The sequence below is a fragment of the Rheinheimera sp. genome, from assembly GCF_037442525.1.
Lineage (GTDB): Bacteria > Pseudomonadota > Gammaproteobacteria > Enterobacterales > Alteromonadaceae > Pararheinheimera.
Genome location: NZ_JBBIQD010000001.1, coordinates 402463 through 516351 on the forward strand (window position 1 = coordinate 402463; position 113889 = coordinate 516351).

General features: G+C 52.9%; 114 protein-coding genes, 7 tRNA genes, 1 other RNA gene and 1 pseudogene (2 of these 123 cut by a window edge). 73 read left to right on the forward strand and 50 right to left on the reverse strand.

Translation table 11 applies throughout. The annotated features are described in order from the left end of the window. Positions 1-79, forward strand: the 3' portion of a protein-coding gene (locus WKJ03_RS01815) for a hypothetical protein (protein WP_337840447.1). 107 nt of this gene lie to the left of the window's left edge; only the last 79 of its 186 coding nucleotides appear in the window; its start codon lies beyond the left edge, outside the window; it ends in the stop codon at positions 77-79. On the opposite strand, the gene WKJ03_RS01820 is transcribed toward WKJ03_RS01815, so the two are convergent. From WKJ03_RS01820 to WKJ03_RS01855, 8 genes are all read right to left on the reverse strand, one after another. Next, the gene (locus WKJ03_RS01820) at positions 76-309 is read right to left on the reverse strand and encodes a hypothetical protein (RefSeq protein WP_337840448.1); all 234 of its coding nucleotides are present in this window, start codon (positions 307-309) and stop codon (positions 76-78) included. The genes WKJ03_RS01815 and WKJ03_RS01820 overlap by 4 nt on opposite strands. Further along, entirely contained in the window at positions 294-929 is a 636-nt protein-coding gene (locus WKJ03_RS01825) for a hypothetical protein (RefSeq protein ID WP_337840449.1), read from the reverse strand. Before WKJ03_RS01825 ends, WKJ03_RS01820 begins: the two co-directional genes overlap by 16 nt. A gap of 75 nt (positions 930-1004) precedes the next feature. After that, the gene (locus WKJ03_RS01830) at positions 1005-1514 is read right to left on the reverse strand and encodes a GNAT family N-acetyltransferase (RefSeq protein ID WP_337840450.1); all 510 of its coding nucleotides are present in this window, start codon (positions 1512-1514) and stop codon (positions 1005-1007) included. A 53-nt stretch (positions 1515-1567) separates the two neighbouring features. After that, entirely contained in the window at positions 1568-3772 is a 2205-nt protein-coding gene (locus WKJ03_RS01835) for a YgiQ family radical SAM protein (protein ID WP_337840895.1), read from the reverse strand. 137 nt (positions 3773-3909) lie between these two features. Next, complete coding sequence (locus tag WKJ03_RS01840) at positions 3910-4347, reverse strand: DUF6265 family protein (protein WP_337840451.1); 438 nt, start codon at positions 4345-4347, stop codon at positions 3910-3912. 71 nt (positions 4348-4418) lie between these two features. Next, the gene (locus WKJ03_RS01845) at positions 4419-4982 is read right to left on the reverse strand and encodes a TMEM165/GDT1 family protein (protein WP_337840452.1); all 564 of its coding nucleotides are present in this window, start codon (positions 4980-4982) and stop codon (positions 4419-4421) included. Positions 4983-5229: 247 nt separating this feature from the next. Then, positions 5230-6063 carry an S-formylglutathione hydrolase gene (gene fghA / locus WKJ03_RS01850; protein ID WP_337840453.1) on the reverse strand — a complete coding sequence of 278 codons (834 nt, stop codon included), beginning with the start codon at positions 6061-6063 and terminating at the stop codon, positions 5230-5232. A gap of 94 nt (positions 6064-6157) precedes the next feature. Further along, on the reverse strand, positions 6158-7276 hold the full coding sequence (locus tag WKJ03_RS01855; protein WP_337840454.1) for an S-(hydroxymethyl)glutathione dehydrogenase/class III alcohol dehydrogenase: 1119 nt from the start codon (positions 7274-7276) through the stop codon (positions 6158-6160). Positions 7277-7375: 99 nt separating this feature from the next. On the opposite strand from WKJ03_RS01855, the gene WKJ03_RS01860 reads away from it, so the two are divergent. Beyond that, positions 7376-8254, forward strand: coding sequence for a LysR family transcriptional regulator (locus tag WKJ03_RS01860; RefSeq protein WP_337840455.1), 879 nt, complete (start codon positions 7376-7378; stop codon positions 8252-8254). A gap of 182 nt (positions 8255-8436) precedes the next feature. Beyond that, positions 8437-9672: a multidrug effflux MFS transporter gene (locus WKJ03_RS01865; protein WP_337840456.1), complete on the forward strand. Its 1236-nt coding sequence runs from the start codon at positions 8437-8439 to the stop codon at positions 9670-9672. Positions 9673-9947: 275 nt separating this feature from the next. Here the strand turns inward: WKJ03_RS01865 and WKJ03_RS01870 are convergent, their stop codons facing one another. Further along, positions 9948-10823 carry a DUF2726 domain-containing protein gene (locus tag WKJ03_RS01870; protein WP_337840457.1) on the reverse strand — a complete coding sequence of 292 codons (876 nt, stop codon included), beginning with the start codon at positions 10821-10823 and terminating at the stop codon, positions 9948-9950. A gap of 317 nt (positions 10824-11140) precedes the next feature. On the opposite strand from WKJ03_RS01870, the pseudogene WKJ03_RS01875 reads away from it, so the two are divergent. Then, positions 11141-11323, forward strand: a pseudogene (locus WKJ03_RS01875) (type II toxin-antitoxin system RelE/ParE family toxin); the annotation flags it as partial. Positions 11324-11386: 63 nt separating this feature from the next. On the opposite strand, the gene WKJ03_RS01880 reads toward WKJ03_RS01875, so the two are convergent. The 6 genes from WKJ03_RS01880 to WKJ03_RS01905 form a co-directional block, all read right to left on the reverse strand. Continuing rightward, on the reverse strand, positions 11387-12793 hold the full coding sequence (locus tag WKJ03_RS01880; RefSeq protein ID WP_337840458.1) for a pitrilysin family protein: 1407 nt from the start codon (positions 12791-12793) through the stop codon (positions 11387-11389). After that, positions 12790-14277, reverse strand: a complete 1488-nt coding sequence (locus tag WKJ03_RS01885) for a pitrilysin family protein (protein WP_337840459.1) — start codon at positions 14275-14277, stop codon at positions 12790-12792. The genes WKJ03_RS01880 and WKJ03_RS01885 overlap by 4 nt, the downstream gene beginning before the upstream one ends. Positions 14278-14371: 94 nt before the next feature. Further along, positions 14372-14821, reverse strand: coding sequence for a nuclear transport factor 2 family protein (locus tag WKJ03_RS01890; RefSeq protein WP_337840460.1), 450 nt, complete (start codon positions 14819-14821; stop codon positions 14372-14374). A 68-nt stretch (positions 14822-14889) separates the two neighbouring features. After that, a complete protein-coding gene (locus tag WKJ03_RS01895) occupies positions 14890-17952 on the reverse strand; it encodes an efflux RND transporter permease subunit (RefSeq protein ID WP_337840461.1) in 3063 nt (1020 codons plus the stop codon). Next, complete coding sequence (locus WKJ03_RS01900) at positions 17942-21178, reverse strand: efflux RND transporter permease subunit (RefSeq protein ID WP_337840462.1); 3237 nt, start codon at positions 21176-21178, stop codon at positions 17942-17944. Before WKJ03_RS01900 ends, WKJ03_RS01895 begins: the two co-directional genes overlap by 11 nt. A 72-nt stretch (positions 21179-21250) precedes the next feature. Continuing rightward, on the reverse strand, positions 21251-22390 hold the full coding sequence (locus tag WKJ03_RS01905) for an efflux RND transporter periplasmic adaptor subunit (RefSeq protein ID WP_337840463.1): 1140 nt from the start codon (positions 22388-22390) through the stop codon (positions 21251-21253). A 191-nt stretch (positions 22391-22581) separates the two neighbouring features. Between WKJ03_RS01905 and WKJ03_RS01910 the strand changes: the two genes are divergently transcribed. Then, entirely contained in the window at positions 22582-24045 is a 1464-nt protein-coding gene (locus WKJ03_RS01910) for an OmpP1/FadL family transporter (protein ID WP_337840464.1), read from the forward strand. 53 nt (positions 24046-24098) lie between these two features. Here WKJ03_RS01910 and WKJ03_RS01915 read toward each other — a convergent pair whose 3' ends face one another. The 4 genes from WKJ03_RS01915 to WKJ03_RS01930 all read right to left on the reverse strand — a co-directional run bounded on the left by WKJ03_RS01915 (position 24099) and on the right by WKJ03_RS01930 (position 27693). After that, positions 24099-25430: a DUF4397 domain-containing protein gene (locus WKJ03_RS01915; RefSeq protein ID WP_337840465.1), complete on the reverse strand. Its 1332-nt coding sequence runs from the start codon at positions 25428-25430 to the stop codon at positions 24099-24101. A gap of 258 nt (positions 25431-25688) precedes the next feature. Beyond that, a complete protein-coding gene (locus tag WKJ03_RS01920; protein WP_337840466.1) occupies positions 25689-26636 on the reverse strand; it encodes a DUF4097 family beta strand repeat-containing protein in 948 nt (315 codons plus the stop codon). 12 nt (positions 26637-26648) lie between these two features. Next, complete coding sequence (locus WKJ03_RS01925) at positions 26649-27182, reverse strand: hypothetical protein (protein ID WP_337840467.1); 534 nt, start codon at positions 27180-27182, stop codon at positions 26649-26651. After that, the gene (locus tag WKJ03_RS01930; RefSeq protein ID WP_337840468.1) at positions 27157-27693 is read right to left on the reverse strand and encodes an RNA polymerase sigma factor; all 537 of its coding nucleotides are present in this window, start codon (positions 27691-27693) and stop codon (positions 27157-27159) included. The genes WKJ03_RS01925 and WKJ03_RS01930 overlap by 26 nt, the downstream gene beginning before the upstream one ends. 159 nt (positions 27694-27852) lie before the next feature. Here WKJ03_RS01930 and WKJ03_RS01935 point away from each other — a divergent pair, with 159 nt between their 5' ends. The 4 genes from WKJ03_RS01935 to WKJ03_RS01950 all read left to right on the forward strand — a co-directional run bounded on the left by WKJ03_RS01935 (position 27853) and on the right by WKJ03_RS01950 (position 33127). Beyond that, positions 27853-29523 (forward strand): hypothetical protein, encoded by a 1671-nt coding sequence (locus tag WKJ03_RS01935; RefSeq protein WP_337840469.1) that lies wholly within the window; start codon positions 27853-27855, stop codon positions 29521-29523. A gap of 36 nt (positions 29524-29559) precedes the next feature. Next, positions 29560-30861: a molecular chaperone gene (yegD, locus tag WKJ03_RS01940; protein WP_337840470.1), complete on the forward strand. Its 1302-nt coding sequence runs from the start codon at positions 29560-29562 to the stop codon at positions 30859-30861. Between the two features lie 116 nt (positions 30862-30977). After that, positions 30978-32372: a DEAD/DEAH box helicase gene (locus WKJ03_RS01945; protein ID WP_337840471.1), complete on the forward strand. Its 1395-nt coding sequence runs from the start codon at positions 30978-30980 to the stop codon at positions 32370-32372. Next, the gene (locus WKJ03_RS01950) at positions 32369-33127 is read left to right on the forward strand and encodes a pseudouridine synthase (protein ID WP_337840472.1); all 759 of its coding nucleotides are present in this window, start codon (positions 32369-32371) and stop codon (positions 33125-33127) included. Before WKJ03_RS01945 ends, WKJ03_RS01950 begins: the two co-directional genes overlap by 4 nt. Here the strand turns inward: WKJ03_RS01950 and WKJ03_RS01955 are convergent. Continuing rightward, entirely contained in the window at positions 33075-34259 is a 1185-nt protein-coding gene (locus tag WKJ03_RS01955; protein WP_337840473.1) for an MFS transporter, read from the reverse strand. The genes WKJ03_RS01950 and WKJ03_RS01955 overlap by 53 nt on opposite strands. Before the next feature lie 123 nt (positions 34260-34382). Here WKJ03_RS01955 and WKJ03_RS01960 point away from each other — a divergent pair, with 123 nt between their 5' ends. Further along, positions 34383-36242: a DUF885 domain-containing protein gene (locus tag WKJ03_RS01960; RefSeq protein WP_337840474.1), complete on the forward strand. Its 1860-nt coding sequence runs from the start codon at positions 34383-34385 to the stop codon at positions 36240-36242. Positions 36243-36284: 42 nt separating this feature from the next. Here the strand turns inward: WKJ03_RS01960 and WKJ03_RS01965 are convergent, their stop codons facing one another. Continuing rightward, positions 36285-37589 (reverse strand): hemolysin family protein, encoded by a 1305-nt coding sequence (locus WKJ03_RS01965; RefSeq protein WP_337840475.1) that lies wholly within the window; start codon positions 37587-37589, stop codon positions 36285-36287. Positions 37590-37723: 134 nt separating this feature from the next. Between WKJ03_RS01965 and WKJ03_RS01970 the strand changes: the two genes are divergently transcribed. Together WKJ03_RS01970 and WKJ03_RS01975 are read left to right on the forward strand one after the other, a co-directional pair. After that, a complete protein-coding gene (locus WKJ03_RS01970) occupies positions 37724-38518 on the forward strand; it encodes a CLCA_X family protein (protein WP_337840476.1) in 795 nt (264 codons plus the stop codon). A 96-nt stretch (positions 38519-38614) separates the two neighbouring features. Then, entirely contained in the window at positions 38615-38878 is a 264-nt protein-coding gene (locus tag WKJ03_RS01975) for a hypothetical protein (RefSeq protein WP_337840477.1), read from the forward strand. Between the two features lie 597 nt (positions 38879-39475). On the opposite strand, the gene WKJ03_RS01980 is transcribed toward WKJ03_RS01975, so the two are convergent. After that, positions 39476-40183, reverse strand: coding sequence for a helix-turn-helix transcriptional regulator (locus WKJ03_RS01980; RefSeq protein WP_337840478.1), 708 nt, complete (start codon positions 40181-40183; stop codon positions 39476-39478). A 79-nt stretch (positions 40184-40262) separates the two neighbouring features. Between WKJ03_RS01980 and WKJ03_RS01985 the strand changes: the two genes are divergently transcribed. The 47 genes from WKJ03_RS01985 to WKJ03_RS02215 all read left to right on the forward strand — a co-directional run bounded on the left by WKJ03_RS01985 (position 40263) and on the right by WKJ03_RS02215 (position 75467). Next, entirely contained in the window at positions 40263-40571 is a 309-nt protein-coding gene (locus WKJ03_RS01985; protein ID WP_337840479.1) for a helix-turn-helix domain-containing protein, read from the forward strand. After that, the gene (locus WKJ03_RS01990) at positions 40564-42756 is read left to right on the forward strand and encodes a Mu transposase C-terminal domain-containing protein (RefSeq protein ID WP_337840480.1); all 2193 of its coding nucleotides are present in this window, start codon (positions 40564-40566) and stop codon (positions 42754-42756) included. Before WKJ03_RS01985 ends, WKJ03_RS01990 begins: the two co-directional genes overlap by 8 nt. Then, a complete protein-coding gene (locus WKJ03_RS01995) occupies positions 42753-43460 on the forward strand; it encodes an ATP-binding protein (protein ID WP_337840481.1) in 708 nt (235 codons plus the stop codon). The genes WKJ03_RS01990 and WKJ03_RS01995 overlap by 4 nt, the downstream gene beginning before the upstream one ends. Positions 43461-43471: 11 nt before the next feature. Continuing rightward, entirely contained in the window at positions 43472-44032 is a 561-nt protein-coding gene (locus WKJ03_RS02000) for a hypothetical protein (protein WP_337840482.1), read from the forward strand. Further along, positions 44019-44339: a helix-turn-helix transcriptional regulator gene (locus WKJ03_RS02005; RefSeq protein WP_337840483.1), complete on the forward strand. Its 321-nt coding sequence runs from the start codon at positions 44019-44021 to the stop codon at positions 44337-44339. Before WKJ03_RS02000 ends, WKJ03_RS02005 begins: the two co-directional genes overlap by 14 nt. 1 nt (position 44340) lies before the next feature. After that, positions 44341-44619 (forward strand): hypothetical protein, encoded by a 279-nt coding sequence (locus WKJ03_RS02010; protein WP_337840484.1) that lies wholly within the window; start codon positions 44341-44343, stop codon positions 44617-44619. Further along, positions 44609-45235, forward strand: coding sequence for a DUF3164 family protein (locus WKJ03_RS02015; RefSeq protein ID WP_337840485.1), 627 nt, complete (start codon positions 44609-44611; stop codon positions 45233-45235). Before WKJ03_RS02010 ends, WKJ03_RS02015 begins: the two co-directional genes overlap by 11 nt. After that, positions 45232-45402 carry a hypothetical protein gene (locus WKJ03_RS02020; RefSeq protein ID WP_337840486.1) on the forward strand — a complete coding sequence of 57 codons (171 nt, stop codon included), beginning with the start codon at positions 45232-45234 and terminating at the stop codon, positions 45400-45402. The genes WKJ03_RS02015 and WKJ03_RS02020 overlap by 4 nt, the downstream gene beginning before the upstream one ends. A 1-nt stretch (position 45403) precedes the next feature. Further along, positions 45404-45619, forward strand: coding sequence for a hypothetical protein (locus tag WKJ03_RS02025; protein WP_337840487.1), 216 nt, complete (start codon positions 45404-45406; stop codon positions 45617-45619). 3 nt (positions 45620-45622) lie between these two features. Continuing rightward, on the forward strand, positions 45623-45865 hold the full coding sequence (locus tag WKJ03_RS02030) for a hypothetical protein (RefSeq protein ID WP_337840488.1): 243 nt from the start codon (positions 45623-45625) through the stop codon (positions 45863-45865). 5 nt (positions 45866-45870) lie between these two features. Further along, positions 45871-45933: hammerhead ribozyme type II (locus WKJ03_RS02035), an RNA gene on the forward strand. An 8-nt stretch (positions 45934-45941) separates the two neighbouring features. Beyond that, positions 45942-46520, forward strand: a complete 579-nt coding sequence (locus WKJ03_RS02040; protein ID WP_337840489.1) for a regulatory protein GemA — start codon at positions 45942-45944, stop codon at positions 46518-46520. Then, a complete protein-coding gene (locus tag WKJ03_RS02045) occupies positions 46517-47005 on the forward strand; it encodes a hypothetical protein (protein WP_337840490.1) in 489 nt (162 codons plus the stop codon). The genes WKJ03_RS02040 and WKJ03_RS02045 overlap by 4 nt, the downstream gene beginning before the upstream one ends. Next, the gene (locus WKJ03_RS02050; protein WP_337840491.1) at positions 46998-47420 is read left to right on the forward strand and encodes a Mor transcription activator family protein; all 423 of its coding nucleotides are present in this window, start codon (positions 46998-47000) and stop codon (positions 47418-47420) included. The genes WKJ03_RS02045 and WKJ03_RS02050 overlap by 8 nt, the downstream gene beginning before the upstream one ends. Before the next feature lie 9 nt (positions 47421-47429). Then, a complete protein-coding gene (locus tag WKJ03_RS02055; protein ID WP_337840492.1) occupies positions 47430-48317 on the forward strand; it encodes an AAA family ATPase in 888 nt (295 codons plus the stop codon). A gap of 146 nt (positions 48318-48463) precedes the next feature. Next, on the forward strand, positions 48464-48832 hold the full coding sequence (locus WKJ03_RS02060; RefSeq protein ID WP_337840493.1) for a hypothetical protein: 369 nt from the start codon (positions 48464-48466) through the stop codon (positions 48830-48832). A gap of 257 nt (positions 48833-49089) precedes the next feature. Beyond that, positions 49090-49458 carry a hypothetical protein gene (locus tag WKJ03_RS02065; protein ID WP_337840494.1) on the forward strand — a complete coding sequence of 123 codons (369 nt, stop codon included), beginning with the start codon at positions 49090-49092 and terminating at the stop codon, positions 49456-49458. Positions 49459-49533: 75 nt separating this feature from the next. Next, positions 49534-49968 carry a DUF5675 family protein gene (locus tag WKJ03_RS02070; protein ID WP_337840495.1) on the forward strand — a complete coding sequence of 145 codons (435 nt, stop codon included), beginning with the start codon at positions 49534-49536 and terminating at the stop codon, positions 49966-49968. Between the two features lie 10 nt (positions 49969-49978). Beyond that, on the forward strand, positions 49979-50236 hold the full coding sequence (locus tag WKJ03_RS02075; RefSeq protein ID WP_337840496.1) for a hypothetical protein: 258 nt from the start codon (positions 49979-49981) through the stop codon (positions 50234-50236). A 2-nt stretch (positions 50237-50238) separates the two neighbouring features. Beyond that, positions 50239-50829 carry a hypothetical protein gene (locus tag WKJ03_RS02080; RefSeq protein ID WP_337840497.1) on the forward strand — a complete coding sequence of 197 codons (591 nt, stop codon included), beginning with the start codon at positions 50239-50241 and terminating at the stop codon, positions 50827-50829. Continuing rightward, the gene (locus WKJ03_RS02085; protein WP_337840498.1) at positions 50829-51068 is read left to right on the forward strand and encodes a TraR/DksA family transcriptional regulator; all 240 of its coding nucleotides are present in this window, start codon (positions 50829-50831) and stop codon (positions 51066-51068) included. Before WKJ03_RS02080 ends, WKJ03_RS02085 begins: the two co-directional genes overlap by 1 nt. Further along, positions 51053-51400: a DUF2730 family protein gene (locus WKJ03_RS02090; protein WP_337840499.1), complete on the forward strand. Its 348-nt coding sequence runs from the start codon at positions 51053-51055 to the stop codon at positions 51398-51400. The genes WKJ03_RS02085 and WKJ03_RS02090 overlap by 16 nt, the downstream gene beginning before the upstream one ends. Beyond that, positions 51390-51680, forward strand: coding sequence for a hypothetical protein (locus WKJ03_RS02095; RefSeq protein WP_337840500.1), 291 nt, complete (start codon positions 51390-51392; stop codon positions 51678-51680). Before WKJ03_RS02090 ends, WKJ03_RS02095 begins: the two co-directional genes overlap by 11 nt. A gap of 13 nt (positions 51681-51693) precedes the next feature. After that, entirely contained in the window at positions 51694-52275 is a 582-nt protein-coding gene (locus tag WKJ03_RS02100) for a DUF3486 family protein (protein ID WP_337840501.1), read from the forward strand. Continuing rightward, positions 52275-53900: a hypothetical protein gene (locus tag WKJ03_RS02105; protein ID WP_337840502.1), complete on the forward strand. Its 1626-nt coding sequence runs from the start codon at positions 52275-52277 to the stop codon at positions 53898-53900. The genes WKJ03_RS02100 and WKJ03_RS02105 overlap by 1 nt, the downstream gene beginning before the upstream one ends. 2 nt (positions 53901-53902) lie before the next feature. Then, on the forward strand, positions 53903-55474 hold the full coding sequence (locus WKJ03_RS02110) for a DUF935 domain-containing protein (RefSeq protein WP_337840503.1): 1572 nt from the start codon (positions 53903-53905) through the stop codon (positions 55472-55474). Continuing rightward, positions 55474-56889 carry a phage minor head protein gene (locus tag WKJ03_RS02115; RefSeq protein ID WP_337840504.1) on the forward strand — a complete coding sequence of 472 codons (1416 nt, stop codon included), beginning with the start codon at positions 55474-55476 and terminating at the stop codon, positions 56887-56889. The genes WKJ03_RS02110 and WKJ03_RS02115 overlap by 1 nt, the downstream gene beginning before the upstream one ends. Continuing rightward, entirely contained in the window at positions 56889-57149 is a 261-nt protein-coding gene (locus WKJ03_RS02120; RefSeq protein WP_337840505.1) for a hypothetical protein, read from the forward strand. Before WKJ03_RS02115 ends, WKJ03_RS02120 begins: the two co-directional genes overlap by 1 nt. After that, a complete protein-coding gene (locus WKJ03_RS02125; RefSeq protein WP_337840506.1) occupies positions 57149-57595 on the forward strand; it encodes a phage virion morphogenesis protein in 447 nt (148 codons plus the stop codon). The genes WKJ03_RS02120 and WKJ03_RS02125 overlap by 1 nt, the downstream gene beginning before the upstream one ends. A 127-nt stretch (positions 57596-57722) precedes the next feature. Next, positions 57723-58571 carry a hypothetical protein gene (locus WKJ03_RS02130; protein ID WP_337840507.1) on the forward strand — a complete coding sequence of 283 codons (849 nt, stop codon included), beginning with the start codon at positions 57723-57725 and terminating at the stop codon, positions 58569-58571. Positions 58572-58645: 74 nt separating this feature from the next. Beyond that, positions 58646-59761, forward strand: coding sequence for a phage protease (locus tag WKJ03_RS02135; protein WP_337840508.1), 1116 nt, complete (start codon positions 58646-58648; stop codon positions 59759-59761). Next, the gene (locus WKJ03_RS02140; RefSeq protein WP_337840509.1) at positions 59761-60687 is read left to right on the forward strand and encodes a Mu-like prophage major head subunit gpT family protein; all 927 of its coding nucleotides are present in this window, start codon (positions 59761-59763) and stop codon (positions 60685-60687) included. Before WKJ03_RS02135 ends, WKJ03_RS02140 begins: the two co-directional genes overlap by 1 nt. Positions 60688-60728: 41 nt before the next feature. After that, positions 60729-61163 (forward strand): hypothetical protein, encoded by a 435-nt coding sequence (locus WKJ03_RS02145; RefSeq protein WP_337840510.1) that lies wholly within the window; start codon positions 60729-60731, stop codon positions 61161-61163. After that, on the forward strand, positions 61164-61583 hold the full coding sequence (locus tag WKJ03_RS02150; RefSeq protein ID WP_337840511.1) for a DUF1320 domain-containing protein: 420 nt from the start codon (positions 61164-61166) through the stop codon (positions 61581-61583). Then, the gene (locus tag WKJ03_RS02155; protein ID WP_337840512.1) at positions 61583-62023 is read left to right on the forward strand and encodes a hypothetical protein; all 441 of its coding nucleotides are present in this window, start codon (positions 61583-61585) and stop codon (positions 62021-62023) included. The genes WKJ03_RS02150 and WKJ03_RS02155 overlap by 1 nt, the downstream gene beginning before the upstream one ends. Further along, positions 62023-62163, forward strand: coding sequence for a hypothetical protein (locus WKJ03_RS02160; protein WP_337840513.1), 141 nt, complete (start codon positions 62023-62025; stop codon positions 62161-62163). Before WKJ03_RS02155 ends, WKJ03_RS02160 begins: the two co-directional genes overlap by 1 nt. A gap of 3 nt (positions 62164-62166) precedes the next feature. Beyond that, positions 62167-63117, forward strand: coding sequence for a hypothetical protein (locus WKJ03_RS02165; RefSeq protein WP_337840514.1), 951 nt, complete (start codon positions 62167-62169; stop codon positions 63115-63117). 69 nt (positions 63118-63186) lie between these two features. Further along, the gene (locus tag WKJ03_RS02170; protein ID WP_337840515.1) at positions 63187-63627 is read left to right on the forward strand and encodes a hypothetical protein; all 441 of its coding nucleotides are present in this window, start codon (positions 63187-63189) and stop codon (positions 63625-63627) included. A gap of 53 nt (positions 63628-63680) precedes the next feature. Continuing rightward, positions 63681-63980 carry a DUF1799 domain-containing protein gene (locus WKJ03_RS02175; protein WP_337840516.1) on the forward strand — a complete coding sequence of 100 codons (300 nt, stop codon included), beginning with the start codon at positions 63681-63683 and terminating at the stop codon, positions 63978-63980. A gap of 106 nt (positions 63981-64086) precedes the next feature. Continuing rightward, positions 64087-69918 carry a tape measure protein gene (locus tag WKJ03_RS02180; protein ID WP_337840517.1) on the forward strand — a complete coding sequence of 1944 codons (5832 nt, stop codon included), beginning with the start codon at positions 64087-64089 and terminating at the stop codon, positions 69916-69918. Further along, positions 69918-71345, forward strand: coding sequence for a hypothetical protein (locus WKJ03_RS02185; protein WP_337840518.1), 1428 nt, complete (start codon positions 69918-69920; stop codon positions 71343-71345). Before WKJ03_RS02180 ends, WKJ03_RS02185 begins: the two co-directional genes overlap by 1 nt. Then, a complete protein-coding gene (locus WKJ03_RS02190) occupies positions 71342-72187 on the forward strand; it encodes a hypothetical protein (RefSeq protein WP_337840519.1) in 846 nt (281 codons plus the stop codon). The genes WKJ03_RS02185 and WKJ03_RS02190 overlap by 4 nt, the downstream gene beginning before the upstream one ends. After that, positions 72187-72597: a hypothetical protein gene (locus tag WKJ03_RS02195; RefSeq protein WP_337840520.1), complete on the forward strand. Its 411-nt coding sequence runs from the start codon at positions 72187-72189 to the stop codon at positions 72595-72597. The genes WKJ03_RS02190 and WKJ03_RS02195 overlap by 1 nt, the downstream gene beginning before the upstream one ends. A gap of 1 nt (position 72598) precedes the next feature. Continuing rightward, the gene (locus WKJ03_RS02200; protein WP_337840521.1) at positions 72599-73927 is read left to right on the forward strand and encodes a hypothetical protein; all 1329 of its coding nucleotides are present in this window, start codon (positions 72599-72601) and stop codon (positions 73925-73927) included. Beyond that, complete coding sequence (locus WKJ03_RS02205) at positions 73927-74283, forward strand: hypothetical protein (RefSeq protein WP_337840522.1); 357 nt, start codon at positions 73927-73929, stop codon at positions 74281-74283. The genes WKJ03_RS02200 and WKJ03_RS02205 overlap by 1 nt, the downstream gene beginning before the upstream one ends. Positions 74284-74448: 165 nt before the next feature. Beyond that, positions 74449-74655, forward strand: a complete 207-nt coding sequence (locus tag WKJ03_RS02210) for a hypothetical protein (RefSeq protein ID WP_337840523.1) — start codon at positions 74449-74451, stop codon at positions 74653-74655. A gap of 14 nt (positions 74656-74669) precedes the next feature. Continuing rightward, on the forward strand, positions 74670-75467 hold the full coding sequence (locus WKJ03_RS02215) for a hypothetical protein (RefSeq protein ID WP_337840524.1): 798 nt from the start codon (positions 74670-74672) through the stop codon (positions 75465-75467). Between the two features lie 329 nt (positions 75468-75796). On the opposite strand, the gene WKJ03_RS02220 is transcribed toward WKJ03_RS02215, so the two are convergent. The 17 genes from WKJ03_RS02220 to WKJ03_RS02300 all read right to left on the reverse strand — a co-directional run bounded on the left by WKJ03_RS02220 (position 75797) and on the right by WKJ03_RS02300 (position 91175). Next, positions 75797-75887 (reverse strand) — tRNA-Ser (locus WKJ03_RS02220). A gap of 105 nt (positions 75888-75992) precedes the next feature. Then, the gene (nadA, locus tag WKJ03_RS02225; RefSeq protein ID WP_337840525.1) at positions 75993-77051 is read right to left on the reverse strand and encodes a quinolinate synthase NadA; all 1059 of its coding nucleotides are present in this window, start codon (positions 77049-77051) and stop codon (positions 75993-75995) included. Positions 77052-77127: 76 nt separating this feature from the next. Then, a tRNA-Lys gene (locus WKJ03_RS02230) sits at positions 77128-77203 on the reverse strand. A 26-nt stretch (positions 77204-77229) separates the two neighbouring features. Further along, positions 77230-77305, reverse strand: a tRNA-Lys gene (locus WKJ03_RS02235). Positions 77306-77489: 184 nt separating this feature from the next. Further along, a complete protein-coding gene (gene ybgF / locus WKJ03_RS02240) occupies positions 77490-78332 on the reverse strand; it encodes a tol-pal system protein YbgF (RefSeq protein ID WP_337840526.1) in 843 nt (280 codons plus the stop codon). A gap of 21 nt (positions 78333-78353) precedes the next feature. Beyond that, positions 78354-78860 (reverse strand): peptidoglycan-associated lipoprotein Pal, encoded by a 507-nt coding sequence (pal, locus tag WKJ03_RS02245; RefSeq protein WP_337840527.1) that lies wholly within the window; start codon positions 78858-78860, stop codon positions 78354-78356. A gap of 41 nt (positions 78861-78901) precedes the next feature. Next, complete coding sequence (tolB, locus tag WKJ03_RS02250; RefSeq protein WP_337840528.1) at positions 78902-80254, reverse strand: Tol-Pal system beta propeller repeat protein TolB; 1353 nt, start codon at positions 80252-80254, stop codon at positions 78902-78904. Between the two features lie 4 nt (positions 80255-80258). After that, positions 80259-81179: a cell envelope integrity protein TolA gene (tolA, locus tag WKJ03_RS02255; protein WP_337840529.1), complete on the reverse strand. Its 921-nt coding sequence runs from the start codon at positions 81177-81179 to the stop codon at positions 80259-80261. Continuing rightward, positions 81179-81610: a protein TolR gene (tolR, locus tag WKJ03_RS02260; RefSeq protein ID WP_337840530.1), complete on the reverse strand. Its 432-nt coding sequence runs from the start codon at positions 81608-81610 to the stop codon at positions 81179-81181. Before tolR ends, tolA begins: the two co-directional genes overlap by 1 nt. Continuing rightward, a complete protein-coding gene (gene tolQ / locus WKJ03_RS02265) occupies positions 81610-82230 on the reverse strand; it encodes a protein TolQ (RefSeq protein WP_337840531.1) in 621 nt (206 codons plus the stop codon). Before tolQ ends, tolR begins: the two co-directional genes overlap by 1 nt. A gap of 37 nt (positions 82231-82267) precedes the next feature. After that, on the reverse strand, positions 82268-82870 hold the full coding sequence (gene ybgC / locus WKJ03_RS02270) for a tol-pal system-associated acyl-CoA thioesterase (RefSeq protein WP_337840532.1): 603 nt from the start codon (positions 82868-82870) through the stop codon (positions 82268-82270). Between the two features lie 603 nt (positions 82871-83473). Continuing rightward, positions 83474-84484 carry a Holliday junction branch migration DNA helicase RuvB gene (gene ruvB / locus WKJ03_RS02275; RefSeq protein ID WP_337840533.1) on the reverse strand — a complete coding sequence of 337 codons (1011 nt, stop codon included), beginning with the start codon at positions 84482-84484 and terminating at the stop codon, positions 83474-83476. Positions 84485-84496: 12 nt separating this feature from the next. Continuing rightward, positions 84497-85120 (reverse strand): Holliday junction branch migration protein RuvA, encoded by a 624-nt coding sequence (gene ruvA / locus WKJ03_RS02280; RefSeq protein ID WP_337840534.1) that lies wholly within the window; start codon positions 85118-85120, stop codon positions 84497-84499. A gap of 11 nt (positions 85121-85131) precedes the next feature. Beyond that, positions 85132-85650 (reverse strand): crossover junction endodeoxyribonuclease RuvC, encoded by a 519-nt coding sequence (gene ruvC / locus WKJ03_RS02285; protein ID WP_337840535.1) that lies wholly within the window; start codon positions 85648-85650, stop codon positions 85132-85134. Next, positions 85651-86394, reverse strand: coding sequence for a YebC/PmpR family DNA-binding transcriptional regulator (locus tag WKJ03_RS02290; protein WP_337840536.1), 744 nt, complete (start codon positions 86392-86394; stop codon positions 85651-85653). A gap of 118 nt (positions 86395-86512) precedes the next feature. Beyond that, positions 86513-88291, reverse strand: a complete 1779-nt coding sequence (gene aspS, locus WKJ03_RS02295) for an aspartate--tRNA ligase (protein ID WP_337840537.1) — start codon at positions 88289-88291, stop codon at positions 86513-86515. Between the two features lie 70 nt (positions 88292-88361). Next, on the reverse strand, positions 88362-91175 hold the full coding sequence (locus WKJ03_RS02300; RefSeq protein WP_337840538.1) for a transporter substrate-binding domain-containing protein: 2814 nt from the start codon (positions 91173-91175) through the stop codon (positions 88362-88364). A gap of 64 nt (positions 91176-91239) precedes the next feature. On the opposite strand from WKJ03_RS02300, the gene WKJ03_RS02305 reads away from it, so the two are divergent. The 8 genes from WKJ03_RS02305 to WKJ03_RS02340 all read left to right on the forward strand — a co-directional run bounded on the left by WKJ03_RS02305 (position 91240) and on the right by WKJ03_RS02340 (position 97681). Then, positions 91240-92082, forward strand: coding sequence for a DUF72 domain-containing protein (locus WKJ03_RS02305; protein ID WP_337840539.1), 843 nt, complete (start codon positions 91240-91242; stop codon positions 92080-92082). Positions 92083-92143: 61 nt separating this feature from the next. Continuing rightward, entirely contained in the window at positions 92144-92884 is a 741-nt protein-coding gene (cmoA, locus tag WKJ03_RS02310) for a carboxy-S-adenosyl-L-methionine synthase CmoA (RefSeq protein WP_337840540.1), read from the forward strand. Then, a complete protein-coding gene (cmoB, locus tag WKJ03_RS02315) occupies positions 92881-93846 on the forward strand; it encodes a tRNA 5-methoxyuridine(34)/uridine 5-oxyacetic acid(34) synthase CmoB (protein ID WP_337840541.1) in 966 nt (321 codons plus the stop codon). Before cmoA ends, cmoB begins: the two co-directional genes overlap by 4 nt. 22 nt (positions 93847-93868) lie before the next feature. Continuing rightward, entirely contained in the window at positions 93869-94765 is an 897-nt protein-coding gene (locus WKJ03_RS02320) for a LysR family transcriptional regulator (protein ID WP_337840542.1), read from the forward strand. Between the two features lie 16 nt (positions 94766-94781). Further along, a complete protein-coding gene (locus tag WKJ03_RS02325) occupies positions 94782-95189 on the forward strand; it encodes a hypothetical protein (RefSeq protein WP_337840543.1) in 408 nt (135 codons plus the stop codon). An 80-nt stretch (positions 95190-95269) separates the two neighbouring features. Continuing rightward, positions 95270-96310: a phosphoribosylformylglycinamidine cyclo-ligase gene (purM, locus tag WKJ03_RS02330; protein WP_337840544.1), complete on the forward strand. Its 1041-nt coding sequence runs from the start codon at positions 95270-95272 to the stop codon at positions 96308-96310. Then, positions 96310-96960: a phosphoribosylglycinamide formyltransferase gene (purN, locus tag WKJ03_RS02335; protein WP_337840545.1), complete on the forward strand. Its 651-nt coding sequence runs from the start codon at positions 96310-96312 to the stop codon at positions 96958-96960. Before purM ends, purN begins: the two co-directional genes overlap by 1 nt. Next, the gene (locus tag WKJ03_RS02340; RefSeq protein WP_337840546.1) at positions 96941-97681 is read left to right on the forward strand and encodes a DUF3108 domain-containing protein; all 741 of its coding nucleotides are present in this window, start codon (positions 96941-96943) and stop codon (positions 97679-97681) included. The genes purN and WKJ03_RS02340 overlap by 20 nt, the downstream gene beginning before the upstream one ends. On the opposite strand, the gene WKJ03_RS02345 is transcribed toward WKJ03_RS02340, so the two are convergent. Then, positions 97660-98424 (reverse strand): class II glutamine amidotransferase, encoded by a 765-nt coding sequence (locus WKJ03_RS02345; RefSeq protein ID WP_337840547.1) that lies wholly within the window; start codon positions 98422-98424, stop codon positions 97660-97662. The genes WKJ03_RS02340 and WKJ03_RS02345 overlap by 22 nt on opposite strands. Before the next feature lie 165 nt (positions 98425-98589). Between WKJ03_RS02345 and fadE the strand changes: the two genes are divergently transcribed. Next, entirely contained in the window at positions 98590-101052 is a 2463-nt protein-coding gene (gene fadE / locus WKJ03_RS02350) for an acyl-CoA dehydrogenase FadE (protein ID WP_337840548.1), read from the forward strand. Between the two features lie 176 nt (positions 101053-101228). On the opposite strand, the gene WKJ03_RS02355 is transcribed toward fadE, so the two are convergent. The 4 genes from WKJ03_RS02355 to WKJ03_RS02370 form a co-directional block, all read right to left on the reverse strand. Next, a tRNA-Pro gene (locus tag WKJ03_RS02355) sits at positions 101229-101305 on the reverse strand. A gap of 20 nt (positions 101306-101325) precedes the next feature. Continuing rightward, positions 101326-101401: transfer RNA gene (locus WKJ03_RS02360), tRNA-His, on the reverse strand. A 25-nt stretch (positions 101402-101426) separates the two neighbouring features. Continuing rightward, positions 101427-101503: transfer RNA gene (locus tag WKJ03_RS02365), tRNA-Arg, on the reverse strand. Between the two features lie 28 nt (positions 101504-101531). Beyond that, a tRNA-Pro gene (locus WKJ03_RS02370) sits at positions 101532-101608 on the reverse strand. A gap of 258 nt (positions 101609-101866) precedes the next feature. On the opposite strand from WKJ03_RS02370, the gene folD reads away from it, so the two are divergent. Further along, a complete protein-coding gene (gene folD, locus WKJ03_RS02375; RefSeq protein WP_337840549.1) occupies positions 101867-102727 on the forward strand; it encodes a bifunctional methylenetetrahydrofolate dehydrogenase/methenyltetrahydrofolate cyclohydrolase FolD in 861 nt (286 codons plus the stop codon). A gap of 47 nt (positions 102728-102774) precedes the next feature. Here the strand turns inward: folD and WKJ03_RS02380 are convergent, their stop codons facing one another. From WKJ03_RS02380 to WKJ03_RS02395, 4 genes are all read right to left on the reverse strand, one after another. Next, the gene (locus tag WKJ03_RS02380) at positions 102775-104241 is read right to left on the reverse strand and encodes a carbon starvation CstA family protein (RefSeq protein ID WP_337840550.1); all 1467 of its coding nucleotides are present in this window, start codon (positions 104239-104241) and stop codon (positions 102775-102777) included. Positions 104242-104350: 109 nt separating this feature from the next. Continuing rightward, positions 104351-104665, reverse strand: a complete 315-nt coding sequence (locus WKJ03_RS02385; RefSeq protein ID WP_337840551.1) for a hypothetical protein — start codon at positions 104663-104665, stop codon at positions 104351-104353. Continuing rightward, on the reverse strand, positions 104646-104987 hold the full coding sequence (locus WKJ03_RS02390) for a 50S ribosome-binding protein YggL (protein ID WP_337840552.1): 342 nt from the start codon (positions 104985-104987) through the stop codon (positions 104646-104648). Before WKJ03_RS02390 ends, WKJ03_RS02385 begins: the two co-directional genes overlap by 20 nt. A 65-nt stretch (positions 104988-105052) precedes the next feature. Beyond that, the gene (locus WKJ03_RS02395; RefSeq protein WP_337840553.1) at positions 105053-105664 is read right to left on the reverse strand and encodes a TetR/AcrR family transcriptional regulator; all 612 of its coding nucleotides are present in this window, start codon (positions 105662-105664) and stop codon (positions 105053-105055) included. A gap of 118 nt (positions 105665-105782) precedes the next feature. Between WKJ03_RS02395 and WKJ03_RS02400 the strand changes: the two genes are divergently transcribed. Together WKJ03_RS02400 and WKJ03_RS02405 are read left to right on the forward strand one after the other, a co-directional pair. Next, a complete protein-coding gene (locus WKJ03_RS02400; RefSeq protein WP_337840554.1) occupies positions 105783-106802 on the forward strand; it encodes an MBL fold metallo-hydrolase in 1020 nt (339 codons plus the stop codon). Between the two features lie 168 nt (positions 106803-106970). Next, positions 106971-108446 (forward strand): SulP family inorganic anion transporter, encoded by a 1476-nt coding sequence (locus WKJ03_RS02405; protein ID WP_337840555.1) that lies wholly within the window; start codon positions 106971-106973, stop codon positions 108444-108446. 39 nt (positions 108447-108485) lie between these two features. Here WKJ03_RS02405 and WKJ03_RS02410 read toward each other — a convergent pair whose 3' ends face one another. After that, entirely contained in the window at positions 108486-109346 is an 861-nt protein-coding gene (locus tag WKJ03_RS02410) for a hypothetical protein (protein ID WP_337840556.1), read from the reverse strand. A gap of 91 nt (positions 109347-109437) precedes the next feature. Next, a complete protein-coding gene (locus WKJ03_RS02415) occupies positions 109438-111339 on the reverse strand; it encodes an AsmA family protein (protein ID WP_337840557.1) in 1902 nt (633 codons plus the stop codon). 136 nt (positions 111340-111475) lie between these two features. Between WKJ03_RS02415 and WKJ03_RS02420 the strand changes: the two genes are divergently transcribed. After that, positions 111476-112228 (forward strand): class I SAM-dependent methyltransferase, encoded by a 753-nt coding sequence (locus tag WKJ03_RS02420; protein WP_337840558.1) that lies wholly within the window; start codon positions 111476-111478, stop codon positions 112226-112228. Between the two features lie 361 nt (positions 112229-112589). Beyond that, positions 112590-113889: the 5' portion of an amidohydrolase family protein gene (locus WKJ03_RS02425; RefSeq protein WP_337840559.1), read on the forward strand. It continues 281 nt past the right edge of the window; the window shows 1300 of its 1581 coding nt (coding positions 1-1300); it begins with the start codon at positions 112590-112592; the stop codon falls past the right edge of the window.

Here is a 113889-nt window from a genome sequence, read left to right on the forward strand (position 1 = left end):
CTTGTGCTGGTTTAACGACCAGTTTGAACATGAAGCACTGTCGATGTTATCGCTGCGCTTTGATGCCGTGTCAGCTTAGTTTTTATACTGCTGCTTTTGCTGCTCTGCATCCGTGATCAACTGCGACAAAGCAGCACCAGATAACTGATGCTGATGCATCAGTTGACGCAACTCATCAGACAGTTCAGCACTGCTGTGAGCGGCCTGTGGCAATTTCAACTGACGGCTGAAGGTGACCGCATAATCGGCCAGCGCAGCCAGCAGATAAGCGGCCAGGATCAGCGCGGGGTACTTCATTTTTTGTACCATGCCAGTACCTCCTGTTCCCAGACAGCCCGTTCATCCGGCTGCAGCTTCGCCGCGATGGCGCCACTGAATTTGTAGTCTTTGTTCGCTTTTAAGTACAACAGCACAGCGCCAGGTTCAGTTTCCATGTCCTGATACTCCAGCTCTGCGGCTTTCAGCACTTTGGCAAACTGCAGAATCCTGGCGGTAAAGTCATTGCCCATAGGCACAGGCGCCATTAACCGCACCTGACACAGGGTGTTACGGCATTCGCTGTCCAGAATACGCAACTCGTTGTTGCTGGTGGACACCGCCAGATGTGCCAGTAAGTATTCGGTCGCCTCGGCCCAGCCTTCATCCCGCTCCTGCCGCTCCCAGGGTGCAAAACGTTCACGCAAGGCTTTTTCTTCCCGCACCAAAGTGCGCAAATTTAAAAAGGCGTCCAACACTACAGCGGCTTCGGGATTGGCCTGTTCAAAACCTTGCACCTGCCTGAGCTGCGAGCTGGTCATAGGCTCCGGCAGCAACCAATAGCTCAGCCAGGGCTTGGCCTGGTACAGCACGACACCAAGCAGCACCGCGAAAGCATAAGACAGCCAACGGGCAGCCTGGGACTGCAACAACATTTGAAGCTGAGGGTTCATACAAACTCCGGAACAAAAGGCCGCAAAGTGTAACAGAGGGCTGGAAACGACTAAAGAGCAGAGGGCCAGCCTTGGTTAAATTTGTTTACACCAGAGTTCAGTATCGTGCTCCAACAAGGAATACTGAATGGACTGCTGAAACTGGAAACCCAGCTTGGCGGCCACGGCTTTAGAGCCTTGGTTTTCGGGATGGATTAACGCAACCAGTTCATGAAGCCCCAGCTGTTTCGCCCAGCCGAGCACTGCGATACCGGCTTCCGTGGCCAGGCCCTGCCCCCAGAATTCTGGCAGTAGCCGGTAGCCCAGTTCCGCTCGCTGAATTTCCGCAATAAATTTAATCCCACTAAACCCAACTAAACGCCCAGAGTCCCGATGAATCAGCGCCAGCCGGCCATAGCCATAACGTTGGTAATCAAGCAGTGGGTGCTCGCGCAGATAGTGCTCAACTTGCTGCACCGACTGGACCGGCTGGTTGCCAACGTAACGCACCACCTCTGGCAACGCCATCAGAGGAAAAAAGGCCTCGGCATCGTCCAGTGTAAAAGGCCTTAACCACAGTCGTTTGGTGTGCAAAGTGACAGGCATATCCTGCTCCTGTGTACGCGAACGCAGCCAGTCGTAAAGTGACTGGCTGTCGGTTAGCCCGGACGCTTCTTCTGGAACGAGGCTTTACCGCTGGATTTTTTCACCCCAGTAGCCGCCTTTTTCGCCGGGTTCAGGCCTGTGTGTCTGGTCAATGCCGGTTGGCCCGGAGAGCGCGGCAGTTTCGGGCCTTTCAGCAGTTTGGCTTCTTGTTTTTCGTCTGGCACCAGGCAGCTTTTGGCGGTACCAATCAGATGCTTCAGGCCCATTTTCAGCAATGCTTCGCGGATCAGCGGCCAGCCTTTCGGGTCATGGTAACGCAACAAGGCCTTGTGCAGACGGCGCTGACGCTCGCCTTTGGGCACCGCCACCTGTTCCGTATTGCCTTTAATGTTTTTCAGCGAGTTCAGCTCGGTATGGTAAATGGTGGTCGCATTCGCCATCGGGCTTGGGTAAAAGTTCTGCACCTGATCCAGCCGGAAATCCCGCTCTTTCAGCCAAAGCGCCAGGTTCACCATATCCAGGTCAGTCGTGCCTGGGTGTGCCGAAATAAAATAGGGGATCAGGTACTGCTCTTTGCCCGCTTCTTTGCTGTAACGGTCAAACATCTCTTTAAATTTGTCATAAGCGCCCATGCCCGGCTTCATCATCTTCGACAATGGGCCTTCTTCGGTGTGCTCAGGGGCAATCTTCAGGTAACCACCCACATGGTGCTGCACCAGCTCTTTGACGTAATTCGGATCTTCCACCGCCAGATCGTAACGCACGCCGGACGCGATCAGAATTTTCTTCACGCCTTTGAGCTTACGGGCCGAGCGGTACAGCTGCACTGTCGGGCTCTGGTCTGTGTCCATATGCTCACAGATGGTCGGGTAGACACAGGATGGCCGGCGGCAGGTTTGCTCCGCTTTCGGGTTTTTACAGCGCAGCTTGTACATATTGGCGGTCGGGCCGCCTAAATCGGAAATGACGCCGGTAAAACCAGGCACCTTGTCACGGATATCTTCGATTTCACGCAGAATGGATTCTTGCGAACGGCTTTGAATAATGCGGCCTTCGTGTTCGGTAATAGAGCAGAAGGAGCAACCACCAAAGCAGCCACGCATAATATTGACCGAGGTTTTGATCATCTCATAGGCCGGAATTTTGGCCTTGCCATACACGGGGTGCGGCACCCGCTGATACGGCAGGCCGAACACGCCGTCCATCTCTTCTGTGGTCAGCGGGAAGGCCGGAGGATTGATCCACAAATGACGATCACCGTGGCGCTGCATAATAGCGCGGGCACAACCCGGGTTGGTTTCCTGGTGCAAAATACGTGACGCATGCGCATACAGCGCTTTATTCACACTGACCTGCTCAAAGGCCGGCAGTTTGACATAGGTTTTTTCCCAGGGCTTTTGCCGGGGAGCCTGCACCATCACAGGTTTAGCTTCGACGGCCTGTGGCTGGGTTAAATCAATGCCTTGTTTGGCAAACTCAGAAAAGCTGCCACAACCGACATCATCGGCGCCGTAAGGGTTTGGAATAGGGTCAATTTTACCGACTTTATCGATGGCGGTGGAATCGACGCCCCGCCAGTCGGGCATCGCTTCTTTGCGGATCACCGCAGTGCCACGAATGCCCTGCAGTTCAGCTACCGGCTCGCCGGCAGCCAGCCGGTGCGCTACTTCAACCAGAGGGCGCTCCGCATTGCCATAAATTAATAACTCGGCTTTGGCGTCAAATAAAATGGAGCGACGGACTTTTTCCTGCCAATAATCGTAATGGGCAATACGGCGCAGACTGGCTTCAATACCGCCGATAATGACCGGCACTTCTTTGTAGGCTTCTTTACAGCGCTGCGAATAGACAATCACAGCGCGGTCAGGCCGCTTGCCACCTTCATTACCCGGTGTGTAGGCATCGTCGTGGCGCAGCTTTTTATCCGCTGTGTAGCGGTTAATCATGGAGTCCATATTGCCGGCCGATACGCCAAAAAACAGATTGGGTTTGCCCAGACGCATAAAGTCGTCTTTGCTGTTCCAGTCTGGCTGCGCAATAATCCCCACCCGGAAGCCCTGACTTTCCAGCATGCGGCCAACCACCGCCATCCCAAAGCTGGGGTGATCGACATAGGCATCGCCCACCACCAGAATCACATCACAGCTGTCCCAGCCCAGTTTGTCCATCTCGGCACGGCTCATCGGCAAAAACGGCGCTGTGCCGTAACACTCGGCCCAGTACTTGGGGTACGAGAACAACCCACGTTCGGCTTGCATCCGGGCAACAGGGGCTGAAGGACGAAGTTTTTCAGTGGTCTGTAACATAAGGTTCTCGTATCTGCTGTGTGCTCAGAAAATGGCCGCGCATTATACCCACATCAGCTGGCCTTGCCTAATGCCTCTGGGGCTTTTTGTTACTGCCGTGCAAAGTTCAGGCTAAAGCCTTTCTCCATTCCGTCGCTGACCTTCACCCGTAATTGTTTTGGCCCTTGCAGCTGGTATTCAATTTTCTTTGGAAAATCATGGCTCTGGTTTTCAAATACAAAAAGGTTTTGCTCGCAGCTTGTTAATTTAAAAGCCACGGGCAAAGGGTTGTGTTTCACCTTGGCCAGATAAAACACCTCCCCCTGCATTTGCAGTAAACGCAGTTCTTCCGAATCTTTCAGCTTGCCTTCGGCATTTTTGGTCTGGCCCCAGCCTTCCATACTCTGGTGCGATAAACGCAGCCAGCGTTCAGTAATTTGGTTTTGCCCTTGTTGCGCCAGCCAGTTGCCGGTGAGTGAGCTTAATTGCTGCAGCCCGCAATCGGCCAGCGCCAAGCTGGGAAGACATAATAACAACCATAGTTTCATACTGAACTCCTGTTTCGTTCCGGGTTCAGCATAAGCAAGAGCGCCGCACGCTGCCAGTGATAAAAGCGGCGCTAGTTGTAAAATGCGATAGTCATTACACCCAGCAGCACAAATACAGCGCAAGCGGCGCGGCGTGCCCAGTCGAGCGAAATTTTTTCCAGTAACCAGCGCCCGGCGTACACCACAGGCACGTTGGCGGCCAGCATACCAAGCGTAGTGCCAATAATGACCCAACTGGTGGCATCATAAGTGGCAGCTAACAGTACAGTCGCAATCTGGGTTTTATCACCAATTTCGGCCAGGAAAAACAACACAGTGCTGGCAACAAAAGCACCGTATTTCAACAGGGTATTTTCATCACTGTCGTCTTTGTCCGGCACCAATAACCAGAGTGCCACCGCAATAAAGGAGGCTCCCAGCAACCAGCCATGCCAGCCCTGCGGAATAAACTGCGCCACCCAGGCACCAAACCAGGCGGACGCCGCATGGTTTAATAAAGTGGCGACCAGAATACCGGCGATAATAGCCGTGCGGGAACGAAAGCGTGCCGCGAGAAATAAGGATAAAAGTTGGGTTTTGTCACCGATTTCGGCCAGAGCGACCGCGGAAAACGACGAGAAAAAAGCATCCATCATGGGTGTGAACCTGCACCGGCGGGACATTCAACATAAGACAACAATCCGACGCCCGCCTGGGATCAGAATGCTGTCTCAGGTCTCATCAATCAACAGCAACTGCATTTGCTGTGACGTCACTGCCATATGCATAAGGCATAAGTCTGTTGACAGTGCCGCCTGATGGTTGGTCTGAACCACCAGGCAGATTACTCCCCCAAGAGCGCGCGCATTTTAGCCGCGCCGCCAGGCCAAACACAAGGCTTTTTTAGCCGGCCAGGTGGCGGGCATGAAAGCGCAAATGCTCTTCAATAAAGCTGGCGATAAAGTAGTAGCTATGGTCATAGCCCGGTTGCAGGCGAATTTGCGCACCACTTTTACTGCGCTGGTTGGCGTCTTGTAACGCCTCTGTGCGCAGCTGCGCCGGGTAAAACTGATCCGCATCGCCCTGGTCCACCAGAATGGGCAAGGTGGTCTGGGTTTTGGCCAGCAGATAGGCGGCGTCGTACTGCAGCCACTGCGCTTTGTCATTCCCCAGGTAGGCGGCAAATGCTTTTTGGCCCCAGGCACATTCACTGGGCTGGCAAATGGGCGAAAAGGCCGACACCGAGCTATAGCCCCCTTCACGCAAAGCGATCACCAAAGCGCCATGGCCGCCCATCGAATGGCCGGAAATGGCCTGGCGGCCATTGGCAGGTAAATGCGCATTCACCAGCGCCGGTAATTCCTGACTGATGTAGTCGTACATCCGGTAATGCGCTGCCCAGGGCGTTTCTGTGGCATTGAGATAAAAACCAGCGCCTTGCCCTAAATCGTAAGCCGGGTCGTCGGCCACCAGCTCGCCACGTGGGCTGGTGTCCGGCATCACCAGCATCAGCCCAAGCTCGGCCGCGACACGTTGAGCCCCGGCTTTGACGGAGAAGTTTTCGTCGGTGCAGGTAAGGCCTGATAACCAATACAGCACCGGCACTTTGCCCTTCGCTGCCTGCGGCGGCAAATACACTGAAAACTGCATCACAGAGTTCAGACTGTTGGAATGATGTTCATAGCGGCGTTGCAGGCCACCAAATAACTTATGTTCAGCCACTTGAATTAACGGCATAAAATTCTCCCTGAAATGCAGACAGCCGGCCTGATGCCAGCTGTATTCGCTGTTCTAAAGGCTCCAGTCAGGCTGAAGCCCAGAGCTCCGACCCTCAGAAATGAATGACGGTACGGATCGATTTGCCTTCATGCATTAAATCAAAGGCGTCGTTAATTTGCTCCAGCGGCATGGTGTGCGTAATAAAGCTGTCCAGCTCAAACTCCCCCTTTAAATAACGCTCGACGTACTCCGGCAGCTCAGAGCGGCCTTTGACGCCACCAAAAGCGGTGCCACGCCAGACCCGGCCCGTCACCAGCTGGAACGGACGGGTGGAGATTTCTGCACCGGCCGGCGCCACCCCAATAATCACCGACTCCCCCCAGCCTTTGTGACAACACTCTAAGGCTGAGCGCATCACATTGACGTTCCCAATACATTCAAAGGAGAAATCAACGCCGCCGTCGGTCATTTCGACAATCACGTCCTGAATGGGCTTGTCATGGTTTTTCGGGTTGATCAGGTCAGTTGCGCCCAACTGACGGGCAATATCAAATTTGGATTCGTTGATATCAATGGCAATAATACGGCTGGCTTTGGCCATCACAGCACCTATGATGGCCGACAAACCAATGCCCCCCAGGCCAAACACAGCGACCGTGTCGCCCTCTTTCACTTTGGCGGTGTTCATCACCGCGCCCATGCCAGTAGTGACGCCACAGCCCAATAAACAGACTTTCTCTAAGGGGGCGGCTTTGTTAATTTTGGCCAGAGAAATCTCTGGCAGTACTGTGTACTCAGAGAAGGTGGAGGTGCCCATGTAGTGGTAAATCGGCTGACCGTCTTTGGAGAAACGAGTGGTGCCGTCTGGCATCAGGCCCTGGCCCTGGGTGGCACGAATGGCCTGACACAGGTTGGTTTTGCCCGATAAACAGAACTTGCATTGGCCGCATTCCGGAGTGTAGAGCGGGATCACGTGGTCACCGACCGCCACGCTGGTCACGCCCTCGCCCACAGCTTCAACAATACCGCCGCCTTCATGGCCTAAAATGCAGGGGAATTTGCCTTCAGAATCCTGGCCAGACAAAGTGTAGGCGTCGGTATGGCAAACGCCGGTGGCAATAATACGGACCAGCACTTCGCCTTTTTGCGGTGGCATTAAATCCACTTCTTCAATTTTTAATGGCTGACCTGGGCCCCAGGCCACAGCTGCGCGGGTTTTAATGGGTTGCATTGTCTGTTCCTTCTGTAAAAGCGACTTCAACTATAGCCTTATTGTAATTTTTTCCAATTCAATGATAATCCGGCAAAAATACAAATGAGTTTTGCATAAATGAAAGAGTGGCAAGGGGTCAGCGAATTTGTTGCTGTGGCCGAACAAGGCAGTTTTTCTGCCGCGGCCCGTAGCTTAGGCATTTCGGTAGCCCAGGTCAGCCGCACCATAGACCAACTGGAGCAGCGGCTGACTATCAAGCTGGTACAGCGCACCACCCGCCAGGTGCGGCTGACCGACAATGGCCAGCTGTATTACCAGCAATGCCGCCCGCTGGTATTTGGCCTGCAGCAGGCCAATCAGTTACTGCAAAGCCTGCAGCACGAGCCAAGTGGCCCGGTGCGGCTGACTGCGCCGGTTTATTACGGCGAAACCGTCATTGCGCCTTTGTTACACGAGTTTTTATTGCGCTACCCCAAACTGCAGCTGGACTTGGTGCTGACCAATGAGCAACTGGATTTAGTCAAAGGCGGTTTCGACGCCGCCATCCGGCTGGGCCAGCTGACCGATTCCAGCCTGCAAGCGAGAAAGCTGGGCAGCCGGCGTTTATTTCTGGCAGCAAGCCCGGCCTACCTGCAACAGCACGGCACGCCACAAAACCTGAACGAGTTGCAGCAACATCAGTGCCTGGTCGGCTCTCTGGACATCTGGCGTTTTGAGCAGCAAGGGCAAAAGCTGCAAATACGGCCGCAACCCTATTTAAAATGCAACAGCGGCGTGGCGTTAACCGACGCCTGCTTAAAAGGCTTGGGGCTCACCCAACTGCCCGACTATTACCTGAAATCGTATCTGGATTCAGGCCAGCTGTTGTCCTTATTGCCGGACTATCAGCCAACAGACGATGGTATTTGGGCGCTGTACCCGCTGACCCGTCACCTGCCGTTAAAAGTGCGGCTGCTGCTGGATCACCTGCAACAACAGCTGGCAGAAGCCCATTGAGCCAACGCAACTCAGTAGTGGCGTAGCTTGCTGCGCCATTTCTTTTCGCCATTTTCCTGAACGCCATTTTTCTGGTCGTTCTGCCAGAGCACAGCTCCCTACAAATCATTAACAATGGGTCCGCCTGGCGTCATAAAAAACCGTTATACTGCCGCCTTCGCTTTTATCAGGATACGTATTCAATGTCCGATTACTCTACCCATGCCACTGCGTCGAAAATTTCCAGCCTTGAATTTACCGTGCTGGTGGCCTTGCTGATGTCAGTGGTCGCTATTTCCATTGATGCCTTATTGCCAGCGCTGGATTTTATCCGCGCCCAAGTGCCAATGAGCCACCCAAACCAGGCGCAGCTGCTGATCAGCAGCCTGTTTTTAGGTATGGCCGCAGGCCAGTTGATTTGTGGCCCGCTGTCGGATGCCACAGGCCGCAAGCCAGTGCTGTACGGCGGTATAGCACTGTTTCTGGTCGGCACTGTGGTGTGTTATTTCGCACAAAGTATTGAAGGCTTATTGCTTGGCCGTATTATTCAGGGCCTGGGCGTCTCTGGCCCTTATGTGTCCGCCATTTCGATAGTGCGCGACAAATACGCCGGCAATGAAATGGCACGGGTGATGTCACTGGTGATGCTGATTTTTATTCTGGTGCCGGCCATTGCGCCCAGTTTGGGCCAGGGCATTTTATACATTGCCGACTGGCGCGCTATTTTCCTGATGTATCTGGGCTATGCGGTACTGATTGGCAGCTGGATCCACTGGCGCTTAGAAGAAACCCTGCCCAAAGCCAACCGCATTCCAATGACAGTGGTTGGCTTTAAAGCTGGCTTTGCCGAAGTGATCAGCAATGGCCCGACCGTCTGCTACACCCTCTGTATGGGGTTGTTTTTTGGCAGCTTTATTGGCTACCTGAATTCGTCCCAACAAATTTTTCAGCAGCAGTTTGGCACAGGTGAAGCCTTCACCTTGTACTTTGGTGTATTGGCGCTGGTGTTTGGCGGCGCCTCCCTGGTAAACGCCAAATTTGTGCAACGTTTTGGTATGGAGCTGCTGTGCCGTCGCGCCGTGTTGGCGATCCTGATTTTCTCCGCCGCGTTTTTAGCGCTGCATGCAGTGGTAACCATTGAGCTTTGGATGTTTTTAGTTTACGCCTCGGGTTTATTTTTCTGCTTTGGCCTGGTGTTTGGCAATGTGAATGCAATGGCGATGGAACCTATGGGCCATGTGGCAGGTATTGCATCCGCAGTGATTGGCGCCACCTCGTCGTTATTGTCGCTCACCATAGGCACTTATATTGGCCAACAATACAACGGCAGCTTAATACCAGTAGCCAGTGGCTTTTTAGTGCTTGGCAGCATTTGCTTAGGCTTGCTTTACCTGGCAGGCAACCTGAAAGCCCGGGAAGCAGAAGCAACCGCCTCTTAAGCCCGTTGCTGTGGCAATATGCCTGACTGCATCGCTCAGGTGGGTTGCCACAGCTTTAGTCGCGCTGAGTTGTAGTGGGCTAAAATGGCATCGCGCCAGTGAAAAAGGCAGAGCCTGGTTTTATCCGTGCAGGGCTGCGAAGCCTGTTATTCGCTACCATCCTATTGCATAACGCTCATGTTCTGGCGCGAAAATATGTTGGCGTGGCTTTTGCGCCCTCTGCAAAAGGCATGACAGCATATTTTTGTCGCTCAGCAACTGTTTGTTAGGTGCTTTCACACAGTAGCACTGCAACTGCCCGATCCTGCAGTCTTGTACTTACTTTGAAATTGCAGCAGCGTTACCTCTTGAAAGTGAGTTCTGTCTTGCAGAAGACCTCTTCCTATCTTTAGTGTTTCCTGTAACTTTTCATACAGCTCGAAGAAAGACAACATTTCAACTAGATCGCATACGTTTACTGCCCAGAACCTCTGAGCTCTCATTCCGGTCGTGATAGATAAAACGCTTTTTGCGTCAATTACAACCCAAGATAGACACCGGTACGAGCCTTCATTATCCACGCCGATCCAATAGGACGGAACCATTTGGCCGATTACTTTCTGCTTGTGGAGCTTTTGGAACGCGAGCTGGACATCGAGGGATATCAAATATGGCCACTTAGTTTCTGGCCTGGTTTCATCCCTCAGGATGAAGGCCATATCAAAATCTTCGTCATAAGGGACGAGTCCTTTTTTCTGCGCCTGTCCAAAGGCATCGGCTAGGAACCATGCCTCAACAAAGTATGTAAGAAGATCTAAGCCCCGATATTTCTTCGACAAGTAATTGGCATTGATCCTGAGCAAACCGTGGGAAAACCGCTCACACAACGTATTCTTTAAAGCATCCCGTCTTCGCTGCTCCGCACTACTCTTGTGAAGCGGGCCATCAAACTCAACGCTAAAAAGTGGCTGGAAGTCCGCATCTGCAACTAAGAAATCGAAGTGAGAGCGCAATGCGTAGCTGAATTGCTCTTTAGGTATACCGCTTTGATTTATTTCGAAGACATCCGCAAGGCGGACTTTTGGAAAAACACGCGCACCATTGCGCTCACAGGGACCTTTCAACGCACCGTAAGTAATTTCCTCATAGCGATTTAGAAGACGTTGATTCATGCTTCTTGCACCTAACGCTTATTCAAAGGCAAAACGCCCGCAAGTCGGAAATTTTTTTGCCTTCTTTGCTGATTCTTACTCAATCCAAGCTAATGCCGAAGTCCCTATTTTTCAACCACTTTTTAGTGATGTTTAAAAACACCTCCGAAAAATCCGTGCGCCCTGTACGCAAGTTGTCCGGAATGATGATTCGCTAAAAGTTTTAGTCGGCAAAAACAAAGGTATTATCCAAAGCGAGGGAAGGCAAAGAACTAAGCAGCCCCTGTGAGGGTGATTGCGGGATTTCGATAAGCCAATAATTTGGCTTATCGCCGCAAGAACGCCTGGACCTTTCCCCTCAATCAGGGCGCGTACCACCCGAACTGCCACAACTTAATTACCGCGAACTGATCGTGTCGCCGTGCAGGGTTTTCTACAAACAAGAAGGCGAAAAGGTGTTTATCCTTTTTGTCATGCGTACAGAACGAGATTTACGGCGGTTTTTACTGCGTCAAGAGTGATACAGAACCCCAAAATACAAGGGCGCACCAAGGTACGCCCCTACTTCCATTGAAATCAGTCCGTTACAGCTTAAACAACGCCTTTAACTCTGGCACAGCGGCCAGTTGCGCTTTGACCGACTCGTCGCCCACCACCACCAGCGTCATGTTTTCCAGCGGCAGGTATTTTTTGGCGAGATCGCTCAACTGCTGTGGTGTCACGGCATTGGTTTGCTGTACATAATTTTCCAGCGCCGACAAGGGTAAACCATGAGTTTTCAACCGCCATAACTGGTTGATAATGGCGCTGCGCGACGAGTTTTGCAGCACAAAAATGCCGCCTTTGTAATTTTTAAAGCCGTTCAGCTCCTGCTCTGTGGGTGGCGTGTTTTGCAGCAGTTTGATCTCTTTGATGATCTCCACCAAAGCCGCGGCTGTGGCTTCAGCCGTCACATCGGCCTGCTCAAACCAGACCGCCGCCTTAATACGGTTGCTGATCGCACTGCCAGGGGAATAGGTATAGCCCTTGTCTTCGCGGATATTACGGGTAATACGACTGGAAAAGGCGCCGCCGAGCAGCGTGTTCATTAAATCCAGCCCGACATAATCCGGGTGGGATGGGTCCACCACCGGCAAACCGATACGCACAGTGGACTGCACCGCTTTGTCGCGTGGAATAAAGACCAGGCCGGGTTTGGCAGCGGAGTCAGCCGTCGTCAGTACCCGGCCTGCGCCTTGCGGCATGGCCGCAAAAGCGTCGCGAATAGCCGCTTCGGCTTTGGCCTCGTCAAACTGGCCCGAGACAAATAAATGGCTGCGGCTCGCCACCAGGTGTGTGTTCACAAACTGATTGAAGTCGTCCAGCGTCAGGCCTTCCACCACTTTTTCGTCGGCATAAATTTTACCGTAGGGATGGTTGCCAAAAATATGCCGGTAAAAGGCTTCGGCCGCCTGGCTTTGTGCCTGTGACTTTTCCACTTTCAAATCACGCACATAGTTGGTCAGCAGCCGGTTTTTATCGGCTTCGGTAAAGTTGGGGTGAATGACAATGTCAGCCAACAGCGCGGCAGCTTCACCGGCAAATTCCGACAACACATCCAGCTCTAAAAAGCTGCTGTTCACGTCCACCACCGCATTCACCTGGCCACCCATAGTGGCAGCCGCCTGGGCAATGGCTTTGGCATCACGGTTTTTACTGCCTTCGAGCAGTAACTGATACGCCAGTTCAGACACGGCATCTTTGGCGCCATCATCCACCGAGCCGGTTTCGGTCAGAAGCCGCACTGTGACTTTGGGCGTGTTGCCATACTGCACAAAAGTCACGTTCAGGCCATTGGGCAGGCTGATACTGCGCTGTGCTGTTAAGGTAAAAGCTTTGGGTGCGCTTCCTTCTGGTGGAGTTTCTTTCGCAGAGACAGGCGTCAGCGCCATCAATGCAGCAGGCAACAGCGCCAGCAAAAAAGTTCGTAACTGCTTGATCGGCTGTTTCATTGCTTCGCTCCTTGTTGGCTCTGAGCCTCTGGTGATGCGTTGCCATCCGCCGGGGCTTCGCCCGGTAATAAGGTCAACACAGTTCTGTTACCGGGGCGCAGGTATTCGTTCACTGTGGCTTTAATCAGCTCTGGCGTCACCGCTTTAAACTGGGCTTCCAGCTCATTAATGCGGGCCGGGTTATTGTCGAACAGCGCAAAACTGGCCAGTAAATCCAGCTTACCAAAGCCGTACAGCTCATCCATATTGTCGTACAACGCCGAACGCAGTTTCACCAGGGCGCGGTCAATGTCGGCCTGAGCCACAGGTTGCTCCTGCAGTTTACCAATCACCGTATCCACTGCCGCCACCAGTTGCTCTGTTGTGTGCTGCTCATCATGGGTGAACGAACTCATCCACAGCATAGGGCCGTTGTAATTAAACATATTGCCCAGCAGGTAGTTGATGCCGCCCCCCACAGAGCTGGTCACTTCACGGTTTTTCACCAGTTCCTGATGCAGCAGGCTGTCGGTGCCCTGCACTAACAACTGGTCGATAATGCCCATCGCATAAAATTCCGGCGTATTGCGCTCAGGCATTTTGTAGGCAAAAGCAAAGGCTGGTTTGGGGGCCAGTTTGTCGTATTTGACAAAACGTTTTTCCTGCTCCTGGCGCAGCTCCGTCAGTACTGGCGGTTGTGGCAGTTCGGCTTTGGGAATAGCGGCAAAGTATTTCTGCACCATGGCCAGCGTGCTGTCGACCTCTACATCGCCGACCACCACCACCACCGCATTATTGGGTGAATAGTAGGTTTTAAAGAAGGCGGCCACATCGTCCAGCGTGGCCGCGTCCAGGTGGGCTAAATCGCCGTAGAAGTTATGGGCGTTGTACCAGTTGTCAAAGGCGTACTGCGGCATATCCAGCCAGGGGAAACCACCGTAGGGCTGATTCAGCACGTTCACTTTCACTTCGTTTTTCACCACCCCCTGCTGGTTGGTCAGGTTTTCCTGGGTGATGGCCAGGCCTTTCATCCGGTCGGCTTCAGCCCACAACATGGTTTCCAGTTTGTGCGTCGGTACAATTTCAAAGTAATTGGTAAAGTCAAAACGGGTGGAGCCGTTCAGCACGCCGCCGTTATTGGTCACCAGGTTGATAAATTCCATTTTGCCCAGGTTAGTCGAGCCCTGGAACATCATGTGTTCAAACAAATGAGCAAAGCCAGTGCGATCTTTTGGCTCGTTCCGAAAGCCAATGTTGTAATACACCCCCACCACAGCAGTCGGCGCTGTGTGGTCCGGTGAAATCACCACTTTCAGGCCATTCTCCAGCGTGCTGTAGTGCACCGGAATATTAAAACTGACCGGGCTTTGGGCTGTAGCCGCCTGTGCGGCCAGTTGTTCAGCAACAGCAGCAGTGTCACGGCTGTCTTTGGGCGGGTCCGATGGTTTGGGATTGCAGGCTGCCAGTGCAGCAGCCAGCCCTACTATCCAATAGCGGCTTAACATAAAAAGTCCTTGTTATGGTGATTGAAGCGGTTTTACTACATCATCCAGCCGATTAAAAATCAAGCAAACCAATATCCTGTAACAATTTTTAGCCTCAGTCGGCCTGGGCTGTTGTTTTGCAGCCACAACGTTCGCAGCCTTTGTCAAACTGCACTTTCCAGACCCCTGGCGCGGTTTGACGCCAGACCGAGTTAAAGGTCGCGATGACGTTGCCGTCCGGGCTTTTGACCGGGCCTGAGCTGTGAGCCAAGATGCCATCAGCCGACACCTCGACCTGTTCTGGCTCCCAGGAAAAAGGCGGCTGCTCGCCGTTAAATAAGCCCGCCCAGCCTGCGACTACCTGGGCTTTTCCACGCAGCATGCTTTGCCCAAAAAACACGGCGTCGTCGGCCAGGTACTGCTCAAAAGCGTGGATATCCCGGTCTGCCATACTTTTGGCAAAAGCACGTTCTGCGGCAAATACCTGCTGTTGAGCCTGCTGCAGGGGCGTTTGGGCAAACAGTAGCTGTGATGACAACAGCAAGACCATGAGCAATGCTTTCATCTTGTTCTCCTTCCAGACAAAAAAAGGGGCAGCCAAGCTGCCCCAAACCAAATGCAAAGATGCGCGTTTTAAGCAGAAATCAGCTTAGAAGCAAAACCTGCTGCCTGTTGCCGCATTTGTGACCAACGGACGTTAAAACGCACTAAGCCCCAATAGGTCAGTGGCACCAGCAGTAAGCTGGTTAAAGTGGAAAACACCAGACCACCAATGATGGCAATGGCCATAGGTGCATAACTGGGGCCATCCCCCCCTATGGTGGCATCGCCCATGGCCAATGGCAGTAAACCCAACACTGTGGTGGATACGGTCATTAAAATTGGTCGCAAACGTGCTTCACAGGCTTCGATAATCAGCGGCACCAGTTGTGCGTCCGGCCGCTCGGCACGCAATTGGTTAATGCGGTCGACCAGCACTATGCCGTTGTTGACCACTATGCCCATCAGCACCAGCATACCAATCATCCCCATAATACCCATGCTGGTGCCGGTGATCAGGAAAGCCCAGAATACCCCCACCATCGAGAACAACAGCGAACCTATCACAGCTGTGGGCAATAACAGTGATTCAAACAAGGCCGCCATCACCAGATAAATCATGGCCACCGCCAGCAGCATGTTGACCACCATAATGCCCTGCGCTTCGTCCTGGTACTGGAAACTGCCTTCAAAAGACCAGCTGTAACCTGGTGGCAATTGCAATTGGTCCATCCGTTGCTGAATTTCAGTTCTGGCTTTGTCCATCGTCAGCTCTTTATTCAGGTTCATGCCAATGGCCAGGGTGGTCTGACGGTTAAAACGGCGGATCTCGGCCAGCAGAGGCCGCAGACTCAGCTGCGCTACCTGGTTTAACCTGATGCTGACCCCGTCCTGCACCGCCACCGGAATGGCTTCCAGTTCAGCCTGGGAATGACTGACTTTTTCATCGTACAAAACCCGCAACTGCAGTTCGCCCTGTTCGGCGCTGCGGTAAGTGCGTAAATTCACCCCACGCAACGCCAGACTAACCGTATTGGCCAGCTCCTGCGCACTTAAGCCGTACCGCTGCAAGGCTTCCTGATCCAGTTTGATCTGCAGCTCATAACGGCCGTCGGCAATTTCTGAACGTACATCTTCCAGGCCTTTCACATCACGCAGCACAGGCACTATATCAGCCGCCAGTTTGGTCAGCATTTCGGTGGACGGACCGGCCAGATGCAGCTGCATGCCGCCGCCACTTTCGCTCCAGCCAAAACTGGGTTCAGCCCGCACCAGCTTTGGCCAGCCTTCGCGGATGGCTTTTTTGATGTCGCCAACAGGTTTGACCAGCGGATCGTTAAACATAATGATTGAAATGGCATGGTTGGCGGTGTAGTAGCTGTACACCGACTCAATTTCAAATTCGGCCTGGTGCTGGTACAGATACTGCTCCATCCGGGTCACTTCAGCTTCCACTTCGTCCAGGCTGTAGTTGCCCTGAATGTTGTAGTTCAGAAAAGCCCGGTTGGAATCCCCATCGTCTTCGTCGCCACCTGACACCTGGCTCATAGGGATGGCAATACTGGCCAGCAATGCAAAAGCAATGGCGGTGGCCGTTTTCGGTTTATTCATGGTCCAGCGCAGGCAGCGGCCGTAAAACTTGTCCAAAGCGCTTGGCTCAGCATTCTGCTGGCTGTGAATTTGTTTGATTTTGGTGGTCAACAGCGGGATCAGTGTCAATGCCATCAACAGCGACACGCCCAGCGCAATGGTAATAGCAATAGCCACATGCTCCAGAAACACCGTCACATCGACCTTCTGACCAATAATATTCGGCAAAAACACAATGGCTGTGGTGGCGGTACCGGCCAATACGGCCAGGCTGACCCGGTACACTCCCCTCTCTGTGGCGGCTTTGATATCGGCGTCGGCCGCCCGTTCACGGAAGATACTTTCGGTCACCACCACTGAGTTGTCCACCAGCATCCCGACGGCCAGCATCAGCCCCATCATTGACAGAATATTCAGGCTGTAGCCAAGGAAATACATAGCACCCAGCGTAATAGCAATGGACACTGGCACCGACAGCACCACCACCAGGGTGGTCGGGATATGGCGTAAGAACAGATAAAGCACCACAAAAGACAGCGCCGCGCCCATACCGCCTGAGCTGAGCAGGTTGGACAGTGAATCGGTGACCCCTTTGGCTGTGTCATCCATCAGGAATAAATTAATACCATTAAAGGCCGGGTCTTTCCCTGCAGCATCCACCACAGCTATGGCCGCGCGCGACACGTCCACCAGATTGGCACCGGACTCTTTAAACACATTCATGCCCACTGCATAGGTTTGATGCAGGTGGCGGCCTTCCACCCGTTTGGGCAGTTCCAGCTGAATATCCGCCACTTCGCCCAAGGTCAGGCCCTGACGTATGGGGTAGGCCTTCAGCGCATCCAGGCTGGTAAATTCACCAATGGGCTTCACAGTGATGCTTTCGTTCGGGTTACGGATCTCCCCTGCTGTCATTGCAAAGTTGCTGTCCTGCATTTGCTGCAGCAGTGCCGCCGGGTCTACCTGCAGGCTGCGCAGCCGCTGCGGGTCCAGCCGGATGCTGACCTGGCGTTTATCCACGCCATAAAGCTCCACTTTGGATACGCCGGATACCCGCTCCAGCGGGCGTTTAATCACCCGCTCCAGCAGATCATAAGCCATGGCCAAATCACGCTCGCTGGAAATACGCAGCTGGAAAATCGGCATATCGCTGGTATTAAACTGAAATACCATCACCCGTTCCACGTCGCGTGGCAGCAGGTGGCGCATATTGTCCAGCCGCTCCCGCACCTCAATACTTTTGGTGTTGATATTTTCTTCCCAGTTAAATTCCAGCGACACATCAGCGCCGTCCTCTTTGGAAAACGAACGCATTTTTTTAATGCCGGTGACTGTGGCCAACGCCTCTTCCACAGGCCGGGTGATCAGCCGTTCGGTCTCCGCCGGTGTCGCATTGGGGTATGGCACATGCACATAGATTTCCGGAATATCGATACCGGGGAACTTCTCCAGCGGCAGCATACGACTGGCCAGCAAGCCAAATACCAGCATCGACAAAAACAACATACATAAGGTGACAGGGCGCTGCAGCGCAAAGCGGGTCAGCGCCAGAGGTTTATGCTGCATAATCCTGCTCCCGTTTTTTCGCGGTTAAAGCGTACAGCACCGGAATAAATACCAAGGTCAGTAAGGTGGCCAACGACAGGCCCCAAATCACGGTGATGGCCATAGGCGAGCGCATCTCGGCACCATCACTACTGCCAAGCACCATAGGTAACAGGCCCAGCACAGTGGTTAAGGTGGTCATCAGCACAGGGCGCAGACGGGTGGCTCCGGCCTCGACCACAGCTGGCAACAGCGCCATGCCTTCATCACGCAGCTGGTTAATGCGGTCAATCAGCACTATGGCGTTGTTCACCACTATACCGGCCAGCATAATAACCCCGATAAAGACGATCACTGACACCCGGGTGCCGGTCAGGTACAGACCCAGCACAGCGCCAGCCCCGGCCAGCGGCACGGTGAACAGGATCAGCAGCGGCTGCAGCAGGTTTTCAAACTGAGACGCCATCACCAGGTACACCAGGAATACCGCCAGCAACAGCGCCATGATCAGCGAATTAAAGGACCGTTCCATCTCTTCACTTTGGCCCACTAAAGTCACGCCCACACCATAAGGCAGCTTCAGCTGTTCCAGCACCAGACGGGCCGTCTGAGTGGCCTGCTCCAGGTCGCCGTAGGCCAGGTTGGCACTGACGACCGCAACCCGCTGCTGACCGATACGGGTAATTTCGCTGGGGCCTGTCTCGCGTTTGGTCTCGGCAACAGCTGACAGCGGCAGCGGTTTTTCACTGCCTGGGTTAATAATAATTTGCGCCAGCTGGGCTTCCGAGTTGCGGTACTGCTCGGCCAGACGCACGCGGATATCCACTTTGCGGTCCTGAATGCTGTATTGGCCTGCCACTTCGCCACCCACATAATTAGCCACCCGCTTCGCCACATCGGCTGCGTTCATGCCATATTGCGCCAGCTTGCCATGGTCAAAGTGCAGACTGATTTCCGGCTGACCGGCGCGCAATGAGGTTTTGATGTCGGTGAAGCGGTCTTGCTGCTCCAGCATCAGTACCAGCTGATCGGCCGTTTGTTTCAGGCTGGTCAAATCATGGCCTGAGACTTCAATTTCCAGCGGGGTGCTGAAGCTGAACAAAGAAGGACGGTCGATTTTGGCGGTTAAGTCCGGTAACGCCGCGACTTGCTGACGGAACAACGCAATTAAACGTTCTTCATCCTCAGCCGTGCTGCCTGCTTTGAGCACCACATTGAGCCGGCCCCAGTGAGTGCCGCCTATGGCCGGGTCCACCGTCATTTGCTGGCCAGTGCCGACCATGCCATAAGTGCGGTCCACTTCCGGCTGCGCTTTGGCGATCTCCGCCAGCTGTGTCAGCATGGCGTCAGTGCGTTCAATGGCGCTGCCCACAGGCAACTGAATTTCCACAAAAAACTCGCCCTGGCTCATGGCCGGGATCACATCAAAGCCAAGCCGTGGGATCAGGCTGTAAATCAGCGCTGTGATGCCCAAAGTACCCAGGATCACTGCGCCTCTGATCTGTAAGGCGGCGCGTAACAGGTTGCGGTAGCCCGCTTCCAGAGCGGTTAAAAAACCCTGCACTAACGCCAGCACAGGTTTCAGCACAAACCCCAGACCTTTACTGACGCCTCGTACCAGTACCATCACCGCGGCCATCAGCCCCAGCAACAGATAACGCACCGCCAGAAACAGCAGGCGGAACGGAACCAAAGGCCATAAGGCCCAATGTTTAGGTTTGAGAACAAAAGGTTCCGCACTGGTTTCTGCCGCAACAGCTGCAGTGCTGCGCTCGTTGGCTGCCATCGCCGGGATCAGCGTCAGCGCTACCAGCAAGGACGCCAACAAGGCGTAGGTCACCGTCAGCGCCTGATCTTTAAATAACTGACCTGCCACCCCTTCGACAAACACCAGCGGGAAAAACACCGCCACTGTGGTTAAGGTAGAGGCCGTAATCGCCATCGACACTTCACTGGCACCTTTTTTCGCCGCTTCCAGCGGGCTCATGCCCTGCTCTTTGTACCGGGCAATGTTTTCCAGCACCACTATGGCGTTGTCCACCAGCATACCAATGGCCAGCGCAATACCGCCCAGGCTCATGATGTTCAGGCTGATGTCCTGCGCATGCATCAGGTTAAAAGTGGCAATCACGGACACCGGAATGGAAATGGAGATCACCAGGGTGGTCCAGAAATTCCGCAGGAACAGATACAACACCACCATGGCCAGCAGACCACCTTGCCAGGCGGCGGATTTCACTTCGTCAATGGCGTTTTTAATAAAAGTGGACTGGTCGTACACCAGCGTCAGCTGATAGCCAGCCGGCAACTGCTTGCGTAAGTCATCCAGGCGTGAGCGTACCGTATTGGCCACCTGCACCGTATTGGCGTCACCTTCTTTGTAGATGGCTATTTCTATGGCCTGCTGGCCGTTAATGTAAGTGACACTCTGGCGGTCCGCGAAGGTGTCGCGCACTTCGGCAATATCCGACAGCCGCACCTGACTGTCCCCAACCTTGGTGATGTACAAATCTTTCATCTGTTGCAGGCTGGTGAACTGATTAATGGTCCGCACTAAATAGTCGTTGCTGCCGGTTTCCAGGCGGCCTCCGGCCTGATTGACGTTTTGCGCTTTCAGCCGTTCATTAATGGTGCTGATATTCAGCTTCAGCTGGCTGAGTTTTTCGTTGTCGATCAGGATCTGGATTTCCTGCGTCAGACCACCGTCAGGCCGCACTGCGGCTACGCCAGCTAAGGATTCCAGCCGGCGGCGTAAGTCTTCTTCGGCGAAAGTCCGCAAACTGACCAGTTGCGCCGCGCTTAACGGCTGCTCTTGCTCACGGCTCAGCGCCAGCCGGATCACCGGGTCCAGGTTCGGATTAAACCGCAGCAGCAGTGGTTTTTTTACGTCCAGTGGCAGCAACAGCACATCAATTTTTTCCCGCACCTCAAGACCGGCGAGATCCATGTCACTGCCCCATTCAAACTCCATAATGACGTCGGAACGACCAGCACGGGACACCGAATGCACTTTACGGATGCCTTTGACAATACCGACAGCTTCTTCGATGGGTTTACTGACCAGTTGCTCCACTTCAGCCGGAGCGGCCCCCTGATACTCAGTACGAATGGTTAAGGTGGGGTAAGACAAATCGGGTAATAAATTCACGGCCAGCCGGCTCATAGCGACCATGCCAAATAACAGAATACCTAAGGTAAACATCCACATAGTGACAGGACGGGCGACTGCAAGATTCACCAGTTTCATAAAAAATCCCTATTGTTGTTGATTATCCCCGGGGAATCCCCCGGGGCGGGCAGGCCCTGCAGATGCAGGGGATCAGGCTTTGGGGGCTATGACTTGCACCAGGCTTTGTTCTTTCAGGCTGGCCTGACCGGCAGTCACCACCTGATCGCCATCAGCTAAGCCATCGACCACTTCCAGCATAGTGTCAGATTCATAGCCAGTGCTGATGGTTTTGCGCACCACTTTGTTGTCCTTGCCGACCACAAAGACTGAGCTTTGATTGTCCATTGCCATCACAGCACGTTTGGGCACCAACAACGCATTGGCTTTGGCATCGTATTGCAGCTCAACCTGGGCAAACATACCGGCTTTCAGTTCGCGGGCACTGTTGTCGATGGCCAGAGTGACACGGGCTGTGCCTGTAGTGGCATCCACCACAGGCGAAATACGGATAATGTGCGCCTGCTGAGCTGGCAAGGCGGCAAATTGCAGCATCGCGGTCTGGCCTACTTTGGCGCGCGGCAGCTGGTGTTCTGGCAGGTTAATCACCGCTTCCAGCTTTTGCTCTGAAACAATATGAAACAAAGCTTTGGATGAATACTCAGTGATCAGCTGGCCAACCTTGGCATAACGGCGGGCCACCACACCACTGATAGGCGCAATGATTTGGGTTTCTTTTAATGCCAGCTCAGACAAGGCCACAGAAGCAGACAAAGATTCCACCTGCCATTTCAGCTTGTCGTACACGTCAAAGCTGACCAGTTTTTTCTGGTACATGGATTCCAGACGGGATAATTCGCTTTTCAGCTGGCCCAGTTCTGCTTTGCCTTTGGCCAGATTCAGCCGCTGCCGCTCAGTGTCCAGCGTCGCCAATACCTGACCTGCAGTGACATGGTCACCTTCTTCCACCAACAGTTGCTGCACTATACCAGTGGATTTGCTGTTCACTTCCGCATCTTCGCGGGCTTCGAGCGTGGTGGTGGTGCGGTACAGACTGCTGATTTCGCCGCGGCCTACAATGGCCGCTTCGACCGGAATGCTGACCAGCACTTCAGCTTTGGTCGCTGTATCCGGGCTGCCTTCAGCATTGCCACAACCACTGAGCACTAAGCTGCTGGCAACCAAACCGGCAATCAGACTTTGAGTAAATACAGAGCGGGTATTCATGGTGAGTTCATCCTTATTCATCAGTTGCCAGTGTTCTGCATGGGCTGTGCCAGCAGAAAAAATCATTTTTTCTACGTAAAATTCAATAACTTAAATAAAAAACACATCCATCCCCCTGTTGATGGGTTAGTGTTTTTCGCCAGAATTTAGTGAAAAACCAATCAGACCAGTGGCGAAAAATACCAGTCTTAGAGCATGTACTCTAAGCCGCCTCTTTTCTATAATGCGGCCGATTTTTATCACAGGGTAATGAATAAATGTTACGAAAAGCTTCACTCCCTTTAGCCGTTGCACTGGCGCTGTGCAGCGCCTCTGCCACTGCTGAAGGCTATAAACTGTTAGAACAATCGGTCAGTGCAGCAGGCAATGCCTATGCGGGCCGCGGCGCGCAAATCACGGATGCCTCGCTGGTGTACTCCAACCCGGCGGCGTTGACCCAATTGCAAGGTGCCAATTTTTCTGGTGGTTTAAACCTGATCCACGCCAAAACCCGTTACAGCGAAGCAACCGCCACCAGCGCCCAAGGTATGCCTGTGCAGGGTTCTGCGGATGGAAAACTGACCCTCAACGAACTGGTGCCTTTTGCATTTTATGCCGACCAGTGGAATGACAAGGTCAGCTACGGCATAGGCCTGTACGCTCCTTTTGGTCTGTCGTCTGATTACAACAATGACTTTGTTGGCCGTTACTTTGCCGATGAAACCGCCATTAAAGTGGTTGCTCTGCAGCCAACGGCGGCTTACAAACTTGATGACGTCTGGTCTGTCGGTTTAGGTGTGAACCTGAATTATGTTGAAGGTACCTTATCCAAATACAAAGACCACTCAGGCCTGTGTGAACTGGGTACCAACATCAACAGCATGTTTGGCCGGGATGTTTACAACGCGGCCTATTGTGACAGCCACTATGAAGTCAATGGCGACGATATTGCTCCGGGCTATAACCTGGGTCTGCATGCCAACTTCGGCGACACTAAACTGGCCCTGGTGTACCACTCCGAAGTGAAATACAGGCTGAAGGGTGATTCTGTTATTACCAACACGCCAATTACCGGCGCCAATGTGGTCGGTAACCCAAATTTCCTGGTGGTGTCTCCGACCCTGCCGGCCATTGACCTGCGCACAGGGAAACTGGCCTCGAACAGCCAGATGACGGAAAAGAGCAAGCTGGACCTGACGACCCCAGCGAACCTGGCCTTCAGTGTCGATCAGCGCCTGAATGACAAAGTGTCGTTGCAAGCCAGTGTGAACTGGACGGGCTGGAGCAGCTTTAAGAGCATTGATATCGTCAGTGATGACGCCAACCCAAGCATTTCTCTGAGCACGCAGGCGGCGCAAAACCTGAATTCAGAAGGTTATATTGGTTATATTCCGGAGTACTGGAGTGACGTCTGGTCGTTCTCTGTGGGCACCACTGTGGCTTACAATGAACAGCTGACGCTGAAAACCGGTGTGGGTTATGACGAAAACCCGATCAGCAGCAGCCATAAAACAGCCCGGGTTCCAACCACAGACCGCATTTGGTGGACCTGGGGTGCCAACTGGGCCTACAGCGCCAACCAAAGCCTGGATATAGCTTACGGTTATATGTGGATGAACAGCGTCAGCATTAATGAACGCGAATTCAATGTGCAGAATGTGGCGCTGTATAAATCCGGCCTGCAGGCCAATTACCGCAATACGGCCCAGGTACTGGGTGTGCAGTGGAACTACAAGTTCTAACTGCCAAAAACAGCAAAGGCCGCAATTGCGGCCTTTTTCAGCTCTGAAGAAAATTACTTCACCAGATTAATTTTATAACCACTTGGTGCCTGCGCAGAGGGTTCTGCGGTCAGAATATAGTTAGCACCGTCGGTAAACTCCAGTACAGCTGTTTTGTCCAGCAGGCTGATGGTGCCGTTATCCGCCACCTGTACCAGCGAGATAGAGTAGAAGTCGTCCGGTAAGGTCAGCGCCTGTTGCTTTTTAAACTCCAGTGCTTTGACATGGTAACGGGCCGTTTCTATGGTTTCATTCGAACGGACAAAATAGAAGTGCAGATTTTTAAAGTCTGGTGTCAGGTTCAGCACATTGACTTCATGCTCATGAATTTGCGGCAGATTACGCTCGACAAAACTCACCAGCCCCACTTTATTATCTGCGTCTTTAAACAAAGCCACCGCTTTGGTCTGGCCCGGATTGACCGTCAGTAACACATTATTCAGTAATAACTGGTTCTGCTCATTCAGTACCGAAATACTGTAATCCCCTTTGACGAATTCCAGGTAAGGCGTCAGGCTGTCCTGCTGCAGTTCGGCCACAGGCAGATTATTGATGGCGATCTGTCCCTGCTGATTGTCCATGCTGTTGTACACACGGATCTGGCCTTTGGCATCTTTATGCTCCAGGCTTTCCACTGTGGTGGAGTTCAGCAGAATATCAACAGCCACCTGTTGCTGCATAGGGCCAATTTTGTCCCGCACAATCAGCACATAGCTGGTGGTGTATTTAAAGTCATAAGCGGCCGATTCAAAAAATGGCGTTTTTTGCCCGGCCACAGTCAGGAATAACTTCAGTTTGCCGCGTTTGAGCATTTTTCCGGTTTGAGTCAGTTCTTTGTCTGACAAGGATTCCAGCAACACAGCTTTGCTGAAGTCTTCAGTTTCAGCCGCAGTGTACAGATCGACATTTTTGTACTGCACCGACAGGTTGGCTGAAAAAGCGCGGAACTGATCATCAAAGCTCTCTTCGCGTTTATGCACCAGGCTCAGCATGGTTGGGTTGGCCACGTCGCCTGTCATCACCAGCAAGGTTTTTTCCGACTGCTTCAGATCAACAGTGGTTTCTTTAATCAGCGCTGAGCTTTGCGCATTTTTCAGCTGATAGGTGTAAGAACCCGGATCGATCGTCAGCATATTCGATGCATCACCAAAAGTTGCAGTCCCTGCTGCCGTATCTTTGACAGTCAGCGAGGTATTGGCGCTGTTGGCTGAACCGTTGTAAAACTGGATATAGCTTTTATTGAAGCCTTCATCATCACTTTTTGAATCACTGCCACCACAGGCTACCAGCACAAAAGCCGACAGCAGTGGCACAACCAGCCTGATCCCCTGAGTCCGTAAATTCATTGGTTTCTCTCTTTACCGAAGTTAACAATCGGGTCTGAGAGTATTGGTGAGCTGTTGAAAAACCTAGCGTTTTTACCAGAATCAACACTTAATCACAGCCTTTAACATTTCAGCAGCAAGACGACACAGTTCATGCATTGCAAAAGAATCTGTTAAGCACAGATTTTAACAACCGCAGATTGGCCCTCAGGGGGAAAGGCCAGGACGTCCGGGCAAAAAAAGACCTGCAGATGCAGGTCTTTTTTTACGCTGACTGGATCAGAAGGTATCTACTTTCAGTGAGCCGCTGACGGTACTCATTTCGACGTTGCCTTCACCTTTGCCAGTGCTGAATTCCAGGCTGGAACGGGGGCCGTATTTGCTGCGCTGCGCTTTATCTTCGGTCAGCATGTTGCGGATAGAACCGCCAGCATTGGCGACCAGATTAAACTTGGCGCTGATGTTTTTTTCCAGCGTCAGTTTCATGCCACCACTGACGGTCGATACATCGACCCGCGGGGCCAGCGAGTTCTTCAGCTGGGCTTCCTGGGCACCGTTCACCGCAGTCAGGTTCAGCTGCTCAACCCCATCCAGCTTCAGATCCGCTTCGCCATTGACCACAGAGACCCGAACTTCTTTGGCTGTGGTGCTGCTGCGAATTTCACCGTTGACGGCTTCAAGTTCCAGCCGGCCAGCCGAGCCCACGTCTTTAATGGCACCGTTCACTGTGCTGATACTGACTTTGCCCTGGTTATCACGGCTGTCAATTTCACCATTCACTGTCTGCAGCTGCACAAACTGGCGCAACGCAGAAGCATCTACCCGGCCATTTACACTGGTAATTTTAGTGCTGCCCTGAATGCCTTTGACAATGACGTCAGAATTCACCCCCTGAAACTCCAGCTCAGCCCCTTTCGGCACGTCGATGGTCAGTTTGGAACCTTGGTCGTTATCACCACCATCGAAGTTATTAAAACTCGGCATTTTTACCTTAAAGGTGGTAAAACCATTTTTGGATTCCAGCGTATAACCTTCGGCTTTTTCATCCAGGGTGCCAGAGACCTTGAACTCTTTGGCATCGACAGCCCGAATTTCAACATAACCTCGCATGTTTTCAATAAAGATTTTTTCATTGGCAGCCACAGCGCGGCTTTCATTCACGGACTCTGCCGCCCATACCTGTGACATTGCCAGTGCCAGACCTGCCACAACCAGATAATGTTTCATTTGCTACTCCTGTTACACCAGGCCCGACTGGACCACTTTTTGTAAATACCGTTGCTGCTGGTTATACAGCGAACGCAATTGTTTTATTAAACCTGCATCATTGGGGTTGTACTGCAACGCCATCTGCACCTGGCTGATGGCACTGTCCCAGTAGCCCAGCTGTTGCTGCCAGTCGGCAAACACAGGGTTAACCTGCGTCAACGCTGCCAGTTGCAGGGCTTTGGCTTGTTCGTACTGGAAACTGATCGCGCTGGCCGCATCGGCAAACCCGGGGGCTGCCACTTTGACGTCAGGCACTGCAGCAACGGGCTGGCTGCCCAGCTGACTGGGATCCTTGCCCTGCCCCCACCACAGCAACGCCAATATCAACGAAGCGGCGCTGGCCATGGACCACCAGGACTGCCAACTGCGCCCGGCGGGTTCAACCCGGCCTGGCTCGGCCTGAGCCTGCAGACGCTGCTCCAGCTGTGGCCATAAATCCCGTTGTGGTGCCAGCTCTTGTGGCAAACCGGCAATTAAATCATCCAGCTGCTGTTCGGTTTTCATCTAACCACCCTCTTAATAACTGACGCGCCCTGTGATACTGCGATTTTGAGCTGCCTTCAGCAATCCCCAATAAAGCGGCTATTTCATTGTGCTGATAGCCTTCCAGCGCAAAAAGTACAAATACGGCTCTGGCCTGGTCGGGTAAACGCTGGATCAAAGCGTCCAGATCGCCATGATCCACAGGTTCGTCGCTGGCGAGCTCCGGGATTTCATCGGTAGAACGCCTGGATTCGCGGTCTTTACGCCACAAGTCCACCGCAGTGCGGGTACTGATACTGTGCAACCAGGTGGCAAAACTGCTGTCGCCACGAAACCAGCTCAACTGCTGCCAGACCTTGACAAAGACTTCCTGGCAGGCGTCTTCCGCCTTGGCCCGGTCTGACAACAAACGCAACGCTATGGCATAAACCCTGCGGTGATACTTTTGATACAGCAGATAAAACGCCTGCCGGTCGCCGGCCTTGGCGGCATGGATCCAGTCCTGTTCCATGTCCTGCACTGCTTGGGTCACTGTAAGGGTCATTCCATGCCTGAATTTTTCTGAATACTGAAAGCTTAGTCGTGCGCTTTGCTATCAAAGGTTTAAAGCCATGCTAAAAATAATTTTTAGTTGTAAATCAGCACCTTCCTCTGACAGACTACCTGTAAACCCCTGAAGAGCCAATGCCTGATGCGTCGCACTGTGCTGCTAATCTTCGTATCTTTACTGCTAGGCGCCTGCAGCAGCCCGCATTTTTTACGTTTATTGCCCTCCACCCAACAGGCACTGGAAGCCAATCAGCTCTTTGCCTACCAGTATGCAGCGATGCAACAGCTCAATCCGGCAGCACTGCGCAGTCATTGTGCGGAGCTGGCCTTATTGCCGGAGCACGCGGCCAATAGTGCGCTGCGGCAATTAAGCTGTGCCAGGCTTTGGTTGCCGGTCACACAAAGTGCCGGGGAAAAAGCTCAGGCGGTCCACCTGTACAACCAAAGCCTGAATCAGTTGCTGCTGCAGTTACATCCCCGGCAAAAACTAAGCCGTCCTGCGCTGCGGCTGGAGCTGCTTCCTGTGACAGACGAAACAGGTGCCCGGTTGAACCAGTGGTGGCCCACCTCGTTATTTAGCTCCGACCGTAAAGAGTACCAGCCACCGACTGATGGCCTTGGCGTCAGTATAGTGGCCGCCAGAGAGCGCTCCGATCAGCCTGTGGACCTGAACTACCCGCCTGAAGGCGTGTACCGCTCATATACGGTGCTGCTGGAACGACTGGAATTTGGTGAGGCTCAGCAAATTAAACTGTTTTTCCGTGCTTACAACGGGCAACAAGCCAAACAACAGGCGCTGCGTTTTGACGCCGCGGCCAGTTATTTATGGCTGATGCAGCATGCCAAAGTGATGGACTTTGAGCTGAGTGGTTTGTTCAGTGCCGCCGACAGCGAGGAACGGTATGGCGTGTTCAGTGTGACCCCGCTGTCAGCCGATAAGATCCCCGTCCTGATGATCCACGGCTTAAACTCCAGCCCTGTCATCTGGTTTGAGCTCAGCCTGGCCATTTTGCAACAGCCAGAGCTGGCCGCCCGTTACCAAATCTGGCATGCCTTTTACCCCTCAGGTCCGCCACCTTTTTTTAATGCAATGCGGCTGCGGCAAAAAACCGATGCGCTGCTGGCGCGTTTGCAGCAACAAGAGTGCAGCCCCGCGCTGCAGCAGATGGTGGTCATTGGCCACAGCATGGGCGGGCTGATCAGCAAAACCTTTATTCAGAACTCCGGCTATACGCTGTGGGACCGCACATTTTTACAACGTCCGGAACAGCTGGATGTACCGGCAAAACAGCTCAGCAGCATCCGGGACATCTTTTTATTTGAAGCCCGGCCTTATGTCGACAAAGTGATCTTTATCGACACCCCCCATGGGGGTTCTGAGATGTCTGAATCCTGGCTTGGCCGATTAACCTCTGCTTTTATCACCTTACCAGGGAGTTTTGTCGGCCTGTTCCGCCAGTTGCTCGACAAAATAGGCATGGACCAGCTGACGCCTGCTATGCAGCCATATTTTTCCGCAGGCGGCCCCAACTCAGTCCAGGTGCTGTCGCCATCCCATCCGCTGGTGCAGGGACTGAATCAGCTGCCTTATCAACGCCCTGTGTACTCCATAGTTGGCAGTAACGGCGCTTTATCCTGTGTCGACACCCAAAGTTGCAGCCAACTGACCGACGGAGTGGTGCCTTATTTAAGTGCACACCAAGCCAAAGCAGAACAACAGCTTATTGTGAGCTCCAACCATAACTCCTACCGCTCGCCTGAAGCCCTGGCTTTTATACTCACACTGCTCGGTTCACCCGACGGCGCAAATTAGCTATACTCGCCGGCCATTTTCGCCGGAGTTCCCGTTATGTCGCATTACCTTGCCGTAGATTTTGGCACCTCTAACTGTGCTGCAGGCTTTATGCAACAGAATCAGCCATCTTTACTGCAGCTGGAGCAGGACGGCAGCCGCTATCTGAGTTCTGCACTTTATGTCGAGCGACAGCGGGATCCGGATGATGAGGATGCGTATTTGTCCGCCAGCCTGACCGCGCTGCTGCGCCAGCAACAACAGGTGTTGATCGGTAAAGCAGCACATCAGCGTTACAGCAGCGACCCCTTAGGGGGTATTTTTATCCGTTCACCTAAATCCATGCTGGGCAGCCGGCTAACCCCGGCCCAGACCGAAATTTACACCCAGGTGGCCACCTTATTGCTGCAACAAATTCTGCAGCAGGCCGGCCGGCAACTGGATACACCAGTCACCCAACTGCTGCTCGGTCGCCCCGTGCATTTTCAGGGGCTGGACCAGGCCCTTGGCGATGCCAGAGCCGAACAGATTTTGCGTGAAGCAGCCCGTCGTCTTGGGGTACAGGACGTCATTTTTGCTTTTGAACCTGTGGCTGCCGCCGTGGAATACGAACGCACCTTACAGCAGGAACAACTGGTACTGGTGGTCGATATAGGTGGTGGAACTACCGATATCAGTCTGATCCGGCTGGGCCCACAACGTGCAAACAAATTTGATCGCAGCCCGGATTTGCTGGCCCACAGCGGCCGCCGTATCGGTGGAGTCGATATGGATATTAAGTTCTGTATCTACGGCCTGATGAGCCTGTTCGGCCGCCAGAGCCTGGATTTATCCGGCAAACCACTGCCCGCCTCTTTGTTCAGCGACGCGGTCAACATTATTGATATTCATGCCCAGGAGCGCTTTTACGCACCGGCCAGTTGGGATGAACTGCAATGGTTGCAACAAAAGGCCGCGCAGCCAGGTTTGTTACAACGCTTTTCGACCGTCTGGCAACAGCATTTAAGTTATTACCTGAACCAACAGGCGGAGCAGGCCAAAATTGCCCTGACGCAACAGCCGCAAGTGCAGGTGGTACTGGACAGGGTAGAAGCCGGTCTGGCACAAGCATTAACCCAGCAGCAACTGACCGAAGCGCTGTACCAGGAACTGGCCGGTATCGGCCGCTTAATTCAGGACTGCCTGAGCGGTGCCCAATGCCAGCCTGACGCCGTGTTTGTCACAGGTGGTTCCTCCGCCATTCCGGGCATTCCCACACTGCTGCAACAACTGCTGCCTGCTGTGCCTGTGGTGCGGGGCGACCAGTTTGGTTCTGTCGGTATGGGGCTTTGTAAGCTCGGCCAACTGGCATTTGCATAGGTTGCACAAAAAACAACCACAAAAGCTGGCCTGAACTGCAGCTTCCCGCTACAATGCGCGCCTTTTCCACGCCGCCCTGCGGCTTGTGGCCAGAATGGCCCTTAACTGAGAACTTTATGTCGTTTCAAGCTTTGGGCCTTCAGCCCGCGTTAGTCGAGGCGGTTGCCGCCGCAGGTTACACCCAACCGACCCCCATTCAGCAACAGGCCATTCCGGCCGTGCTGAGCAAAAGGGATCTATTGGCTGCGGCCCAGACAGGTACAGGGAAAACCGCCAGCTTTGTGTTGCCTATTCTTGAAATGCTGTCGGGTCAGTCGGTATTAAAACCCCGGCCCACCCGCGCTTTGATCCTGACGCCAACCCGTGAACTGGCGGCGCAAATCGAGCAGCAAATACAAAAGTACGGTCAGTTGCTGCAGCCTAAGCTGCGCCACCATGTGGTGTTTGGCGGCGTCAGCATTAACCCGCAGATGATGGCACTGCGTGGTGGTGTTGATATTCTGACCGCCACTCCAGGCCGTTTGCTGGATCTTGTCAGCAAAAACGCACTGAAGCTGGACCAGGTGCAAATGCTGGTGCTGGATGAAGCCGACCGTATGCTGGATATGGGCTTTATCCACGACATTAAAAAAATTCTGGCGATGCTGCCAAAACAGCGGCAGAACCTGTTGTTCTCCGCTACCTTCAGCAGCGAAATTAAAGAGCTGACACAGGGCTTATTGCACAACCCACTGACTATCCAGATCACACCGGAAAACACCACGGTGGAGCGCATTGACCAGCAGGTGTACCTGGTGCCCAAAGGCCAGAAAACCGCCGCTTTGTGTGAACTGATTGAAAAAAACCGCTGGCACCAGGTGCTGGTCTTTATGCCAACCAAACACCAGGCGAACCGCTTAACCGAGCAGTTGAACTGTGCTGGCATCAGCGCCGCCGCTTTGCACGGCAATAAAAGCCAGAATGCCCGCACCAAAGCCCTGGAGGATTTTAAAGAAGACCGGCTGCAGGTGCTGGTGGCCACCGACGTGGCCGCCCGCGGGATCGACATTGCCCAGCTGCCTTATGTGGTGAACTACGAGCTGCCACGCTCATCTGCAGATTACGTCCACCGCATCGGCCGGACTGGCCGTGCTGGTAAATCTGGTCTGGCGGTGTCGTTGATCAGTGCCGATGAACAGTCCCAGCTCAAACAGGTCGAAAAACTGATTGGTCTGAAGCTGCCGGTGAAAGACCTCAAACCCGCACCTCTGTCAGCCGAGCTGCATGCCATTGCCACAGCGCCACGGCCACCGCGCCCTGTGCGCCGCAAGCCGGATCAGGCCGGAGGCCAGAACAGTCAGGGGAAAGGCCGTGCTGGCACAGGCCGTCAGTCACCAGGCCAGGGTGCAGGTCAAGGCAAAAAGCCGGAAATGTCAGCCATCGGCAAAGCGGCTCTGGCGGCTGCCAATGGTCAGCCGCAAAAACCAGCGCAGCGCCACTTCCGGCCGAAGAAACCTAAAACCAGCGCATGAGCATCAGGCTGTGTAAATACCTGGCGGATGCAGGGCTCTGCTCCCGCCGCCAGGCTTCACGGCTTATCGAACAAAGGCGGGTGCAGCTCAATGGTACGCTCGCCAGCCATATCAGCCATGTCAGTTCAGGCGACCAGGTTCTGATCGATGGCCAGCCCCTGCCCCTCGCGGAACCCAAACAAGTCTGGCTCTACCACAAAGCTGTTGGTGTGGACTGCAACCTGACCCCGCATAAACCCGACAGCCTGTACCATCTGCTGCACTCCCTGCCTGTCCGGCTCCATCCGGTCGGCCGACTGGATAAAGATTCCTGCGGCTTATTGCTGCTGACAAATGACGGCGAGCTGACCCAACGCCTGTTGCATCCGGATTTTGATCACCCCAAGGAGTACCTGGTGCACACCGAACCGGCCCCGGTGGCAGAGCAACTGGTGGCGCTGGCCGCTGGCGTGCGCTGGCAGGTGGGCCCTTACCAGTATCAATCGAAACCTTGCCAGGTCAGGTTGACTGAGCGGGGATTCAGGATTGAGCTGACCCAGGGATTAAACCGGCAAATCCGTTATATGTGCCGATCTGTCGGACTGAAAGTGGTATTTTTGCAGCGCCAGAGCCTGGGAGATGTGCAGCTGGGCACCTTGGCTGAAGGGCACTGGCGCCTATTGAGCCAGAGTGACTACCACAACCTGCGTTTGTCACTTGGGCTTAGTGCAACGCCGACGGATACCGCCGCAGCCGCAGACTCAGCCCAAGCGTGAACACAAACACCGCGACCGACCCCAGCACCACCCCATCCCACCTGGCCCATTGCCAGAACAGTGACAGAAAGAGTCCACCGCTGCTGGCCCCCAGGTAATAAAACACCAGATACAAAGCACTGGCACTGGCTTTGGCCCGGGTTGCCTGCTGATTCACCCAGGCACTGGCCAGTGAATGACACAGAAAAAAGCCAAAGGCACTGATAAAAAAGCCCAGCACTATGCTCCAGAGCGGCATCAGCACCGTCAGCAATGTGCCGAGCAGCATAATGCCAATGCCAAGCGCCATGCCCAGTCCAGGATGCAGCCGCACTGAGACTTTACCGGAAATGGCCGAACCGACAGTACCGGTCAGATAGGTCAGAAACAACAAGCCTATCCAGCCACTGGACAACTGATAAGGTGCGTCTGCCAGGCGGAAGGCCACAAAGGTGTATTGGTTTAAAAAGATGAAGAAGTTCAGCCCACCAATCAGGTAAGTCAGTGACAACACAGGCTGACGCAGATGAAACCAGTTATCACGCATCGCCTGCTTAAGCATGAACTGCTTTGGCTGAAAGTAGCTGGAGCGTGGCAGATAGCGCCAGACCAGCCAGACACAAAGCACGCTGCCCGCCGCCATTGGATAAAACACCCATTGCCAGTGGTTCAGCTCAGCAAACCAGCCCGCCAGCACCCGGCCACTGATACCACCGACCGAATTGGCACTGATGTAATACCCCACGGCCGCCACCAAGGCTGGTTTGCTGAATTCTTCCCCCATATAAGCAATGGCTACCGCAGGCAAACCGCCCAGACAAAACCCCTGCACCGCGCGCCAGGCCAATAAAGAGGCATACGATTCCACCTGAGTCAGCGCCAGAGTACTGAATGCCATACCAGAGAGACTCCAGAGCAAAATGGTACGTCGGCCCCAGGCATCAGACAAAGCCCCATAGAGCAGCAAGGAAGCGCCAAGCGTTAAGGTGCCAATGGCGTAGCTCCAGCTTGTTTGCAGCGGGCTTAACGCAAAATCACGGCTGAGCTCCGGCAACAGGGGTTGCAGTAAGTGCAGGTTGGCAAACACAAAGACGGCGGCCAGGCAAAGGGCAAAACTGGCGGTGTAAAATGCGCGGGATTTCTTTTCGATCATTACAGCTGTGGCTTGAGTCCGTACTGCTGCTCAGTATACCCTGAAGCCCCCTTGCCGTCTGACGCTTTGTGCTGATAGAGCATAGAAAACAGACGCTTTAGTCCATAACTCTCAGGATCGCTCATGAAGTATTCAGCTATAGCGGTGTTGGTCTGTGCGGCTTTAACCGCCTGCTCCGAGCCAAACTCCACACCAACAGCCCCCCACAGTGACAGTGTTGCAGTGCAACAAGCCCCGTCAGCGGCCACGCTGTATGACCAGGCCACCCATGCGCTGTTTCAGGCCCGCGCCCTGAATGCGGCCGGTTTAGGTTTATCTGCTGAACAAACAGGGAAAGATTTATCAGCCCAATTGGAAGACTACGGATCAGAAAACGAACAAGGTCTGCGTCAGCGCCTGAGCCAGCTGGCACAGCAACTGGCCGCCTTGCCAACACCCGCCAATGCTGCGGACGCAGAAAATCAGGCGGTCATGCTGAACATAGTGCAGTACTACGCGGGTCAGCCGGGGTTTGCCGCCGGTTACATCGACCCCTGGATGGGTAACTCCGCCTTTGTGGTCAATCAGATCAACGGTCCTGTGATTGATATGCCGGGCGCACTGCAAAATTCACATCCAATCAATTCGGAGCAAGACGCCAGGAACTACTTAAGCCGTCTGGACAAATTTGGCCCGGCGCTGGCGTCCGTGCAGCAGAAGTTTGAGCTGGATGCCAAATCCGGCTGGATAGCCCCGAAAATTCTGCTGGAACGTGCTTTGGTGATTATCGACTCTTTTGCCACAGGAGATGCCAGCGACAATGTGTTGTATCTGGATTTCGCCCGCAAGCTGAACGCTCTGAAAGAGCTGACTGAGGCTCAGCGTGAGCTGTATCTGGCCGAAGCCAGAACACTGGTCAGCTCACAGGTACAGGCCGGTTATCAGAAACTGGCCGCCAGCGTGCGGCAACAATTACCACTGGCGGGCAGTGAATCTGGCATTTGGGCCCAACCGGGCGGATCGGAGTACTACGCCTGGTCGGTGCGCCAGCTGGGGGATACAGAGCTCAGCCCGGAACAAATTCATCAGCTGGGATTGTCCGAAGTGGAGCGGATCAGTCAGGAAATGGACCAGATCCTCAAAACCGAAGGTTACAGCTCAGGCTCAGTGGGCGAGCGCATGGCGCAACTGAACACTGAACCACGCTTTTTGTACGAGGATTCAGACGCCGGTCGTCAGCAACTGCTGGATGATCTGAACCATTACATTAAAGAAATCAGCACGAAAATGCCGGACTGGTTTGTCACCCAACCACCTTACGAAGTGGAAGTGCGGCGTATTCCGGTCGAGATCCAGGACAGCGCAGCCGGTGGCCAGTACAGCTCACCGGCTATCGATGGCAGCAAACCCGGTATTTACTGGATCAACCTGCGGGACATCAAAGCCAATGCCAAATTTGACCTGAAAACCCTGACCTACCATGAAGCCATTCCCGGCCACCACTGGCAAATTGCGTTAAACCTGGCGCAGGATCAGCTGCCGCTGCTGCGCCGGGTGGCGCCTTACAACAGCTATATCGAAGGCTGGGCTTTGTACTCTGAGCTGTTGGCCAAAGAGATGGGCATGTATCAGAACGACCCGTTTAGCGATTTAGGCCGGCTGAAAGCTGAGTTATTCCGCGCCGTCCGTCTGGTGGTCGACAGCGGCCTGCATGCCAAAAAATGGAGCCGCGAGCAAGCCATCGACTATATGGCCAAAACCACAGGCACCACTGAGTCTGACGTGGTGGCCGAAATCGAACGGTATATGGCCTGGCCAGGTCAGGCACTGGGTTATAAGCTTGGCATGCTGAAGCTGGTGGAACTGCGCCAGTATGCCCGCACTGAGCTTGGCGATAAATTCGATATCCGCGCCTTCCACGATCTGGTGCTGCTGGGCGGTGCCGTGCCCATGGCGGTGTTGGAACAAAAAGTAAAACGCTGGGTGGCCGCGCAAAAAGCCTGAGCCTTGAAGACAACAACGGCAGCCTGAGCTGCCGTTTTTTTATCAGCTTTCTGCAGGGTCGCTGGCTTTGACCCTGGTCACCAGCAGCTGGTCAATTTTATAACTGTCGATATCCACCACTTCAAATTTGTAATTCTGATAAATCACAAAATCGGTGCGTTTCGGAATTTTACGCAGCATATACATCATAAAACCGGCAATGGTTTCGTAGTTTTCCTCATCCGGAAATTCTGCAATATCAAAGACCCGCATCACATCGTCCAGCGGTGTTAACCCCTCCACCAGCCAGGAGTCTTCATCGCGCTGCACTATTTGTTCTTCGTCTGAATTCACCAGTTCGCCCATCACAATGCTCATCACATCTTTCAGGGTGACCACCCCCACCGTCAGCGCGTACTCATTCAGCACCACCGCAAAATCAACCCCACTGGATTTAAAATGGGCCAGCACTTCGTACAAGGACAAGGTATCCGGCACAATAAGCGGAGTGTGAACAATGTTTTCTTTTAGCAGGTTAATTGGCTGCTGATGCAGCACCTGCATCAGAATATCCCGGCTGTCGACATACCCGACTACTTTGTCCAGGCTGTCATCCACCACAATAAACTTGGCATGTGGGTGCTCAGCTATTTTCGCTTTAATGCTGTCACCTGATTCCCTCAGCGTAAAATAAATCAGGCTTTCGCGGGCCGTCATGGCCGAGGTGACTGTGCGGGAGTCCATATCAAAGACATTTTCCAGCAGCTTGTGTTCCTGCTGCGCCAATACGCCGGCCTGCGCGCCTTCGTCCATCATGGCCACAATATCTTCCGGTGTGATTTGGTCGATTTGCATAGTGGGCACTTTAAACAGATAAAACACCGCATTGGCGATGCTGTTAAAAAACCAGACCAGGGGTTTCACCAGCACCAGCAGCAGCATCACCAGGTTGACCACTGAAATAGCGACTTTTTCCGGCGACAGCATGGCCAGGCGTTTAGGCATTAAATCGGCAAACAGAATAAATAATGAGGTGACCAGAAACACCGACAAGCCAAAGGCCAGAGTTTCCATGACAGGGTTGTCAGAGATCAGCTGCAAGGCGCTCAGTATCGAAGGGGTAAAAGCCGCTTCACCAAGAATACCACCGAGAATGGCAACCGCATTCAGGCCAATTTGCGCCACCGTAATAAAACTGCCTGGGTTTTCCTGCAGCTTCAGCACTAAGGCCGCCCTGGGTTCACCGTCCGCCGCCAGTTGTTTCAGCCGGATTTTCCGCGCCGCCGCCAAGGCAATTTCCGACATGGAAAAGAAGGCACTGGCGCTGATCAGTGCCAGCATCACCAGAATATTTTCAAACAATGACATAATAATTCCCACGCTTTGCGCTGCGGCAGCACCTGTGGTTCAGCCTGGTGGCGACCTTAAGGGCTGCTTCGCCGTCAGTATAAAGGTAAAATAAGTTATGAACAAAAAATGGTTGAATTTGAATTGCTTAACTAATGGCCGACTTCACTCCCCGTATTCAGCAAGCTTATTTTCGCAACGGCCCTGAACATCGCTCCGGTGCGGACGTCAGCTTCCTCGATATTGTAAAACTGTTTGGTTTCCAGTCTGTGAAAGTGGGTCGTTGGGTCAGTGCCAGCGAACAGCAGCTGGCAGCCAACCTGTTTTTTGATGCTTTGTGTGATTTGATGCAGTTACTGCAAGTTCCGCCTGACGTTATTTCGCTAAAACAAAGCCTGAGCCTTCAGTTCGGCATTGGCGGGCAACCCGGCAGCTGTGCATTTTATCAGCCGCAGGGCCGTATACTGGCGCTGGCTAAAAACGCCGGCGGTGGCAGCCTGGCGCACGAATGGTTTCACGCCTTTGACCATTATATTGCCCGTCATTTGTTTCAGCATTCTGTGGCCGAACTGGCATTTTCCAGCACGCTGTGGCTTGGCGATAGCCCGATCCGCCCCCACCCGCTGAACCAGGCTTTGAATGCAGGCTTCAAGGCTCTCTTTCTGTCACCAGATGGCCAAAGCCCAAGCGGCTATGTGCAACGCTGCGCCCGCTTTGACCGTCAGCATGGCATTTATTATTACGCCAAACCCGAAGAGCTGGCGGCCAGGGCCTTTGAACACCTGCTGCAGCGACAACCTCAGAAAAACAGTTTTCTGGTCAGTGGCACCATAAAAAGTGAAACGGCCAAAGCCGGGCTTTATCCGGATAGCACATTAACTGAACAACTCAGTCATTACTGGCTGGGCTATTTCCGCCTGTTAGGCCAAAGCCTGGAAAACACCCGCTGACTGAGCCCTGCTGTTATGGCATAAATTTTGTACAACTTCAGTGATTCACCCCGCGCTGACAATTTTTTGACCAGCGCCATGGACTGGAGAACTTGTATGCAAAATGGCACAAGCTGGCAATTCGACCAACTGACCCAGATGCATCAGCGCATTACGGCGCTGCAGCAACTGGCCGGCCAGCCGGATCTGGTGGTGTTGTATCAGGGCCGCGCCTGGCACCACCGCGACTTTCTTGAGTTGTCGCTGCGGTTTGCGCTGCTGGCAAAAAGCCTGGGGCATGATGTGCGCTTATATGAAGAGTGGTTTGCCCAGGAAGCAGCATGGTTTTGCCACTATGGCTTGGATTGGCGCAGGGCCTGACTGCAGACTTCTGGTGAGGCTATTTACAGCCAGGCCCTTTCCCGATAGTTCTCAAACCCTATGATTCGATTTCTCAAACCCTGTGTCCCGCTACAGGATTAAAAACAAAAACCCCAGACTTGCGTCTGGGGTCTGAGACTAAGGGATTGCCAGCCCCTTCCCTGGGGCTGGCCCTGCGGGCCGCGCTTAGGCGCGTCCCCATTCGCTCCTGGCGAATGGGTCGAACTGTAATAAGACATAGGGAATGAGAAATGCGGGAATAAGTGGGAAATCCAGGGAATAAGTGGGAAAGCCAGTAAATATAGGGGTTTGAAGCAGGTGAGGTCTCAAAACGTTTAAAAAGTAAAAACCTTATAGTTTGAGAAAAGATCCGACTTACCTGATCCGACTTAAATTTTCAGCCACATTACAATGAAAATGCTCGTCTGCCGCTGTCACTACAATTAAATACCCTTTAAAGCCTATTTAAATAAGGGGCCCAGGTGATGCGGGTAAATAGGCGGCGCTATATATAAAGGGGAAAAACAAGGAAAGGGGCATTTTGGAAGGGATTTCAGCAGATCCGACTTAAGCCTTCAATGATCCGACTTAAACACATCAGATCCGACTTATCCCCCCCAGCTTCGTCATGACAGCAACTACCCGCCCTACAACCTTAAGTTTATCCAGGTCGCTATGAGCAACAGTGAAAGGTATTGATTCTGCACCACCGCTTAAAGTGACGGCACCATTCACCGACTCTATTGCTCTGGTAACTTGCTGCCCCATAAGGTTCAGGACAAAGATACCACCTTTCAAAACATTTGAATCAGATGCGTCAACAGCCAGCAAGCTACCAGGAAGAATCAATGGAGCCATTTCAGTGCCAGTCTGTTCAATTACAGAAAAAGAATCACTGGTGCCACCCAACCAAGCCAGAGGGACTGACCAAACTCCATCTTTCATCTGCATTCTGGCATGAGGCGTCACATTGGGGGTTCTGGTTACATGAACTTCGGCGGCATTGAACTCTGTAACCGCGTCAGGAAACTTGCCTGCTGACAGGCGTTTCGCAATCAAGTCTAAAAACGAATGCCCCGTCTCTTTTGACAAAATTGCCAGATAGTCAATGTCTGGCAGCCGACCTTCCTTTTCGTACCCCTTAATTGTGTTTACGTGATAGCCGGAAACGTTGGCCATTTCAGGCCTGCTTAACCGCTTATCACGCAACTCCATTATGAAGTTGCCAAATTCATTTGCGTCCATACGCCTCTTTAAGACAAATATTTGTCTTTTTAAATCAAAAACATGCGCAAAAAGAGACAATTATTTGTCTCAATCATCTTGATAAGACATTTTTTTGTCTTTAAATTGTATTCATGATGACATTTTAAAGGACAAAAAAATGGCCGAATCTAAGGATTGGCACACAGCCGAAATTGTTTCTCAATTGAAGATAAAAACTGGCAAATCTTTGCGCCAGCTATCTGCAGAAAACAACTTAGCTGAAACAACGCTAAGCCAGGCTTTACAACGTCCATACCCAAGAGCTGAAAAAATCATTGCTGAAGCTATTGGGGTCCAACCTCAAATAATTTGGCCTTCACGCTACAACAGCGATGGATCATCGTCTCGTCGTAAGGGCAAGCGAAGCATAACAAAAAACTGTCCTGCTGACACAAGTAAAAAATCTGCGGGTGGTGAAAATGACTAATAGTTTCAGCGCCTCACAAATTGCTGATGCTTTAAATGTCAGCAGTCGAACAGTACGGATCCGAGCCAACAAAGAGCTATGGCCCTGTGATTTAGTGACAGGTCGTGGTGGGCAAATCTCCATGTATTACCTGGTCGACTTACCCTCAGACGTAGCTGCAGCGGTAAAGACCCACTACAAAATCAATGATGTTTCAGCTCCTGCAATCAAGGGCCAGGCAGCTGCCAAATTGATCAAGTCATCAACTGAGCTTGATCAACAAATCAATCTCGATAAGAAGCAATCAGCTTTAAAAGCGTTTGCTGGATTGACCAACAAGCAAAAGGAACGTGCAGAGGCTATTTACAGCATCCTGCAGGCTGCAAACCAATATGCAAATGCCGGGGCCAAAGTCGCTGCCTGGAATAAGTTTGTATCAGATTACAACAGCAGATCAGTTACTGGCGTTGAGTCATCTGTTTATACCATCAAACCCAAAATTGCCTTTAGCACATTAACCAGATGGGAGTCCGCTTACAAGAAAGGCGGCCTTCTGGAACTGGCTGGCAAATATGTGAACACCAAAGGCGATGGTGTAATTGAAGAAACGCCAGAACTCAAAAGTTTTTGCCTGGCCATGCTGTTTGAATACCCGCATGTCAAAGGGCAAGCACTGCATGAGGCTTTGGAATCACAGTTCGCCGGTGAATTCCACATCCCAACTGCACAAACCTGCACTCGCTGGCTGGCTCGGTGGAAAGCTGAAAACGACGCCCTCTATATGTCGTTGTTTGATCCTAGCGCCTGGCAAAACAAGCGCATGGTGGCCTTTGGTAGTAAATCCGCCGGTATTGAACGTATTAACCAAATGTGGGAATTCGACAGCACCCCTGCGGATGTCATGTTGGCTGATGGCCGCTACAGCATTGTTGGCGTCATAGACGTTGCAACTCGCCGCCCGATGGTGGTGTTAAAGCCAACATCAAACTCTGAAGCCATCGCGTTGCTGATCCGCAAAGCCATCATTGAATGGGGGCTACCTGAAACCGCTGTCACAGATAATGGTTCTGACTATACCGGTGTGCACATATCTACAGTATGGGACGCATTAGGGATCAAACACGTCAAAACAGCTCCCTACTCTGGCTGGGAAAAGCCGTTTATCGAACGTTTTTTTCGAACCTTTGCACATGGCATTGCAGAGCTGTGCCAGGGGTACATTGGCCATAACGTGCAAGACCGCCAGCGCATCAATGCACGCCTGACCTTTGCCGAGCGTTTACTTGAAAAACGCAAAAAGGGCGAAGAACGCATGGCACTCAATGTGGAGCTTACCGCAGAGCAGTTTGAGACCTTCATCAATCAATGGATCGACCATAAATACAACCACGATAGGCACAGCGCCCTAGGGTGCAGCCCATTTGAAAAGTTTACCGCTCTGCGCCAACAGATCCGCACCATTGCAGACCCTCGGGTGCTAGACGTCTTGTTGGCGCCAGTTCCTGGCCAAAAAGGCTTTCGCACGGTTACCAAAGGTGACGGCATTCAAGTGGAACGAGGCAGTTATGTTCACCCAGTATTGGGGGCATACGTAGGCGAGCGAGTTTTCTGCCGCTGGAACCCAAACGATATAGGCAAAATTTATGTTTTCCATGCGTTAACAGCTGAGTTTCTTTGTGAAGCCATCGACCCAGAAACTGCGGACCAAGGGGTTGACCTCAAAGCCATTGCGCAAGAAGCCAAACGCATGCAGCGCGAGCAGTTAGCCGAGCAACGCCGCACATTCAAGTTGTCTGCAAAAAAATACAACGTCAAAGGGATTGCCCAACAAATTTTAGAACACAAGGCTGGCCTAGTTGGCAACCTGACAGCTTTTCCAAAACCAACATCCAGCGCCACTAGCGTCACCATCGAGGCAACCACGCAGGCACTACAGCAGGCTGACAAAAAGCCAGCCTATACACCTGAACAACTCAGCGAGTTTGAGCGCAGACGCGCACAGCTGGAAGTCTTGGAAAACTCAGCCAAGCCCATTTTCGAAACCGACGCCCATAAAGCGCGTTACCTCACCGAATTGAGCCAGAAAACCGAACTGCCAGCGGTTGAAAAAGCCTGGCTTCACCAGTTTCGCCGTAACAACAGGGCTGCCGCAGCCATGTTGGATGAAATGTTTGAACCAATAGAAAAGAAGGGAGAATCCTTATGAAATCTGCAGTAGCAAAAACGAAAAACGTGATCGCAGCATTTGACGCCTATCAGTCAATTGTTGAAGCAAGTCAATCTGGCACACCAGCGATGGCAATGTTCACAGGCACCGCTGGGCTTGGCAAAACAACAGCTGGTTCATGGCTGTTTGCTAAGGCGGATGGTTTGCTAGTTCGCTGCCTTAAAGCAGACACCTTGGGGACATTCCTAAGCCGATTAGCTATGGAGTTAAGTGGTGACAGCGCAGGCATCAGTCGAGCAGCACGTCTGGATTTCATCGTTCGTGAATTAGCTGGTAGTCAAAAGCCGCTATTCATTGACGAGTGCGATTACATTGCCGATAAGACGGAAATTTTAGAAACCATCCGCGACATTTACGACCTGACCGGCGTTCCTGTAATCCTGATCGGTTACAGCGTCTTGCCATCAAAAGTGAAGCGATTAGGCCAACTCTATAGCCGAATTTCTCAGCACGTTGAATTTAAGCCAGCCGACTTTGACGATTTGTCGCTGATGGCTAAAGAACTCGTGACAGACACCTTTATTAAGCCCTGCCTACTTCAAGACTTGCTGAACGCCGCTCAAGGAAACTTCCGTCGCCTGCACACAGGCTTAGATGCCATTGAGAAGTTCGCTCGCACAAACACGCTGCGAGAGATCGAAGCCCATCAATGGGGCGATAAACCGTTTTTCCCACAGGTTTAAGAGGTCTAGTAATGCAGCACTCACTCAGCCAGCGCGCCTGGGAGTGGATTAAACAACAGCCAGAGTTCACATCGAAACAACTGGCCGCGCACATGGAAGTAAGTTTGCGCTCAGCACAAATGGTCATTGCTTACCTTCAAGAGAAAAAAGCAATTCAAACTCTGCATAGCTCGCTTAACCCAGTGATTTATGCAGCTGTAGACGGTGCCTGCCCGGTTTTTCCGGGCAAGGCCAGATTTCATCCGAGGCTAAAGTCAGCCAGACAAACTATGTGGCAGGCCATGCGGTTTTTGCACCGTTTTACTGTTTGCGAGGTTGAAGCAACAGCAGAAACCAGCAGGGCCAATGTGATGAAGTTTCTGAGCGATCTCACCAAAGCCGGGTACGTGAAAATTATCACACCACAGAGACGCAAAGCCTCTATGCAACAAAGACGAGGCCACAAAGTGCAATACCTTTTGGTTAAAAACACAGGCCGCCTTTATCCCATAGTCAGACCGGGCGAAGTTTATGACCAAAACCTGAAAACAACCACCCCAATCAAAACAGGAGGTTTGGATGCTGTGGCTTGAAATCTTGCGGGCCAAGGTTGAACACCAAGGACGGCGTTACGTATGCGAAAAGCTAGGGATAAGCTCGACCACGTTAAGTCAGGTGTTAAACGAGAAATACCCAGGGAATCTGGACAACATCAGGACCAAAGTAACGGCGGCATTTGGTATCACCTTAGCGCAGACCGTTGTTTGCCCAGTGTTAGGTGAAATTGGCACGGAGCGTTGCCGCACAGAACAACAAAAGCCGTTTACAGCCACTAATCCTACGAGGGTAAAGCTGTGGCAAAACTGCCGCGCCTGCCCTAACAACTGCCAGGGGAAATGACATGCAAAGCAGCTGTATAAAAAAAGGGCTTATTCGCACCTTGAGCGCTGTTCAATCGCTGGAATCATTGGGGGCACAAGTATGCAGTGTGGCCCTTGGGAACTTTCATCCCGTAATAGGGCTGGCATCAGCTCCTAAAGACATTCCTGAGCTTGAACCCATCACCATCAAAACCCAGGGGCATATCGCAGCTCCTATTCAAGCCATTTTTTACAAAGGCTGCCTGCTGACCTGGGCGGCGCAACCGACTATTTCTCCAGAGGTGCCATATGAGCAATGAAATCCAAATCCCACAGGGCTACAGAAAAGACGCTAAAGGTAATTTGGTGCCAGAAAAAGCCATTAAGCCAATCGACCTGGCGCGTGACCAACTTGTTGGCGAACTGGTCAGCAAAGCGAAGGAATTGCACCAGTTATTGGTTGGCTATAAACGCCAGGCGTTTGAAGACATCGCTGCATTTATCGACTTATCGGCTGAGGAATACAACGTCAAATCAGGCGGCAAAAAAGGCAACGTCACCCTCTACACCTTCGATGGCCAGTTCAAAATTCAGCGCGCCATACAGGACAGCATCAGCTTCGATGAGCGCCTGCTGGCCGCAAAAGCGCTCATTGACGAGTGTTTGAAAAGCTGGACCGAAGGCTCACGGCCAGAGCTGCAGGCCTTAATCAACAATGCCTTTAAGGTGGACCAGCAAGGGAAAATCAGCACCTCCGGTGTCTTAGCCCTGCGCCGCCTGGATATTAAAGACGAGCGCTGGCTGAAAGCCATGCAAGCCATCAGCGACGCTATCCAGGTCGTCAGCAGCAAAGCCTATATCCGCATTTATGAGCGGATTGGCGAAACCGACCAGTACCGACCAATCAGCCTGGACATCGCGGGGGTGCCGGTATGAGCCAGCGCCCTGACGATGAACTGATCCAACAAGAAATCGCCGTGGAAATGAGCCTGATAGAGCAATACGGCACCAACCAACCAGACAAAACCTATGAAGAAGGCGTGGTCGATGCGCTGTTCTGGGTGCTTGGCGGCCCTCGGCCACAAAGCAACATTGAGGCCTGAAATGCAAGACGCTCAATACGAAAACGAACGACTACAGCAGGTGGCTGAAGAGTCTCCACTGCTGAAAGACCTGGTGCAGAGCGCTCTGGATGAAATGGCGGAGTTTGGCGATACCCACACTGCCATTTGGCTGGGTTCCTTTATGGAAAAAATGCCACGCACCCAGGTGCAACTGGTTATCACACAGCTCGATGATCTGTTTATTGATGAGGACTGACCCATGGCTAGGTTAACGAAAGCGCAGATAGACGGCATCCGATTGGTGGCCGACGTAATAGTGATTGAGCAGTTGCTATCAGATGTTTACCAGCGTCAGTTGACGCCCAAGCAACTGACCGCCCTTCGCAATCACCTTGAGAAAAACGTGCCAAAGCCATTTGCCGCCAAAGCGGAACTGGCAAAGCAAATCAACCTGGTGCGTGCAGAGTGGCTTAAACAGCTGAAGGAAGATAACGAAAACTGAGCAATAAGCGAAACACCCTGCGGGGTGTCTACCAGGCGTGGTGGCCTGGTACTGATGAGCAGCCAAGAGGTAACCAATGACACAACAGCATAAACAGGTTCAGCCAGGCAGGAAGCAGTTGATTACGCTGATCCACGTTGCGAAAAGTCAGCTGCACATGGACGACGACAGCTACAGAGCACACCTGAAATTTTACGGTCAGGGCAAAGTGAGCTCAGCCCAAATGACACTGGGCGAACTGCAGGCCGTATACGAAGCATTTAAACCGCTGGGGTTTAAACCCAGTTTAAAACAGCCTTCAAACGGCATTAAACGTTACAGCCCCAGCACAGAACAAGGCCCACAAGACCAGCGCTCAGCTATCCGTGCGGTCTGGGTCTTTATGTTTACCCAGGGCTTTATTGAAGACGGCTCTGAAACCGCTTTAAACGCCTGGGTGCAACGCATGAGCGCCCCCATGAATGACGGCCAGGGCATTGCCGAAGTGCAGTGGCTACAAAATGTGGTGGCCGACAAACTGCTGAACAGCCTGAAGCTCTGGTGTCGGCGCTGCATGTTCCAGGCTCTGCGAAGCAGTGGCTACGACATACACCCGCAGGCCAGTTATACGCAGGTGCGGAGCAGCTACGGCAAACACATGGAGCACAACGCATGAAGTTAAGCCGCTGCCCTATTTGCCACAGCCATATCAGTCTGGACCAACTGGTGCAGGACGATGCGGGCCGCCAGTTGCTGGGCCTGATGAGCAAGCTGAGTTATCACGTCAGCACCTCATTGGTGAGTTACCTGGCATTGTTTCGTCCGGCCAAGCGTGATTTAGACAACGGCCGCGCCTACACGCTGGCCTGTGAAGCCCTGGAGCTGACGAGCAACCACCCTATTCTGGCCGAAGCCCTGCGCGAAACCGTGGATGGCATCGCTAAAAAACGCCAGGCCGGTGAAAACAAACCAATGGCCAACCACAACTACCTGAAACGGGTGCTGGAAGCCAAGCTGGGGCAACAACAGCAAAAACCAACCCAGGAAACGGTGGAGCTAAAACAAAGCCCTACTCTGTCGGATGCAGACAATAACCGGCTGTGGCGCGAGCAAATGGGGCGTTACGGCATGAAGGATTTTAAGGCGGTGCCTAATGAGTGAAATGCAATTAGATGCCTTTGCGGATAGCGAAGATTTGCAGCAGGTGCTGCAGGAACTGGACAAAGTGCCTGCCGACCAACGCGCCGAAGTGATGCGCAAGGTGCCTGCGTTGCTGCAAAGCCTGGTGGAGATTTTTGGCGCCTGCTTAAAAAGCCAGGGCCTGAAAGAGCCCCAGCCGGTGGCTGAGAAACTGGTCATTACTCTGGCGGAAGCCTATGGCGGCATTTACACCTACCTGCCCCGTAATGAAAAACTCAAAGCCGAACTGCGCAACATTCGCATGTACCGTGAGTTTAACGGCCGCAACGTGGACGAACTGGCACAGCGTTACGACATCACCACTGTGCAGGTGTACGCCATCCTGCGCGAGCAAACGCTGGCCGAAAAAGCCCGCCGTCAGATGAAGTTATTTTAAGGACACCTCATGTTTGATTTTTTAGTAACACAAAGCCTGCGCCAGACTGACTTTGATGAGCGCACCGAGTTTTTAATCCCTGGTTTTTTACCAAAGCGGATGATTACCCTGATTTTTGCGGATGGCGGTATGGGCAAAAGCTGGCTGGCCTTTGCGGTGGCCAAGCGCTGCCTGGACTTTGGCGAAGTGATTTACCTAGATTTTGATAACCCGCTAAATGTCTTAAAAGAGCGCGGCGTTTCCGAAACCCTTATCCCGCTGCCAGGGGTGTATTACGTGCAGCGCGGTAAAAGCCGGATGTCCGCTCAGGAAATGCTAAGTGCAATGGACGAGAAAGCCAGCGGCAACGCCTACGCCAACAAGCTGGTGATTGTAGACAGCCTACGCAACTTCGGTGATGTGATGAATGACGCCAAGGCTATGCAGTTAATGAATCAGCTGATGAACCTGCGCGAAGCGGGGGCCACAGTGCTGATTTTGGCCCATGCCAATAAAGACGGCCGCAACTACCAGGGCAGCAATAACATTCGCAACTCCGTCGACAACATGTACCGGCTAACCCGTGCCGATGCGCCAAAGGACGAAATTAGCTTTGTATTAACGCCCGTCAAAGAGCGTACAACCATTTTGGAATGCGCCTTCTCCGTCGCCTGCAGAGACTTAAGCCTGAACCATATCAACCTTGAAACCGCCAAGCTCAATGCCGACGAGCTGGACTTTGTCACCCGCGCTAAAGCTAGCATTGAGGCCCAGCCAGGCATCAATAAAAAAGAGCTGCTTCAGCAGTTAGGTTTTGAGCAAGACGATAAAACCGCCCGCAACCGGCTGGACGAATTTGAAGGGGTGCACTGGGCATCGACCAAAAAAAGTGGCGTCTATACCTACCAGCTCGCCTAAGCCACCACAGCTACCAGCGTTACAAGCCTTTTGTAGCGCACCAGTTGTAAGACTTGTATAGATTGCACGAAAGCCCCACTTGGGGCTTTTCTTGTTTTAGGAAAAAAATTAGGCTTACCGCTCAATACCCACAAAAGGACATTGTTATGAAAAAAACACTAGTTATTGCGTTGGCCGCCTTGGCCTGGTCCGTTGGAGCCTCTGAATTCATTCATCCGATGGATTTCAAAAACAGTGAAGCCGAAAAAAACCAGGTAATCGCCTACATCAAACAGCAGGTTCGTAAAGACTACTGCGAAGGTGAGCTGGATATGTGCGACAACGTCACACTCAGAATGATGGAAGCGGAAAACCTGAGCGCATTTAAAAAGGCTACTCAAGCCAAGGACCGAGATATCATGGACAAAGTGATCAGTGATTACTGCGAAGGCGATCTGGATATGTGCAATTACTCAACCATTTATATGATGTATCAGGAAAACGTGAAAGCAGGCAGCCAATCACTGGAATGGTAATTTAGTGAAATGCTTGAATAAAGCTCACTACTAAAGCGTCGCTAATCTGCGGTTGCCCGCAGTCAACCCAGGTTAGCGCAATGTCTGAACCGCTTAAACTTCTTTTTAAAACCCACTCTTCTCGCCACGACTCCTACCAGCGTTATAAGGCCCTTACCTCAGCCGGTTTTAGCACTTGTAACGTTGGAAGCAAATGAGTTGCACCAGTGAGTCAGATCCGGCTAGGATTATGGGGACATGCGTTCAAGGAGGGCATCATGATTAAAACAGCTATTGCGGTATTTATAGGAGTATTTGCCGGCGGGGCATCACTTTTAATGAGTTACCATGCTTATGTTAATTATCAAGTTAGAAGCGCCATTAACGAAGCTGAAGAGAATACTGCAAGGTCAGAAGCAGAGATGGCGGCTTCCAAGAGATTATTCGCTATTGAACGAGCTGCCACTGCATGTGCACATCAGCTTCGGGCGCATCATCGAGCAGACCTGATAAATCTTACCCCAGTGAGCCGCACTGAAAGCTTTTCAGCTTTCAACTATCAAGTAAAAAAACAGGATTATCATGGTCGTTGCACTTTTGATGAAAGAACAAATACAGTGAACGACATCCATACTGAAAAAATTTAGCAAAACACTTTAATCCGTCCCTCTAAGGACTACTCGCTAATCTGCAGTTAACCCCTGTTAACCCGGATTAGCGAAATGTCTGAACCGCTTAAACTTCTTTTAAAAACCCATTCATTTAGCCACGGCACCTTTGGTGAGCTGTTTAACGCCACCAATGGCGAGCGTATTTGCGTCACCGTGGAATGCCCCTGGCTGAATAACCAGCCCGGTAAAAGTTGCACTCCGGCCGGTGATTACGTTGTTGAAGCACACGTCAGCCCGAAGTTTGGTCAGTGCCTGATTATCAGCGCGCCGAGCCTGGGGGTCACCAAAGAAGGCCCATCCCTGCGCACCCACTGCCTGTTTCATGCCGCCAACCTGGCCAGCCAACTGCAGGGCTGTATTGCCCCTGGGGAGCGCTTTGGCGTGGTGAACGACGACTGGGCCGTGCTGAACTCACAAAAGATGCTGCAAAAGCTGCTGGTCCTGGTCGGCAACGATAAAGTGCCACTGCGCATTGAGCGTAACTGAGGCTGCCGCTATGGGACGTAACTGGCAGTGGAGTTTTGAGCAAGGCCGTGCCAAGCGCCTTGCCGCAGAAAAAGCCGCCTTTGAAAGCGGACAACCGGCCCCTGCTTCTGCCCCGCTACACAGCCATGACGGCACCATGCAAAGCCAATTCGTCAAAGGCTGGAACAGCGTCACGCCTGCGCAAATCCAGCGCCATCTTCATCCACCCAAACCGCTGGGCCATGTGTTAACCGACAACACCAGGCTGCGGGATCTATTCGGAATGTAACTATGTCTTTAACCCTTGCTGCGGGCATCGCCTCGCTGGCCGTGGATTACGGCCCATCTGTTATACGCAGTATCAGCAGCTTGTTTGGTGGCAGTAAAACCGCCGACAAGGTGGCGGATATTGTCGAAACTGTGGGCAACCTCACGCTAAAGCCGCAGGACAAAGTGGCCGCGGTAGCCGAGCGGATTGCCGCCCTGCCCCCGGCTGAATTTGTGGAGCTGGAGCGGTTAAAGGTGGAGCTGGAAAAAGAGCAGACCCGCCGCCTGGAACTGCAGAACCAGCGCCACCAACAAAACCTTTCTGACCAGCAAGCCAGCCATGCTGAAACCCAAACCACCATCCGGGCCGGTGATGTCGCCACCGATGAATACGTCCGGCGCACCCGCCCGTTGATGGCCCGCCAGTCGTTTTATGCAGGCTCTGTGTACGTGCTGCTGATGGCCGTGATGGAAGCCTTTGGTAAAGGTGTCGGGCCAGACTGGTACATCGCCATGACGGTTTACACCCCGGCGCTGGGTTATCTGGGCCTTCGCACCCTGGATGGATTTGCCCCCTTTGGCAAAGGCAGTAAAGACAAGCCGGGGCGTCGCTAATGGATGTCTTAGACCGCGCCCAGGATTTAGAAGCACTGCAGCGGGACAACGCATTAAAGCAGGCGCTGAACCGTCCCACTGAACCCCAGGATATTGACCAGAACGGCAATCACTTTTGCAACGACTGCGGTGTGCACATCCCCGCAGAGCGTATGGCGATTGTCCCGTCAGCCGTGTGCTGCATTGACTGCCAGGAAATCCGTGAACACAAGAGGAAGCAACTTTGCTCGAAGAGTTGAACTACGCCGGACTGAAGTTTTGGCTCGACCTAGCCCAGGTGGCCTACATGGTTCTGCTTGGCCTGTACGTTTGGCTGAGTAAACCAACCGAGCAGAACAAAGCCGCGACAGAAGCGCTGAAAGAGCGACTGGACGAACTAGAAGCTCGTCAACGCGAGTTAGAGCTTCGGATCCAGTTTATCCCTGATGCCTCTGAGTTCCACGCCCTGGATAAAAAGGTCAGTGAGCTTGGCGGCAAGATGGACAACGTCCATGGACGAATGCGCAGCGTGGACCAAAAGCTCGACCTGCTGATTGAAAACGAACTACGAGGTAAAAACCATGCTGGCTGAATTAATGACGGAACACCAGCGCCTGGCCATCTTGCGCCTGCTGGCGGAAGACTCCGGCTATGACCTGAACGAATCCATTTTACAGGACGGTGTGAACGCCCTGGGCTTGGACATCAGCCGGGATAAGCTGCGCACAGAGCTGGCCTGGCTCAAAGAACAAGGCACAGTGTTACTGGAGCAAGTCGGCTCAGTGAGTGTTGCCCGTCTGACCGAGCGCGGTCTGGACGTGGCCCAAGGCCGTGCCCGCATCCCTGGTATCAAACGCCCAACTCCAAAGTAACCACAGGTGAGCCATGACGGACAAAACTACCCGTGGCCGCCGCAGCAAAATCGACCTTCTGCCTGAAGACATCCGGCGCGAACTCGACGCCAAGCTGCGTGATGGCCGCCTGAGCCAGCAAGACGTTCTGGACTATATCAACGACCTTATTGCGCAAAGCCAGCTACCCGACGAAGACAAGGCTGAACTCAAAATCAGCCGCTCAGGGTTAAACCGCTACGCCACCCACCTGGAAACCATTGGCAAAGATATTCGTGAACTGCGTGAAGTTTCCAACGCCCTGGTAGCCCAGCTTGGCGACAAGCCCACAGGCGATTTAAGCCGGATGATCCTGGAGATAGGCCGCACCCAGCTTTTCAAAGCCATGATGCAGCAGTCCAGCAGCGAAGAAATGGACATCGGCATGATTAAGGACGCCATGCTCGCCGCACAGCGCCTGGAAGCCGCCGCCATGCACAACCACAAGCGCGAAAAAGAAATCCGCCAAACCTTTGCCGCTGAGGCCGCAGAAGCAGCGGAGAAAGTCGCCAAACAGCAAGGGCTGACCGCTGACGGTGTGGCTGCGCTTAAGCGCGAAATCCTGGGGATAGCCTAATGAAATTAAAGCAAACCGCCGCTGCTGCAGTCGCCGCTATTTCTCTGGCCGTCACGCCAGTGGCGCAGGCGGTTGCCGAAACGGTCGACCATCATGTGGCGCAGCTCAGCCAATTCAGTCCCACTGAAGTGCTATTGGGTTACCAAAAGCGCTGGGTCGCCGATGAAAGCCCCCTCAAGATTGCCCAGAAAAGCCGTCGAACCGGCATCACTTGGGCTGAGGCCTGTGATGCGGTGCTCTGCGCCTCCACCCGCCGCCAGGACGGAGGGTGCAACCATTTCTACGTGGGCAGCAACAAAGAAATGGCGCGGGAATTTATTGAAGCAGCGGCTATGTGGGCGCGGGTCTTTGATAAAGCCGGATCAGAAATTCAGGAAGAAGTCTTTGTGGATGGCGGTCAAGATGGCAAAGAGATCCTGACCTTTGTGGTGCACTTTGCCAGTGGTTTTAAAATCCAGGCGCTGAGCTCCAACCCGTCCAACCTGCGGGGTATGCAGGGCAATGTCACCATTGACGAAGCCGCATTCCATGAGCGTCTGGCTGAAGTATTAAAGGCCGCCCTGGCGCTTACCATGTGGGGAAGCAAGGTGCGGCTTATCAGCACCCACAACGGCATCGATAACCTGTTTAATCAGCTGATTACCGATAGCCTGGCCGGTAAAAAGCGTTACTCCATTCATACCATTACCCTGGACGATGCCTGCCGGGACGGCCTCTATCAGCGCATTTGTCAGACCCGCCGCCTGGAGTGGAGCCAGGCCAGGGAAGATGAGTGGAAAGCAGGCCTTTTAAAAGACACCGCCACCGAAGAAGACGCGCTGGAAGAATACTTCTGCGTCCCCAAGGCCGGTGCCGGAATTTATTTAAAGCGCACGCTCATTGAGCGCGCCATGGTCAAAGACCACAGCATTCCGATTGTCCGCTTTACCGCCCCAAAAGACTTTGAGCTGTTAAGCGACGCAAAGCGCACCGAGCTTGTCAGCGAGTGGCTTGAGAACAACGTCAGGTTCCTGCTGGAGCAGCTGCCCACCGACTGCCGCCATGTGTTTGGTGAAGACTTTGCCCGCAAGGGCGATTTGTCCGTCTTTGTACCGCTGAGCATCCGGCCGGATTTAACCAAGCGGGTGCCCTTTGTGGTGGAGCTGTCCAACGCCACCTACGAGGCCCAACGTCAAATTCTGATGTTTATCCTGGAGCGCTTACCCCGCTTCACGGCTTCGGCCTTTGATAGCACCGGCAACGGCGGCTACCTGGCCGAGACGGCCCGGCTGAAATTTGGCACCGATATGGTCGACTGCGTCATGCTCAGCCAAAACTGGTATCGGGAGTGGATGCCCAAGCTGAAAGCCGAGTTTGATGATGGCTTTATCGAACTGCCCCGCCACCAGGACATCCTGGACGACCTTTGCAAAATTCAGATGAAAAACGGCGTGCCACAGATTGAAAAAGGATCCGGCAAAGGCACCGATGGCCAGCAGCGTCATGGCGACTTTGCCGTGGCCCTCGCCATGGCCATTCGCGCCAGTTGGATGGAAGGCGGCGCCATTGAGTTCACCCCCGTCACCGCATTAACCCAGGGCAAAGACAGCCCCTCACAATTTCAAACCTCTCAAGGGTGTTGGTAACCATGCAACAAGACAAAAACGGCACCCTGTTCCGGGTGCGTGAGAAAGAGAAACAAACCGACAACAGCCCCCGTATTGTGCAGCTTCGCCGTGAATTCGCAGAGCACCCCAGCCGGGGCTTAACCCCGCTCAGCCTGGCGGCCATGCTGACCGATGCCGAACAGGGCAATCTTTTAAGCCAGTGCTACCTGGCCGAAGATGTGGAAGAGAAAGACGGCCATATCTTTGCGGAGCTGTTTAAGCGCCGCATGGCACTTTCCAGCGTACCAATGCGGGTCGAACCACCACGCAACCCAAGCGCCCAGGAGAAAAAAGACGCCGCACAGCATCAGGAAATTCTGGAAGACATCCCGGATTTTGAAGACATCCTGTTTAACATGACAGATGGCATTTTAAAGGGCTTTTCCTTTATCGAATACCACTGGGAAAAGCACCAGGGCCTGCGGGTGCCCTGCGGCTTTGAGTTTCGCCCGGCCACCTGGTTTCAGTTAGCCCAGGACAATCAGAACGAACTGGTGCTGCGCAACGGCACCACCCACGGCGAAAAGCTACAGCCATTCGGCTGGGTGCAGCACCGCCATGCCGCCAAGAGTGGCTACATTGCCCGCGCAGGCTTAATCCGCCAGCTCGCCTGGCCCTTTATCTTTAAGAACTACTCAGTGCGAGATTTGGCCGAGTTCCTGGAGATTTACGGCATCCCCATTCGGATTGGTAAGTACCCGGCTGGGGCCAATGACGATGAGAAAAACCGCCTGCTGCAGGCGGTCTGGAGTGTTGGTCACAACAGCGCAGGCATCATGCCCAAGGGCATGGATATGGAATTTTTCGAAGCGGCCAAAGGCGGCGGCGAGCCATTCCTGTCGATGATGTCCTGGTGTGAACGCATCCAGTCCAAAGTGATTTTGGGCCAAACCTTAACGGCTCAGGTGGACAGCACCGGCAGCCAGGCGCTGGGCAACGTGCACAATGAAGTTCGCCTGGATATTCGCAACCACGATTTACGGCAGCTGGCCAGCACCTTAAGCCGCGATCTGCTCTGGCCAATGCATATGCTCAACGGCAAGTCCTACACCGGCGACGCCAGGCGGATGCCGCGCATTGTGTTTGACACGGAAGAAGCCGAAGACATTAAGCTTTACAGCGAAGCCCTGCCGCCTCTGGTGCAGGCCGGTTTTAAAATCCCCGTCGCCTGGGCGCAGAAAAAACTGGCCATCCCTCAACCAGAAAACAACGAGCCGGTGCTTGGTCAACCGCCGGAAGCAAAGCCAACTAAACCGGCTGATAGCACCGCCGCCCTGCGCCTGGCGATTGCGAGCCTCAAAGCAGAACTGCCCACCCAAGACGGTGCCGATGCGTTTAGCCAGCAACTGCGCGCCAAAGCGGCACCGGCCATGAACAAGTTGCTGCAACCCATTGAGCAGTTGGTCCAGAACGCCACCAGCTTGCAGGAGCTGTTGCAGCAACTGCTGGAAATGGAAGGCAAACTGGATGAGTCGGAACTAGCGGAAGTGATGCAGCTGGCGTTAAGCGCTGCAGAGCTGGCAGGACGCTTTGACGTGGCAGGCGGCAACTGATGAGCACGGCGCAGTATGGCGGGCTCAGCTTTAAAGAGGCGATCGCGTTCTTTCGGGCCAAACTCAATGTGCCCAGTGAGCGCTGGACCGACATTTGGAAAGAGCAGCACAACGTCGCGTTTATGGTGGCCGGAGCCACCAAGACCGAACTGCTGGCCGATTTACGCCAGGCGGTGGACGCCGCCATCGCACAAGGCAAAAGTTTAAACTGGTTTAAAAGCGAGTTTAAAAACATCGTTAAAAAGAATGGCTGGGACCATACCGGCGATGCCGCCTGGCGGGCGCGGGTGATTTACGACACCAACATGCGCCAGGCGTACAACGCCGGACGCTGGCAGCAACTGCAGCAGTTTGAGTTCTGGCGCTACGTGCACGGCGACAGTCGCTACCCCCGCCCCGCACACCAGGCGAAACACAACCTGGTACTGCCCAAAACCGCTGCATTCTGGCAGGTGTGGTTTCCGCAAAACGGCTGGGGCTGTAAGTGTAAGGTGGTCGGCGAAACCGCGCAGAGTGTGAAGCGCAAAGGCTACAGCGTCAGTCCTGAACCAGGCATCGCAATGCGCGAATGGGTAGACCGCAAGACAGGCGAAGTGCACCAGGTGCCCAAAGGTATCGACCCCGGCTTTGATTACGCGCCAGGGCATATCAAGCCTGCCGACGCCGTCAAAGCGCAAATCGACAGCAAGCCCGCACTCGCTGAGCGACTGCAGCCACGCCTGGTGCCAACTGCCTTTAGCACCGTGCCAGGGGTGAACGTGCACCGGCTCAATGACAAGTTGCAAGAACTGGCCGACACCTCAGCTGGGCCGCAGGTGCAGCAGCTAAGCGCATTTATAGAAAAACACAGTATTAAAACGCTGTTTTTAAAGCAGGCGGAAATGAACCCTAAAGCCATTGCGCCGCTTAAAATTGCCGCTGATGTGGCCAGTTACATCGGACGGATCCCTGGCATCCCCCAGCTGCAGGCGTACACCATCAACCAGTATTTAATCGCCGATGGCTTTACTGCATCCGTGTTTAACCATGTGGTGATCAAAGCCGGGGCGGACCAACTACTCAGTAACGTGGTAATGAACGAAGTGCGTCGCGCCGTGGATTTGGCCATTGCTCTTAAGCAATCCGGCAAGCCCGGCTTTACGCTGTCCGACTTGATTAAGCGCCATGTGACGCATGGCCAGGACGGAGCGCTCTTCACCAACTGGCTGCATGAGCTTGGCCACCTGGTGCACTTTAAAGCCGGAACGCCGATGCACAAAAGTGCAGAATGGCTGACCACCTACGCCACCCAAAACTTTAAGGAGTGGCACGCTGAACACTTTGTGATGTGGCTGCTAAATCGCAAATCACTGGCACAGTGGAACCCGGAAATTGCAGTATACTTCGACCAACTTATGGAAAAGGGGCTGAACTGATGTCCATAGAAGAAGCACTGGCGCAGCTGCAAAGCGGCGCCTACCCAGCACAGGATGCAACGCCACTGAGCGACCAGGCCTTTGCTGTGCTGAAGTCAGAACAACCGTTTCCTGACAAGCTGAACGCTGTTCGCCAGCTGGCAGCACTAGCCCAAAAAGCCGGAGGTGAAGACGCCGCACGTTTTGGCTGGGTGTTTGAGTGCATGATGGCTGACGCCACTGCAGAGCAAATCAGTCTGATGCACCAGGATGCCGACTAATGGCCGGGGTCAGTATTGCAGCGCAGCTGTCGGGCCTGGATGCAGTGGTCGACACCCTGAATAAACTCATCGCGAACAGCCAGAACTTATACCCCGCCCATGCCCAGATGGGTGAATACCTCCTGGAGTCGCACCAGTCCCGCTTTCAGTTGGAATTAAGCCCGGATGGTGAGCCTTGGGAACCACTGGCCCCCGAAACCCTGGCACGTAAAGAAGGCGAAGACCGCATCCTGCAGCAAAGCGGCACCCTGCGCGATACGCTGAGCTATGAAGCCACACCTGACGAGCTGCTGTTTGGTTCGAACCTCGAATACGCCGCCACCCACCAGTTCGGCCGGGAAGAAGCAGGTATTGTCGCTCGGCCATTTATCGGCCTTACCTCGTCCCCCTGGGACGATACCGACGAAATCCTGGCAATATTACGCGACCATCTGGCTGAAAGCTAAAACGCGCTGTAACGCGCTCTAAGCGATTTAGGGCCGTTGAGTGCGGTCAGTATATGCAAAAGGTGGGGTTGTGCGCTTAAAATGGAATTTAAACAGTGTTTAAACGCAGAGTGGAGTTGTAAAAGGAATGCGCGATAAGAAATTTGATATTTTATTTTCACTGGTTCTACTTCTTCTCTTAATAATCCTTCTTACAGCAATTATTCAATCGTTGGCGACCATTTTCGGAAATTCCAAAAATTGGAAAGTGGTAATGGATTTGGGGCAACTTGCAGGGAGTCTGGCCACAGCAGTTACACTAGTGTTTGTGGTACGACATAGACGCCAAGACAAAACAGAAGCCCGAATAGACAAGCTCTATATCGCTCTTCAAGCGATGTTTGACGAAATCACCAGTGATATTAAAAACTTAGAAATGTTTAATACACCGATAAACTTCATGAACAAATCCGAGCATTTCAAAAAAGATCTCAGCACATATTCAAAACTAAAATATGGGGATACTAACTTCTTAAACCCTATGGTTTATCGAGAAGAGCTCAGATTGATAAACTACTTTGCAACAATTGCAACTTTGATTAAAAATTTGTCCGCATACGACTTTGTCGGCCATGAAAAGGCTCTTTATACCAAGGCAAAGGAATCAGACTATTTGATTCCTGATATGGGATGCTTCACTCCTTCAGAAAAATGGGTTGAATACGTCCACGTAATATTTAAAGATTTGCAGTCATACACTAACGAACGCTCAGGCGTCGACCTCACAAAAAATTTCCAAATAATAACTTCATTGTTAGGTGCAATATATTATTTTGACCCTTTGGCGACACGTTTCAGATTAAATTTTGAGACACCAGTGAATGACGATCGCTCGATAGAGGTCCTATGCATGAATTTAAGCAAAATAGGCCACGAATTCATATCCGCAGCAATATTTTGCTACTACCACTCCGAATTCAGAAGTATGAATAATTAGCAAAACACTTTAATCCACAAGCCTACCCCCCAAACCCCAAAATCAGCCCAGTGAGTTTTTAACCCTGGGCTTTTATGTTTTCCAAATCCGCTTTCTCCATCGCTGTGTTGTCTGCCGCCACCGCTACTGTCGGCTGTGCAGTGCTGACGGCTGAACTGCAGCCTGGTGATGACTGGGCGCAGCTGCTGCCAGATGGCCAGTTCAGCGCCTGGGATGGTCGCCCACATGATGTGCCAAGCGGCAAATGGCTGATGAATGCAGCCGTCGCTGCCAATGTCATTGCACTGTTTAACCAACGCAAAAACGACATCGTCATTGACTACGAGCACCAAACCCTGGTGGCGGCAGAAAAAGGCATTCAGGCCCCTGCTGCAGGCTGGTTTAACGAAATGGAGTACCGCCCTGGCCAAGGGCTTTACATCAAGCCGAACTGGACCCCAAAAGCCCAAGCCTTTATTGCCAACAACGAATACCGCTACCTCTCTGCGGTATTTCCTTACGACAAAACCACCGGTGAAGTGCAGGCCATTTATATGGCGGCGCTTACCAACAACCCCGGCGCTGACGGCATGGAGGCGCTGGCCTCTTTGGCGGCCCGGTTCGCCCCATCGACCATTAACCCCCAAGAGGATCAACCCATGCACAAAACGCTCATTGCGTTGCTGGCCAAACTTGGCGTGACCGTGCAGGCAGATGCAAATCTGACTGACGAGCAAGCCCAGGCGGCACTGACAGCATTGACCACGCTGGAAACCAATCAGGCGGCCTTAAGCGCCAAGCTGGAACTCGCTGAAGCCGCAGGCCCAGGCAATATCGACCTGTCGCAGTACGTGCCGATTGCCCAGTACAACGCCGCCCTGCAGCAAGTCGCATCACTGACCGCCACCACGGCCAGCCTGACCGTGGAGCAGGTGATCGAGAACGCTGAAAAGGAAGGCAAGCTGGTTCTGGCCAGTGAACGCGACTACCTGGTGAGCCTGGGCAAACAGAACATGGCGGCATTGACCGCCCAACTGCAGGCCCGCCCCTCAGTCGCAGCATTAACAGCGCAGCAGTCCAGTCAGGTCAAGCGCCCGGACGCGGACGACAAACAAGGTGTGGCGGCGCTGACCGCTGATCAGAAAGCAATTGCAGATCAGATTGGTGTTTCTCACGCCGATTTGGCCAAAGAGTTAGGAGTAAAAGCGTAATGGCAATGGTCACATCCGCCGTCTTAAACGCAATGCGTGCCGCGTTTAATGCAAAGTTTGAAGAAGGAAAAACGAGCGCGCAGTCCCAGTACATGGCGGTTGCTACCGTCGTACCAAGCACCACCAAATCCAATACCTACGGTTGGTTAGGCCAATGGCCAGGCTTTCGGGAATGGATTGGTGACCGGGTCATTAACTCGATGAAGGAACACGGCTACGCGCTGGAAAACAAAGATTTTGAAAGCTCTGTAGGCGTTGACCGTAACGACATCGAAGACGATAACCTGGGCGTTTACAACCCCATGTTTACGGAAATGGGCCGCGCGTCCGACGTATTCCCGGATGAGTTGATTTTCCCGTTGCTCAAAGCAGGTTTCACAACAACCTGTTACGACGGCCAGTATTTCTTTGATACAGACCACCCGGTGAACGAAAAAGTGGATGGTTCAGGTGCAGACACGTCGGTGTCTAACGCGATTATCGACGGTGCCTATACGGGCGAACCCTGGTTCCTGCTGGACGTTAGCCGAGCATTAAAACCACTGATTTACCAGGAGCGCAAAAAACCCCAGTTTGTCGCCATGGACAACCCAAATGATGAGCAGGTCTTCACCAAAAAGCTGTTCCGTTATGGTGTCGACCTGCGCGCCAACGCTGGGTATGGCTTCTGGCAAATGGCCGTTGGGGTCAAGGCGGAGCTGAGTTACGACAACATCTGGCAAGCCATCGAAATGATGGGTGACTTTAAAGCCGACGGTGGTCGTTCATTAGGGCTCGGTAAGAGCAAACTGCTGCTGGTCGTCCCGAACAGCAAACAGAAGCTGGCTAATCAAATCAAATCTCGCGATCTGATTGATGATGGTGGTGTCAGTGTCAGCAACGACCTGAAAGACAAGTTCGACGTTCTGGTCGCAGACTTCCTGTAACCCTTAACACGCCCCGGCGTGTGCCGGGGCAGGAGCACTCAATGTCTCAACAAATCATTCTGGTGACCGCTTTGGCGGCCAGCTTTCGCCGAGCTGGAATTGGCTTTACCGACAAGGGCACCGCACTGCTGCGCGAACAGCTTACTGATGAGCAATACAACCAAATCATTGCTGAAAAACGCCTGTCCTCACGTGAAGTTACTGCGGACCAGATACCTGAAGGCGCGGACACCCGCGCCATTCAACAGGCATCGGCCCAGTTACAAAGCGCAGCAGGCACAGGCGATGCGGAAACTTTCCACACCCCGCTGAGCTTTGAAGAGGCCGTGGCCACGTTGGATCCGTCCAACAAAGACCACTTCACCGGCCAGGGTAAACCGCAACTGGATGCGTTGAGTAAACGGATGGGTAAGCCTGTCAGCGGTGCTGAGCGCGATGCGTTGTGGGATGCCTACAAAGCGAGCGGAGCCCAGTAAATGCCCTACTGCAGCCTGCCAGAACTGCGCACCCGCTTTGGGGCCGATGAAGTGAACCAGCTGATTGACCCAGACGGCAGTGGCCCGCAAGACGCCATTGCTGACGCTGAGCTCACCTCAGCCAGTGCCACCATCGACAGCTATCTGGCTGGCCGCTATGCCCTGCCGCTTTCTGTGGTGCCCCTGAAACTGGTGGAAGTCTGCGCCAACCTCACCCGCTATGCCCTGCACCGCAATGCCGTGCCTGAGCTGGTGAAGGAGCGCTACCAGGACGCCATCAAGTGGCTGCGCGATGTCGCGGACGGCAAAGCCAGCCTTGGGATCAGCAGCAGCGCAGAAACTCCGGCCACAGACAGCGCCATCGAAATCCGAAGCGGTGGCAATGTCTGGCACCGCGACGCAAGCAAAGGCTTTATCTGATGCTGCAGGCCATAGAACAGCTGTTAAAGGCGCACCTGGTGGACGGCACACCGGCGTTCCCAGTCGTGGAAGGCGCTCTGAGTGTGGCGCTTGCGATGAAAGACGGCCTGAACCGGCCGCGTGAAGTCTACGTGGTGCCTCTTGCCACCGACTACCAGACCGCCACGCAAGACCTGGGGCCGTTGCTGCAGGTGGGCCGTGCCGGTTTTGGCATCGCCGTTGGGCTTAAAGCCGTGGACGACCCCCAGGGTAAAAAGAGCAGCAAGCGACTGGATGAGGTGAAAACCGATTTGCTCGCCGCGCTGCTTGGCAAATGCCCTACCCAGGACGCCGAACCGATTGAGCTGGTCCGCATTGCGCCAATTGGCGTGAAGGATAACGCCGTCTGGCTGTTATTCAGTTTTAAAACAACGGTACGCGAGTACCAGGGAGCACTGTGATGAACACCACCCAACACCAGGCGGGCCGCCATTACAAGGTGGACGGCAAGCTGGTCACTGAAGCCGAGTACCTGGCGTACAAAGCCAAACTGGCCGCAAAGCCACAAAAGGCCAAAGACGCCATTAAAGAGACGGAGTAACCCATGTCGTTACAAGCCAACGAAGAGTTTATTTTATTTCAGCTGAACACCGGCACCTATGGGAGTGACCAGGCGCTGACGGCCGTGCACGCCATTCCGGCGGCAGAGCTGAACTACTCACCAGAAAAGCAAACCGAAAAAACCAACGAGCAAAAAGGCTTTATGGGCAACTCGGCCAGCAAAGTGGTGGGCGGTTATCAGCGCCTGACCTTTAAGGTCTACCTGCGTGGCCCGGCCGACGGCCAGCCTGACACACCAACCGGTTATGGCAATCTGCTGCGCGCTGCGGGCCATAGCGAAACCATCACCCCGACAGAAATCACCTATGGCCCGGTCAGCGAGCCGCTGGAACACGGCACCCTGTATTACTACGTGGGTGGCGCCAGCGGTGTCCTGCACAAACTGACCGGCGTTCGCCTGTCGGCCAAGCTGGTGATTAAGGTCGGAGCCCTCGCCTATTGGGAATTCACGGCCATGGGCCTGGACAACACCCCTGTCCCTGCCGGTGCTCTGCCTGCTGTCGATTGGTCGGGTTTAACCGTTCCCATGCACACCGCCGCCAATAACGTCGAAGCCATGACGCTGTTTGGCGCGGCCGTGGGCATGGCCACGCTGACCATCACCCCAGGCAACAACCTGGACCACATGCACGTCACCAACCAGGAAGAAATTGTGGTGACCGAGCGCATGGGCTCGGTGGATGTGTCGGTGGTGGAGCCCTCGCCTGCCGTCATTAACTACTGGGATAAAGCCCAAAAAGGCGACCAAGGCCCGCTGGTGTTCCAGCAAGGCAAAACAGGCTCAGTCGGCCAGATTTTTGTGGTGGACATTCCGAACCTGCAACTGGCCACCGTGCCGACCCGTCGGACCGACAAGGGCCGCCTGTACCTGGACTTAAAGCTGGACATCGTGCCGCTGACCAAAAACAGCGATTACACCTTTGTGACCAAGTAACCCGGACTCACCTGGCAAGGACGCCATTCGTTAAACCCATTTTTAAACCCTGTTTAAACCGAGGATGTTATGAACAAACAATTTAAAGTCTCTGCCCTGAAAGACCGCCGTTTTAAAGCCCCTGTCACCATTTTGCTGGCCAGCGATGTCCTGGGCCCGGATGGTCAGCTGGCTGTCGACACCCTGAAAATTGCCGGTGTATTCCGCTCCATTCCTGACGATGAAATTCGCCTGAACCTGCAGCGGCTGGACGAGCTTCGCACCAAAGAAGACGTGAAATCAACGGAGCTGATGGACGAAACCCGTCGGCAAATCAAAGGCTATCTGGTCGGTGTGGAAAAGCACCCAGAGCACGACTGGCCATTTTATGACGATGCAGGCCAGCCGTTAGCCAGCTCTCCAGAGCTGATTGACCAGTTGCTGGAAGTCCGTGAAATCCGTGACGCCGTGGAACAAGCCTACAAAGACGCTCGCAGCAGCGCGGTACTGGAAAAAAACTTGAAGAAATAGCCAGGTGGTGGGCCGGTGGTGCCCGCACGAAACGCAACGAAGTTGCTGAGCGCATGCAGCAACTTGGGGCACCGCAGGACCTGATAGACCGGACCCTGGCGAAAGAGAACGGCATGCCTGACATTCAGCCCGCCAATCACATCACGGTCCGGCTGTTTTTCGCCTGTGCGACGCAGTGGCTGTACGCCGGGATGGCTGGGGTTCGAACCGGACTGAACTATCAGGCGGTGGATGTCCGGGCTTCAAAACTGCCGGAATACGTGGGTCTGGATCTGGAAAGCCAGGAATGGGTCTGGGACGGGCTGCAGCGGATGGAATCCGCCGCGCTGACGGTGTGGCAAGACAAGGATTAACGTTTAAACAGCCACACCAGTCCAGCCACCACCAGTAACGCAATCACCAGGCCTGCCGCAATCAGTAGTTTCATCGTTTTGCACCTATTTTGGGATTTTTCGCAGTATGAATGACTTAACCTTAGCAATCAAACTCAGCACCGCCGGTGGCCAGGTGGTGGTCAGGGATCTGACCGCCATTAAGCAGTCCAGCCAGCAAGCGGCCACTGCAGTTGAAGGCTTAGGAAACGCAGGTGAGCAATCTGCTGCAGGTCTTGGCAAAGCAAGCCAGGGCAGCCAGAAGTTAAGTCAGGACACCAAACAAACCACCTCCGAAATTGACGGTTTGCGCGGCCGAATGCTGGCCATGGCCGGTGTCAGTGCCGCGCTCTTTGCCGGGATGCAAGCCTTTGGCGCAGTGCGAGCCCTGGTGGAGCGAGCAGATGACTTTAATGTGCTGCAACAGCGTATTAAAACCGCCACCGCAGAAACCAACGATTACAACGCCGTCAGTGCTGAGATGTACGCCATCGCTCAGCGCAACGGTGCCGCCCTGCAGCCGACTGTGGAGCTGTTTCAGCGCCTGTCGACCAGCCGCAAAGATTTAAAAGCCACCAATGACCAGATGCTGGATTTTACCGACGCCGTGCAAAAGCTGGGCGTGATTGGTGGCTCCAGCACCATGGCCATGGAAGCGGGCTTGCTGCAATTGAGTCAAGGCTTGTCGGGTGGCATTCTGCGCGCAGAAGAATTTAACTCCATCCTGGACAACATCCCGGAACTGGCCAGTCGTATTGGCAAAGGCATGGATGATATTGGTAAAGCAGATCGGGATTTAGGGTTAGGCGATCTGCGAAATCTGGTCTTGGAAGGAAAGCTATTATCCGATGATGTATTAAAAGCCATCTTGGTACAGCTGCCGGAAATCGAAAAACAGTTTGCGTCGATGCCGATTAGTGTTGGCCGTGCTGGAGTGATGCTGGATAACAGCGTGAGCTCTGCCCTTGCCCGTCTGGATCAAGCCACTGGCAGCACCCAAGCCTGGGCCAACGCCATGGCTGACGTTTCCCAAGCACTCGATGGCATGAACTCCGAAGAGCTGCAAAACGCCACTGCAGCCCTGCTGGCTGTTGCTGGCTTTGGCGCTGCTTTACTCATTCTTTCAAAGTACGGCGTCGGCCTACGTTCCGTGTCCGCCGCAGGCGCTGGCGTGGTAGTGACAACAGTTCAGCAAACAGCAGCATTGCTGGGTGTCTCTGGCGCAGCTGGCGTCGCCACCCGTCAAATCACCCTCTTGGGTATCGCGGGCAGCGTCGCCAGCAAATCCCTGGGATTGTTAGGGGGGCCGGTTGGTTTGGCGCTGTTGGCCGCAGGTGCAATCTATCAGTTTGCCAGCAGCTCCGAGGTTGGAGCGGATAAAGCCAAGTTGTTAGATGACCGTTTAAAAGACCTAAACGGCACCTATGGCGATTTGGGTAAAGCCAAAATCAAAGAGGCGGTTGCCTCCAATGCCAAAGAACTAGCGGACAATGCCGCGCGGATCAGTGCCATCAACCAGCAAATGGTTGAAGGGCAAAAAGCTATCGACTTCAACCCAGCCAGTAACGCCGCCCGCGAAGCCTATCGCGAAATGGGTAAATTGAAGGCTGAGCTTACAGAGCTGACTGCAGCACAAACTTTGCTGGGTAATGACAGTGAGCGCCTGGCGGCCATGTACTTTGACTTTGGCCAGGGCGTTGACTTACTGGCCGAGAAGGCTGCCACTGCCTCCGATGACTTGCTGAAGCTCTACAACGCTCAGATGCTATCCGCGCAGGCCGTGGATGCCCAAGGTCGCGCCCTTTCCGGGATTGATCTGGAGCTTTATAAAGCGAACTTCAAAGATGTGACCAAGCTGCCGCAGGATGCTGAATCCGCCATTAAATCCTTCGCCAAAACCGCAGAAGCCGCGGCACAGCTCGCCGCCAACGATAAATACCTCGTATCGCTCAAAGAAGAAGTGCGCCTGCAGCAAATCCGGCTCACCCAAAGCGAAGCCGAGTACGAGCTGGCCAAAGCAATGTCGTCCCAGAAAATGACCGACCCGGCACAGCTCAAACAACTCAAAGAGCTGCTGGCCACGCAACAAAAGCTGACCCAGGCCAAAGCCAGCAAAGATGCATTAACCGCATTAAAGACTGAAAACGACCTGCTGCAAATCAAACTCAGCAAAGGCGAAAAAGAGTACGAGCTGCAGAAGTTAATCCGCGAGCTGAAGGTGACCGACCCTGCCGTCATTGCGCAGCTGGATGCAGAAATTCAGCGCCAGGCATTGCTGAATGAGCAGCTGGACGTGCGTAAATACCTGACCGACGGCACCTATGATGATTTGCTGGATGGACTGAAACAGGTCGGCGATATGGGCGGTGCGGCAGGCAATGCCTTGGTGGACGCCTTTGGCTCGGTGGCAGACCAGTTCGCCCGGATGGCCGAGCAGCAGGACGAGTTCACCAAAAAGTTTGTGACGTTGGCTGAAGCCCGTAAAAAGGCAGAAAAAGAAACCGACCCAGCGCTTCGTGCGAAGGCACTGGCCAAGGCGAATGCAGCAGAAAGTGGCCTGATGGAAGACCAGTACCGGATGCAGATGGGCAACTATGCGACGCTCACCGGGGCCGCCAGCAAGATGTTCAGCGAGAACAGCAAGGGCCGCCAGGTGATGCACCGCATGGAAACCACCTTTGCAGCGATTGAAACTGCATTAGCTCTAAAGAAAGCGGCAGCGAATGCACTGACCGCCATCACGAATCAAGGCGCTGGCGACCCTTACACGGCCTTTGCCCGCATCGCGGCCATGGCAGCGCTGATGGCGGGCCTTGGTGTCTTCAGTGGTTCGGCGTCAAGTGGTACAAGTGCTACAACCAACCAACAAAACCAGGGCACCGGCACAGTGCTTGGCGACAGCACCGCAAAATCCGAAAGTATTGCCAACGCCCTGGAGCGCATTGAGTCGCTGGAACTGGACCAGTACGGCGAGCTGCGCTCCATCAATACGGCCATTCGTGAACTCTCTGCCGGCATTAAAAATCTGGCCGTGAATTTAGTGGCCAATTACGGCCGGTTTGATGAATCCAATTACCAGGGCGAGTTAGGCAAAGAGTACAACGTCCAGCTTGGCAACACGGCGGCAGCGGCGTTGCTGGGCGGTGTCATTGGTGCGGCTGTGGACAACATGCTGGGCGGGCTGCTTTCTGGCATCACCAACAAAGTGCTGGGTGGTCTTTTTGGGTCGACCAAAAAGGAGCTGGTCGATTCTGGTATTTCATTTGCGGCGCAGGAACTGGGCGACATCTTAGCCACAGGCCTTGTGGATGCGACCTTGTACGACGTGATTAAGACCACGAAAAAGAAAGCTTTTGGTCTTTCTAAATCCACCCGCGAAAACACCGAGTACCGCGCCCTGGATGAGGAAGTCCGGGCCGAATTTGGCCGGGTGTTTTCGTACCTGGGGCAATCGGTCACGGATGCCGTGTCCTTGTTGGGCCTGGAAACCAGCAAGAGCCTGGAAGACTTTGTGATCAACTTGCCGAAGATTTCGTTTAAAGACCTGTCCGGCGACGAAATCGAAGAAGAGCTGAACGCACTGTTTTCACAACAAGGCGACCTGATGGCCAAATACCTGGTGCCAGGTATTGCTGAGTTTCAGAAAATGGGCGAAGGCCTGTATGACACGCTGATCCGGGTGGCACAAGAGCAGGCTGTATTTAATTCATCCCTGGACGCGCTGGGCCTGCAGCTGTCCCGCTTTGCTGGCGTCACCAAACAAGTCGAAATCGACGTGGCGCAAAGCCTGATTGAACTGATGGGCGGCATTGAAGAGTTCAGCGCGGCCACCGGCAAATACTTTGAAGAGTTCTACAGCGAAACCGAACAGCAGGCCTACCTGGCCAAGTTAATCAACGAGCAGTTCGCGGCGCTCAACCTCACCATGCCTGCCACCCGCGAGCAGTTCAAATCCCTGGTTGACGGTATCGACCTGACGACTGAATCCGGCCAGGCGCTTTTTGCAGCGCTGATGTCGATTATCGACCCGCTCGACCAGTTTTATGACGGCGTGGAAGATGCCGCCAAGGCTGCTGAAAAATTAGCGCAGGAAGAAAAAGAACTGGCCGAAGAACGCCTGGCGGCAGCCCAGAAGCTCGCTGAAGAGCGCGCTGCATTTATCGGCGGCCTGCAATCTGAGCTGTCGCGCCTGGATATGACGGATTTAGAGCGCAGCCTGGACGATACTAAAAAATGGTACGACGCCCAAATCAAAGAAGCGGCTGAGCTTGGAGCCAGCACTACTCTGCTAGAGCAGCTGTATGCCCGTAAACGCAATGACATTATCCAGGCGGAGCTGGATAAAATTAATGCGGACACGGAGCGTCAGCTGCAGACGCTGACCACCGAGCACGAAACGGCGGTGAGCCAGTTGGCTCAACAATACGACCAGCTCTATAGCGCCATTACCACAGCGGCCAGTGGCATTGCCTCGGCTATTTTAGACATTCGCCGTAGCATGGCCGGATGGGACGAATCAGGCTATCAGGCGGGCCAAATTACCGACCTGCGCGGTCAGCTCGGCACCGGCACACTGCAGCAGCAAATCGACACCATCAGCCAGCTGCAGTCCGCCATTGTTGGCAAATACCAGGCTGACCTTGCCACCAACAACACATTGATGGATGCGGCCCAGCAGCGCCTGGATGATTTAAACAACCAATGGTCAGAGCTGACCTCGGCCCTCGCCAGTGTGCGCTCATCCATTGCCAGCGCCATCCTGGACATTCAGCGCCAGGCGTCGGGCTGGGATGAAGTGGGCTATCAGACAGGGCAAATTGCCGATCTGCGCAGCCAGCTGGGTACAGGCTCCGTGCTGGAGCAAATCAACACCATTGAACAACTGCAGGCGGCCATTTCAAACCGCTACAACGCCGAGCTGGACGCAAACCGTGCACTGCAATCGGCCGCCAACGAGCGCTACCAGGCGGATTTGGCCAGCTACAACGCGCTGCGTGATGTGGCCAAACAGCTGACCAAAGCGGCGGATGATTTGCTGATTGGCGAGCTATCCCCTCTTTTAATGGGCGACCAGTTTAAAGAAGCGCAAAGCCAGTTTAACGACCTTTTAAAACGGGCTCAGGGTGGCGACACCGATGCGGCCCAGCAACTCTCTGGCGCAGGCAGCAACTATCTGAAGTTGGCGCAAAGTTACCTGGCAAGCGGCAGCAGCGAGTACGCCGACATCTTTAACCAAATCCAAAGCGCGTACCGCAGCTTTGGCAGCGCATTGCCTGCTGAGCCTGCCGTGCCGTCTGCTGTGCTCAGTTACCAGACAAAAGATGCAGAGCTGCAAAAAGCCGCGCTGACAGAGCTCACCGAGCTGCAGGACTTACTGACCGAACTCGAAGCGCAGGCCAAAGCAGAGCAACTGGCCGCCGAAGCTGCTGCGAAGGCAGAGCTGCAAGCCTACCAGGACAACGCCCTGGAGCTGCAAACCGGAGCAATTACCGAATTGCAGGCGCTGCAAGGTTTACTGACCGCGCTGGATGCTCAGGCCAAAGCAGAGCAACAGGCGGCCCTGGTCACCCTGACAGCCACCTTTGAGCAGGCCAAGAATGAACTGCTGGCCGCAGCCCAGCAGCAAATTGACGCCATCAATGCAGTGACTGCAGCAGTGCAAAACATCCCTGCGCCAACGCCGGTGATTGTGCCGCCGCAGACCATCATTGTGGAGCCGATTGTGGTGTCACCTCCGAGCAAAGACGTGGTGATTGACCCGCCAACCAACCCGGTCCTGGAAAAAACCAATGCACTGCTGCAGCAGCAACTGCAGCAAGCCCAGGCGGCGCAGGCCGCGACTGCACAGCAAAACCGACAACTGCAAAACGCCCTGGAGCGCACCCAGGAATTACTGTACGCACAGCAGAGGATCGCCTGATGTTCGAAACATGGATTAAAACACCGGGCGTGGACCGCTGTTATGTAGTGGAGTTTCAGGCGCGTGTGGGCGATGACATCATCACGCTGCGCCGCGCCACGCACCCCTACCGCTCAGCGCCTGGCGACAGTCCGGCCCTGACGCCGTACCAGGACACAATCCTGAGCATGGGCACCTGGGGGCGCGAGCTGACCGAATTATTTACCGGCTACAGCACGACAGCGCGGTGCACCATCGAACTCTTTATGGACGACGAACTGGCCGCACTGATTGAATCCGCCGATGTGGGTGGGCTGCCAGTGACTGTGCGCTGTGGCGATGCCAACTGGCCCTTGACAGACTTTGGGGTTGTCATTTCTGCAGTCGCCGACGCACTGACCGCCAGCAGCTACGACACCGCCCAGCTGACGCTGCGTGACCCTTCCGAGCTTTTACGCCGTCCACTGCAATCCACATTAATTAATGTGGGCCCAAGTGCCGGGCAGCCGGTGCCAATTTGCCTGGGCCGCTGTTTTAACATCAGCCCAGTCTTAATTGACGAAGCCACGCGCAAATACCAGGTGCACGACGGCGCTATTCAGGCCATCACTGCAGTGCGTGAAAACGGTGCGGTCATCCCGTTCACCGCCGATGTAGCCAATGGCACCTTTACACTCACCAACAATGCTAAAGGTCGCGTGACAGCAGACGTGGATGGCGCGAAACCATCCGGCACCTGGTTGCAAACAGCGGCGCAGTTTATCACTGACCTCACCGGCCGCTTTGGCTTGTCAGAACCTGAAGGGCTGGCCAGCCTGCCAGGCTACCTGCTGGGCCTGTACATCACCGGCGATAAAACCCTGCAGACGGTCCTGGATGACATCAGCGCCAGTCTCAACGCCGCCTGGTATTACTCCCGCCAGGGCGTGCTGCGCTGGTACTGGTTTAACGGCGTTAATGAACCAACCCAGAGCCTGACCGCCGACGACATCGCAGACGATACGCTGTACCCGCGCCGCCGCATCGCGCCGGTGAAAACCGTCTCTTTAGGCTACCGCAAAAACTGGACCCCACAGGCCGATGGCCTGGCCGGTTCCGTGCGTGAAACGACCCCAGCCCTGGCGGCACTGTTTGAAAAAGCGGAAAGCCTCGCGACGGCTGACAACGCCAGCCAGGCGGACAATGCGGATGCCGCGACCATCACCACATCCACGCTGATAGTGGAACTGGCAGACGCGCAGGCTGAAGCCAACCGGCGCGCAGCATGGGCGTCAGTGCCGCGTCGGATTTATGAGCTTTCCGCATTTGCCGCCCCCTTTGCGCTCGATTTAGGGGCCACGCTCAGCATTGACTACCCGCGTTATTTCACCGGCGGCCAGGCGGCCGTCATTACCCGCATTACCGATGATTTATTGGCTGATACGGCCACCGTGGAGGTGATCCGTTGAGTAACGTGCGAATGCTGATGAAGAACTTATGGGACAGCGCCAGTGCCAGTGTGACCACCGGTGACGCCGTTTCCACGCTGCCACTTGTGCACAGTCAGCGCTATGGCCGAAGCCTCACCACCGGCATCACGCCAAATGAAACGGGCCTGTCAGTCATTGAATTTAACCTGGCCGAACTTTCCCTGGTCAATGGCCTGGTGCTGTACCGGCATTGGCTGAGCAATGGAGCCCAGTGGCGACTGCAGCTGTTTGAAGATTTGAACTGCAGCGGCACCGAGCTTTTTGATTCGGGCCTGGTGGATGCTGTCCCCACCAAAGCCCTGGGTGAGCTTAACTGGTTGGTGGATCCGCTGGTGAGCAGCGCCTTTGATAACTGGCCATTTAAGTTCAGCCAGTTTTGGTTTGACGACTGCTTTGCGTTCTCTGGCCGCATTACGCTGCAGGACACAGAGGCGCGGGATGGCATTCACGAATTTGACCGGGTGTATTTAGGCCGGGCCTTTCAGCCGAAGGTGAATTTTAACTACAACAGCGAATTTGCCTGGCAGCAGAACACCCAGCAAAAGCAAACGGCGGCGGGCTCGGTCTATGCGGTCGACAAACCCATGACCCGCCAGTTCAGCTTTCAGCTCTCCTGGATTGATGAGCTGGAGCGCCCGCACATCTCAGCAGCCATTCAGTCTGCAGGCCTGCACAAAGACTGGTTTATCTCGCTTTACCCCCAAGCCGGTGGCCTCAAAGAAATTGAGCATGCGATGTCCTGCAAGCTCAGTCAGCTGCCGGTACTGAGCAACCCCCACTACAACAACTACACCGCGACGTATGCGGTCAAGGAGGCCTGATGGCTGGCCCATTAATTAAACCGGGCATTGGATTTAGTGCCCAGGACAAAGGCGGCGATTACCTGCCCAAGCTCCAGCAGCTGGCAGCTGCCGTCGACGCGGCCTTTGATGCGTTTAACCTGCAGCTGGAGGCGGCCCAGACGGCGGAGCAAATCCGTGTAGCCACGGCGCAAATCAAAAGTCAGGTAGAAGCCATTCAGGGCGAAATCAACCACGCCCTGGCAGCAGCCTATAACGCCATTGGCACCGCAGGCGATACAGCCACCTACGCCAGGCAACTGCAGACGGCTCGAAAAATCGGAAATAAGTTATTTAACGGCACCGCTGATGTAGAACTGGAGCTCTCCGATGTGACGGGACTGACCCAGCGACTGGACGATATTGAACTCATGGCACTGGCAGGACTATAAGATGACCGCAATCACAACAAATTTAAAAGCCCTGGTTCAGGCTCGTATTGATGCGTTGACCAGTGAAACAACCATTACAGACTTGATGCTGCTGCGAAAAGCAGCTGCGGGCCTGGGCTGCGATGAGAGCGCACTCAACGCAAAAGTGTCTGCAGCATTGGCTGCATTTGACCCGGACACGCCACTCAAAGACCTTTTGCTTGGCAGCAAAGCCGCAGATGCTCCATCAAATGCCGTGTCGGTAGGCGATGCCATTTATTCTATGAGCAACCAGCTGGAATTTGAGCGCGGAGGTGCAACATTTTTGCGCTCGGGCCATATCCAGCTCGACACCGACAAGTTTGATACTGAGTTTTTCAAAGAAAAGTTGGTGCCATCAAATGCAGTAACTGTAACCAAAACGTTTGCAGCGACGGACAATATTTCGTCGGATGTTGCCTACGGCGATGGTGCTGATGGACCCATTTACGCGTGGTGCGCCAGCAATGGTCAATTTTTTTGGTCGCAGGATGATTTTGCTACTGTAAATGTAGGCACAGGCTCCGGAGTAAGCACAGGCACACCCATTGCCTGTGCATTTTTAAGTAATAAATTTTTGATAGCTGATGGCAAACAAGTGAGATACAGCGCCAACGGTAAAGCATGGACAAGCAAAAACTGGACGGGTTCGGAAAACAATCCGTATGCGCAAAAGTGGCTGCACGGCAATGGCCTGTTTGTCCTGCTGCTGTCAAATGTGTCCAGCGCTAACACGTTTGCTGTCATTGACGATGGTATGGAAGGGTCATGGTTGCTACCGCCAATGTCCGCCACTGGCGCCGTTCACGATGCTGTTTTTCATAACGGTTATTTTTATATCTCAACAAACGCGAACACTATCATCCGGACGGCGGATTTTGTCACGTTCGATACCATTGCCTCAAATATACCAAATGGTCGATTGGCATCGGGTAACGGCCGGTTAATCTGTGCGCCAGTCACTGAAAATGCAGATATCTCGGTATCAGACGACAACGGCGACACCTGGAGCCGCATGTCAACTCTTCGCCCAGCAATAAGCCGCTATGCATCATTTGTGGGTGGTGTATTTGTATACGCCAGCACCAGCGGATTGTGGACATCAGCGACTGGCGCTAACTGGATTAAAGCACTGACTGTATCGCTACCAGCCGCAGCCAAATTCACTGCATCGGATAATGGTGTTGCTTTTAGCTACACGGTCACAACGCAGTCGCCGCGAGTATCACTGTACCAACCCCTGACTCGATTTGCCGGTGCTCTGACAGCACAGCGCGAGGGCGATGCCAATCAATATGTGAGGACTAAATAATGACGATTATATCAGCAGCATCATTAATGCCTGCAGAGCCTGCGTATTCGGGCACGATGACAGTTCAAGTTAATGGCCATGCAACTGCCCGATTTGTTGGCACCAGAAATACTCCGGCAACCTTTCGGGTTGAATGCAGCTTACCTATTACAGATAAGTTTGCAGTGCCCTTGGCTGGCCAGTTCGGAGCCCTGGGTCGCACGTATGAGTTCGAATTTGTAGATGGGGTGGCAGAGCGGGACATCGTTTTTGATGTGTCCGGCGAGTGGTCAGTCAGTGAAGAGCAAATCAACGCTCACTTGCCTAGCGGCCAGCAGTTTCAATTTGGTGGATTGCATATAAGCATTACGGAGTAATTAGCCTTAACATTTTCTTGGGGGGGGTGTATGTAACTGATTTTAATAGAATTCCGGCGCGTCGGAATTGCAAGTCCATTTTAGTGGACTCGACTTATAACGGTTTTATCAGGTTTTATTTGGTATCGCGGATAGTATGACCGCAAACTTTTTAGGATGTACAAATTGAAAAACAAAACTTTAGTGGCCTGTTTTCTGGTAATGTCTTTATCCTCTTTGGGTACGCAGGCAGAACCTGTCTGCGAGAAGCAAGATGATGGCAGCTGGGTCTGTATAGACGAACCAATCATCCGTCCAATGGGGCCAGGCTCTGGTGGAACTGGTGGTGATGACGAAGACGTTGAGTTAATGCGTCAAAGCAAGAACGGTTAAGGTAGTACCGCTTTATGAATAACCTGACGGCATTTCTGTTTGATGCAGCCTGGATGATTGCACTTTGTTTGGTGTGGTTGTTTGCCTATGTATACAGACGAGATATACGTTCCAATCTGATTACATCAGCAGTAGTGTTAATGGTGTTTATCATCAATCACTTTGCAACTAAAGAACTGCTGTCGGGCCTTCGCTATAAAGAGCAAATAGAGATTCAGTACCACCTGTGGGCAATCGCCTGCATTGCAATATCTGGTTTAACTCTTGGAGTTCACTATGTAATGAATTGCCGCCTGCTGTGGGCTGCAAAATTCATTGCTTGCTTAATGCTTGGTGAAGCCGCGTTCAACTTAATTATGCATATTGATCAGAATTGGGTTGGCCTGAATGACTTAGGTGCGGCGAACTCAAGCTGGAAGAAGGATTATTGGTGGTTGTGGTCGTGGTACTCAGCGCAGAGCAACATTGATAACGCGCTGATGGTGACAGCTTTACTGCTCCCTGTGAGCTATAGGGGTAAAAGGTTAGGAATGGATGCTTTTAAAAACTGGTTTAAAAACGCTTTAAATTTTAACGCACGTAGCGCTGACTCTTATGCGCGGATTGAAGTCGTTACTGAATTGGCTTGTTCAGCAGATGCAGAACGACGAGCTTATGCGTTGGAACTGATCCGGTCCGCTAAGGAACTATTGGCTAGGCAAGATGAAACCTCAATAGATCACCGCAAGGCTGTATCCGCCTTGATTGATGCTGCGGCGTACATCTCACAGGCCGACAAGTTACCTGCAGCAATATGCGAAAACAGGGCCTAATTGAGCCCTGCTCATATCGCCCCACCCGCTCTAATTTCTCAAACCGTATGATTGGATTTCTCAAACCGTGTGACGCGCTACACGAACTCAGGGTTCAAACCAAAGCCTTTCTGCTCCAGATTAAAAACAAAAACCCCAGACTTGCGTCTGGGGTCTGAGACTAAGGGATTGCCAGCCCCTTCCCTGGGGCTGGCCCTGCGGGCCGCGCTTAGGCGCGTCCCCATTCGCTCCTGGCGAATGGGTCGAACTCAGGGTTCAAACCAAAGCCTTTCTGCTCCGGATTAAAAACAAAAACCCCAGACTTGCGTCTGGGGTTTTTGTTTTTAATCTGGCGGAGAGAGAGGGATTCGAACCCTCGATACGCTTTTGACGTATACACACTTTCCAGGCGTGCTCCTTCAGCCACTCGGACACCTCTCCGGAACTTGCCGTAGCAAGCGCGGCTATCCTAGTGAAATTCACCGCGCTTCGCAACAACTAAATACCTGGCGCCTTTCATTTGCTGAAAATAGCAGCAAATGGGGCTCAGGCGTTACCTTTGACCGGCACCTGACTGGCTTTGGCGAAATTCAGCATACGTTCCAGAGGCAGTAAGGCCCGCTGACGCAATGCGTCGTCAACAAAAATTTCATGGCCTTCATTGTCTGTTAAAGCGGCTTCAATGGCCTGTAGGCCGTTCATTGCCATCCAGGGGCAATGTGCACAGCTGCGGCAGGTGGCACCATTACCGCCTGTTGGCGCTTCAATAAATGTCTTCTCCGGCATGGCTTGTTGCATCTTGTAAAAGATGCCTTTGTCAGTGGCGACAATAAAGGTGTCATTCGGCAAGGTCTGACTGGCTTTAATCAACTGGCTGGTGGACCCCACAGCATCCGCCAAGTCGACCACATTGGCCGGTGACTCCGGATGCACCAGCACTGCGGCATTCGGGTACTGCTTTTTCAGCTCGATCAGGGCTTTGGCTTTAAACTCGTCGTGCACTATACAAGCGCCCTGCCACAGGATCATATCGGCACCTGTTTGCTTCTGCACATAAGCGCCTAAGTGACGGTCCGGCCCCCAGAGGATTTTTTTGCCTTCGCTGTCCAGGTGTTCAATCACATCCAGCGCAATGGAGGAGGTCACCACCCAGTCAGCACGGGCTTTTACGGCGGCAGAGGTATTGGCGTACACCACCACCACCCGGTCTGGGTGCTGATCACAAAAAGCACTGAATTGCTCTGCCGGACAGCCTAAATCCAAAGAACAAGTCGCTTCCAGCGTTGGCATCAATACGGTTTTTTCCGGGTTCAGAATTTTGGCGGTTTCGCCCATAAACTTCACACCGGCCACAATAAGGGTTTTGGCTGAGTGCTTGTTACCAAAGCGGGCCATTTCCAGCGAGTCAGACACACAACCACCGGTTTCTTCAGCCAAAGCCTGAATTTCGGGGTCCGTGTAATAATGCGCCACCAGCACCGCATCACGTTGCTGTAACAGAGTTTTGATACGCTCTTTGTAAGCCGCCTTGTCGCCTGCGCTTAAAGGCAACGGCTTTTTCGGGAAGATATAGTCAAGTTCATTAAACTGCATTGCTTGATTCATCGTGATGGCCCGCATTGAAAAAGTGCGGCATTATACACAAGTTTAGCGTCAGATGCAGTGTTCGGTGTTGTTTGGATGGTGGGTCATGATGGATTCGAACCATCGACCAACGGATTAAAAGTCCGCTGCTCTACCAGCTGAGCTAATGACCCAAACAGGATAAAACAAAGAAATAAAGTGGTGGGTCATGATGGATTCGAACCATCGACCAACGGATTAAAAGTCCGCTGCTCTACCAGCTGAGCTAATGACCCCTGCCGCGGACGCATATCTTACTTATTTAAAGCGCCAGTGCAACCAAAAATTATCAGAAAGCTGTTTTTCTTCGACTGTTTGCTGAAAAAGCCAGCAGCCACCTTTTCAACTCTGGCAGGTTTTTGATTTTCTGCACAAAAAAACAACCCCGGACTAAGCCGGGGTTGTTTTTCAGTAACAGAATTACAGTGTATCCAGTTTGGCTTTTGCGGCCTTGGCTGGCTTTGACTGCGGGTATTTATTCACCAGCAGCTGATAAAACTGTTTGGCTGCTGCCACATCACCATCTCTTTCAGCCAACTGGCCTAATTTCGCCAAGGCGTCGGCCGCTTTACTGGATTGCGGGTATTGTGAAACCACCCGCTCAAACTGGGCTTTGGCTTTCAAAGTTTCATTTTTGGTAAAAAATAACTGCCCTAACCAGTAATATGAATTCGGCACATAACCTGAATCTGGGTATTCCCGAACGAACTGCTCAAAAGCTGGAATGGCCGCGTCATAATTGCGGTCTTTCAACACCAGATTGACGGCCGCTTCATAAGCGCCACCTTCAGAGGCATTCGCTGACACCACAGGTTCTGGTTCAACAGCTCCTGCGCTTTGATCTTGTCCGCCAAGTACAGCAGCAGGGTTACCACCAGGCGCAGGTTCGTTGGTGACAGCTGGAGTAACAGGGGGCGGATTGGTTGCAGACGGTGCCTGGCCTGAACCCAGACGTCTGTCCATTTCCTGATAGATATTGCGTTGTTGCTGCAATATTTCTTCGAGTTTGTAGGCGTGTGTCTCAGTGACTCCGCGCAGTTCAGCCACTTCATCTAACAGAGCAGACAGCTGTTGCTGCATTTGCAACTGAGCATTCGCTCGCGCCTCAACCACACGCTCCAGCGCTTCAATACGCTCAGCGGTGGAATTGTATTTGGGTTTGACGGTGGTACCGCCCGTGCGGGACAGATCGGCTACAGGAGCCGGATCTGCCCACAGGGCAATACTAATCACCGAAAGCGCAGTAATTACAGATTTTTTCACTACTTTGCTTCGTTCGTTGAATTAGTAAACTAAAACAGCGCGACGGTTTTTAGACCATGCACCTTCGTCATTGCCTTCAACAGCTGGCTTCTCTTCACCGTAGCTGACTACTGACATTTGGCCAGCAGATACACCCAGGTTAGCCAGGTACTGTTGAACTGACTGACCACGACGCTCGCCCAGGGCTACGTTGTACTCTGGAGTGCCACGGGCATCAGTGTGACCTTCGATAGTCACGTTGATGTTAGTGCGGGCACGCAGGAAAGCAGCGTGAGCTTCCAGAACAGAGGCAAACTCTGGACGGATGGCTGATTTGTCGAAGTCGAAGTAAATAGTGTTGTCCTGACGCAGCGCTTCCAGTTGCTGACGCAGCAACTCTTCAGCTGACAGGCCTTGCTCTACCACTTGGTTCGTGTTGGCACCAGTGTTTGCATCAGTAGCAGCTACTTCGTCAGTTGAGCTACAGGCAGCTAAAGTTAACACTGGCACTGCAACTAACAAACCTTTTAAAACTTTATTCAAGTTCATGATGTTGTCCTTAGTATATCGATTAACCAAATTTTCGTTTTTTATAAAAATGGTGACCAGGCCGGCGATTTAACTCTGCCGTTTGCTGCCGGTAACCGTGCTTTAAAGCGCCCATCCATAGATACCAGTGCCAGTACTTGTGTCGAACCGTACAAAGTACTATAAATTATCATTGAGCCGTTAGGCGCAATGCTTGGTGACTCGTCCAGATAAGTGCGAGTCAACACTTGCATATAGCGGCTCTCCACATCCATGCGGGCGATATTATACTGACCATTTGTTCGGTTGACCATAACAATACCACGCCCATCCGGAGTGTAAGATGCAGCTAAATTCATTTCGCCTTCAAATGTCACCCTTTTGGTAACACCTGACGCAATATTCACACTATAAATTTGTGGGTTTCCACCACGTTCAGAACTAAATAATAACTCTGTACCATCCGGTGACCATGCAGGTTCTGTATCAATGGCCCTGTGGCTAGTCACTCGTTTCAAGGCTTTGGTCGCAATATCCATGACATAAATTTCAGTATTGCCATCTTTGGATAACATCATCGCCATTTTACGGCCATCCGGTGACCAGCGAGGGGCACCGTTGATGCCTTTAAAACTGGTTAAAATACTACGGCGACCTGTGTAGATATCCTGAATATAAATCTGTGACTGACGTTTTTCAAAAGTGACATACGCCAGTTTAGTGCCATCAGGTGACCAGGCCGGAGACATCAAAGGCTCTTTGGCACGCAGCAGCACCTGTTCGTTTTCGCCATCATAATCAGCTACAACTAATTGATATCTAAAGTCAGCACGGTCCCGTACTAACACATAGGCTATTTTAGTTAAAAATGCACCACGCTCACCAGTTAATTTTTCATAGACGATATCGCTGATACGATGGGCATACTGACGGAACTGATCACCGCTGATGGTAATTTCACGGGCGTCCAGTACCGGGCTGACACCTGTAGTTAATTGACCACCAATCAGGGCTGAACCTGAACCGCCCGTGCCAGCACCTTTAAAGACATCCATCAGCTCAAAACGCACCACATAGCGGTTCACACCCACTTCACGGATGCTGCCCGTGACCACAGCTTCAACACCTTGTTTCATCCAACGCTGGTAATCAATGTCCTGACTGCCTTTGGGCTGTTGTGGCATCCGGCTTGCGGCGAGCGGATTAAATTTACCACTGCGCATCAGGTCAGCGGAAACCACATCCGCAATACGCTGGTTTGGCAGATTTGAACCTTCAAAGGTGAAAGGCACTATCGCCACTGGGCGCGCACTGTCCACACCGTCGGTAATCACAATCTCCAAACTACTGGCCTGAGCTTTCACACTCAACACCAGCGCCAGAGTAAGCAAGGTTTTTCCTAGTAACTTCAGCATCTTGTTATCTCAGTTCTGGTTTCAAAATTGGCGTTAAATCTTTCAGCGCATCATACACATCCGGATCCGGCGACATGGGGAAGTTCCCTGCCTTCTGAATCGCCCTCATGGCAGATTCACATAAAGCGCGGTCGCCGTCCAGCACATCGGCGGAAATGACAAAGCCATTGGGTGCCAGTCGCATCCGTACCCGGCATTCTTTGCCGCGCATGGTGTCATCAACAAACCAGTTCTGCTGAATTTTCGCCACGATCATTGCCAGATAACGCTGTTTCTCTGTCAGGATCTGACCGGCTTTGGCGGCTCGACGCGCTTCAGCTTCAGCTTCCATTTGTTCCTGCAGCATTTCTTCAGCCGCATCCCGTTCCCGCTGTTCACGGTCACGTTTTTCTTTTTCAGCTTTTTCTTTGGCTGCTTTTTCCTTAGCAGCTTTTTCCTTTTCTTTTTTCTCTAGCTCTTGCTGCTTTTTCTTTTCCTGCTCTTTTTTCTTTTTCTCAGCGTCTAATTTTTTTTGTTTCTCAGCTTCAGCTTCTTTACGTTTCTTTTCATCAGCAGCTTTTTTGGCAGCCAGTTTCTTTTCCTGTTCCTGCTTTTTCTTTTCTAACTCTTGCTGCTTTTTCTTCTGCTCTTCCTGGCGTTTTTCGCGTTCAACACGTCTCTTGTCTTCTTCTATTTTTTGCTGTTTGCGCTCTTCCGCTTTGCGTTCCTGTTCTTTCTTTTCTTTAATTTCCTTCACCTGCTCTTCATAAGCAGATTTGTCCACAGTGGTTGCCTTTAAGGGTACTGCTGCAGCCATATCACCCGGCATCGGCATAACCAATACTTCTTCACTGTGGAAAAAATTAAAGTTCGCTACTAACAACACCACCAGTAACAGATGTAAACCAGCGGAAATAATAAGCGACCTTTTAAACGCCGGATCCATTAGTTTGACTCCACATCCTCAGTCATTAAACCAACTGCAGGAGCCCCGGCTTGTTTTAATAAGTTCAGCAACTGAATGATGGCGGCGTAATTCACCCGACCATCGCCTTTAATGATGACCTGAGTGCCTGGCTCAACCTGTAAGGTTGCAGCCACTTCAGACTGCAATTCCTGTGCAGTAAAAGGCCCTTTGTTATTGCCGTCTTTTTCAAAGTAATAGAGGCCACCTTCATCGACTGTTGCGACCAGTGGTGTTTTGCCATCTTTCATTTGCTCAATGGGTTCAGCTTCAGATTTCGGCAGTTCAACATGCACCCCCTGCGTAATGATGGGAGTGGTGACCATAAAAATGATCAACAGCACCAACATCACGTCGATGTAAGGCACAACGTTGATTTCAGCGACCATACGACGTTTTTTACGCACGTACATCAGTTGGTTTCTCCACTGGCAACAGCCTGCCGATGCAGAATATTGGCAAACTCTTCGACAAAGTTGGCGTAGGCATTTTCCAGCTGTTCCACTTTATGCGAAAACTTGTTGTAGGCAATCACCGCAGGAATGGCGGCGAACAAACCAATAGCGGTCGCGATCAGCGCCTCGGCGATACCAGGTGCAACCATGGCTAAAGTGGCCTGTTGGACCGCCCCTAAAGCGATAAAGGAATTCATGATGCCCCAGACGGTACCAAACAGACCAATGTAAGGGCTGATGGAGCCAACTGTCGCTAAAAACGCCAGGCTGGTTTCCAGACGCTCGACTTCACGAGACAATGCCACACGCATCGCACGCTGGGTGCCTTCCATCACAGAGCCAGCATTGCGGCTGGTTTTGTGTAAGCGGGCAAACTCTTTAAACCCCGCTTTAAATAACGCCTCCAGCCCGGTGGCTGAGGCTCTGGCACTGACTTCATTGTACAGCTTGGATAAATCCACACCTGACCAGAATTTGTCTTCAAATTTAACCGTATCTTCCGAAGCCTGCTTCAACACTTTATTACGCTGAATAATCATGGCCCAGGACATCACAGAGGCTGCAACGAGGATCAGCATCACTACCTGAACCACCCAGCTCGCATGAAGAATTAAATCAACTACAGAAAGTCCGCCCGTTGCCACCAGATAACACCCCTAAAATGTCGCGAGGTATCGCACTCGCTTTCATTAATGATAATTTGACACACGCAACACTAACCTCAGCTGAACAGAGTAAGTCTGCGTTTTCATTATAAATTTCCTGCCAGAACACCATGCTGGCTTTCTTTAATTGCCGTATTTCGCTTTTTACTGTCAGTCGCTGATTAAACCGCGCCGGCGCTTTATTTTCCATCAGCACTTTACGAACCACAAAAGCAACATCCTGAGCCAGCAGACTGTCCTGCTCCACCCCCAGGGATCTTAACCATTCAGTTCGGGCTCTTTCGAAGAATTTCAGATAGTTAGCGTAATACACTATGCCACCTGCATCGGTATCTTCATAGTACACTCTGATATCTAGCTGATGGATTTCTGACATAAGGCCGTTTTGCCGTCCAAATTGCGCGCTATGATATTTGAGGCCTGTGGCGAACTCAACAGGCCAACAAGCCCCCAAATCAAAAATATTTTTTTCGTTGAAGGCTTCAGTTTTCCGTTCTGAGGGTACAGAGGCCTGCGTATCGGCAAAAGTTTCATTGCAACGATAAATCCACATAAATTACCGATGAATGGCTCCCGCTGGCGCCACCAGCAGCCCAACCCAAAAATTAATAATACCTGCCCCGCCCCATTTAGGTGCATCCCAGCCAGGCAGACGACTAGAAGCCCAGCAGAAGAGCATCCAAGCTCAAAATTCACACAATCAGGATTTTTATTCAGATAAGTAAAACTAATGCCAAAACAAAGTTTTTCTCGTTTGAAGTCATTACTCTAACTTTCTACAATGTGCTCGTGTTCTGAACTAGCGCAACGTCAGCCCTGCTGATGTAGTGACGAATACATGGTGATGTGACTGGTCTGTAGCAGACAGTTATGTTGCTCTCTCAACATGTTCCCTGGATTTTGAAGATTTACTTCAACTTGTTGCATTCGCCCGCTTTTAGCGGGCTTTTTTTTGCCTTCCCCATGACTCCATCCGGCCAGTGGCCAGAGCCACTGGCGCTCAGCCGTGCATTGCCAAACTGTTGGCAATGCTAGTTCCGGCTTCGCCCTCCGGGCCATCGTCGTTACACTCCGATGTTCAAAAACGCTCCCGGCGTTTTTGTTATTCAGGCAGTTACATTTATCAGGCCATCACTCAGAACCTCACACGAAATCCTCAATTCGATTCAGGTAAATCAAAACCAAAATGTTTGTAGGCCGCGGCAGACACAATACGGCCCCGTGGCGTACGCTGGATAAAACCTTGTTGGATCAGGAAAGGTTCAATCACATCTTCAATGGTCTCTTTTTCTTCGCCTATGGCTGCTGCCAGGTTTTCAAGGCCTACAGGGCCTCCGGCAAATTTCTCTATAATGGCCAGCATCAGCTTTTTGTCCATATAGTCAAAACCCTGAGCGTCCACATCCACCATATGCAAAGCCGCAGAAGCAACTTCGACCGTTACCTGACCATTGGATTTCACCTGCGCATAGTCCCGCACCCGGCGCAGTAATCTGTTGGCAATACGCGGCGTGCCACGGGAGCGCCGCGCCACTTCGGTGGCCGCCTCAAGGTCCAGTTCCAGATTGAGGAAATGGGCTGAGCGTTTGACAATCTGTGCCAGCTCTTCTGTTTTATAAAACTCCAGCCGCTGCACTATGCCAAAACGATCCCGCAGCGGCGACGTTAAAGCCCCGGCACGGGTGGTAGCGCCAATCAGGGTAAAAGGCGGCAAATCCAGTTTGATGGAGCGGGCTGCCGGGCCTTCGCCGATCATAATATCCAGCTGATAGTCTTCCATCGCCGGGTATAAAATCTCTTCCACCACTGGGCTTAACCGATGAATTTCGTCGATAAAGAGCACATCGTTGGGTTCAAGGTTGGTCAAAAGCGCCGCCAGATCGCCGGCTTTTTCCAGCACAGGCCCCGAGGTATTTTTGATATTGACGCCCATTTCATTGGCCACCACCATCGCCAGCGTGGTTTTCCCCAAGCCAGGTGGTCCGAAGATCAACAAGTGATCGAGCGGCTCCCCCCTGCCCCGCGCCGCTTCGATAAATATACTCATTTGCTCCCGCACATGAGCCTGACCTGTGTAATCCGCCAGGGTCTTAGGCCGGATAGCACGGTCAATCAGTTCATCTTCGCGGTTGGCACCGGGCCCTAACAGACGATCAGCTTCTATCATCAATGGTTTCCGTTAAATCATGCTGCGCAGCGCCAGCTTAATCAGCTGCTCACTGCTTAAATCCGGTTGTTTGACTTTTTCGACTGCTTTGGCGGCTTGCGTGGCACTGTAGCCCAAAGCGACCAAGGCGCTGATGGCATCATGTTCTGAATTTTCCACCAGTTCAAAAGAATCCAGGTCGTCGCCCTGCAGCACCAGATGGTCAGTCACTGGTGTGGCTATATTCAGGCCCCAGTCTTTTAAGCGGTCGCGCATTTCCACCAGCAAACGTTCGGCAGTTTTTTTGCCAACTCCGGGTAACTTGCACAAGGTGCTGATGTCGTCCTGCTGCACACAACGGACAAATTGCTGAGCGGTCAGGCCCGACAAAATGGTCAGTGCCAGTTTCGGTCCTATGCCATTGGCTTTCAGCAACTGGCGGAACAAAGCCCGCTCGGCGACAGAGTGAAAGCCATACAACAACTGCGCATCTTCCCGCACCACAAAGTGGGTATAGATCATCGCTTCCTTGCCTGTTTCCGGCAACTTGTAAAAGCTGGTCAGTGGCAATTGCACTTCGTAACCGACACCGGCCACTTCAATCAATAAATCCGGTGCCTGCTTTTCCAGGATCACCCCACGTAAACTGCCGATCATTGGAGTCCTTATCAGCGCAGGCGGCGGCGCACTGTTTTGGTCGCCTGCCCGGCCATATGAATTAAACTTTGCTGAGTATGCCCATGACACAAAGCCACAGCAAGGGCATCGGCGGCGTCGGCCTGCGGATTGCCAGGCAACTTCAACAAGGTGCGAACCATATGCTGTACCTGGGTTTTGTCCGCCGCACCAGTGCCCACCACGGCCTGCTTGACCTGACGGGCAGAGTATTCAAATACCTCCAGCCCGGCCACTTTAGCCGCCACTATGGCCGCCCCCCGGGCCTGTCCCAGCTTCAGGGCAGAATCGGGGTTACGCGCCATAAAGACTTGCTCTATTGCAAATACCTCTGGCTTGTTTTGCTGAATAATTTCGCTGATGCCGTCAAAAATCTGTTTCAGCCGGTCCGGAATGTCATTCAGGGTCAGACGGATACAGCCGCTGGCCAGGTATTCAAACTTCTGGCCCGTCTGACGCACCACCCCAAAGCCGGTCAGCCGGCTGCCTGGGTCTATGCCAAGAATGATCACTTAATCCACCAGCGCCATCACCTCATCGGCAATGTCGGCGTTGTGGTAAACGTTTTGCACGTCGTCAAAATCTTCCAGCATATCAATCAGCTTAAAGAACTTCTGCACTGTTTCAGCGTCAATGACCGCCTTGGTGGATGGCACCATGGTCACTTCGGCATGTTCAGCGTTCAAACCTGCCGCTTCGAGCGCTTCGTTCACATCAACAAAAGCATCTGGTGCCGTCAGCACTTCAAAAGAACCGTCGTCGTGCGATACCACATCATCAGCTCCGGCATCCAGCGCCACTTCCATCAACTGATCTTCACTGACCCCCGGCGCAAAACTGAATACACCTTTTTTGGCAAAGAGGTAAGAAACAGAACCGTTGGTACCCAGGTTACCGCCGTATTTGGTAAAGGCGCTGCGCACATCCTGTACTGTGCGTTTCAGGTTATCCGTCAGGGTTTCGACAATAATAGCCACACCGTTCGGGCCATAACCTTCGTAGGTCAGCTCTTCGAAGTGTTCGCCGCCAGACTCACCGGCGCCACGTTTAATGGCTCTGTCCATCACGTCGCGGGATAAGTTGTTCAGCATGGCTTTGGCAATGGCTGAACGTAATCGTGGGTTGCCTGCCGGGTCGGCACCGAATTTGGCAGCGACCGTCAGTTCACGAATGATTTTGGTAAAGATCTTTACCTTTTTGGCATCCTGACGCGCCTTGCGGTGCTTCATATTGGCCCATTTGCTGTGCCCTGCCATAACTCTCTCCATTGTACTTTTGGTTTACTCTGCACCTGTGGCTCTGCAGAGCAAAAAAAGGCGACTTGCGTCGCCGGTTTTTCAGCTGGCTGCAGCACCTGCAGCCAGACCAGATCAATTATTGCGGCTTGGCGACCACAGAAATACCCAACTCGGCCAATTGCTGCGGGTTGGCAAAACCTGGCGCATCAGTCAGCGGACAGGCCGCAGTGGCTGTTTTCGGGAACGCCATCACATCACGAATCGAGGTGGCGCCCGTCATCAGCATCACCAGACGGTCCAGACCAAAGGCCAGGCCGGCATGTGGTGGCGCACCGTAACGCAACGCTTCCAGCAGGAAACCAAACTTCTCAGCCGCTTCTTCATCGCTGATGCCCAGCAATTTAAAGACTTTGGCCTGCACTTCTGAGTTGTGAATACGGACAGAACCACCCCCCAATTCAGTGCCATTGAGCACCATGTCATAAGCATTGGACAACAGATTGCCCAGTTCCAGCTGGTCCATGGGGGTGTCCAGAAACGCCTGGGTATCCAGTGGCGAGGTGAACGGGTGATGCACCGCAGAGAAGCTGCCATCATCGTTTTCCTCAAACATAGGGAAATCGACCACCCACAATGGCTTCCAGCCAGGAACTGTCAGACCTAAGTCTTCACCCAGTTTCAGACGCAGCGCGCCCATGGCTTCACACACCACTTTATAGCGGTCTGCGCCAAAGAAAATCAGGTCGCCGTTGTCAGCGCCAGTGCGGCTCAGCAATTCAGCGACAATGTCCGCCGTTAAGAACTTGGCCACAGGGGACTGAATACCATCCAGGCCAGCGGCTTTGTCATTCACTTTGGCCCAGGCCAGGCCTTTGGCACCATAAATGCCAACAAAGGCGGTGTACGCGTCAATGTCTTTGCGCGATACTTTTTCTGCCGCACCTGGCACTTTTAACGCCACCACCCGACCTTTCGGGTCGTTGGCCGGGCCAGAGAATACTTTGAAGTCGACGTCTTTCACTAAATCGGCAATGTCCACAAACTGCATTGGATTGCGTAAGTCCGGCTTATCAGAACCGTACAGGCGCATCGCTTCGTTAAAGGTCATTTGCGGGAACTCGCCTAAATCGACATTCAACTGCTGTTGAAACAGCTGGCGAACCATTTTTTCCGTGACTTCACGCACTTCAACCGCGCTCATAAAGCTGGTTTCGATATCGATTTGAGTGAATTCAGGCTGACGGTCTGCCCGTAAGTCTTCGTCGCGGAAACACTTCACAATTTGGTAGTACCTGTCCATACCAGACATCATCAGCAACTGCTTAAACAGCTGTGGCGATTGTGGCAATGCAAAAAACTGACCTTTGTGGGTGCGGCTTGGCACCAGATAGTCACGGGCCCCTTCAGGGGTCGCCTTGGTCAGGATCGGGGTTTCGATGTCCATAAAACCATGGCTGTCCATAAAGTTACGGACAAAACTGGTGACTTTGGCACGAAACTTCAGACGGTCGCTCATCAGCGGGCGACGCAGGTCCAGGTACCGGTATTTCAGACGCTGCTCTTCACTGTTGTTCTGGTTAAAGTCCAGCGGCAGCGCCGGAGACTTGTTCAGAATAGTCAAGGCTGAAGCATAAACTTCCACTTCACCGGTCGCCATGTCTTTATTCACCTGCGACTCCGGACGGGCCCGCACAGTACCAGTGATTTGCACACAAAACTCATGCCGCAGGCCGGACGCCTGTTCAAACAATTCGGTTAAATCCGGATCAAAGAATACCTGCACCAACCCCTCTCGGTCCCGCAGGTCGATAAATATCAGACCTCCTAAATCACGACGGCGATTCACCCAACCGCACAGGGAGACTGTCTGGCCTACGTCTGAAGCCTTTAATGAACCACAATAATGGCTGCGCATTGCTTATCCTTTAATCCGAGCTATTTGTCAGCAAAAATGAGGGCTCATTATATAGAAATGAAGGGCTTTGTCACGGCTTCCTGCTGCTGAATCTGTATTGGTTTTTTCCCTGTTGCTTCACCTGATACATCAACTGATCCGCCACTTTCAGCAGTTGCGTGGCATCTGTACCATCCTGCGGATACACCGAAATGCCAATACTGGCAGAAACCCGGATCTGACAGACCGACAACACCATCGAGTCTTCCAGACACTGCAAAATTTTCTCTGCCACTATAGCCGCATCGTCGCGGTCAATCAGCCCCGTCAGCAATAGCACAAATTCATCGCCACCAAAGCGGGCCACTGTGTCCGTTTTGCGCACACAATATTTCAATACCTGCGCCAGCTGTACCAGAAGTTCATCCCCAACATCATGACCATACTGGTCATTGACCTGTTTAAAGCCGTCCAGATCCATAAATAACACAGCCAGCAATTCATTGTGCCTGGCATGCTGGTGAATAGCACTTTGCAACCGCTCCATAAACAAGGAACGGTTTGCCAGTTGGGTCAACTCGTCGTGACCGGCCATAAAACGCATTTTTTCTTCCATTTGCCGGCGTAAATTCACTTCGCGACGCAACGAATAATTCCAAATCCAGAACACCAGCACCACGGCCACTGCGACAGCCACCACCTGCAGGATCAGCTCAATCAACCGGCTTCTGTCGAGGCCCTGTTGAACATGCAAGTTCAACCATTTGTCCTGAATGGTTTTTCTGTCAGCATCACTGATGGTTTTAATGCCTTTATTCAGCAACACCCGCAGCTGAGCGTAATTTTTATGAATCGCAAAGTAAGAGGGTTCAGCTGGCAGATCCGCCGGGATCTGAACCCGCAAATTGATCAGTGCAGGGTCTGTCAGCACCACCCCCACCGCCACTATATTGTCCAGTACAAAATCCACTTCGCCTTTCAGCATGATGTCAACCGCCTGTTCAATACTGGGCACGGCAACAAGCTGATGCTGAGGGAAGGATTTACGAAATTCGTGCAGATACTGATAATCCTGCATCATGGCAATACGTTTGGGTGACATCGCTGCCACAGTCTGCACCGACTCCTGCTGTGCCTGTCCCAATAGCACCCACTGCAAGGTCCAATAATCCACACTGAAGTCAGCATAGGCCTGACGTTCCGGCAAATCGGACATATTGGCCACAGCCGCCAGCTTGCCCTGTTCAAAGTCAGTCACCAACTGCGACCAGTTGTGGTAAGGTTTGGCGGTCAATCTGGCGCCTAAACGTTGATTCAGCAGGGCCAATACATCCGCTGTCATGCCCTGGAACTGCCCATTCTGACCGATGAATTCGATAGGCGGCCAGTTGGCCATTACACCGACATTCAGCTCTTGCTGTGCCAGTTGCATTTCATCCGTACTCAACGGCACCTGCTCACGAAACTTCCGGTAGTACGCTGACATCGCAGGGTCCAGCCAGCGCTGCTCCAATGTGATCAATTCGTCCAGACTGATCTGGGCAAAACCTTGCTGGATCTGCTGATACAGCAGTTCATTCCCAGGGCGGATCAGTGAATGAATCGCACTGTCAAAGCGGGGTTCGCCCAGAGCAGTAAAAGCGGAACCGCTGTTCATTTCATTCAGCCGTTTGACCACCATCAGATCAGCCGCAAAAAAACCGACTATCTGCCTGCGCTGGGCAGCATCGATCATCGCTTCCAGAGTGCGGTATTCCTGCCAAAGGATACCGGGGTACTGGCTTTTTAAATCAGCCGCATAAGTGGATGTATGCATAAGACCAATGCGTTTGCCAGCCAAATCCGGCAGGCCTGTAACAGGCGTAGAACTCAAGTGATAAAACGAAGAACTCAGGTTGTACAGATGGTAGGCCGACTGCAACCCGGCCATTTTTTCCGGGTGCTGCATCTGTGCCATTTGCACATCAATGCGGCTTTTATGCAGATAGGCCAGCAGATCGTCCGATTGCCCAGGCATAAAAGCCACCTTGATACCGGTTTTCTCTGACCATAAGCGCCAGATATCGACAAAAAGCCCTTGTACCTCACCGGACTGGCTGACATGCATAAAGGGTTGATTGCCGACTGAGACGCCAATCAGCAGGCTGCCAGGGTCCGTGGCCACCCCCAGCCATTTCCGTTCAAGTTGACCGATGAATTCAGCAGACACGGCGGATGCCGCTTGCTGCAGAGCCTGCTGCAACTTTTTGTTGTTTTTATGGGTGGCAAAAGTCAGCTGAATTTGCTGCAAAGGAATTTTTTTATACAGAGGAAATAACAAGTCCAGCTGACTGAATTCCGGATACCTTGGAGACAGCCGGTCCAGACCGGTAAAGGCTTTAATTTCTCCGGCCAGCGCGGCTTTATACAGAGCGCTGGCATGGGGGTAAGTTTTCAGCGTAATGTCCGGCAGCACCCGTCGCAGCAGTTCCGCATGGGTAGCGTTCGCCACAGTCCCCACCACCAGAGGTAACAAGTCGGCCAGACTGATCACCCGATTCAGATCCCGATGCACAAATACATTGCTGGTCAGTTCCAGATAACTTTTTCCCAGCAAAAACTGTTGAGCCCGCACCGGCGTTTCTCCCAGACCGCCGTGAAAATCCACTTTTTGTTCCGCCAGTAACTGCAGGCTTTGTGGCCAGTCGACTGCTATAAATTCCAGATCCAGGTGCTGCGCTTCGGCCACCTGCTGCCAGAAATCCACCACCAGGCCTGCAGGACGGCCTTGTTCATCGGTAAACATATAAGGGTAGGAATCATTGGAAACAGCTACTTTCAGTTGCGCCTTTAAGGCAGAGAGTTCCGCAGCCTGTAGTAAGGGCGCCAGTAACAGCATCAATACACAACTTAGAATCCTGAACATAGCGCCTGCATCATAATTTTTCGTACACTACGCGACTTTGGGGTTGCCAGCGTAAACGGATAAGATGACTTTGTATTTAGGCTGCCCGGTCTGGGCCAATACAGACTGGAAAAATCTGTTATATGACAATGACCTGGCGCCATCTGATTTCTTAGCTAACTATAGCCGCTTTTTCAATTCGGTCGAGGGCAATACCACTTTTTACGCCACACCGACGACAGAAAACATTCAGAAATGGCTGCAGCAAAGCCAGGCAGACTTTCGTTTTACGCTGAAATTACCCCGCAGCATCAGCCACCTGTTTGATCAGTGGCAACCCGAACTGCTGCAGCAGTGGTTGCAACTGTTTTTGCCACTACGCAACAAAATTGGCCTGCTGCATTTGCAATTGCCAGCGCATTTCAGCCCGGCGGCTATGCCCTGGTTGCAACAAATGCTTGGCGCAGTGCGGCCTCTGTACCCTTTGGCTGTAGAAGTGCGGCACCCGGCATTTTTTGACAAAGCCGAACACGAAATCCGGCTGAACCGGCTGCTGCGGGATTGGGAAACAGAGCGGGTCATTTTTGATTCTCGTGCGCTGTTTTCGGTGGCTCCAACGACAGTCCAACTGGCCGAAGCGCAGCGTAAAAAGCCTTATTTGCCTGTGCACGCCATAGCACTGAGTCAGACGCCGATGCTGCGTTTTGTCGGAGTCGATGATCCAGACAGGAACCGCCTTTATTACCAACCATGGCTGGCCAAGGTGCGGCAATGGCTCCATGAAGGCCGCAGCCCCTATCTGTTTTTTCACAGCCCGGACAATCAAACCTCACCGCTGCTGGCCCGTCAGTTTGTGCAGGAATTGGGCATCAACCACCCGATTTTGCAGCCCTGGCTGGCACCGCCGCCTCAGTTAAACCTGCTCTGAGTTCGCAGCGTCATTGAATTCAGGTAAACTGACGACCGTTTTTTTGCTGCCGGTACCTTTTATGAACAAAGATCAGATTTATGCCGACCCTCTGGGTCATATTCAGGATTTCCGTTTTGACGCGGCCGTGGTCGATGTATTTCCTGACATGATCCAACGTTCGGTACCGGGTTATCAGACCATCATTCAGACCATTGGCAAATTAACCGCCCGTTATCAGCAGGCGAACAGCCGCTATTACGATTTGGGTTGCTCCTTAGGTGCGGCCACTCTGGCGATGCGCCGCAATATAGAAGCTGAAGGTTGTGAAGTCATAGGTGTGGATAACAGCGACGCTATGGTTACCCGCTGCCAGAGCCATTTGCAGGCGTTTCGCTCCGACGTGCCAGCCCGGGTTGAACTGGGCGATATCCGTCAGGTTGAGATGAGCAACGCCGCCATGGTGGTCAGCAATTTTACCCTGCAGTTTTTACCGCCCGACGACAGGGATCTGCTGGTCCAGCGCATTTATCAGGCGCTCAAACCCGGTGGTATTTTTGTGTTGTCAGAAAAAATTGTCGAGCCGGATGCACTGATTCATGAGTTGTTGATTGACCTGCACCATGACTTTAAACGTGCCAATGGGTACAGCGAACTGGAAATCAGCCAGAAACGTACCGCCCTTGAAAATGTGATGCGCCCGGACAGCAAAGTTCAGCATCAGACCCGGCTGGAAGCCGCAGGTTTCAGTCATATCAGTGTCTGGTTTCAGTGCTTTAACTTCTGCTCCATGGTTGCCATTAAACAAGGAGCCCCAACATGAGCCGTTTTAACGCCTTTTACCAGCAAATCGCCGCCAACGGTTTGGCCCACTGGCTGACCAGCCTGCCAGCTCAGCTGGAACAGTGGGAAAAAGACGCTTTGCATGGCGATTTTAAGCAGTGGCAAAAAGTGCTGGAGCATTTGCCAGAGAGCCCCTCAGGCACTGTGGAGCTGAAAACTCAGGTCAGCTTTGGTGATGCAGACGCCTTGTCAGAAGGCGCACGTCAGCGCCTGCAAGTCCTCCTGAAACAACTGATGCCGTGGCGCAAAGGGCCTTTTACCCTGCATGGCCTGACCATCAACACCGAATGGCGCTCCGACTGGAAATGGGACCGGGTGTTACCCCACCTCAGCCCGCTGGCTCATAAAACGGTATTGGATGTGGGCTGTGGCAGTGGCTATCACTTGTGGCGGATGCGTGGCGAAGGCGCAGGTTTTGTCGTGGGCATCGACCCTTCTCAGCTATTCTATTGCCAGTTTGAAGCCATTAAACACTTTAACCCAGATCCGGCGGTGCATTTGTTGCCCATTGGTATCGACGAGTTACCGGCTTTAAAAGCCTTTGACACCGTCTTTTCGATGGGCGTGTTGTATCACCGCCGTTCCCCTATTGATTTTTTAACTCAGTTGAAACAGCAACTGAAGCCAGGCGGCGAACTGGTGCTGGAAACCCTGGTGGTCGAAGGCGATGTTCACACCGTGCTGGTTCCCACTGACCGCTACGCCAAAATGCGTAATGTCTGGTTTATTCCCAGCGTGCCCGCGCTGCTGCTGTGGCTGGAACGGGTGGGCTTTAAAGAGGCCCGCCTGGTCGATTTGTCGGTAACCAGCCTGGAGGAACAACGCCGCACCGACTGGATGGAAAATGAAAGTCTGATTGATTTTCTTGACCCCGCTGATCATAGTAAGACTATTGAAGGGTATCCGGCTCCGCTGCGCGCCGTGATTATTGCCCGCAACTGAGCCTCAGCCCCGGAGACACTGAATGCCGTACCGTCCCAAATCCACCATGGAGCAATGGCGTATTCTGCAGGCGGTGGTGGATGCTGGCGGTTACGCCCAAGCGGCTGATTTATTAAATAAAAGCCAGTCGTCTTTAAATCACGCTGTAGCCAAGCTGCAATCCCAGCTGGGGGTTGAACTGCTGGAAGTCAAAGGCCGCAAGGCGTTTTTGACCGAAGCCGGTGAGGTGATGTTACGCCGCTCCCGCTTCCTGACCCAACAAATTGAAGATTTGGAACTCCTGGCTTCCAACCTGAATATGGGCTGGGAACCGGAAATCCGCATTGCGGTTGAACTGGTGTATCCAAAGCAGATTTTGTACCGCGCCCTCGCCAGGTTTCATCCTCTGTCACGCGGCAGCCGTATTCAGATTATTGATACAGTGATCACCGGCTCTACCGAAATGATTCTGGAGCATAAAGCCGATTTGGTCATAGCGGGGTCCAGCAGTATTCCGCGTGGCTTTATGGGCGAGCCTTTAACCGTGACTCAGATGTTTCCGGTGGTAGGGCCGCAACACCCGCTGGCGTCGGAACTGTCGCTCGATCTGAATGATTTAAGCCAGCATCTGCAGATTGTGATCCGGGACACCGCCAGCAAACCCAAAGATATTGGCTGGCTGAAAGCGGAGCAGCGCTGGACAGTCAATAACTTTTTTGAAGCGCTGGATATAGTGCGCTCAGGCCTCGGATTTTGCTGGTTGCCCGACTTTATTATTCAGGATGCGCTGGACGCAGGTCAGATTGTCCGGCTTAATATTCCCTTAAGTTCAGCCCGGGTGGTGCCGTTATCACTGGTGACGCCCAAAGAAGAGACTCTGGGACCGGGCAGTAAACAACTGCGGGAACTGCTGCTGGCAGAGCATCAACAACAAGAATGAACTGAGGAACTGAACTATGGACCAAAAACAAATTACTGAACTGATGCAGAGCGCCAGCATCGACGCCATCAAGTTTGTTTCCGACTTTACCGGTGTGGAGCTGGATTTCAGTCTGGAATCTATAATCCAGCTGGATCAGGTTCTGGCCCAGCTGAAACAACAGCATCAGCAAAAACACTATACAGCTGCAGAGCTCTTTACCTTAAGCTCGATCCTGGGCGCTTACACCGGCGAAGTCTTTATCCGTCACCGTGCCGGCCATTGGCATTATGACCAAAGCAACAGCGCCGAACCTTACACGGCGGTGAAGGTGAACGACAAAGATTTCCCTTTTGCTTCCATCTGTTATCACCAAATTGTCAGCCGTCCTGAAATGAGTTTATCTGCCTATTTTGCCAAAGCTTCAGAGGGTATTCGTCAGTAAATCCTTTTGTCAGCGGCAGTTCCAAGGTAAAATGCGCGCAATTTTTTTAGACCAACCTTTTCTAGCCATTGGGGACAGCCGTGAGCGAGCAAAAAACGTCGTTAAGTTACAAAGACGCTGGTGTGGATATTGACGCAGGTGAAGCTTTAGTTGATCGAATTAAAGGCGCGGTAAAACGCACCACCCGCAAAGAAGTAATTGGCGGTCTGGGTGGTTTCGGCGCTTTATGCCAAATCCCTGCCGGTTACAAAGAACCAGTTCTGGTGTCAGGTACAGACGGTGTCGGCACCAAGTTACGTCTGGCGATGGATTTAAAACGTCACGATGGCGTGGGTATCGACTTGGTCGCCATGTGCGTCAATGACATTGCCGTATCCGGTGCTGAGCCTCTGTTTTTCCTCGATTATTACGCCACAGGCAAACTGGACGTCGATACGGCCGCTACTGTGGTGGAAGGTATTGCCGAAGGGTGCCATCAGGCCGGTTGTGCGCTGGTTGGTGGTGAAACCGCTGAAATGCCTGGCATGTACCACGGTGAAGATTACGACATCGCCGGTTTCTGTGTCGGTGTGGTGGAAAAAGCCGACATCATTGATGGCAGCAAAGTCAAAGCTGGTGATCAGCTGATTGCACTGGCGTCTTCAGGCCCTCACTCCAATGGTTTCTCTTTAATCCGGAAAATTCTGGAAGTCAGTGGTCAGGACCCGCACACTCAGCTGGAAGGCAAAAGCATTGCTGACCACCTGCTGGCGCCTACCCGTATCTACGTGAAAAACCTGCTGGCGCTGATTAAAGCCCTGCCGGTGCATGCACTGTGCCATATCACAGGCGGTGGTTTCTGGGAAAATATTCCCCGGGTGCTGCCAGAACAGACCAAAGCCGTGATCAATGAAAGCAGCTGGCAGTGGCCTGCGGTGTTTAACTGGTTACAACAGCAAGGCAATGTTGAACGCTACGAAATGTACCGCACCTTTAACTGTGGTGTTGGCATGATTGTGGTGGTTCCGGCCGAGCAGCTGGATGCAGCCCTGACGCAACTGAAAGCCGCCGGCGAAAACGCCTGGCATTTAGGTGAAATTCAGACCGCCTCCGCAGACGAAGCTCAGGTCGTTATCCACTAATGAAATCCATTGTTGTACTGATCTCCGGCTCAGGTTCCAATCTGCAGGCAATCCTCGACGCCTGCAGTGCCGGTTTTATCCCTGGCCGGGTGAAGGCGGTGATCTCCAACAAAGCATCGGCCTATGGCCTGAAACGTGCTGAAACTGCCGGTGTCACCTCTGCGGTGCTGAGCCACAAGGACTACGATAGCCGCGAAGACTACGACACCGCCTTAATTCAGCTGATTGACAGCCATCAGCCTGATTTGGTGGTACTGGCCGGTTTTATGCGTATTCTGACCCCGGCTTTTGTGGCACATTATCAGGGGCGTTTGCTGAATATTCATCCCTCGCTGCTGCCCAAATACCAGGGTCTGAATACCCACCAGCGTGCTATAGATGCCGGTGACACCGAACATGGCTGCTCAGTCCATTTTGTCACGGCAGAACTGGATGGTGGGCCCGTGGTGCTGCAGGCCAAAGTGCCTATTTTTCCGGAAGACGATGCCGAACTGGTGGCTGCACGGGTGCATGAGCAGGAACACCGCATTTATCCTTTGGTGGTGCGCTGGTTTTGTCAGCAGCGTTTACAACAGAAAGCAGATCAGGCATTGTTAGACGGCCAGGTCTTATCTGAACATGGATACGCTGATGACGAGGACAATGACTAAATGGCGCTTCATAGCGCCGTTTTTTTTACTGTTAACCCCGCTGCTTCTGCAGGCTGAAGAGCCGGCGCCAGCTCAGAGTCTTACTCTTTTTGATGCCAAATACGATGCCTTTCGCTCCGGTAAAAAACTGGGCGAAGCCAAACGCTACCTGAAACAAACTGACAGCGGCTATGAACTGGGCTATAGCAGCGACGTCAGTTTTCTGATCTTTGACGATAAACGCTCAGAAACATCCTGGTTTGTACTGCAGCAAGGCCGGGTGCAGCCTCAACGTTACCTGATGCAGCGCACTGGTACCGGCAAAGACCGCTATTACGAGCTGAATCTGGACTGGAGCCAGCAGCAACTGCTGGTTGGCAAAAAACGTCAGCCGAAAACCCTGCCTTGGAATGCGCAGTGGCTGGACGCTTTGGGCTATCAGACCCAACTGGTGCTGGACTTGAAAGCCGGCAAAACCGACTTTGTCTACCAAGTGCTGAATCGCGACGGCAATGAGCGCGAGTACCATTACAAAAAAGCCGCGGAAGAATTAGTACTGCTGCCTTACGGTAAGCTGAAAACCATCCGGATTGAACGCACAGAAAAAGACAAGCAGGTGCTGGCCTGGGTGGCACCAGAGCTGGATTATCTGCTGGTCCGTTTATGGCAGGCCGAAGATGGCGTCGAGCAGTTTGATATTCAACTGTCAGAACTGAACGGTCAAACCGGCTCACCTAAATAGAACAGCTGGCTTTGGCCTGGTTGCATCACCTGCCACTGCTCATTACAGGTCAGTGGCATGGTGGCGATCACTGACACCACATCCTGGTCCGTGGTTTCCTTGGCAAAGTCGATATCCAGATCCACATCGGATAAACGCGCCACTCCAAAAGGAGCCCGTCTGGTGATCCAATGCAGTTTAGTGCTGCAATAGGCCAGCAGGTATTCCCCATCCGACAACAGCAGGTTAAAAACCCCCAGGGCCTGTAGCTCCGGACAGACAGCCGCCATAAACTCAAAAGCAGCCCTGTTATCCGCTGGTGCGGTTACAAACTGCTGCTCCAGCCGGTGCAGCAAATAACAAAAGGCATGTTCACTGTCGGTTTGCCCCACCACCAGGTGCTGCCCAACCGGTAGTTGCTCAAACCCGGTCAACTGGCCGTTATGGGCATAAGTCCAGTAACGGCCCCACAAAGTCCGGGTAAAGGGATGGGTATTTTCAAGCCCAATACCACCGCTGTTGGCCTGACGGATATGGGCCACCAGACTGGTACTTTTCAGTGGATAGTCCGTTAATAAACGGGCAATTTCAGATTGATAACTGGGTGTCGGGTCCTTGAAACTGGTGACGCCTTTGCCCTGATAAAAGGCCACACCCCAGCCGTCTTTATGTGGGCCTGTTTTACCGCCCCGCTCCCGCAGGCCTTTAAAACTAAAACAAAAATCGGTCGGCACATTGGCCGACATACCTAAAAGTTCACACATAGCAGCTATTGAAAGGTCTGAGCCATTGGGAATGAATTTACAGGCAGAGTGCAACAAAAACTGACAGCGAATCAAGCCCAATCTCAAGGAATGACTTGCATCTTAGCCCCGCTCACACTACTCTAGGTCGATAGTGGTCTGACCTCTAGATTTCAGGAGTATATGATGGACGTTTTAATTTTATTACTTGTGCTGTTTTTTACAGTCGCGGTGCTGGCCTACCACAGAGCCAGCCTGAGCCTGTTTACTGCAGCTATTGCCATTGAACTGGCTGTTGCGACTTTCACAGACACTGTGGGGCTGGCCAGCTGGATTATTTTTGCACTGCTTGCGGCGCCACTGAATATTGCTTCCGTGCGTCAGACTTACCTGACCAAACCGCTGCTGAAGCTGTACCGTAAAATTATGCCTGAGATGTCTTCCACTGAAAAAGAAGCGATAGACGCTGGCACCACCTGGTGGGAAGGTGATTTATTCCGCGGCTCACCGGACTGGCACAAGCTGCACAACTTTCCGAAACCACGCTTAAGCCCGGAAGAACAGGCTTTCCTCGACGGCCCCTGTGAAGAGTTGCTGCGCATGGTGGACGACTGGCACATTACGCATGAACGTGCCGACATCCCGCCCCAGGTCTATCAGTTCCTGAAAGACAATGGCTTCTTTGCCATGATCATCAAAAAAGAATACGGTGGTCTGGAATTCTCTGCCTATGCCCAGTCTTGTGTGCTGCAAAAACTGACCAGCAAGAGCATGATACTGTCGAGTACCGTCGGTGTGCCTAATTCGTTAGGCCCTGGCGAGTTGTTGCAACATTATGGTACCAAAGAGCAGCAGGACTACTACCTGCCGCGTCTGGCCAAAGGCCTGGAAATCCCTTGTTTCGCGCTGACCAGCCCGGAGGCGGGTTCAGATGCTGGTGCTATCCCTGATGTTGGTGTGGTCTGTAAAGGCCAGTGGGAAGGCAAAGAAGTGCTGGGCATGCGTTTAACCTGGAACAAACGTTACATCACGCTGGCGCCTATCGCTACCGTGTTAGGCCTGGCTTTTAAACTGCAAGACCCGGACAAACTGCTGGGTGATAAAGAAGATTTAGGCATTACCTGTGCGCTGATCCCAACCAGCACCCCAGGTGTGAAAATCGGCAACCGCCACTTCCCGCTGAATGTGCCGTTCCAAAACGGTCCGACACAAGGCAAGGACGTCTTCGTACCGCTGGATTACATCATCGGTGGCCCGAAGATGGCCGGTCAGGGCTGGCGTATGCTGGTGGAATGTCTGTCCGTAGGCCGCGCTATCACGCTGCCATCCAACAGCACTGGCGGTATTAAAGCAGCTGCGCTGCTGACCGGTGCGTACGCCCGTATCCGTCGTCAGTTCAAACTGCCTATCGGCAAAATGGAAGGTATTGAAGAAGCACTGGCCCGTCTGGGCGGTTACGCTTATATGTCAGAAGCGTCCACCACCATGTCGGTCGGTTCCATTGACCTGGGCGAAAAACCTTCGGTGGTATCGGCTATTACCAAATTCCATATGACTGAACGCATGCGTCAGGCCATTATCGATGCGATGGATATCCACGGTGGTAAAGGCATCTGTATGGGCCCGAACAACTACCTGGCCCGCGGTTACCAGGGTGCTCCAGTAGCCATTACGGTGGAAGGTGCCAATATTCTGACCCGCAATATGATTATCTACGGTCAGGGCGCTATTCGTTGCCATCCGTTTGTGCTGGCTGAATTACAGGCGGCTGGCCTGGACGATGAGCGTGCTGCTGTCACCGCCTTTGATCGTGCCTTGTTTGGCCATATTGGTTTTGCCATCAGCAACTTCTTCCGTTCTGTCTGGTTGGGTCTGACCAATGCGGCCTTCTCACAAAGCCCATACAATGACGCCACAGCCCGTTACTACAAACAGATGAACCGCTTCAGTGCAGCACTGGCGCTGATGTCAGACGTAGCTATGGGAACCTTAGGCGGCGATTTAAAACGCCGTGAGCGTATCTCTGCCCGTTTGGGTGACATTCTGAGCATGCTCTATATCACGTCAGCCGTATTAAAACGCTTTAACGATGACGGTCGTCCGGCGCAGGATCTGCCTTGTGTGCAGTGGGCCTGTGAGGACAATCTGTACAAAGCGCAGCAGGCTTTGGACGAGCTGATGGATAACTTCCCGAACCGCGCCGTCGGTGTGGTACTGGGTAAATTGCTGTTCCCATGGGGCCGTCGTTTACGTAAACCTTCGGATCAGCTGGATCATCAGGTTGCCCGCATTATGCAAACGCCTTGTGAAGCCCGTTCACGTCTGGCGACAGGTGTCTACCTGACAGTTGAACCAAACAACCAGATTGGTCTGATTGAAAAAGCACTGACGGACATCCTGGCTGCCGAGCCGCTGTTTGATAAAGTAGCGCAGGCTGCTGGCAAACGTCTGCCCTTCTACCGTTTGAATGAAGTGGCGGAATTGGGCCTGTCGTTAGGTGTCATTACCGAGCAGGAAGCAGAAAAGCTGCGTGTTGCGGAACAAGGCCGCCTGCATACCATTAATGTCGATGATTTTGAACCGACCTATCTGGCCGCAGATAAATCCTTGTTTGCAGAAACTGCAAAGTCGTCTTCTGCAGCCGCCTGAACCGGCACAGCTCTGACTGAAAAGCCTGCCTGAGTGCAGGCTTTTTTTTGCCTGCTAACCAGCAAACATAAACAATGCACCGCAGGCGGTCAGCAGAGAGTCAATGAAACAGCAAGATAAAAGCGATGCGAAACGCAGAAAACAAAAAAACCGCTAAAGCGGCTTCTGAAAAGAGATGGTCGGTGATGCAAGATTCGAACTTGCGACCCCTTGGACCCAAACCAAGTGCGCTACCAAGCTGCGCTAATCACCGACGTATTTTGTAAAGCTAGATGGGGTGGCTGATGGGGCTCGAACCCACGACAACCGGAATCACAATCCGGGACTCTACCAACTGAGCTACAGCCACCACGGTAGAACTTCTGTTGTTGCAATGGCGCGCCCGATAGGACTCGAACCTATGACCCACGGCTTAGAAGGCCGTTGCTCTATCCAGCTGAGCTACGGGCGCCAACTCGAGGCCGCGAGGCTCTCTAAGATGGTCGGTGATGCAAGATTCGAACTTGCGACCCCTTGGACCCAAACCAAGTGCGCTACCAAGCTGCGCTAATCACCGACATCGTTACACTACTGCAACGGGGCGGAATATTACAGCCCGGCTGCAGGAGCGTCAAACCTTTTTTTGCCGCGCCAAGACTGATTGCTCATAATTTAAACCTTCTGGCGCTTTCGCTGAAATTAGCCGCACTCAAAGCCATTTTTTTAAACAATTTCTGGCACTTATTCAGTCCGGTTCAGGATTCAGGTTGGCCTGCTCCGCTCTGCTGTGCGACAATTAGCGCCCATCAGATCCAGCAACTAAATGAGTAATCCGATGGCAGCACAAATCATTGATGGCAAGGCAGTTGCCCAATCCACCCGCAACCAGGTTGCAGCACGGGTCCAGCAACGTCTGGCCGCTGGCAAACGCGCCCCAGGCCTGGCTGTTGTGTTGGTAGGGCTGGATGCCGCTTCTCAGGTCTACGTAGGCAGCAAACGCAAGGCCTGCGAGGAAGTAGGCTTTGAATCCTTTTCTTATGACCTGCCTGCCAGTACCAGCCAACAGGATTTAATGGCATTGATTGACACCTTGAATGCCGACCCAAAAGTCGACGGTATTCTGGTGCAATTGCCGTTGCCGGCAGGTCTGGATGCTTCCGCCATTCTGGAACGCATTAACCCGCTGAAAGACGTTGATGGTTTTCATCCATACAATATTGGCCGTTTGGCACAACGCATGCCTGCGCTGCGCCCTTGCACACCGAAAGGCATTATTAAGCTGCTGCAAAGCACCGGGGTGCAAATTCGCGGTATGGATGCGGTTGTCGTCGGCGCATCCAATATTGTCGGTCGTCCCATGGCGCTGGAACTGCTGCTGGCGGGCTGCACCACCACCGTCTGCCATAAATTCACCAAAAATCTGGAACAGCAAGTGCGCCGCGCAGATTTGTTGGTGGTGGCCGTGGGTAAAGCTGAATTTATCCCTGGCGACTGGATTAAACCGGGCGCCATAGTGATTGACGTGGGTATTAACCGTCTGGACAGCGGTAAGCTGGTCGGTGATGTGCAATTTGACAAAGCAGCTGAACAGGCCCGTTTTATCACGCCTGTACCTGGTGGGGTCGGCCCTATGACAGTAGCTTGCCTGATTGAAAATACCCTGGAAGCCTGCGAGCAGTTCCACGATCAGGCTTAGCCGTCACGGATTATAAAAAAGGGCCATTTGGCCCTTTTTTATTTAGCTCAAGCAGCTTTCAACCGATACTTCTGATGCGCCAGCAGCAGCGCAATCAGGCTGATCAGTGCCACTGCTGCCCCTATGGCTTTGCTGTAATGCGCAGGCAGCGCAAAACCTATAGGAGCAGTGGCAATATAAGCCACAGTAATAGCAGTGCCTATCACAGCCGGAATACTGGCAATCCAATGAAAGGTACCGCGGTCAAACAGGTATTTAGTTGCCAGCCACAAGACGCTGGTGGAGAGCAACATGTTGGAGAAGGCGAAGTAGCGCCAGATCAACGAGAAATCCAGCAAGGTCATCAGGTAAGCGACAAACAGAATAGGCACCGCCAGCAACAGGCGGTTACGCACGCTTTGTGGAATAGCAAAGGCATCCACTATGGTCAGACGCAAGGCACGAAACGCCGTATCACCCGACGTAATAGGGAAAGCTGCGACCGCCAGCACCGCCATCACGCCCCCCAGAACGCCCAGATAGCTGGTCGAAATATGGTTGACCACTAAACCCGGGCCCCCCTGATCCAGCATGGCTTTGAGCTCGACATAACCGCCCGGGAAGGCAGAAATACCGGCCAGAGCCCAGACACAGGCCACAATACCTTCACACATCATGGCACCGTAAAACACCGGACGGGCGTATTTTTCATTGGTCAGACAGCGGGCAATAATAGGCGACTGGGTGGAATGAAAACCACTGATCGCACCACAGGTAATGGTCAGGAACAACAGAGGCCACACCGGCAAGCCATCCGGATTCGGCTGCAACAGCTCATGTTCCTGATGACTATGGGTGAAATAGGCAAACACATCCTGCACCTGCGGCAGATGTGGCGCTTCCAGCAGCAAGGCACCGGCTATCAGCGTGGTCATGACGATCATCAGACCGCCAAAAAACGGATAGAGACGCGCAATAATTTTGTCCACCGGCAACAAGGTCGCCAGAAAGTAATAAAACAAAATGGCCAGAACCCAGAAGGTGTTGTTTTCCAGGATAGTGCCATCAAAGACACTCAGGTTCGCCAGTAAACCGGCCGGGCTCATAATAAACACCACACCGACGAAAAACAGCAACATGGCCGTGAACACCAGCATCAAACCTTTAAACACCACATTGTAATAGTGGCGGGCTATCTCAGGCAGGCTTTTACCATCTTCCTTCAGGCTCATCACTCCTGAGAAGTAGTCATGCACAGCACCACCAATGATGTTGCCAATAACAATCCAGACCAGCGCCACCGGCCCATACAAAGCCCCCAGGATAGGCCCAAAAATAGGACCTACCCCAGCGACATTCAGAAACTGAATTAAAAATGCCCGGGTTGGGCTCAGGGCCACATAATCCACACCTTCGCTGAAGCGTTGTTGTGGTGTGGCAGCGGATGGATCTATCCCCGCCTGTTTCTCGACAAAAGGGCTGTAAAATTTATAACCCAGCGCAAGAATGGCAAGGCATAGAAAGAAGATCAGCATAAGGTACTGTCCTGTCTGGCTTTTATTGACAGACTCTATCCTAACAGGACAACAATAAACACCCAATTAGCCAATGGTCGGATCTGGAAGGCAAGCAAGGCGGAAAGCGTTACAGCTTCCCGCTCAGCACCAACCCTGCCAATGCAGAAAACACCAGCATAAAGACCCCGCTGTAAAACAGCGCATTCAAGGCTTTAGGAGCCGCAGCCAGCGTTGTTTTGCCTTTGAGCACATCCCAATAGATGTCGGGCTGCAGCGCAAACACCAAAGCAATCAGCATCACGCCGGTCAAACGGCTGTACTCCAGTTGTGTCAGGCTGGCATTGTAAGTGCCCAGTCCCAGTACAAGGAGTGCAGCGCATACGGCTGCAGCAGACAACAGCCGCAGCCATAACGGGGCTTTTTCAGAAGGAAGTAACGCCATAATTGGCATCCACCAGTTCGCTGGTTTTCAGCTCAGACACCTGCGGCTGGCTGTTAAACCATGCAGTTACAGCGGCAATGTCTTCCACAGTGGCAGAGCCGTAACGGTGGGCTGACCAGATAAAAGCTTCAAACTGAGTGTTATCCCCACCACCGGCCATCACCAGATCACGTTGTTCAACCTGGCCAATCACGTTTTCCAGAAATGCACTGAAAGCATGTTCATCAGCCAAAGCCAACTTACAGGACAACATAAAACCATATTCAGCAAACTCACCCAGATACAGCTTTTTTTGTAAACGACGGCTTTTCACTTTAGACACACTAAACTCCTTAGTCCCAATTCAATCGATGCGCGATCCTGAAGGCTGGACGCCACAGATTCAAGTTATTTTTCTGCACGGCCCCGGTACTGACAGACAAACATCTGCACATTGCTTCGGATGATTTGCGCACGCTTGGCGCTGTAATCGTGCATCTGGAACACCACGGGCCAGAAGGCAAACGCCTTGCATAACCCCCAGAACTGGGTCTCCGCCATTCTCAGGTCATCAATCTGTAACACCCCGGCCTGATGCGCCTGAGCCAGAAAGCGGCTTAAGCCTTTCTCTTTTTCCGACACCTGCTGGATCATTTGTTCAATCAGTTGCGGCTGACGAATATACTCCGCCAGCAGCACCCTGGCCTTCTCGATAAAATCAGCCTGAGAGTACAATTGCCACATGGCTTCGGTGATGTTTTCCAGCTGCACCACAATGTCTGTTGCCGGATCATACTCCACATTGGTGACGTCTTTACTGAGTTGCCAGAACGACTCCGTCACCGCCTGAAACAAGGCCTCTTTGCTTTCAAAGTGGTTGTACACAGTGCGTTTGGACACCGCCGCCCGCTCAGCAATGGCATCCATACTGGCACCGGCAAAACTTTTTTCTTTAAATTCAGCCAAGGCCGCTTTATGAATGTCCAGACGCTTTTGCTCTGAACGACTGAGTTTCTCCACCTGACTGACTCCGTAAAACCTAATCTGAAAAAAATTTTACACTACTGAGTTTACTTTTTCATGGCTTTTATTAAACTACACCGTGTAGTTTACTTTAATCTTCATCTCAGGAGCCCATATGAACAGCCAGACAGCTCACCCGATCCGTGTTCAGGCCGACACTCAGGACAAAACCCCCTGGGTTCGCATTTTATGGCGCTACCTGAGCCAGAAGGTGGCGGACAAAACCCCAAGCCAGGCCTTGCCGGTGCAACAGCCCGATTTATCAGGCAAAGACAATCTGGTGATACGTCTGAGCCACAGCACAGTACTGCTGCGTCTTGACGGCCAGTACCTGCTGCTGGACCCGGTTTTTTCAGAGCGGGCCTCTCCCCTGTCGTTTGCGGGCCCAAAACGCTTCCATCCGTTGCCGATGCAGATCAGCGACTTGCCGGAAATGTCAGCCGTGCTGATCAGCCATGACCATTATGATCATCTGGATAAAAAGTCAGTGCAGCAACTGGACGCCAAAAGCCGTTGTTTTATTGTGCCGCCTGGGGTGGACCAGCATTTAATCCGCTTTGGTATTGCTGCCGATAAAATCCGCGTGCTGGACTGGTGGGAACAGACCCAACTGGGCAGTCTGACCATTCACGCCACGCCAGCCCAGCATTTTTCCGGCCGCGGTTTCTGGGATAAAAACCAGACCTGCTGGGCTTCTTTTGTGGTGGAGTCGAGCCAACAACGGATCTTCTACAGTGGCGACAGTGGGTATTTCAATGGCTTCGCCCAGATTGGCCGGCGTTTTGGCCCTATTGATTTAGCCCTGATTGAAACCGGCGCTTACGACGAGCTGTGGCCTGATGTGCATATGCAGCCTGAGCAGAGTTTAAGAGCGCATCTGGATTTACAGGCCAGGTACCTGATGCCCGTGCATAACAGCAGTTTTGATCTGGCCATGCATGCCTGGTACGAACCGCTGGAACGGCTGGCGCTGGCCGCCGAAGCCTACCAGGTACCGCTGGTGACCCCTGTGTTTGGCGCCGCAGTGAAACTGGCACAACTTGGTCAGCCACAGCAACCCAACCTGTATTGGTGGCGCGAGCTGATGCCATCCGGCGCGACCCTGTCGTTGGAACCGCTGTTTATCCCCGCATAAAAAACCTTCATTAACCGGGGCGGCTTTGTTAGCATAGCCGCCCTTTTTCATGTCTGGCGTCAGGTCAGAGCGCTGAAACTGAACACAAAAAGCGCAGTGAGCTGGAGCGCAGTTTTTGTGTCTCTGCCAGTCGCTGCATCCGTTGATTTAAATTGTGACAGGTCGCCTATGTGGTCTTATTTACAACAGCACTGGTTTTATAACCTGCGTGCTGACCTGCTTTGTGCCGTGCTGGTTGCACTGGCACTGATCCCGGAAGCCATTGCGTTTTCCATTATCGCCGGAGTCGATCCCAAAGTCGGCCTGTACGCCTCGTTCGCTATTGCCGTGATCACCGCCTTTGCCGGTGGCCGCCCTGCGATGATTTCTGCCGCCACAGGCGCCATGGCACTGCTGATGGTGACGCTGGTGAAAGAACATGGCCTGCAGTATCTGCTAGCCGCCACCTTGCTCTGTGGCGTGCTGCAAATTCTGTTTGGTTTATTAAAACTCGGGGAGCTGATGCGTTTTGTCTCACGCTCCGTCGTCGTTGGATTCGTCAACGCACTGGCCATTCTGATTTTTATGGCCCAGTTACCAGAGCTGACCGACGTCAGTTGGCCTGTTTATGCCATGACAGCCGCAGGTCTGGGTATTATCTATTTATTGCCTTATGTCACCAAAGCCGTGCCTTCGCCGCTGGTCTGCATTGTGGTGCTGACGGCGGTGGCTATTGGTTTTGATATAGAGATCCGCACTGTCGCCGATATGGGCGACTTACCCGACAGTCTGCCGGTTTTCCTCTGGCCACAAGTGCCGCTGAACTTTGAGACACTGCAGATTATTTTCCCTTATTCTCTGGGCCTGGCATTGGTCGGCTTACTGGAATCGCTGATGACTGCCACCATAGTGGATGACTTAACCGACACGAACAGTAACAAAAGCCGGGAATGTATTGGTCAGGGCGTTGCCAATATTGGCTCGGGCCTGATTGGCGGTATGGCTGGCTGTGCCATGATTGGTCAGTCGATGATCAACGTGAAATCAGGCGGCCGCAGCCGGTTATCCACCCTGATGGCCGGTGTCCTTTTGTTGTGTTTTGCCGTGTTTCTTGGTGACTGGGTCGGGCAGATCCCTATGGCTGCCCTAGTAGCCGTGATGATTATGGTCTCCATCAGCACCTTTAACTGGCAGTCAGTGAAAGACATGCGCAGCAACCCGCGGAGCTCCAGTTTCGTGATGCTGGTTACAGTAGCGGTGGTGGTGTATAGCCACAATCTGGCATTTGGCGTGTTCGCCGGTGTGTTACTCAGCGCCTTGTTTTTTGCTCACAAAGTCGGGCAATTGCTGGCCATACAGTCCGAGCTGAGCCCCGACGGCCAAAGCCGGCTGTATCGGGTCACAGGCCAGGTATTTTTTACATCAGCCGATGCCTTTTCTGCAGCTTTTGATTGCAAAGAAGGCCTGCCCAAAGTGCAAATCGATTTAAGTCACGCGCATTTTTGGGATGTAACGGCCGTCAGCGCGCTGGACAAGGTGGTATTGAAGTTTCGCAAAGCAGGAACTGATGCCGAGGTTTTAGGCCTGAACCAGGCCAGTGCCACTTTGGTCGATAAGTTTGCTGTTCATAATAAGCCAGAAGCCATAGAGCAACTGATGCACTGACGCCAGACAAAGGAGCCGTAATGGCTCCTTTGTTTTGCATCAATACCCTTTGACCGGGTCAAACCACAGCTCAGCGTTATCCAGGGGCGTTTCTTTGGGTAACAGGGGGTTGATCAGTTCGATACGGGTACGCCCTGCCAAATCCGCTTTATCGAGCGCCGGGCCAAAACAACGCAAAAACAATGCCTGCATACTGCCATCCTCAATGGCTGTCCTCAACCCCAGCTCTATCGCAGCGGCCAGCTCCTTATTGTCTTTCTGCACAAAAAAATACAAAGGCGCGATGTAATGCAATACCCATTTAGGTGCAACCCTCAGCCCAAGGGACTCACGCTCTGAGAGCTCGGACCAGATCTCCGTCACAGAGCGTGGGAAATAGTCCACCCGGCCGAACTTCACCATACGGAACATGCCTTCAAAATCACCACTGCCCAGCACCCTGAACTGATTCGCCTGCAACACCGGAAAATCAGGCCAGTCACTGCCTTGAATCGCCAATAACCGGTGCAGTTGTTCACTGGTCAGCTCCTCAAACTCATGGAGCCGGTCCGGCACTATGACCAGAAGACGCCAGCCCAGCAGACCCCGGTCAATAGGAATACGGATGGGCCTGAGCTGCTGTTCACGTTCGGGGCTGGTCATGGTCCAGAGCACATCTATGCCCTGCGCTTTACTCACCTGGCGCAAGGTACGATGCTGAGTCATCACTGAGGCACTGGGGAGCGCCCGGTAATCCGCGCCGGATTTTTCAAGCGCCAGTTTCAGTAAGGCCACCGGATAGTCGCCACGCTCATCGGAGGATAAAGTTTCAGGCCAGGCATAAACCACCGGCGTGGCTGCCACAGACTGGAATGAAAACACGAACATCAATTGAAGTAACAGGATGGAGCCGATGCGCATAATGAACCTTGCCTGTTCCGTCCCCAAAGCGCGGACTGTTGTCTCAGTCTAGTTAAAATAAAGACAACAGCCAGCCATTTATCCCGTTTTATCAGCCACCTAACCAGCCTTTCAGTTTGTCTTTCACTTTGTCTTCAATTTTTTGTTTGGCTTTGTCTTTGGCCGCCTGACTGAGATCCGGTCTGATTTTCACATCAGACCAGGGGCCCTTGACCCGGACCGGAATGCAGAAGCCCTGGCTCTGCTGGGTGGCTCCCTGCCCTTCAATGCTGGCCACCAGACGGGGACTGAGCAGGTAATCCAGCTGCTGCGAAGGTAAATTCAGGCTGCCATGGCCGGTCAGCCGTAACAGCGGGCTTGCCAGCTGCAGGTCATCACTTTGCCCTATCCCCTGGGTGAAACGAATGCTGACTGATAATTCGGAGAAATCCGTTGCTTCCGAACTGCTGAAGTCTTGATCCAGATTCACCCCTTGTAGGTTGCCTTGCAGCGCCTGCTCAGCACTGCGCACCAGAGCGGCAATATTGGCTCCCCGGATGGCTCCGTCGGTAAATCGAAAGGCCACGGTGCCGGTTAAGCCTTCCATCAGCGCTTTCTGATGCTGACCACTGCTGGCGAGGTCGCCTTTGAGTTGACCTGTCCCCCGCAATTTATCAAAGCCTGCCGCATCGGTGAGTAATGGCTGTGCCGCGACACCGGATAAATCAAAGCTGGCCGCCAGTTGATAAGGGGTCGCTGCAGCATTCAGTTCCAACGCTGCGATGCCTTTGCCCTGATACGCCTGCAACTGGCTCAGTTCCAACCTGGCTTTGCCTTTATTCAGGCCTAATTTCATCTCGCTCTGACCCAGTTGAATGTCCTGAACACGTAAAGCGGCGAGTTTCAGCTGCTGGTCCAGATTGATTTGCTTCAGTGCAGATAAATCCAGTGGTGTGGTATCCCAGCCTGCAGCCGCTCCAGCCTGCGGTTCCTTAGCAGCGGGCCCTGAAGTCCCCAGGTACGGGTTCAAATTCAGCGCATTCAGCGCCAGATGACCGCTGATCCTCAGTGGTTCCATGAATTCAATGCGCTGCTCGCCGGCCAGCGTCAGTTTGTCGAGCTCCATCGTCAGGCCAGTCAGTTGCAGCTGCTGGTCGGTTAACAACAGGTCTGAACGCAAAGTAAAGGCATTCATCACCTCTGTATCTGCCTTGGTATTTATCTCAAACCAGGCCATCAGATCCCGCAACGAAGCGGCTTCCAGCGCTAATTTCCCTTGCAGATTGCGCTGATAACTGGCGTCCAGTTTCAATGCCAGCAGTTCATTATCTAACTGCAGCGCCAGACTGATTGGCTCTTTGGCCAACAGCGCCGCCAGATGATCCAGCTTCAGTTGCAGCTTTTGCGTTTTACCGCGGTAATCTGCAGCCCCCTGAATACTCAGCGGGCTCTTCAGGCTGTCAATCTCTATTTGCAATTGCAGTTTATCCAGCTTCTGTTCAGTGCCAGCCTGCATATCCACGTAACGCAGGCTGCCATCGACAATACGGATATCCCCCAGATGTAAATCCGCTATGGCTGCAGAAGCAGGCGTTTCAGTTTGGGCTGCACCGGCCGGGGCATTGGGTTCAAACAAGTGCCAGTTGGCTTTGCCAGCCGCATTTTTTTCCAGATACAAGGCTGGTTTTTCCAGTACAAACTCATCAATGCTGACAGTGCCGGACCAGAGGCTGCTCCAGTCCAGCCGCACCGTCAGTTGCTCTGCACTGAGCATAGTGCCCACCTGACTGCCTGGCTGATTGGCAAACTTCAGGCCTGTCAGCTGCAAGCCCAGCTGCGGAAACAGGGTCAGTGACGGCGTGCCATCCACCGCAATGCGGCGTCCGGTTTGTTGCTCCACCTGAGTGCTGACCTCGGCCCAGATTTTTTCCGTGGAAACAAACTGCGGTATCAGCAAGGCTGCAGCCAGAATCAACACCAGCAGAACAGCCACCAGTTTTAATGCGAATTTCATTTTTGCTCCTTGCCAATTGCATCAGAAAAGACCTAAGCATAACAGCTGCTAACTGAACCCTGGCTTTAGCTGTTGCCAGTAGGCGGCGGAAGTAAAACCAGCTAGAATGCGCGCCCTCACCATTCGGGGCCGCCTTATGAGCAGCAGTAACGCCTTATACACCGACTTGTCCGGCTATTACGATTTAATGTGTGCCGATGTCGATTACCCGGCACAAAGCCGGGCTATTCACCGGCTGCAACAGCTGTTTGGCAATGGCGGCATGCGGCATCTGGATTTAGCCTGCGGTACAGGGCCGCATATCCGGCAATTGCTGGACCTGGGCTACCAATGCCAGGGGCTGGATCTGAATGAGCCCATGCTGCAGCAAGGCCGGCAACGCTGCCCGGAAGCCTTGTTCTCGCAGGGCGATATGTGTGAGTTCAGTCTGACAGAACCTGTGGATCTGATTACCTGCTTTTTATATTCACTGCACTACTGCGCCACCTTAGAGCGGTTGCAGCGATGTATTGCACTGATCCATCAGGCACTGGCTGCGCAGGGGCTGTTTTGCTTTAACACTGTGGACAAAAACCACATCGACAACCAGTCGGTGCAACAGCACAGTGCTTTGCAGCATGGCAGCCATTTTTTATTCCAGTCCAGCTGGTATTATCCGGGCCAGGGTTCACAACAACAGCTGAAGTTATCCATTGTGCGCCGCCAGGCGGACCAGAGCGAAATCTGGCAGGACAGCCACACCATGGTCGCAACCAGCTTTGATCTGTTGCTGCACTATCTCGAGCCTTATTTTGAGGTCCATTTGCTGGAGCACGACTACCAGAAAATAGTGCCCTGGAATGGTCAGTCCGGAAACGCACTGGTCGTTTGTGTAAAAAAACAGCCTTAGCCCACCGCACCCAGCGTACTTTTCATCCGGTTCTGTTGCAGCACAGCGGCCACCTTGTCATAGTAATTTCACTAGGGCTTGTTAACGTTTCGAGATTAAATTTTGTTCGCTCTGGCGGAGTTCTGAACGCGAAATGAGGAGTGAAGTTTAGTTATTCTAAATGAGCGACGAGTGACAAAGTGCAGAGCGCCGCCAGACGAACCCGAAGGGCAGCGCCTGGCCGGTCTTTCTGCTGCGTTAGTACTCGTTTATGTAGAATAACTACATTGCACTCGCACTGCCTGGCATAAAAACCGGCCAGACTGCTGCAAAAACAACCCTGAAACGTCAACAAGCCCTACTATAAAAGCAAGGAATTCAGATGCCTGCATTCACCAGACTCTGCCATCTGCTGTTGTTATGCCTCAGTGTCAGCCTGGCCGCTGCACCTGCCCCCGAACGAACCCCATCCGCCACAGAGCGCCAGCAGGGCGATGGACCTTATAAGCGGCTGATTTTACGCGGCGTCACCTATATCAGTGGCGAAGGCGCGCCGCCTGTCGGCCCCGTGGATATGGTCATTGAAAAAGACCGTATCACCGACATTGTCACAGTGGGTAACCCTGGCGTGCCTGTGCTGACAGAAAACCGGCCTCAAGCCCAGCCTGGTGATAAAGAAATGGATTTAACCGGTATGTATGTACTGCCGGGTTTTATTGATATGCATGGTCATATAGGCGGCAGTGCCAACGGCATTCCGGCCGACTATGTGTTTAAACTCTGGCTGGCGCATGGCATTACCACAGTGCGGGAGCCCGGCAGTTTTAATGGCCTGGCCTGGACCCTGCGCCATGCCAAAGCATCGGAGCAAAACCTTATTGTCGCGCCCCGTATTGTGCCTTATGTCGGCTTTGGTCAGGGCCTGGGTAAACCCATTTTCAGTGCAGAACAGGCGCGGGATTGGGTCAAGGATGTGAAAAAAGCCGGAGCCGCAGGTATTAAATTTTTTGGGGCACCGCCCGCCATTATTGCTGCCGCCCTGGATGAAGCCAAAAAGCAACAGCTTGGTACCATGATGCACCATGCCCAGCTGAACGTGATGAGCACCAATGTGCTCGACAGCGCCCGTATGGGGCTGACGTCCATGGAGCACTGGTACGGTTTGCCCGAAGCGCTGTTTACCGGCCAGACCATTCAGAATTACCCCCTGAACTACAACTACCAGAACGAACAGGACAGATTCAGCGCTGCCGGTGAATTGTGGAAACAGGCAGCAGAACCAGGCTCTGAGAAATGGAATGCGGTACGGGATGAGCTGATTCAGCTGAACCTGACCATCAACCCGACCCTGACCATTTACGAAGCGAGCCGCGACGCCGAAGCTCAACGTAACGCACCCTGGCACCAGGACTACACCCTGCCCACCCTGACCAATTTCTTTAAACCCAACCGCTATGCCCATGGTTCTTATTGGTTCGACTGGGGCACTGAACAGGAAGTGGCCTGGCGGGAAAATTACCGCCTCTGGTTTCGTTTTTTAAATGACTTTAAAAACCATGGCGGCCGCATCACTGCAGGGTCTGACGCCGGTTACATCTACAAAATTTACGGCTTTGCTTACATTCAGGAGCTGGAGCTGCTGCGCGAGGCTGGCTTCCATCCGCTGGAAGTGATCCAGGCCG

Bases quoted from the DNA above. Each gene is read 5' to 3' on its own strand.
- WKJ03_RS01820 (WP_337840448.1), bottom strand. From the start codon at position 309: ATGGTACAAAAAATGAAGTACCCCGCGCTGATCCTGGCCGCTTATCTG.
- WKJ03_RS01825 (WP_337840449.1), bottom strand. From the start codon at position 929: ATGAACCCTCAGCTTCAAATGTTGTTGCAGTCCCAGGCTGCCCGTTGG.
- WKJ03_RS01830 (WP_337840450.1), bottom strand. From the start codon at position 1,514: ATGCCTGTCACTTTGCACACCAAACGACTGTGGTTAAGGCCTTTTACA.
- WKJ03_RS01835 (WP_337840895.1), bottom strand. From the start codon at position 3,772: ATGCAAGCCGAACGTGGGTTGTTCTCGTACCCCAAGTACTGGGCCGAG.
- WKJ03_RS01840 (WP_337840451.1), bottom strand. From the start codon at position 4,347: ATGAAACTATGGTTGTTATTATGTCTTCCCAGCTTGGCGCTGGCCGAT.
- WKJ03_RS01845 (WP_337840452.1), bottom strand. From the start codon at position 4,982: ATGATGGATGCTTTTTTCTCGTCGTTTTCCGCGGTCGCTCTGGCCGAA.
- fghA (WP_337840453.1), bottom strand. From the start codon at position 6,063: ATGCCGTTAATTCAAGTGGCTGAACATAAGTTATTTGGTGGCCTGCAA.
- WKJ03_RS01855 (WP_337840454.1), bottom strand. From the start codon at position 7,276: ATGCAACCCATTAAAACCCGCGCAGCTGTGGCCTGGGGCCCAGGTCAG.
- WKJ03_RS01860 (WP_337840455.1), top strand. From the start codon at position 7,376: ATGAAAGAGTGGCAAGGGGTCAGCGAATTTGTTGCTGTGGCCGAACAA.
- WKJ03_RS01865 (WP_337840456.1), top strand. From the start codon at position 8,437: ATGTCCGATTACTCTACCCATGCCACTGCGTCGAAAATTTCCAGCCTT.
- WKJ03_RS01870 (WP_337840457.1), bottom strand. From the start codon at position 10,823: ATGAATCAACGTCTTCTAAATCGCTATGAGGAAATTACTTACGGTGCG.
- WKJ03_RS01880 (WP_337840458.1), bottom strand. From the start codon at position 12,793: ATGAAACAGCCGATCAAGCAGTTACGAACTTTTTTGCTGGCGCTGTTG.
- WKJ03_RS01885 (WP_337840459.1), bottom strand. From the start codon at position 14,277: ATGTTAAGCCGCTATTGGATAGTAGGGCTGGCTGCTGCACTGGCAGCC.
- WKJ03_RS01890 (WP_337840460.1), bottom strand. From the start codon at position 14,821: ATGAAAGCATTGCTCATGGTCTTGCTGTTGTCATCACAGCTACTGTTT.
- WKJ03_RS01895 (WP_337840461.1), bottom strand. From the start codon at position 17,952: ATGCAGCATAAACCTCTGGCGCTGACCCGCTTTGCGCTGCAGCGCCCT.
- WKJ03_RS01900 (WP_337840462.1), bottom strand. From the start codon at position 21,178: ATGAAACTGGTGAATCTTGCAGTCGCCCGTCCTGTCACTATGTGGATG.
- WKJ03_RS01905 (WP_337840463.1), bottom strand. From the start codon at position 22,390: ATGATTTTTTCTGCTGGCACAGCCCATGCAGAACACTGGCAACTGATG.
- WKJ03_RS01910 (WP_337840464.1), top strand. From the start codon at position 22,582: ATGTTACGAAAAGCTTCACTCCCTTTAGCCGTTGCACTGGCGCTGTGC.
- WKJ03_RS01915 (WP_337840465.1), bottom strand. From the start codon at position 25,430: ATGAATTTACGGACTCAGGGGATCAGGCTGGTTGTGCCACTGCTGTCG.
- WKJ03_RS01920 (WP_337840466.1), bottom strand. From the start codon at position 26,636: ATGAAACATTATCTGGTTGTGGCAGGTCTGGCACTGGCAATGTCACAG.
- WKJ03_RS01925 (WP_337840467.1), bottom strand. From the start codon at position 27,182: ATGAAAACCGAACAGCAGCTGGATGATTTAATTGCCGGTTTGCCACAA.
- WKJ03_RS01935 (WP_337840469.1), top strand. From the start codon at position 27,853: ATGCGTCGCACTGTGCTGCTAATCTTCGTATCTTTACTGCTAGGCGCC.
- yegD (WP_337840470.1), top strand. From the start codon at position 29,560: ATGTCGCATTACCTTGCCGTAGATTTTGGCACCTCTAACTGTGCTGCA.
- WKJ03_RS01945 (WP_337840471.1), top strand. From the start codon at position 30,978: ATGTCGTTTCAAGCTTTGGGCCTTCAGCCCGCGTTAGTCGAGGCGGTT.
- WKJ03_RS01950 (WP_337840472.1), top strand. From the start codon at position 32,369: ATGAGCATCAGGCTGTGTAAATACCTGGCGGATGCAGGGCTCTGCTCC.
- WKJ03_RS01955 (WP_337840473.1), bottom strand. From the start codon at position 34,259: ATGATCGAAAAGAAATCCCGCGCATTTTACACCGCCAGTTTTGCCCTT.
- WKJ03_RS01960 (WP_337840474.1), top strand. From the start codon at position 34,383: ATGAAGTATTCAGCTATAGCGGTGTTGGTCTGTGCGGCTTTAACCGCC.
- WKJ03_RS01965 (WP_337840475.1), bottom strand. From the start codon at position 37,589: ATGTCATTGTTTGAAAATATTCTGGTGATGCTGGCACTGATCAGCGCC.
- WKJ03_RS01970 (WP_337840476.1), top strand. From the start codon at position 37,724: ATGGCCGACTTCACTCCCCGTATTCAGCAAGCTTATTTTCGCAACGGC.
- WKJ03_RS01975 (WP_337840477.1), top strand. From the start codon at position 38,615: ATGCAAAATGGCACAAGCTGGCAATTCGACCAACTGACCCAGATGCAT.
- WKJ03_RS01985 (WP_337840479.1), top strand. From the start codon at position 40,263: ATGGCCGAATCTAAGGATTGGCACACAGCCGAAATTGTTTCTCAATTG.
- WKJ03_RS01990 (WP_337840480.1), top strand. From the start codon at position 40,564: ATGACTAATAGTTTCAGCGCCTCACAAATTGCTGATGCTTTAAATGTC.
- WKJ03_RS01995 (WP_337840481.1), top strand. From the start codon at position 42,753: ATGAAATCTGCAGTAGCAAAAACGAAAAACGTGATCGCAGCATTTGAC.
- WKJ03_RS02000 (WP_337840482.1), top strand. From the start codon at position 43,472: ATGCAGCACTCACTCAGCCAGCGCGCCTGGGAGTGGATTAAACAACAG.
- WKJ03_RS02005 (WP_337840483.1), top strand. From the start codon at position 44,019: ATGCTGTGGCTTGAAATCTTGCGGGCCAAGGTTGAACACCAAGGACGG.
- WKJ03_RS02010 (WP_337840484.1), top strand. From the start codon at position 44,341: ATGCAAAGCAGCTGTATAAAAAAAGGGCTTATTCGCACCTTGAGCGCT.
- WKJ03_RS02015 (WP_337840485.1), top strand. From the start codon at position 44,609: ATGAGCAATGAAATCCAAATCCCACAGGGCTACAGAAAAGACGCTAAA.
- WKJ03_RS02020 (WP_337840486.1), top strand. From the start codon at position 45,232: ATGAGCCAGCGCCCTGACGATGAACTGATCCAACAAGAAATCGCCGTG.
- WKJ03_RS02025 (WP_337840487.1), top strand. From the start codon at position 45,404: ATGCAAGACGCTCAATACGAAAACGAACGACTACAGCAGGTGGCTGAA.
- WKJ03_RS02030 (WP_337840488.1), top strand. From the start codon at position 45,623: ATGGCTAGGTTAACGAAAGCGCAGATAGACGGCATCCGATTGGTGGCC.
- WKJ03_RS02040 (WP_337840489.1), top strand. From the start codon at position 45,942: ATGACACAACAGCATAAACAGGTTCAGCCAGGCAGGAAGCAGTTGATT.
- WKJ03_RS02045 (WP_337840490.1), top strand. From the start codon at position 46,517: ATGAAGTTAAGCCGCTGCCCTATTTGCCACAGCCATATCAGTCTGGAC.
- WKJ03_RS02050 (WP_337840491.1), top strand. From the start codon at position 46,998: ATGAGTGAAATGCAATTAGATGCCTTTGCGGATAGCGAAGATTTGCAG.
- WKJ03_RS02055 (WP_337840492.1), top strand. From the start codon at position 47,430: ATGTTTGATTTTTTAGTAACACAAAGCCTGCGCCAGACTGACTTTGAT.
- WKJ03_RS02060 (WP_337840493.1), top strand. From the start codon at position 48,464: ATGAAAAAAACACTAGTTATTGCGTTGGCCGCCTTGGCCTGGTCCGTT.
- WKJ03_RS02065 (WP_337840494.1), top strand. From the start codon at position 49,090: ATGATTAAAACAGCTATTGCGGTATTTATAGGAGTATTTGCCGGCGGG.
- WKJ03_RS02070 (WP_337840495.1), top strand. From the start codon at position 49,534: ATGTCTGAACCGCTTAAACTTCTTTTAAAAACCCATTCATTTAGCCAC.
- WKJ03_RS02075 (WP_337840496.1), top strand. From the start codon at position 49,979: ATGGGACGTAACTGGCAGTGGAGTTTTGAGCAAGGCCGTGCCAAGCGC.
- WKJ03_RS02080 (WP_337840497.1), top strand. From the start codon at position 50,239: ATGTCTTTAACCCTTGCTGCGGGCATCGCCTCGCTGGCCGTGGATTAC.
- WKJ03_RS02085 (WP_337840498.1), top strand. From the start codon at position 50,829: ATGGATGTCTTAGACCGCGCCCAGGATTTAGAAGCACTGCAGCGGGAC.
- WKJ03_RS02095 (WP_337840500.1), top strand. From the start codon at position 51,390: ATGCTGGCTGAATTAATGACGGAACACCAGCGCCTGGCCATCTTGCGC.
- WKJ03_RS02100 (WP_337840501.1), top strand. From the start codon at position 51,694: ATGACGGACAAAACTACCCGTGGCCGCCGCAGCAAAATCGACCTTCTG.
- WKJ03_RS02105 (WP_337840502.1), top strand. From the start codon at position 52,275: ATGAAATTAAAGCAAACCGCCGCTGCTGCAGTCGCCGCTATTTCTCTG.
- WKJ03_RS02110 (WP_337840503.1), top strand. From the start codon at position 53,903: ATGCAACAAGACAAAAACGGCACCCTGTTCCGGGTGCGTGAGAAAGAG.
- WKJ03_RS02115 (WP_337840504.1), top strand. From the start codon at position 55,474: ATGAGCACGGCGCAGTATGGCGGGCTCAGCTTTAAAGAGGCGATCGCG.
- WKJ03_RS02120 (WP_337840505.1), top strand. From the start codon at position 56,889: ATGTCCATAGAAGAAGCACTGGCGCAGCTGCAAAGCGGCGCCTACCCA.
- WKJ03_RS02125 (WP_337840506.1), top strand. From the start codon at position 57,149: ATGGCCGGGGTCAGTATTGCAGCGCAGCTGTCGGGCCTGGATGCAGTG.
- WKJ03_RS02130 (WP_337840507.1), top strand. From the start codon at position 57,723: ATGCGCGATAAGAAATTTGATATTTTATTTTCACTGGTTCTACTTCTT.
- WKJ03_RS02135 (WP_337840508.1), top strand. From the start codon at position 58,646: ATGTTTTCCAAATCCGCTTTCTCCATCGCTGTGTTGTCTGCCGCCACC.
- WKJ03_RS02140 (WP_337840509.1), top strand. From the start codon at position 59,761: ATGGCAATGGTCACATCCGCCGTCTTAAACGCAATGCGTGCCGCGTTT.
- WKJ03_RS02145 (WP_337840510.1), top strand. From the start codon at position 60,729: ATGTCTCAACAAATCATTCTGGTGACCGCTTTGGCGGCCAGCTTTCGC.
- WKJ03_RS02150 (WP_337840511.1), top strand. From the start codon at position 61,164: ATGCCCTACTGCAGCCTGCCAGAACTGCGCACCCGCTTTGGGGCCGAT.
- WKJ03_RS02155 (WP_337840512.1), top strand. From the start codon at position 61,583: ATGCTGCAGGCCATAGAACAGCTGTTAAAGGCGCACCTGGTGGACGGC.
- WKJ03_RS02160 (WP_337840513.1), top strand. From the start codon at position 62,023: ATGAACACCACCCAACACCAGGCGGGCCGCCATTACAAGGTGGACGGC.
- WKJ03_RS02165 (WP_337840514.1), top strand. From the start codon at position 62,167: ATGTCGTTACAAGCCAACGAAGAGTTTATTTTATTTCAGCTGAACACC.
- WKJ03_RS02170 (WP_337840515.1), top strand. From the start codon at position 63,187: ATGAACAAACAATTTAAAGTCTCTGCCCTGAAAGACCGCCGTTTTAAA.
- WKJ03_RS02175 (WP_337840516.1), top strand. From the start codon at position 63,681: ATGCAGCAACTTGGGGCACCGCAGGACCTGATAGACCGGACCCTGGCG.
- WKJ03_RS02180 (WP_337840517.1), top strand. From the start codon at position 64,087: ATGAATGACTTAACCTTAGCAATCAAACTCAGCACCGCCGGTGGCCAG.
- WKJ03_RS02185 (WP_337840518.1), top strand. From the start codon at position 69,918: ATGTTCGAAACATGGATTAAAACACCGGGCGTGGACCGCTGTTATGTA.
- WKJ03_RS02195 (WP_337840520.1), top strand. From the start codon at position 72,187: ATGGCTGGCCCATTAATTAAACCGGGCATTGGATTTAGTGCCCAGGAC.
- WKJ03_RS02200 (WP_337840521.1), top strand. From the start codon at position 72,599: ATGACCGCAATCACAACAAATTTAAAAGCCCTGGTTCAGGCTCGTATT.
- WKJ03_RS02205 (WP_337840522.1), top strand. From the start codon at position 73,927: ATGACGATTATATCAGCAGCATCATTAATGCCTGCAGAGCCTGCGTAT.
- WKJ03_RS02215 (WP_337840524.1), top strand. From the start codon at position 74,670: ATGAATAACCTGACGGCATTTCTGTTTGATGCAGCCTGGATGATTGCA.
- nadA (WP_337840525.1), bottom strand. From the start codon at position 77,051: ATGAATCAAGCAATGCAGTTTAATGAACTTGACTATATCTTCCCGAAA.
- pal (WP_337840527.1), bottom strand. From the start codon at position 78,860: ATGAACTTGAATAAAGTTTTAAAAGGTTTGTTAGTTGCAGTGCCAGTG.
- tolB (WP_337840528.1), bottom strand. From the start codon at position 80,254: ATGCTGAAGTTACTAGGAAAAACCTTGCTTACTCTGGCGCTGGTGTTG.
- tolA (WP_337840529.1), bottom strand. From the start codon at position 81,179: ATGGATCCGGCGTTTAAAAGGTCGCTTATTATTTCCGCTGGTTTACAT.
- tolR (WP_337840530.1), bottom strand. From the start codon at position 81,610: ATGTACGTGCGTAAAAAACGTCGTATGGTCGCTGAAATCAACGTTGTG.
- tolQ (WP_337840531.1), bottom strand. From the start codon at position 82,230: ATGCTGATCCTCGTTGCAGCCTCTGTGATGTCCTGGGCCATGATTATT.
- ybgC (WP_337840532.1), bottom strand. From the start codon at position 82,870: ATGTGGATTTATCGTTGCAATGAAACTTTTGCCGATACGCAGGCCTCT.
- ruvB (WP_337840533.1), bottom strand. From the start codon at position 84,484: ATGATAGAAGCTGATCGTCTGTTAGGGCCCGGTGCCAACCGCGAAGAT.
- ruvA (WP_337840534.1), bottom strand. From the start codon at position 85,120: ATGATCGGCAGTTTACGTGGGGTGATCCTGGAAAAGCAGGCACCGGAT.
- WKJ03_RS02290 (WP_337840536.1), bottom strand. From the start codon at position 86,394: ATGGCAGGGCACAGCAAATGGGCCAATATGAAGCACCGCAAGGCGCGT.
- aspS (WP_337840537.1), bottom strand. From the start codon at position 88,291: ATGCGCAGCCATTATTGTGGTTCATTAAAGGCTTCAGACGTAGGCCAG.
- WKJ03_RS02300 (WP_337840538.1), bottom strand. From the start codon at position 91,175: ATGTTCAGGATTCTAAGTTGTGTATTGATGCTGTTACTGGCGCCCTTA.
- WKJ03_RS02305 (WP_337840539.1), top strand. From the start codon at position 91,240: ATGACTTTGTATTTAGGCTGCCCGGTCTGGGCCAATACAGACTGGAAA.
- cmoA (WP_337840540.1), top strand. From the start codon at position 92,144: ATGAACAAAGATCAGATTTATGCCGACCCTCTGGGTCATATTCAGGAT.
- cmoB (WP_337840541.1), top strand. From the start codon at position 92,881: ATGAGCCGTTTTAACGCCTTTTACCAGCAAATCGCCGCCAACGGTTTG.
- WKJ03_RS02320 (WP_337840542.1), top strand. From the start codon at position 93,869: ATGCCGTACCGTCCCAAATCCACCATGGAGCAATGGCGTATTCTGCAG.
- WKJ03_RS02325 (WP_337840543.1), top strand. From the start codon at position 94,782: ATGGACCAAAAACAAATTACTGAACTGATGCAGAGCGCCAGCATCGAC.
- purN (WP_337840545.1), top strand. From the start codon at position 96,310: ATGAAATCCATTGTTGTACTGATCTCCGGCTCAGGTTCCAATCTGCAG.
- WKJ03_RS02340 (WP_337840546.1), top strand. From the start codon at position 96,941: ATGACGAGGACAATGACTAAATGGCGCTTCATAGCGCCGTTTTTTTTA.
- WKJ03_RS02345 (WP_337840547.1), bottom strand. From the start codon at position 98,424: ATGTGTGAACTTTTAGGTATGTCGGCCAATGTGCCGACCGATTTTTGT.
- fadE (WP_337840548.1), top strand. From the start codon at position 98,590: ATGGACGTTTTAATTTTATTACTTGTGCTGTTTTTTACAGTCGCGGTG.
- folD (WP_337840549.1), top strand. From the start codon at position 101,867: ATGGCAGCACAAATCATTGATGGCAAGGCAGTTGCCCAATCCACCCGC.
- WKJ03_RS02380 (WP_337840550.1), bottom strand. From the start codon at position 104,241: ATGCTGATCTTCTTTCTATGCCTTGCCATTCTTGCGCTGGGTTATAAA.
- WKJ03_RS02385 (WP_337840551.1), bottom strand. From the start codon at position 104,665: ATGGCGTTACTTCCTTCTGAAAAAGCCCCGTTATGGCTGCGGCTGTTG.
- WKJ03_RS02400 (WP_337840554.1), top strand. From the start codon at position 105,783: ATGAACAGCCAGACAGCTCACCCGATCCGTGTTCAGGCCGACACTCAG.
- WKJ03_RS02405 (WP_337840555.1), top strand. From the start codon at position 106,971: ATGTGGTCTTATTTACAACAGCACTGGTTTTATAACCTGCGTGCTGAC.
- WKJ03_RS02410 (WP_337840556.1), bottom strand. From the start codon at position 109,346: ATGCGCATCGGCTCCATCCTGTTACTTCAATTGATGTTCGTGTTTTCA.
- WKJ03_RS02415 (WP_337840557.1), bottom strand. From the start codon at position 111,339: ATGAAATTCGCATTAAAACTGGTGGCTGTTCTGCTGGTGTTGATTCTG.
- WKJ03_RS02420 (WP_337840558.1), top strand. From the start codon at position 111,476: ATGAGCAGCAGTAACGCCTTATACACCGACTTGTCCGGCTATTACGAT.